A 115,343-nucleotide genomic window follows, 5' to 3' on the forward strand; every position below is an offset into this window, starting at 1 on the left:
CTGCTGCCGGGGCTCGCGTTCGGCTATCTCGTGATGGGCCTGATCTGGCCCTGGTCGATCATGGAGCCCGGCCATCCGCTGGAAGCGGTGACGTACTTCTCGCACTTCTTCGAGAAGCCGTGGAAGGAGATGTTCGACGGCGCGCTGGTGTCGGTGCCGGACATGCCCTGGTCCTATTTGCCGACCCTGTTCGCGCTGCAGCTTCCCGAGGTGCTGCTGGTGCTGCTGATCGCGGCCGTCGTCATCGCCTTGATGTCGCTGTCGCGCAAGGAGGTGCCGGCGCGGCGCAAGACCATCATGCTGATGCTGACGCTGGCGGCCATGCTGCCGCTCGTCATCGCGATGGTGAAGCGGCCGGCGCTCTACAACGGCATCCGTCATTTCATCTTCGTGATCCCGCCGATGACTGTGCTGGCCGGCGTCGCATTCGCGCGTGGAGTCGACTGGCTCGGCGAAAATCGCCGCGCCTGGCAGCCGGCCGCGCTCGCCGTGTTCGCGTTCGGCCTGCTGCTGCCGCTCAGCGAAATGATCCGCCTGCACCCGTATCAGTACACGCACTTCAACCACATCGCCGGCACGGTGCGGACCGCCGACAACTACTTCATGCTGGACTATTGGGGCCTCGCGCTAAAACAGGCTTCCGATGGGCTGCGCGAGCAGTTGGCCGAGCGGCAGGAGGTCCCGCCGCAGGACCGCAAATGGAAGGTCGCGGTCTGCGGTCCGCAGAGACCGGCCCAGGTCGCGCTCGGTCCCGACTTCACGATCGGCTGGGACAGCAACGGCGCCGACTTCGCCATGACGCTCGGCGAGTTCTACTGCAAGGGTCTGGCGGCGCCCGTGCTGGTCGAGATCAAGCGCGACGATGTGGTATTCGCCCGCGTCTATGATATCCGCGGTCGCAGCATCTCCAGCCTGCTCACGATCCCGGCTCCCTGAGCGCCGACGCCGGCACAGCATGTCCATCGCGCTTAGAGGCGGTGTCGGAGCATGATCGTTCCCGATCATGCCGCAGCCGTCACACGACGGCATGACTGTCACGCCGGAGCGCGATCTTGCTGGGGTCAGCCCGCAACGCTAGGCTTCCCTCGAACAGCAGCAGCCATCAACGGAGCAGATCGACCATGTCGCCAGCAGAAGCGCGCCTGAAGGAAGTGCCATCGGATATGAGCGCTGCGGAGTGGGAGCAACGGGTCAACCTCGCCGCCTGCTACCGCCTGGTTGCCCTCTATGGCTGGGACGATCTGGTCGACACTCACATCTCCGCGCGGGTGCCCGGACCGGACCATCACTTCCTGATCAACCCCTACGGCCTGATGTTCGACGAAATCACCGCGTCGAGCCTGGTCAAGGTCGATCTCGACGGCAACCAGCTTTCCAAGAGCGAGTACAGCATCAATCCGGCCGGCTTCACTATTCATTCCGCCATCCACGAGGTGCGCGAGGATGCCGGTTGCGTGCTCCATCTGCACACGATCGACGGCACCGCGGTGTCGTCGAGCCCCGAGGGACTGCTGCCGCTGAACCAGACAGCGCAGCTCGTCACCCATGACCTCGCCTATCACGACTACGAAGGCATTGCACTTGACCATGACGAGCGCCCGCGCCTCCAGCGCGATCTCGGCAACAAGAACCACATGCTGCTGCGCAATCACGGCACGCTGACGGTCGGCCGCTCGGTCGCCTCGGCGTTCGAGCGCATGTACCATCTGGAGCGGGCCTGCTCGATGCAGGTGGCGACCCGCGCGCTCGGGGCAAGCGCCTATCCTGTGGAACAGCAGGCGATCGACAAGAACACCGAGCTCTTGTCCAACCCCGATCGCGCCGAGCTGCGCTCGACCCAGCTTGTATGGCCGCCGCTGTTGCGCAAGCTCGACCGCGTCAATCCCGGCTACCGCAGTTGAATTTTCACAATCTTCGCATAGATTAGCGGCAACACCCTCTGCACTATCGGAATCAAACGCCGCCCAATTCCGGGCGGCGTTTTTGCATTGGGCGGGTGCTGCCCTATTTGGAATCGACGAAGGCCGCGAGAATCCGCGCCCACGAGCGGATGCCCTTGTGGAAGCTCTTGAGGTCGTACTTCTCGTTCGGCGAATGGATGTTGTCGTCGTCGAGGCCGAAGCCGACCAGCACGCTGTCGAGGCCGAGCGTGCGCTTGAAGTCGGCAACGATTGGGATCGAGGCGCCGGAGCCGATCAGCAGCGCCTCCTTGCCCCATTCGTCTGTCAGCGCGCGCCGGGCGGCCGCGAGCGGCTTCATGTTCCAGTCGAGTGCGATCGCCGGTGCAACGGAGTGGTCGGTGAACTCCGCCTTGCAGTCCGCCGGCAGGCGCGCCCTGACGTAATCGCGGAACGCCTGCAGGATCTTTCCCGGGTCTTGTCCCTCGACGAGGCGGAACGAGATTTTGGCCGACGCCTCGGCCGGGATCACGGTCTTCGAGCCTTCGCCGGTATAGCCGCCGATGATGCCATTGATGTCGCAGGTCGGACGCGAGGACACCTGCTCGATCAAGAGTCTGTCCTTCTCGCCGGCCGGCACCGAGAGGCCGATCGGCTTCAGGAAACTTTCCGGCGTCAGGTTGAGCTTCTTCCACTGCGCCAGGATATCCGGCGGCAGATCCTTCACGCCGTCATAGAAACCGGGGATGGTGATGTGACCGTTCTCGTCGTGCAGGCCACCGAGGATGCGCGTCAGCACGCGAATCGGATTCTGCGCACCGCCGCCGAACACGCCGGAATGCAGGTCGCGATTGGCGGCTTTGATCTTGACCTCGTCATACACCAGTCCGCGCAACGCGGTCGTGATCGCCGGCGTGTTCGGATCCCACATGCCGGTGTCGCAGACCAGCGCGAAGTCGGCCTTCAGCTCGGCCTTGTTCGCCTCCAGGAACGGCACGAAGTTCTTCGAGCCGACCTCCTCCTCGCCCTCGATGATGACGGTGATGTCGACCGGCAACGACCCCGTCACAGTCTTCCAGGCACGGCACGCCTCGACGAAGGTCATCAACTGTCCCTTGTCGTCCTCGGCGCCGCGCGCGACGATGATCTTGCGGCCGTCAGCGTGGTCGGTGACCACAGGCTCGAACGGCGGCCGATGCCAGAGGTTCAGGGGATCGACCGGCTGCACGTCGTAATGGCCGTAGAACAGCACATGCGGGCGCCCGTCGGTGCTGCCGGTGAACTTGCCGACCACGGCCGGATGGCCCGCGGTCGATCGCACCTCGGCCTGGAAGCCGAGCGCTGCGAGATCCGCTGCGAGATGACTGGCGGCCGCCTTGCAGTCCTTGGCGAAAGCCGGGTCGGCCGAGATTGACTTGATCCTCAGAAGCGTGAACAGCCGCTCGAGGCTGTTGTCGAAATCGGCGTCGATGTGGTCGAGGACCGGCTGCAGCTTGGCGTTGGACATCGCGGACATCCTGTTGGTGAACGTAGCACCGGGTTGTAGCCCGGCGGCCGCCGCAGGCAAAGCGCCGGCCCGCATTCGTCGCGGGACCCGGCGCGGGACGCTATCGGCGCAGCAGTCCGCCGAGCGCACCGCGCACGATCGAGCGACCGATCGACCCGCCGATGGAGCCGCCGACCGACTTGCCGAGATCGGCAACCACGCCGCCGACCACCTTGTTTGTGACCGAGCGGGTGACATTGCGCGCGATCAACTGGCCGGTCGACAGCCGGCCACGCTTGACATTGGTCCCGAAGATCGCGCCGGCGATTGCGCCGATGTGACCGAGAATGCCGCCATCCTCCGTCCCTTCCGCCGGCGCCGCCGTTCCGGCAAGACGCTTCTGGATGATCTCGTAGGCGGATTCGGCGTCGATCGCGGTGTCGTATTTGCCCTTCACCGGGCTCGCATCCATGATCGCCTTGCGCTCCTCGGGCGTGATCGGTCCGATCCGTGCCGATGGCGGCCGAACCAGGATGCGCTCGACCATCGACGGCGTGCCGCCGCCCTCGAGGAACGAGACCAGCGCCTCGCCTTTGCCGAGCTCCATGATGACGCGCGCGGTGTTGAGCTTCGGATTGGGCCGGAACGTTTCCGCGGCCGCTGCAACGGCCTTCTGGTCACGTGGCGTGAAGGCGCGCAGCGCGTGCTGTACGCGGTTGCCGAGTTGCGCCAGCACCTTGTCCGGCACGTCGATCGGATTTTGCGTAACGAAGTAGACGCCGACGCCCTTGGAGCGGATCAGCCGCACCACCTGCTCGATCTTGTCCATCAGCGCCTTTGGCGCATCGTTGAATAACAGATGCGCCTCGTCGAAGAAGAACACCAGCTTCGGCTTCGGCAGGTCGCCGGCCTCAGGCAATTCCTCGAACAACTCCGAGAGCATCCAGAGCAGGAACGTGGCGTAAAGCCGCGGGCTCTGCATCAGCTTGTCGGCAACGAGAATGTTGACCATGCCGCGGCCGTCACGATCAGTTCGCATGAAATCCTTCAGCGACAGCGCCGGCTCGCCGAAGAATTTCGTGCCGCCCTGGTTCTCGAGCACCAGGAGCTCACGTTGAATGGTGCCGACCGTCGCCTTCGACACGTTGCCGTAGCTTTGTGCGGCCTTGCGCAGCGCCGCCAGCGCATCTTCCTCGTCGTCGCCCGCCTTCTTGCTGCCGTCGGGAGCGATCGCATCGAGCAGGGCGCGCAGATCCTTCATGTCGATCAGCGCCAGGCCGTTCTCGTCGGCGACACGGAAGGCAACGTTGAGCACGCCTTCCTGCACGTCGTTGAGATCGAGCATCCGCGAGAGCAGCAGCGGCCCCATCTCGGTGACGGTGGCGCGCACCGGGTGGCCCTGCTCGCCGAACACGTCCCAGAAAACCGTCGAGAATTGATCCGGCTGGAAGGTCAGCCCCATTTCCTTGGCGCGCTTGGCAATAAAATCTTTGGCTTCACCGACTTCGGAGATGCCGGAAAGATCGCCTTTGATATCGGCCGCGAAGACCGGGACACCAGCACGCGCAAACCCTTCTGCCATGACTTGCAGCGAGACCGTCTTGCCCGTTCCCGTCGCGCCGGTCACAAGACCGTGCCGGTTGGCCAGTGCGAGCGTCAGCCACGCTGTCTCGTCACCCTTGCCGATAAAGATCTTCTCGTCGGTATCGGCCAGCTTGTTGTCGGAAGTTGCCATCGCTTCGTCTCTTCGCGCAGATTAGATCGGCTTCAGTTACCGAACCACAACAATCATATTGCATCTTGCCGGTCGAATGAAACTGCCAGCGCACGCTGACTCTATTGTCGCCCCGGAGGTTCCTCATACTTTCTTCCCTGTCGCGTGAAGAAAAGGATTGCGCATTGCGACAAGATGGCGTGAATCCGGCGCTCACTCTTGCATCGGTGCAACACTCGCAATGCGATCGAAAAAGAAAGCGGACTGAAATGCGCGGATCGCTTGTATTTCGTGGCACAGGCGCTCAAGATGAATTGTTAAGAAGTATCCGGCAAGAACCGGATGAGGCGGGGCAAGATGGACGAACTGGTTGGACGGCTGGCCGCGAAGGCCGGCATTGATGGCGTTGTCGCTGAGAAAACCATCGGCATCGTCCTTGGTTTCCTCCGTAACGAGGGACCTTCCGACAAAGTCCAGGCTCTCATCGACCAAATCCCCGGCGCCGAAGCGGCAATCGCCGCATCCAGCAACAGCGGTGGTCTATCGCGGTTGATGGGTGGCGGACTGATGGCTGTCGGCACCCGACTGATGGCGCTCGGCTTGAGCATGAGCGAAATTCAAAATGTCGCGCGTGAACTTTTCGTGTTCGGCCGCGACAAAATCGGAGCCGATCAAATGGGCGAGATCATCTCGGGGACGCCGGGCCTCAGCCAGTTTGCCTGAAGCACCTCTCACGCCTTGCCGATACGCTCCCTTCTACCTGCATACGAGTATCATGACATACCCCCTCTCCGAGATCGAAGGCCTGTCCCCCTATTGCGCAGCAAAACTGAAATCACAGGGTATCCGCACGACCGAAGCGCTGCTTGAAGCCGCCCGCACCGTCAAGGGACGCAAGGCGCTCGCGGCCAAGACCGGAATCAGCGAGCAGCAATTGCTCGAATGGGCCAACATCTCTGACTACATGCGGATTCCCGGTATGGGCAGGGCGAAGGTTGGCCTGATGCGCGCCGCCGGCGTCACCACCGTGCGCGAGCTCGCGCACCGCAATCCGTCGCGGCTGGCGCAGAGCATGAAGGACGCCAATCTCAAGCGGAAGCTCGTTCGCGTCATGCCGTCCGAGAAGTCGGTCGAGTTGCTCATCGAGCAGGCACGCAAGCTGCCTCCCAAGATCACCTACTAGCCCCGCCTGAAGGCTACGGGTCGCCACCGGGCGCCGGCCATGCCTTGACTTGCCGGCGCTGTCAGCGCAAAGCGACCGCATGATGGCGACCAAGCCCATAGCGTCAGCCGCGGCCGGCCCGACCGGACGCGCGCTGCTGCCGGCGTTGCTGTCCAAGCCCTATCCAGCCGTGATGGGCATATTGAACGTGACGCCGGATTCATTCTCGGATGGCGGCCGGTTCATTACACCCGAGCACGCGCTGGCGCAGGCCCGCAAGCTGATCGCTGACGGCGCCGACATCATCGATATCGGCGCGGAGTCGACCCGCCCGTACGGTTCTCAGCCGGTCTCGGCGGACGACGAGTTGAAGCGGCTGAAGCCGGCGCTGCCCGACGTCGTCGCGCTCGGCGTACCGGTCTCGATCGACAGCCTGAAGTCGGAGGTCGTCGCCTGGGCGCTCGACCAGGGCGCCGCGATCGCCAATGACGTCTGGGGCCTGCAGCGCGATAGCGGCATGGCCCCTCTCGTCGCTGCCCGCGGCGTGCCCGTGATCATCATGCACAACCGCGAGCGCGCCGATCCGGCCATCGACATCATGCGGGACATCGCCGCATTCTTTACCCGCTCGCTCGACATTGCGGCCAGGGCCGGCATATCGTCCGACCAGATCGTGCTCGATCCCGGCATCGGCTTCGGCAAGACCCAGGAGCAGAGCATGATGGTGCTGGCGCGACTCTCCGAGCTCGACACGTTCCACCTGCCGGTGCTGGTCGGCGCATCGCGCAAGCGCTTCATCAGCACGATTGTGCCGTCGGAGCCGCAAGAGCGGGTCGGCGGTTCGATCGCGGCGCATCTGATCGCCGCGCAGAACGGCGCCCGCATCATCCGCGCGCATGATGTCGCGGAGACCGTTCAGGCGCTGCGGGTGGCCGCGGCAATCGAGGGACAGCAATGACCGATACGATCTTCATCACCGGGATCGTCATCCATGCCCGTCATGGCGTGATGGAACATGAGACCGAGGTCGGGCAGCGTTTCGTCATCGACCTCGAACTCTATACCGACCTCTCGGAGTCCTCGCGCACCGACCGCCTGTCCGACACCGTGTCTTATTCCAACGTGGTGGCGACCGCGACGTCGGCATTCAAGACCACCAACTACAAGCTCCTGGAGCGCGCCGCCGGTGCGGTGGCCGACGACATCCTCAGCGCATTTCCGCGCATCAGGGCCGTCAAGGTGACGGTGCACAAGCCGCACGCTCCGATTGCCGCGATCTTCGACGACGTCGGCGTGGTGCTGACGCGCTCACGGCATCCGCCGGCTCATGGCTAGCGTCCTGATCGCGCTCGGCGGCAATGTCGGCGACGTCCGCGCGACGTTCCGCAAAGCCATCGCCAATATCTGCGGCATGGCGCAGGCAGCCCTGCTGGCGCGCTCGTCGGATTATTCGACGCCACCCTGGGGGGAGGAGCAGCAGCAGAGCTTCATCAACGCCTGCATCGAGATCGAGACGAGCCTCGACCCGCATGCGCTGCTGTTCACGCTGCACAAGATCGAGACCAGGTTCGGCCGCGATCGCGCCAACGAACGGCGCTGGGGGCCGCGCACCCTCGACCTCGACATGATCGCCTATGACGACATCAAGCTGGACAAGCCGGAATTGACCCTGCCGCACCCGCGCCTGTTCGAGCGCGCCTTCGTGCTGGTGCCGCTGGCCGAAATCGCTCCCGATCGCCTGATCGCCGGCCGCCGTGTCGGCGAGGCGCTGGCCCAGGTTTCCACCGACGGTATTTTCCGCCTGCCGGACCTCGAATAGGGTTCAACAGCCCCAAAACAACTGTTTGGCTTGGCCGCCCGCCCGTGGCAATTTCCGGCCAAATCAGGAGGCCCCGCGCGGGGCCGGCGAAGGACATTTTGGGCGGATGACGACCACGACTGACGATTTGCGGCTGGCAGCGGATTTTCCACCGGCGACGTATGAGGACTGGCGGAAGCTGGTCGACGGCGTGCTGAAGGGCGCGCCGTTCGAGAAGCTGGTCGGCAAGACCTATGACGGCCTGAAGATCGATCCGATCTATCGCCGCGCCACCAACACCGGCCCGATCGCTGGCCGTGCCGCCGCGGCCCCCTGGCGGATCCTGCAACGGGTCGACCATCCCGATGCCGCACAGGCCAATGCGCAGGCGCTGCACGATCTCGAGAACGGTGCGACCGGCCTCGAATTCGAATTTGCAGGTGGTCCCGGCGCGCGCGGCTTCGGCCTCGCCGACGCCAGCAAGCAGACACTGGCCAAAGTTTGCGACGGCATCCATCTGGATGCCGGCATCATGATCGCGCTGAACCCGGTGATTGGGCGCGAGAACGCCGGCGAGACGTTTGCCGACGTCGTGGAAGCCCGCAAGATCGATCCGGCCAAGCTCGACCTTCACTTCAACTATCAGGCGGTCAGCACGGTCGCGGTGCGGGGCGCCGCGGCTGCCGCCTGGGCAGATTACGAGAAGCCGTTCGGCAAGGTCGTCGGCGGGCTGATCAAGCGCGGCTTCAAGGGACCGTTCGTGCTTGCCGATGGCCGTCCGGTTCACGACGCCGGCGGCTCCGACGTGCAGGAGCTCGCCTTCACGCTGGCGGTGGCGCTCGCCTATCTGCGCATGCTGGAAGCCGCCGGCATCGACCTCGATGCGGCGCGCGCCGCGATCTCGTTCCGCCTCTGCGCCGACGCCGATCAGTTCCTGACGCTGGCGAAATTCCGCGCGCTGCGGCGGCTGTGGGCGCGGGTCGAGCAGGCGTGTGGGCTTGCACCGAAGCCGATTTTCGTCAACGCGCAGACCGCCTGGCGGATGCTGACCAAGCGCGACGCCAATGTGAACATGCTGCGCGCGACCATGGCGACGTTTGCAGCCGGCCTCGGCGGCGCAAATGCGGTCACCGTGCTGCCGCATACATTGGCGCTTGGTTTGCCCGACGAATTCGCCCGGCGCGTCGCGCGCAACACCCAGCTTGTCCTGCTCGAGGAATCCAACCTCGCGAAAGTCTCGGATCCCGCAGCCGGTTCCGGCGGCATCGAAACACTGACGTCGCAGCTTTGTGAAACGGCGTGGGCACTGTTCCAGGAGATCGAGAAAGCGGGCGGCATCTTCCCTGCCCTCCAGCAAGGCCTGATCCAGGACAGGGTCGCCGCGACCCGCGTGGCGCGCGAAGCCAACGTCGCGAAGCGCCGCGACGTGCTGACCGGCGCCAGCGAGTTCCCGAACCTGCACGAGGCCGAGATCGCAGTGCTGGACGTGAAACCTGCGGCGCCGATGGTTTCGGCCGATGCGACGATCAAGTTCGACGCGCTGGCGCCGATGCGCCTTGCCGAACCGTTCGAAGCGCTACGCGACAGGTCGGACGCGGCGCTGAAGGCTAACGGTACGCGGCCGAGGATTTTCCTGGCTAATCTCGGCACAGCCGCTGATTTCACCGCGCGCGCCAGTTTTGCCAGGAGCTTCTTCGAAACCGGCGGCATCGAGGCCATCGACAGCGAGGGCTTTGCCGACGCGGCGGCGCTGGCTAAGGCCTTCAAGGCCTCTGGCGTGGCCATGGCCTGTGTCTGCTCCTCGGACAAGGTCTACGCCGACCGCGCTGCCGACGCCGCCAGGGCCCTTCACGGCGCCGGAGCGAAGCATATCTATTTGGCTGGGCGGCCCGGCAACCAGGAAGCGGCGTTGCGGGCGGCCGGCATTGGTGAGTTCGTCTTCGCCGGCGGTGACGCGTTGGCGACATTGCGCGACGCTTATCGGCGGATGGAGCAAGCATGACGGCTGAGACACCGGCGAAAACCGTTCTGACTGGCGGCTGCCAATGCGGCGCCGTCCGCTTTGCCGTATCGGCGGCACCAACCCGGATCAGTATCTGCCACTGCCGGATGTGCCAAAAAGCCTCCGGCGCGCCGTTTGCGTCCTTCGCCGACATCGACAAGCAGGACTTCGCCTGGACCCGCGGTAAGCCTGCCGCATTCAAGTCGTCGTCAATCGCCGAGCGCGACTTCTGCGCGGCGTGCGGCACACCCTTGAGCTTCCGCCGCATCGACGGGCCGCGGATCGAGATCATGACCGGCGCCTTCGACCGGCCTGACCGGGTGGTGCCGACGCAGCAATTTGGAACCGAGTCCCGGCTCGGCTGGGTGGTCGGTATCGCCAATCTGCCGAGCCACACGACGATGGAGAATTACGGACCGGAGAAGATGGCGACCATCGTCAGCCACCAGCATCCGGACCATGATTGAGGGACGTCGCAAGATCGTCCGAGTGATATGATGGACAACATGAGCCGCATACCAAACTTCGCCGATATCGCTTTTGAGAAGGTCGGCAGCGCAGTGCCCGCAGCGAATGCCGAGCCGTGGCTGACGCCCGAGGGCATCCCGGTCAAATCGGTCTACAGCGAGGCCGATCTCGACGGCATCGACTTCCTCGAGACCTGGCCCGGGATCGCGCCCTATCTGCGCGGCCCCTACCCGACCATGTATGTCAACCAGCCCTGGACCATCCGGCAATATGCCGGCTTCTCCACGGCGGAGGATTCCAACGCCTTCTACCGCCGCAACCTCGCGGCCGGACAGAAGGGCCTGTCGGTGGCGTTCGATCTCGCCACCCACCGCGGCTACGACTCTGATCATCCGCGGGTCTCCGGCGACGTCGGCATGGCCGGTGTTGCGATCGATTCCATCTACGACATGCGCACGCTGTTCGCTGGCATCCCGCTCGACCAGATGAGCGTGTCGATGACCATGAACGGCGCCGTGCTGCCGATCCTCGCGCTGTTCGTGATCGCCGCCGAGGAACAGGGCGTGCCGCCGGAGAAGCTGTCGGGCACCATTCAGAACGACATTCTGAAAGAGTTCATGGTGCGCAACACCTATATCTATCCGCCTCTGCCTTCGATGCGGATCATCTCCGACATCTTCGCCTATACCTCGCAGCGGATGCCGAAGTTCAACTCGATCTCGATTTCCGGCTACCACATGCAGGAGGCCGGCGCGACGCAGGACCTCGAACTCGCTTACACGCTCGCCGACGGCGTCGAATATCTGCGGGCGGGTCTCGCCGCAGGCCTCGACGTCGACCGCTTCGCGCCGCGGCTGTCGTTCTTCTGGGCGATCGGCATGAACTTCTTCATGGAAGTCGCCAAGATGCGCGCCGCGCGGCTGTTGTGGGCCAAGCTGCTCAAGCCGTTCAACCCTAGGGATCCGCGCTCGCTGTCGCTGCGCACGCACTGCCAGACTTCAGGCTGGTCCCTGACCGCGCAGGACGTCTTCAACAACGTGATGCGCACCACGATCGAGGCAATGGCGGCGACCCAAGGCCACACCCAGTCGCTGCACACCAACGCGCTCGACGAAGCGCTGGCGCTGCCGACCGATTTCTCGGCGCGCATCGCCCGCAACACGCAGTTGTTCCTGCAACAGGAGAGCGGCACCAACCGCATCATCGATCCCTGGGGCGGCTCCTACTATGTCGAGCGGCTGACCCGCGATCTCGCCGCGAAGGCCTGGGGCCATATCCAGGAAGTCGAAGCGCTGGGCGGCATGGCGAAGGCGATCGAGGCCGGCGTGCCGAAGCTCCGCATCGAGGAGGCCTCTGCCAAGACCCAGGCGCGGATCGATGCCGGGCGTCAGGCGGTGATCGGCGTCAACAAGTACAAGCCGGAGAACGAGAAATCGATCGACGTGCTGAAGGTGGAGAATTCCACCGTGCGGCGGCTGCAGATCGACAAGCTCGCTCGGCTCAAGAAGGAGCGCAACCAGAAGGACGTCGACGCGGCGCTTTCGGCGCTCACCCGCGCGGCTGGCGAAGGCAACGGCAACCTGCTGGCGCTGGCGATCGATGCGGCACGGGCGAAGGCGACCGTCGGCGAGATTTCGGACGCGATGGAGAAGGTGTTCGGCCGGCACCGCGCCGAGATCAAGTCGATCACCGGCGTCTACAAGCGAGAGGCAGCGACCATGTCCAACAAGGTCGAGAAGGTTCAGACGCTGATCGACGCCTTTGAGGAAGCCGAGGGCCGCCGCCCGCGTATCCTGGTGGCGAAGATCGGGCAGGACGGCCATGACCGCGGCCAGAAGGTGATCGCATCGGCCTTCGCCGATGTCGGCTTCGACGTCGATATCGGACCGCTGTTTGCAACCGCCGACGAAGCCGCCCGCCAGGCGGTCGAGAACGACGTGCACATTCTCGGCGTCTCGTCGCTTGCGGCCGCGCACCTCACGGCGGTGCCGGAGCTGAAGGCCGCGCTGAAGAAGCACGGTCGCGACGACATCATGATCATCGTCGGCGGCGTGGTGCCGCCGCAGGATTACGATGCGCTGTACAAGGCCGGCGCCGAGGCGATCTACCCGCCCGGCACAATGATCTCGGATGCCGCCGAGGAGCTGATCCGCAAGCTCAACGCCCGGCTCGGTCACAGCGAGGCGGCAGAGTAGCTCTGCTGCCGCCCTCTCTCCCCTCCGAATGGAGTCTCCATGCGCGCCGCTCGCATCACGACGCCTGTCCGCATCCTGTGTCTTGCCGGCGTGCTTGCCTGCCTCAGCCTTGCCGTGCGCGCCGATGATCCCAAGCCGGATGCGTCGGTCAAGAATACAAGCATTGAGGCCAGCGTCTATCTCGACGACAGGATCAAGGCAGATGCGGCGCTGGCCGCCGATTGCCTGGCTGAAGGCCGGAAATGGATCGACAAAAATGCGGCGGAGGCGGCTGCCGCCCGCAAGGAGGAGCCGGAGTTCTTCAAGGACCGCGGCGGCTGGTCGTTCGAGCGGAAATATTCCGTGCGCTCCGTGGTCGATAATCGCTACATCAGCGTGGTGCGCGACGACTATATGGACACGCACGGCGCGCATCCGAACTCCGACGTCAACACCATCCTGTGGGACTCCGCCGAGAAGAAGCGCATCAGCATCCGTCCCTTCTTCACCGAGACGTCAGACAATGGCCCGACTCTGACGGCAATGCGGAAGGCCATCGTCAGCGCGTTGAACGCGGAGAAGAAGAAGCGCGGCGCGAGCGAGACAGCAACGGCCGAGTGGTACAAGGAGCTCAAGCCGACGCTGCTGAAGATCGGCGCCGTGACGCTGGCGCCGTCGACGGATGCCGGCAAGAGCTCGGGCCTCACCTTCCATTATCCACCCTATGCCGTCGGCCCCTATGCCGAAGGCCAATATGCCGTCTTCGTGCCGTGGGAGACGCTGAAGCCCTATCTCACGCCGGAAGGTACAAGGATTTTTGCGGGCGCGCGGCCGAAGGGAGATGAGGAAGAGCAATAGGCGTCCTCGGCAAGTCTCGCCGGCGCCGGCGCGCGTTCCCTCGCCTGCAATGGCCAACCGTTATAAACTAAACGAGATGACCCTACTCCGAATCGAGCGGCGGACTCCGCTTCACCTCGCCCCGCGTGCGGGGAGAGGTCGGAACGTATCGTTAGATGCGTTCCGGGTGAGGGGGAGTCTCCACAAACGCAGCTATCGCCGAGTATGCGGAGACGGCCCCTCACCCCAACCCTCTTCCCCTAAGAACTGGGAGAGGGAGCGCAGCGCCGCAGCGGCCACTATTCGACCTCATCTCTTCAGGCTCTCAGGACCATGACCGCATCGAAGCCTGCCTCTCCCGACATCCACGCCCTCGCCGGCGACCTTCGCGCCGGCCAGCGCGCGGCGCTGGCGCGAGCGATCACGCTGGTGGAGAGCCGCCGCAGCGATCACCAGGCCGCCGCGCGCGACCTGGTGCAGGCCCTGCTGCCCGACACCGGCAAGGCGGCGCGGGTTGGCATCACCGGCTCGCCCGGCGTCGGCAAGTCCACCACCATCGATGCCCTCGGCATGTTCCTGATCGAGCATGGTCACAAGGTCGCGGTGCTGGCGGTCGATCCTTCCTCGGCGCGCACCGGCGGCTCGATCCTCGGCGACAAGACCCGGATGGCCCGGCTTGCGGCCTCCGACCAGGCGTTTATCCGGCCCTCGCCTGCCTCGGGCACGCTCGGCGGCGTCGCGGCGAAAACCCGCGAGGCGATGCTGTTGTGCGAGGCCGCCGGCTTCGACGTGGTGCTGGTCGAAACCGTCGGCATCGGCCAGTCCGAGACCGCAGTCTGCGACATGACCGACTTCTTCCTGGCGCTGATGCTGCCGGGCGCTGGCGACGAATTGCAGGGCATCAAGAAGGGCCTCGTCGAGCTCGCCGACATGATCGCGATCAACAAGGCCGACGGCGATAACATCAAGCGCGCCAACCTCGCTGCGGCTGAATATCGCAGCGCGCTACACATCCTCGCGCCCCGCTCCGAGCATTGGCATCCGCCGGTTGAAACCTATTCGGCGCTGTCGGGCACCGGCCTCGACAAATTGTGGAGGAAGATCCTGGAGCATCGCACCGCGATGACGGCCTCCGGCGAGTTCGCCAGCCGGCGCCGCGAACAGCAGGTGAAGTGGATGTGGTCGATCTTCGAGACCCGGATGATGGCGCGGCTGCGCGCCGACGCCGCGATCCGCGCAAAGGTCAAGAAGACAGAGGGCGACGTCGCCGACGGCCGCATCGCTCCCGCAGTCGCGGCCGAACGGATCGCCGAGATGCTGAGGTGAAGGAGGGCTTGCGCATCCTTATCACCGGCTTCGGACCGTTTCCGGGTGCGCCGTTCAACCCGACCATGGCACTGGTGAAGCGGCTAACCGAGCTGCGCCGCCCCGCCTTCGACGACATCGCGCGGACGAGCCACATCTTCGATGTGACCTATGCGACGGTCGATCGCGAATTGCCGGAGTTGCTCGCAACCCATCGCCCGCAGGCGCTGTTGATGTTCGGGCTTGCCGGCCGCACCGGCTATCTGCGGATCGAAACCCGCGTCCGCAACGCGGTGACCACGCGCTTTCCCGATGCCGGCCGCCAACACGCGCGCAAGGGATCGATCGCCGACGGCGCCGATGCGCGCATGTTCGGGCCGCATTCCGAGAACCTGCTACGCGCCGCGCGCGCGACCGGCATCGATGCGCGCCTGTCACGCGATGCCGGCAGCTACCTCTGCAACTATCTGAGCTGGCGCGCAATCGAGGCCGTAGATCGCGACAATGGCGTCCGCCTCGCGCAATTCGTCCACGTTCCGCCGCTCGCCCATGACGGAACGGCCGCGCGCGACATCTCGACCATCACGCTCGAACAGCTCGTCGATGCCGGCGAGGCCCTGCTGATGGAGCTGGTGAAACTGACTCGGCAGGCCACCCTCACCGGCACGCATTGATCGCTGCACCGGAGGTTAACCCTACCGCCAACAATCGGCCCGCTGCGGCGGCGTGTTCACCATGCGTCTGCGCATTTCGCGTTACCTATCGGACGCGAACATCACCGCTCGCGAACTCTTGCGAGGGCCACGCAGCATGGACGTCAACCGCCGTCATCTGATCGGAGCATCTGCCTTCGGCGCCGCCGGCGCGCTTGCGATGTCGCCGGATGCCGCGCGCGCGGCGCCAGCGATTGGCTCGCTCGGCCGCGATGTCACGCAATATGGCGTTCGCCCCGGCAGTCCCGACGATCAAACCCGAAGCCTGCAGCGCGCCATCGATGAGGCCGCACGCGCCCTGGTGCCACTGGCGTTCCCTCCCGGCGTCTACCGCACCGGCCTCTTGCGACTTGCGCCCGGCAGCCAGTTGATCGGCGTGCGCGGCGCGAGCCGGCTCGCCTTCACTGGCGGCGCGTCGATGCTCTCCGGTGAAGGCGCCGACGGTGCCGGTCTCACCGGTCTGGTCCTCGACGGCGGCAACATCCCGCTGCCGACCCGGCGCGGCCTGGTGCATTGCCTGGCCGGCCGCGACATCCGCATCAGGGATTGCGAATTCAAAGGCAGCGGCGGCAATGGCATCTGGTTCGAGCAGGTATCGGGCGACGTCAGCAACAACGTCTTCACCGACATCGCGACCACCGCGCTGGTCTCGTTCGATGCGCTGGGCCTGTTCGTCGCGCGCAACACGATCAAGGGCGCCAACGACAACGGCATCGAGATCCTGCGCACCGCGATCGGCGACGACGGCACCATCGTCACCGACAATCGCATCGAGGACATCAAGGCCGGCCCCGGCGGCTCGGGCCAGTACGGCAACGCCATCAACGCCTTCCGCGCCGGCAACGTGATCGTGCGCGGCAATCGCATCAAGAATTGCGACTATTCGGCGGTGCGCGGCAATTCGGCCTCCAACATCCATATCACCGACAACAGCGTCAGCGATGTCCGCGAGGTCGCGCTCTACTCGGAATTCTCCTTCGAGGCCGCCGTCATCGCCAACAACACGGTCGACGGCGCCGCGGTCGGCGTCTCCGTGTGCAACTTCAACGAAGGCGGCCGCATCGCAGTGGTCCAGGGCAACATCATCCGGAATCTGGTCCCGAAACGTCCGATCGGCACCGCGCCCGACGATGATGCAGGCATCGGCATTTATGTCGAGGCCGATACCTCCGTCACCGGCAACGTGGTCGAGAACGCCCCCTCGTTCGGGATCATCGCCGGCTGGGGCAAGTATCTGCGCGACGTCGCGATCACCGGCAACGTCATCCGCAACGCCTTCGTCGGCGTCGGCGTCTCCGTCGTGCCCGGCGCAGGCACCGCGCTGATCAACAACAACATGATCTCGGAAACGCCGCGTGGCGCGGTGGTCGGCCTCGATCACGCCCGCGCCGTGACGACGGACCTGTCAGCCGGCGGGGCCCAGCAATATGCGCAACTGATGGTCGGCTCCAACGCCGTGCGGCGCTAGGCGCTAGAACGAATTGCGCAGCAACGGGTAGCGTGCCTGGATCGCGTTGAGATCGAGCACCGGCGGCGCCGGCATTTCGAGCGGCGGCGCGTCGGTCACGGCGGGCGCCTCCTCCATCACCTCGGCGGCCGTCTCGAGCGCAGCCGTCATGGCTGTCATCGTGGAGTCCGCGAAGGTCAAGACCTCCGGCTCGCGTTCCGCCGGCAGGGTGAGGCGCGGCGGCAATTTCGAGCGCCCGCGGCCGAGCCACGACAGATCGATCGGCGAGTTGTCGAGCGAGGCTTCGCGCGACAGGAGCTCGCGCCAGATGTCGACGGCCGCTCTGGCTTCCCTGATATTTTCGAGAAAACTCTCCTCGGTGTGGTAGCGGCGCCAGCGCCCGGTCTCGAACAGCTCGGTAAGGTGTTCCAGCCGTTGCTCGGCAAGGTTGCACCAGCGCGCAACGATCTCGTGACCTCTGGCCACGTCGGTCCGATGTGTCATTCAATTTGCCCGTAAGCAGAGAAAACGGACGCAGACGCAACCGAACCGAATCAACTGGACGTGACAGAGATATTCTGTGGAAAAGGTAAATAAAGTCTAACTAAATTCTTAATTGGAGAACGCCGACGAGGGAAGTCCGCTCCACTACGGAGTTTCTCGCCCTGCCCTTGGTCGAGTCATGAGATCGCATGATGACGATAAGCGGCGCCTCTCGGATGCGTTGGGCTTCCGAGGAGAGTGCGGCTGGCCGATCCACAGCGATCGTCGCTCGCCGCGATGTCTCATCATTGATGGCGGTAGAATCGCCATCTGCATCCGACCAGTCATCGCACGGCGCAAACCCCAGAAATGGAAGACCCGTCCGGGGGGACAACCGGACGGGTCAAAGCCATATGGGCGCTTGGGGTGGATGGGCGCTCGCGCCTGATATAGCCGGGGAGGGATAACCGCTCCCACAGAGATAAGTCGTGACAGGAACGTCGACGTTCAAACCCCGGGCGATCTTTTTTACTTTTTGGTCCCGGGGTTCCGCTGCATCAGCCGGCGCGTACAGCGCCAAAATCCTGCGAAGCAGCTTGATTTTGCACCGTTTGCAGCGGATTTGTCGGATGCCATCGATGGCGTTGCGACATTCGGCGCGCGGACTCACGGAAGTGTTATTGAAAGCCGCAAGACCGTCGGCGGCTGCGACGGAATCGCACAGACTTCCCTGCCCGTGGTTGGGGATTGACGTGCGGCCCACTACAAGACTGACAACTACGGCGCTTCGGCCGCGTAGCTGACGATCTTCTCCTTCTGCAGCCTGGTAATCAGCGCCGCGACGTCGCCCTGCGACATCGCACGGTTGCCGAACTGCAGGCGAAATAGCCCACCCTTGGCGCCGTCGACGATCGAGGCCTGATAGCTGTCAAGCAACGCGCTGATGTCTGCGACCCTGGCATCCGGCGTGAAGCGCACCAGCACACGCGACGAGGCGGCTACCGGGGCAGCGGACAGATCCCGGGTCAAGGGCGCGCTGCGCTCGGCCATCTGCGGTGGCGCTGGCGCCGGGTTGGAGAGGTCACGGGTCACCTGCGCGCCACGCTCGGTCTCGTCGAGTGACGCTGTCTGAAATGACGTCGGCTGACTCCGCATCAGCACCGTGCCGATCACACCTGCCTGCAACAGCACCAGGATCGCACCGAGGGCGGACGACCAAGCCAGCGTCCGCGGCGACAATTTCGCGAAGAACTCGGAGATGCCGGTCGACATGCGCGACACCATCGACGGCTGCCGCTTCGGCTCGGCATCGATCGCCGCAAACAGGTTCTGCATGGCGCGCATCGAAGGCGCACCGAGGCTCTCATTCAGGCGAATGGTCTCGGCATATTCCTCGCGGACCAAGGCATATTGCCTGGCCAGTTCCGGATCGCGGGCGAGCGCCTCCTCGACACGGCGCGCGTCGCGCGCGTTCAGCGTGCCGGCCGCGTGCCAGGGCAGCAGCAACTCGATATCGCCCGGCTCCTGATCCAGCACCTTTCTGTTCGCTGCCATCATGGCCAACCTCGCTCGATGCCGGCTACCTTCAGCAACTCGGCAAGTTTCTTGCGTGCGTAGAACAAACGCGTCTTCACCGTGTTCTGCGGAATGCCGACGATTTCAGCGACGTCTTCCACGGATTTCTCGTGATAATAGACAAGATCGACGATCTCCCGGTGCTCCGCTGAAAGTGCCGCCAAGCACTTGCGCAACGCTTCACCGGTATCCTTCTTCTGCACCACCGTTTCCGGATCGTCGGACGTATCCTCGATCGCGTTCGCGGCCTCATCGTCCAGTTCGGCGTCTTTCCTGCGCCGCAGCGCGGACAACGCCTTGAACCGGGTAATCGCCAGGAGCCAGGTTGAAACGGCGGATCGACCCTCGAACTTGCCGGCCTGACGCCACACGTCCAAGAACACCTCACCGATGAGGTCTTCCGCCACCTGTTCGTCCCGCACGAGCCGAAGCCCGAAACGATACACCCTCACATGGTGCCGTCCGTACAGCACCTGCATGGCGAGCCGGTCGCCTTGAGCGATCCTGGCGATCAGAAGCTCGTCTGAAGCCGCCTGTGTCGCGCTCAATGGCCGTCTCGCAAAATTGGTCTGAGGGGGGTGGCCCGCGGTTCGACGCGCAAGCCAAGATTCTTCACATTACGGCAATGCTCGAATTGCATGTGTGATCTACACCACTGACGATCTTCCAATTGCAAAAAAATCATCGGAAATGGTCGCGGTCTCAAAGACGGTATCATAATAATGGCCCCGACTTCCGGTGCCATCATACCAAGGCCATGCCAGCAGGCCAGCCTCATGCCGGCGTGCGCTGCCCGGCCAGCAAGCGGATTTCCCATGCGAAAACAAGGGCGAGACCGCATTCCAGTCCGGGCGGATTCGGTTCCAAAAGATACCAAACCTAAAGGCTTTCCAACGTAGATTCTTGCCGGATTTCATCAATGGCGAGACCATGGCCGGCGCTGCGTCGTCATTTCTCGGCCCGATCGCGGGCGCACTGGACGGCGACCGTCCCAAACTGACAGCCGAGCGTCTCGCGCTCCGGGCTAGGCAGCGACGCCAAATCCAGGCGATGATCGCCGGCTGCTATTTGCTCGATGCCGTCGTCCTGCTGATCTACGCCCATGCCGGCACCACCAGCGTCGGAGTAGCGGCCGGCTACGCGCTGACCGGTATCGCTTTGGTGGCGATTTACGTGCTGCTTTCCGAGCGTGGCTTCCACGAGCGCTTCCGGGACCACTATCTCGTCACCCCGCAATCGGCCATCAACATGGTGAACCTGCTGGTGTTCACCTACATCGCGCCGAAAGTCGGCGTGCTCTTTCTCTGCAACCTGTTCGTCGTGTTCGGCTTTGGCGCGCTGCGCATTTCGGCGCGGCAGACCGCCATCGTCTGGACCGTCATGGTTCTGGGCCTGGCGACACTGTTCCTGGGAACCGACAAGCCGATCGGCATGCCGGCCGGCACCACGCTAGAGCGCCTTGCCACCATGCTGGTGTTCGCGCTGACCATCGGACGCTGCATGTGCCTCGGCATCTTCTCGAGCTCGATGCAGCAATCGCTGTATCAGAGCGGCCTGAAGCTCAAGGAGGCCTATCGTCGGATCGAGGAGCTCGCCGAGCTCGACGAACTCACCGGCGCGTTCAATCGCCGTAGCATTATGCGCATGCTCGACGAGGAAATCGCACGCTGTGGCCGTAATGGCAGCTCCTGTGCCGTCGCGCTCATCGATCTCGACCATTTCAAGCGGATCAACGACGTCTATGGCCATCCGATCGGTGACGAGGTGCTGCGAACCTTCGCGATCGGCATGTTCGCCAATCTGCGCAGCATCGATCGCTTTGGCCGCTACGGCGGCGAGGAATTCCTGCTGGTGCTGCCCGATCTGTCCCAGGATCAGGCCATGCGCGCGCTGCAGCGGCTGCGCACGATCATCGCCGATCTCGACTGGAGCGCATTCTCGCCGGGCATGCAGGTGACGATCTCCGCAGGCGTCACCACGCTGCGGCGGCGCGAAAGTGCCGACACGCTGCTCGCACGCGCCGACGGCGCGCTTTACACAGCCAAGGCCGAGGGACGCAACCGCATCGTAGGTGCTTGATCGTTCCCGTTCTGCAAACAGCGCCGGAGAAACCGTCGCCATCGCTCCAGGATAGAGTCATGAGTTCGAAGTCCGCGACCGCCCCCGCAAGCCTGCTCGACGAGCTGCAGGCGACACTTGCCCACGGCACGGTTGCGCGCCGTGTCGAGACGTTGCGTCGCGTGACCGACCTCTTCATCAACGGCTCGGTGGACTATTCGGACGACCAGATCGGCCTGTTCGACGACGTTTTCCAGTGCCTGCTCGAGCACATTGAAAGCTCAGCCAGAGCCCTTCTCGCTAGTCGGCTGGCCCCGATCGACACCGCGCCGCCGCGGACGATCCGCACGCTCGCCTTCGACGACTTGATCGAGGTCGCGGGCCCGGTGTTGGCGCAGTCGATGCGGCTCGACGACGACACCCTGATCGAGACGGCGCGCAGCAAGAGCCAGGCGCATCTGCTGGCGATCTCGACCAGAAAAGCGCTGAGCGGCGCCGTCACCGACGTGCTGGTGCTGCGCGGCAATGACGAGGTGATCCAGAGCACGGTGAACAATCCCGGCGCGGAATTCACCGAGCGTGGCTTTACCCGCCTGGTCAGCCGGGCCGAGGGCGACGACAATTTGTCGACCTGCGTCGGCCTACGCCCGAGCATTCCGCGGCACCTTTATCTCAGGCTGGTCGCGAAGGCATCCGACACTGTGCGGCAGCGGCTGGAGGCCGCCAATCCGGAGCAGGCCCAGGAGATCCCGATTGCGGTGAAGGAGGCGACGCGGCGCGCGCGCTCGGCCCCCGGTGCCGTCACCCGCGACACCGCCATCGCACATGCCCTGGTCAAATCGCTCTACGAGGACGGCCGGCTCGACGAATTCCAGCTCGCGGCATTCGCCGAGGCCGGCAAGTTCGACGAGACCAACGCCTCGCTTGCCGCGCTCGCCAACGTCACGGTCGGCGTCGCCGAGAACATGATGATCGAAAGCCGCGCCGAGGGCGTGATGATCCTCGCCAAAGTATCGGGTCTGTCGTGGTCGACGGTGCGCGCCATCTTCAATCTGCGCGACGACATCTCGGGCGGCGAACCGACCGACCTCCAGGCATGCAAGGACACCTACGAGCGGCTGCGGCCCTCGACCGCGCAGCAGGTGCTCCGTTTCCATCGCATGCAGCAGTCCGCGCCGGCGGCCTGATTACTGATGTGCCGTAGATGGGGTAACGGGCCCCGGTCCCCCATCTACGATTTTTCAGTATCGCAGCACCCGCCGTCCCGCGAGTGCGCCAACGGTGGCGACGATCGCGGTTGCGAGCGTGTACCAGGTCGCGACGAACAGCGGCGAGTCATCGGTGCAGTGCGAGGCATAGATCGTCGCCGCCAATCCTGCCGACAGCATGCCGGCGACCGCGCCGGCCACCGCTGGCCGCGACGGCGCACCTTGCCTCAACCCATATAGCGCGCCCGCGAGCAGCGGCAGCGACATCGCGGGGATCGCGGACATACAGGCCGTCGAGTTCTTGCCGATCAGCCGCGTCATCATCGGCGCGCGTTGCGGCATCATCATCTCGCCGCTGATGGCGGCAACGAGAATGCCGGCAGGGACCAACAGCCACCAGCCGAAGCCGCGCAGCGAGGCTTCGGGCCGGGTCAGGTGCAGGCTGACCGCGATCGCGGAAGCTGCAAGCGCCAGGGTGACTGCGAACTTCAGGTCGAAGAATGGATTGTGCATCGCCGTCATCACGTCGGGGCGGACGCCAAGCTCGGCAAAGAAGATCAGGAGCGAGACTGGCGCCGCGGCGAGCAGCGCCAGCATCAGCGCAAGGCCGATCGGCCGCGGGCGGTAGGCATTGTCGGCCGCCAGGGTTCGAATGAGTTGATCGGTGTCCATGCTCATCGGTCCCGTAGTTTCGCAGTGAGGCTCGCCAGCCCGCGATGTAGCGCAACCCGCACCGCGCCCTCGCTCATCGAGAACTTTGCCGCTGTATCCTTGATCGAGACGCTGTCGACCGCGATCGATTGCAGCACATCGCGCTGCCGCGCGGGCAAGGTCTGCAACTGGGCCGCCACTTCGCTCGCCGACGCGGTCGGCTCGGGTGTCTCTCCCGGCAAGGTCTCGGCAAAGTCGTCGATGTTGACGAAGACGCGCTTGCCGCGGCGGCGCAGCGCATCGATCAGCTTGTTGCGCGCGATCGCGAACAGCCACGGCGCAAATGGGGCGTTGCTATCCCATGTCTGCCGCTTCAAATGCACCGCCAGCAAAATGTCTTGCACGATATCCTCGGACTGATCGACCGGTTGTCCCGCGCGTGCCAATCCCCGGCGCGCCGCGGCGCGGAGCACGGGCGTGATGGCCTTGAGCAGGCGATGATACGCAGCTTCATCGCCTGAAATGGCCGACCGCATCAGGCCGGTCCACTCGTCCTCACGTTCCCGCACGCCTGCTCCTGAGTTGCAATTCGGTCGATCTTTCAATTCGTTACGCGAGATCCGATTACATCACGAATTCGTGATAAGAGGCCCCGGCAAGATGGCCGCGACGACCGGTTGGCAGAATCGCTCCAGCGGTTGTCCAAAGTTCTCGGCTCATAACACCGATCGGACCGACAAGCATCGGTGCGGCTTTCGATGATCAGACCGCGATGGCGGAATTGCCCAGCTTTCGCCCATGGAGGCCCGAAGATTCCCTTTTTCTGCCCCGGTGTGGACACGCAGCGGGGTCTCATTTCTCCCCCAAGGGCAGGCGAATTGGGGAGATAATCAAATGAAAATCAAAGCCAGCGGGTGCTTGGCCTTGATGGCGGCGACAGGGTTCCTCGCGTGTGTCTCAGGCTCGATGCCGGTGCGCGCGGCCGGTACGGACACCACAGCATCCAAATCTGCGAGCGCTACCGCTGACAAGCCGGTCCATCAGACGGCGCGGCGCAGCAAGCATGATGCCCGCGGCAAGTCCGCCAAGACCACCGACACGTCCGACAGCAAGAAGGCGGCCAGCAGTGACGTCAGCAACGCCGGTAGCGTCACCTCAACAGGGATTCCCGCCTCCGTCGCCAACGCCAATGCAGAGCTGACCTCCGGCGACGGCAGTGGCAACGCCACATCCGCCAAGGCCGGTTCGACGGTCGCAGCGGCCGACAAGCCAGCCGACGCGCAGCAGCCTGCCGCCGATAGTAACGTGGTCGCATCCGATCAACTCAACGAGGTCGATCGCGGCCTCCAGCAGGCGCAGCCAGCGGAACAACAGCAGCCTGCCCAGCAACAGGCAGCCCAGCCCGAACCTCCGCCGGTGCCGCCGCAAACCGTGGCGATGGCTGCCTCGGGGGCAGCGCCGGTTCTGGCCAGCGACGACGGCTCGGCCTGGGATCAAACGTCGTTGATTGGAAAGATATTCATCGGTTTCGGCGCCCTGCTCACCGTGGCCTCCGCTGCGCGCATGTTCATGGCGTAAGCCGGGCACTGCGGGTGCGGCACGGGTAGCGCCGCACCGCCTTTCGGCCACTTGAAGCGCACCCCGCCAGCGGGCACATTGCCGGGCAAATCAGGCACGGGGTTTGCGTCCATGGCTACGTTCGAATTCATCATCGTCGAGAGCAAGGGACCGGTCGGCATCATCACGCTGAACCGGCCGAAGATGCTCAATGCTCTGTCTTTCGGCGTGTTCCGCGAGATCGCCGCAGCGGTCGACGATCTCGAAGCCGACGACAAGATCGGCTGTTTATTGATCACCGGCAGCGAAAAGGCCTTTGCGGCCGGCGCCGATATCAAGGAGATGCAGCCGAAGGGCTTCATCGATATGTTCACCAGCGACTTCGCTTCGATCGGCGGCGATCGTGTCGCCAGATGCCGCAAGCCGACGATCGCTGCGGTGGCCGGCTATGCGCTTGGCGGCGGCTGCGAACTCGCGATGATGTGCGACATCATCATCGCCGCCGACACCGCCAAGTTCGGCCAGCCGGAAATTACCCTCGGCACCATCCCCGGCATCGGCGGCACGCAGCGGCTGACGCGCGCGATCGGCAAGTCGAAGGCGATGGATCTCTGCCTCACCGGGCGGATGATGGACGCCGCCGAGGCCGAGCGCTCGGGCCTGGTGTCGCGGATCGTGCCCGCCGACAAGCTGATGGAAGAGGCGCTTGCCGCCGCCGAGAAGATCGCCTCGATGTCGCGCCCGGCGGCCGCGATGGCCAAGGAAGCCATCAACCGCGCCTTCGAGACGCCGCTGTCCGAAGGCATGAATGTTGAGCGCAACCTGTTCCACTCGACCTTCGCGCTGGAAGACCGCTCCGAGGGCATGGCCGCGTTCATCGAGAAGCGCAAGCCGGTCAACAAGAACCGCTAGCGCCCCCTGCTCCTTGCGAGCGCCGCACTGACCAGGGCGCGGTAGGTGCGTTCGACGGCAAGGCTCGGCTTGTCGAGGCCGAGTCGCGCCAGGCATTCGCGGTCGGCGGCGTCGGGTGGATGCCGCATGCCCTGCCACAACAGGCCAAGCAGTTGCAGCGGCGTGCGCCGCGCCTGCTGCAGGATCTGCAAAGCCGGGATCAGCCGCTGCTCGACCTCGATGAAATCGCTGCCGAACGGGAACGGCGGCAACAGGCCGGCATCACGCGCGGGCTTCAGGGCATCGCTAATACGCTCGGGATAGTTCTCGCTGTGGGCCGCAGGAATCTCGTAACTGCGTGGCAGCTTGCCGGCATCCTTGGCCCGCCGCATCAATTCGTCCTGGAAGCGCGAATCCGCCACCTGCAGCATCGCCGCGACGACATCGGCATCCGATTTCCCGCGCACGTCGGCGACGCCATATTCGGTAACGAAGATGTCGCGCAGGTGCCGCGGAATAGTCTCGTGTCCGTAACTCCAGCGGATGTTTGACTGCGTCTGTCGTCCGGACGGATGGGTCGCCTCCAGCGTCAGCACTGAACGTGCGCCCTCCAGCGCAAACGCCTGCGCCACGAAGTTATATTGGCCGCCGACCCCGCTCACCACCTGGCCGTTTTCCAAACCGTCCGAGATCGCGGCGCCGAGCAGCGTCGCCATCATTGCGTTGTTGACGAAACGCGCATCCACCCGGGCGCGGCGCTTGGCATTCTCGTCGCCGAAGATCTCGTTGGTGAAGGACACCGGCATCATCTGGATCCGCGCCAACTGCTCCGCGGTCATCTCGCGCAGCGCCCGATAAAAGGATTGCGGGCCCAGGAAGAAAGCGCCGTGCAGGATCACGCCGTCGACGTCGCGCTTGAGGATGCCGGCGTCGATCAGCCCGAGGAACGCCTCGAACAGCATCTCGCTGACGCCGTAGAGGCCCTTTTCGAACGGCCCGGTTTCGGCTGCGGCGAGCTGCTCGCTGCCGGGCGCAAGCCGCTTCATGATGCCGTGAAACTGCCCATTGTCGCGATGGCGGACCACCAACCCTTGGGCCAGCGCATCGCCGATCTGACCGATGCCGATCTGCAGCGTACCGCCGTCGCGCACCAGACCCGCGGCATGCAATCCGATCGCATATTTGATATCGCTGATCGGCTCGGATGGCGGCGCGAACAGCGGGAAGTCGGTCGCGGGGCTGTCGAGCACAGCCGCGAACTCGTCGGCCGGCAGATCGCCGGCGCCGGGCATGAAGGGCAGTTCGGAGTTGACCTGCGCAATCAGCTTGAACTGCGCACGCCCGGCGCTGCGAGCGCGCAGGACGTCGAGGGTCGTATCGGTGTTGCAGCTCAGGCTGTAACGCGTCTCGCCATCGACCACGCGTTTGGCAACGAGCTGGGTGACGACGTTCAGCCCACGCGACAGCAAATAGGACGCGGCGTGGGTATAATTCGCCGAGATGTAATGCTGTTGAGCGAACGGCTGATACAGCCATTGCCCGGCGAGGAAAAAGAACTCGATCACCTTGATGTTGGACGGCAGGGCACCGGCATGCAGCGCCTCTGCATAGGCGAGATCCGGATAGTCGCCGAACAGCCGATCGATCACCGGGCCGATGAAGCGCTGCTCGAGCAGGTTCTTCGGCTTCGGCTTTTCCAGCGTCAGCGCCGAGAGCAGCGTCAGATTGATGGAGCGGTCGGCGGCGGCGCGCGCGTACAGCGCATTGACGATGTGGTTGGCCTTGCCAAGCCCCAGCGGCAACCCGACCACGAGTTCGGTTCCGACGTCACGGATGATGTGTTCGGCGATCGCCTCGGGATCAAAGAAGATTTGCGGCATCACGGATGAACTCGTCGAGGCTGTGGACAACCGGCATCCTGAATCGGCCGCCGGTGACCGAAATTTATACAGCATATGACATTGAGGTCCGCCTGTGACGAACCGGCAACAGACCACAATTGAATTGATGTGCAGATGTCGCGCGGCGGTTTGCCAGTGGCGACGCCGCCCCCTAAACAGGTAGATGTGTCGGACGCGTCGGCGGGGGCGGCCTGCCGGGGTTGAGTTTGCGGGATCACATGGTTGAACGTGCCGCCAGGTTTGGCGACGTCAAGAGACGCGTGCTGTTGTCGGGCGGTTGCGTTGGCGCACTCGCATGCACGTTGCTGCTGGCGGTGCCAGCCCGAGCCGAAAGCCTGCCGCAGGCGCTCGTCAAGGCCTACCAGACCAACCCGCAGCTCAACGCCGAACGCGCGCGCCAGCGTGCGACCGACGAAAACGTGCCGCAGGCGCTGGCCGGCTATCGGCCCCAGATCGCGGCCAGCCTCTCGGCCGGCCTGCAGGCGGTGCGTGACCAGTTGCCAGGCAATGTCATCCAGACCGCGACGCTGAAGCCATGGCAGATCGGCCTGACGGTCACTCAGACCTTGTTCAACGGCTTCAAGACCGCCAACAGCGTGCGCGTCGCGGAATTGCAGGTGCAATCCGGCCGCGAGGCGCTGCGCAATGTCGGCCAGGGCGTGCTGCTCGACGCCGTGACCGCCTACACCAATGTGCTGGCCAACCAGACGCTGGTCGAGGCGCAGCGCGCCAACGTCGCCTTCCTGAAGGAGACCCAGGCGATCACGCAGCGGCGCCTCAACGCCGGCGACGTCACGCCCACCGACACCGCGCAAGCCGAAGCCCGGCTCAATCGCGGCCTCGCCGATCTCAATGCCGCGGAGGTCAACCTCGCGGTCAGCCAGGCCACCTACGCGCAGGTGATCGGCAACCCGCCGTCGCAGTTGCGTCCCGCCGAGCCCATCGATCGGCTGCTGCCGCGCAGCCGCGAGGAAGCGATCGCGTTTGCATTGCGCGAGCACCCGGCGGTGCTGGCGGCCGGCTTCGACGTCGACGTCGCCTCGACCTCGATCCGGGTCGCGGAAGGCAGCTTGCTGCCGAACGTCACGGTGCAGGGCAGCGTCAGCAAGAGCCGCGACACCGACACCACGCTCGGCACCTTCGGGACCGATCAAGCCTCGGTGATCGGCCAGGTCACCCAACCAATCTATGACGGTGGCACGGCGGCATCGCAGACCCGGCAGGCCAAGGAAGTGGCGGCGCAGAGCCGGCTCGTGCTCGACCAGGTCCGCAACCAGGCCAAGACCGCCGTGGTCAGCGCGTGGGTCGCCAGCGAGGGCGCCAAGATCGCGGTCTCGGCCTCCGAATCCGAGATGAAGGCCGCGGAGGTTGCGCTGGCCGGCGTGCAGAAGGAGGCCGCCGGCGGCCAGCGGACCACGGTCGATGTGCTCAATGCGCAGCAGGATTTGATCTCGGCACGCGCCCGGTTGATCGGCGCGCAGCGCGATCGTGTGGTCGCCTCCTACACGCTGCTCAGCGCGATCGGACGCCTCGACGTCAAGACGCTCAATCTCAAGACGCCGGACTATCTGCCTGAGGTCCACTACCATCAGGTGCGCGACGCCTGGCAGGGCCTGCGCACGCCGTCCGGGCAATAGGCCTCGACGCGGAACCGTTCGCATGGCGAACGCCGAGCCCTTTCCGCCCGCGTGATCCCCCGATAACCTCCCTCCCCGCCGGCGACAGAGAACGCCGAAGCGCGGATGACGCGCATAACAGCCGAGCACGTAGGGAGACGTCCAATGCTGACGCGACGCAGTATGATGCTTGCTTCCATTGCGGCGGGAGTGACCATGACCAGCAGCAACGCATTTTCCAAGGCCTCGCAGCCATCGACCCCGGTGAACTTCGATGTGCCGGCCGGGGCGTGCGATTGCCACACCCACATCCACGGGGACCCCGCCAAGTTCCCGTTCTTCGCCGGCCGCGTCTACACGCCGGAACAGGCCTCGCCCGAGGAGATGAGTGCCCTGCACAAGGCGCTGCATATCGAGCGCGTGGTGATCGTGACCCCGAGCGTCTACGGTCCGGACAATTCGGCGACGCTGTTCGGCATCATGGCCCGCGGCCCCACCGCGCGCGGCGTAGCCGTGATCGATGACAAGACCAGCGAGAGCGACCTCGACGCCATGCACAGGGCCGGCTTCCGCGGCATCCGCCTCAATCTCGCGACCAGCGGCGTCAACGATCCCAATGTCGGCCGGCAGCGCTTCGCGGCCGCCGTGGAGCGGATGAAGGCGCGAGGCTGGCACATCCAGCTCTTCACCAACCTCGCGGTGATCTCGGCGATCAAGGACCTCGTCGCCGCCGCCCCGGTGCCGGTGGTGTTCGACCACTTCGGCGGCGCGGAGGCCGCGCTCGGCACCGGGCAGCCGGGATTTGCCGACCTCGTCGAGCTCGTCAAATCCGGCAAGGCCTACGTCAAGATCTCCGGCGCCTACCGCGCCTCCAAGCTCGCGCCCGATTATCCGGACGTCGTGCCGCTGGCGCAGGCGCTGATCGCGGCGAATGCCGAGCGGATCGTCTGGGGCACCGACTGGCCGCATCCGGATTCGGTGACGCCACCAGGCAAGAAGGTCACCGACGTGACGCCGCTGTACCAGATCGACGACGGCCGCCTCCTCAATCAATTGCCGGTCTGGGCGCCGGATGCCGCGGTCCGCAAGACGATCCTGGTCGACAATCCGGCGCGGCTGTACGGCTTCACCTGATCGTTAGCGCTCCCTCGGTCGGCGCGAGAAATACGAGATCAGCACCGGCAGCGTGACCAGGATTACCAGCGGCGCCAGCAACATGCCGGTGACGACGACGATGGCGAGCGGCTTCTGCACCTGGGAGCCGATGCCCTCCGACACAGCCGCCGGCAGCAGCCCGACGCCGGCGACGACGCAGGTCATCAGCACCGGACGAAGCTGCAGCTCGCCGGTGCGGATCACCGCGCGCATGCGCTCGTAGCCCTCATCGATCAACTGGTTGAACTGCGACAGGATGATGATGCCGTCCATCACGGCGATGCCGAACAGCGCAATGAAGCCGATCGCCGCCGACACGCTGAACGGAATGCCCGAGATCAAAAGCCCGAGCACGCCGCCGAAGATCGCCATCGGGATCACGCTCATGGCGAGCAAGGTGTCGACCATCGAGCCGAAGTTGAAGAACAGCAGCGCTGCGATCAGCGCGAGGCTGATCGGCACCACGATCGACAGCCGCTTGATCGCGTCCTGCAGATTGCCGAACTCGCCGACCCATTCGAGATGCGAGCCGGGCGGCAACTGCACCTGTTCGTCGACCTTCTGCTGCGCCTCCAGGATCGCGCTGCCGAGGTCGCGGTCGCGCACCGAGAACTTGATCGGCAGATAACGCTCCTGCTGCTCGCGGTAGATATAGGCGGCGCCGGAAACCAGCTTGATCGAGGCGACCTCACTCAAGGGAATCTGGGTGATGCCGCCATTGCCGCTTGCCACGCCGATGCGCAGGTTCTGGATCGCCTCCGCGCTCTTGCGATATTCGGGTGCCAGCCGAACGATGATCGGGAAATGCCGGTCGCTGCCGGGCTCATAGAGGTCGCCGGCGCTGTCGCCGCCGATCGCGACCTTGATCGTCGCGTTGATGTCGCCCGGTGACAGGCCGTAGCGCGCCGCGCGCGCGCGATCGATATCGATCTGGATGGTGGGCTGGCCAAGCGAGGTGAACACCGCGAGGTCGGTGATGCCCTGCACGGTCGAGAGCACGGACTTGATCTTGTTGGCAGTGTCGGTCAGCGCCTGCAGGTCGTTGCCGTAGAGCTTGATCGAGTTCTCGCCCTTCACGCCCGACACCGCCTCGGAGACGTTGTCCTGCAGGTACTGCGAGAAGTTGAATTCGACACCGGGGAACTTGTCCTGCAATTGCGCGAGCAATTGCGCGGTCAGTTCGTCCTTGTCGTGCGTGCCGGGCCATTCGCTGGCCGGCTTCAGCGGCGCGAAAAACTCGGCATTGAAGAATCCTGCAGCGTCGGTGCCGTCATCGGGCCTGCCGTGCTGCGACACCACCGACACCACCTCGGGCCGGCTGCGGATCAGCCGCCGCATCTCGTTGACATAGGTATTACCTTCCTGCAGCGAGATCGTCGGCGGCAACGTGGCGCGGATCCATAGATTGCCCTCTTCCAGCTTGGGCAGGAACTCGAGGCCCAGGAAGCGTGCGAAGATGATGGTCATGACCACGAGGCCGGCCGCGCCGGCCATCACGATCTTGCGGTTGCCGATCGCCCAGTTCAGGATTGGCAGATAGACCTGGTTGAGCTTCTTGACGATCCAGGTCTCGGTTTCCTGAATATGCGCCGGCAGGATGATCGCGCTCAGCGCCGGCGTGATCGTGAAGGTCGCCAGCAGGCCGCCCGCCAATGCATAGGCGTAGGTCCGTGCCATCGGCCCGAAGATGTTGCCTTCGACGCCGCCCAGCGTGAACAGCGGCAGGAAGGCGGCGACGATGATGGTGGCGGCAAAGAAGATCGAGCGTGAGACGTCGGCTGCGGCCGACAGAATCGCGTGGCTCTTGATGCCCATCATCGTGTCCTCGGAGATGTGGCTCTGCTCCGCCTCCGAGAGTGCGGTGGTCTGCGACAGCCGCCGGAAGATCGCCTCGACCATGATAACGGTCGCATCGACGATCAAGCCGAAGTCGATCGCGCCGACCGACAGCAGGTTGGCGGATTCGCCGCGCAGCACCAGGATGATCACGGCGAAGAACAGCGCGAACGGGATCGTCGCGCCGACGATCAGCGCGCTGCGGAGATCACCGAGGAAGAACCACTGCAGCAGCACGATCAGGAGAATGCCGACCACCATGTTGTGCAGCACGGTGTGGGTGGTGAGCTCGATCAGGTCCTTGCGGTCGTAGATGCGCTCGATCTTCACACCGGGCGGCAGGATCGAGGAATTGTTGATCTGATTGACCAGTTGCTCGACGCGGGCAATCGTCGGCGAGCTCTGCTCGCCGCGGCGCATCAGCACGATGCCCTGCACGATATCGTCGTCATTGTCGATGCCGGCGATCCCGAGTCGTGGCTTCTCGCCGACCGTGACGGAGCCGATATCCTTGATCAGGACGGGATTGCCGCCGGACTGCGAGATCATGGTGTTGGAGAGGTCGTCGATCGAACGGATCAGGCCGACGCCGCGCACCACGGCCGATTGCGAGCCGATATTGACGGTGTTGCCGCCGACATTGATGTTGGCGTTGGAGACCGCCTGCAGCACCTGCGGCAAGGTCAGGCCGTTGGCGACCAGCTTGTTGAAATCGACCTGGATTTCATAGGTCTTGGTCTTCCCGCCCCAGCCGGTGACGTCGATCACGCCGGGCACCGCGCGGAAGCGGCGCTGCAGCACCCAATCCTGCAACGTCTTGAGGTCAAGCACGCTGTAGTTCGGCGGGCCCTTGAGCCGGTAGCGGAAGATCTCGCCGATCGGGCTTGTCGGCGAAATACCGGGCTGCACATTGCCCGGCAACGGCGCGAGCTGCGACAGGCGGTTCAACACCTGCTGCAGCGCCTCGTCATAGGTGTAATCGAACGAGAATTGCAGCTTGACGTCGGAGAGGCCGTACAGCGAGATGGTGCGAATGGTGCGCAGGTTCTTGATGCCGGCGACCTGGGTCTCGATCGGGATCGTGATGTAACGCTCGATCTCCTCCGCCGAGAGGCCCGGGCTCTGCGTCACCACGTCGACCATCGGCGGGGTCGGGTCGGGATAGGCCTCGATGTTAAGCTGCTTGAACGCGAGCAGGCCGCCGATCAGGACGGCCACGAACATTGCGACCATCAAGTAGCGGCGATTGACGGCAAGGGCGACGAGGCGATCCATTCAGATCGGAGCTTTCAGGCTGGAAGGACTGCTTTGATTGAGCATGATCTCGTCGGAAGACCGGATCACGCTACTCTAAGTGCCGGACGCGGCGCGGTCGATGAACAGGCTTCCCTTGGTCACGATCTGCTCGCCGGGTTTCAGATTGCTGGCGACCTCGACGAGGTCGCCATTAGTGAGGCCGGGCTTGATCTGGCGCAGCTCGATCGTCTTGTCGTCACGGACGACCCAGACCCGAACCTGGTCAGCCTCGTAGATCAGCGCCTGCTTCGGCACACCGACCGCCGGGTGATCGCCGGCCGAATACAGCGTCACATTGGCGAACATCTCCGGCTTCAGCCGGTTGTCCTTGTTGTCGATGGTGGCGCGAACCAGGAGCCGGCGTGAGGCCGGGTCGATCGCCGCGGCCACGTAGTTGATCCGGGCGTTCAGCACCTTGCCCGGCAGCGCCATCACGCTGAAGCTGACGTCCTGCCCCACCGCGACATTGTCGGCGTCGGATTCCCGGACATAGGCGATCAGCCAGACCGTGGAGAGATCGCCGATCACGTAAACCGGATCGCTGGCGCCGGTCGAGACATATTGCCCCGGGCCCGCCTTGCGCTGCACGATGGTGCCGCCGATCGGCGCAAACACCGTCGTCTCCGGATTGAGGCGGCCCTTCTGCTGCAGCGTCGCGATGGCGTCGTCGCCGAAGCCGAGGATATGCAACTTGTTCTGCGCGGCTTCGAGTTGCGTCTGCGCCGAGCGGTTGTCGTTCTGCGCCTGCACCAGCGCCGTCTGCGCCTGCTGATAATCCTTCAGCGGGACCGCCTTGCCCTCGAACAGGTCCTTGGCGCGCTTCTCCTGGATTTGCGCGAGGTCGAGCGCCGATTGCGCCTTGTTGAGGCCGGTCATCGCCGCGACATAGTCGTTCTGTGCCTGCACGGTGTCGGCCGCTTCGATCACGAACAGCGGCTGTCCCTTGGTCACGCTCTCGCCCGGCCGCACCAGGAGCCGCGTCACGCGGCCAGTATAGGGCGAATAGACCGGGGTGGAGCGGTCTTCATCGATTCCGATCTTGCCCTCGGTGACCAGCTCGGAGCGAAAGGTGTGCTCAGTCACCGTCTGGAAGGTCAGGCTGGCCCATTCGGCCGCGGTCGGAGTGTAGCGTGAGCCCGCCTTGCGCGACTGGCTTGAGACCTCCGATGGCGTCGGCTTCTCTGCGCCAAGATGCGTGTAGCCATAGGCCGCGGCGCCGGCGAGCGCCAGCACTGCCACTGCCGTCACCAGCGAAGGGCGGCTAAAGCTCTGCATTCGTTTGGTAAAATCTTTAAGCATGCGGTCCGGGGGTCGATCGTTTCAGCTTCCGGCGGGACGGCCCCAGCGGTGCGCTAATAGTGCCGATTTGATGTTGCAAACAACCTAAAAATCGCGGTTCGGCAGCGGCCGCGGTTAAAGATTGGATAGCCTGAACAACGCCTGAATGCTTCATCCGGGAAACTCCGGGGAATGGCTGCCGAGCGGCATGGCCGGACGTGACCAGTGGGCCGGCGTTTTCGATAGCACAGCAGCGTGCCTCACCGAGCTCAGCGTGCCAAAACCGGACGGGAGCTGCTCGATATAGGGCGTTACCGCATCGGCCTTCAGCTCCTCAGTGGCGAGACCATCAGCGACGCGGCCGAGATTCCACAGCCAGCGCCCGGTCTGCGCGAGCGACACCCGGACGTGCCAGCTCCCACCCTCGCGCGCCTGCCGGGCCTTCGCCATCATGGCGCCGAACGCCATGAAATAGCCGGTAGCGTGGTCGAGCATCTGTGCCGGCAGCTCCTTCGGCCCGTCGAGCCCGGCGGCCTGGCCTTCGGCGTGATTGAAGCCGGTCGTGGTCTGCACCAGCGAATCGAAGCCGCGGCGCTCCGCCCACGGACCGGCGTGGCCATAGGCCGAGAGTGTCACGTAAACGATGCCAGGGTTGATGCGCGCGGCCTCCTCCGGCGAGAAGCCAAGATGCGCGATCGCCTGCGGACGGTAGCCCTGCGAGAAGATGTCAGCCTGCGCGACGAGATCGCGCATCACGCGCCGGCCCTGCTCGCTCCTCAACTCGACGAAGCTCGAAAGCTTGCCGCGGCCGGTATCGATGGTGAGCCACGGGATCACCGGAAGATCAGGACCCGAGATCAGGAGCACGTCGGCACCATGTGCTGCAAGCGTCCGCCCGGCGACCGGCCCCGCAATCACACGCGAGAGATCGAGGACGCGGATGCCGGCCAGCGGCCGGTTGCCCGCGGGCCACGGCTTCGGCGCAGCGTCGCCGATCTTCTCGATCGAGATCAGCGGCAATGTCGCCAGCGCTTTCGCGTGCGGTGTCGCCGACCATTCGTGATGCGTGCGCATCAGCGCGACGACGCCACCGGCGGCGTAGGCTGCAGTCTCGAACGCCTCGCCGTCCCACTGCAACAGCGCGGCCTGGACATCGTCGCGTTCCGCTTCGCAAGCGAGCACTCGGCAGACGGCGTCGCGGTGATGCGGGAAATTGGTGTGGAGGCGGACGAAACGGTTGTCCCTGACACGATAGACGCCGGCGATCTTGTCCCAGGCCGGTGGCGGCGGCTTACCGTCGACGCGCAGGTAACGTTCGCTGCGGCATTCGACCATGGCATGGCGCATATCGACCGCGACATCCTGCGTCTCGCCGCTGCGCGCGCGCCAGATATCGGCGGCCGCCAGGCCTGCCGCGGCGATCGAGGCCTGCGCTGCCGCGCCGACGCGGAACGACGACGGCAATTGCGGCTCCGTACCTGTCAGCTTCATGTAAGGTAGCGCAGACGGCGGGCCGCCGGCTCCGGTCCAGATCTCGGCAACGATGTCGCTCACGTCCTGCATGCGCATTCCTCTTTCCGATCGATATATGCACGAGCATGATGACAGAAAGGCGGTGTCGGTTTGGCCCGTCTCGTTCGGCTTTTCAAGGGGCTCCGCCCGACCGGAACAGGAGTTGCAATGACTGCCATCGATCCCCTCACCGCCGGCGGCGTTTTTCTTGCGACCGCGGCCACTGACGCGGTCTATGTCATGTTCACCTCGGCGGTCGTTGCGCGCAAACGCGTGCCGGCGGCGAGTTGGAGCAGCATCTGGTATCTGCTCTCATCCTATGCCGTGATCAGCTACACCGAGAACTGGGTCTATGTCGCCTTCGCCGCGGCCGGCTCCTGGGTCGGTGCCTACGCATCAATCACCTTCCTGCATCGCCCACCGGGTGGCCCGCCGGTGGGCGCTGCTGTCGAGTAGCTGTTTCACGGTCAATTTGCGCCAGCGATTGCGACGCGAACCAAGTGCTCAGTGTCATCACCCGCGCATGCGGGCGATCCAGTATTCCAGAGAGGGCGGTGCTTGAGCCGAGAGGCCGCGGCGTACTGGATGGCCCGCCTGCGCGGGCCATGACGATTGAGAGGATGTGAGTGCGCGTTCTCGCGACATGATCTGTCCGAGTCCTGCCTCTCGTTCCGCCCTCTCTTGGACAGAGGGCGCAGGGAAAGCCGGGTGCCGATCGCACCCATGGGCCCCGAGCAATGGTAGAAAGCTCGGGTAGGACCACAGGTGTAACCGGAGCAATCCCGGCTTTCCCTGCGCGATGGGTTACGGCTTATACGTGCTCGCCCCGGCGAGACTGGGCTTGGTTGTCACCGCTGTTGCAAGACGCAATTGCGTCTTGCAACAGGACACCTGCCACTAGGGCGTCAGGCCTGCACGACTTCGCCGTCCGCGTCGCATATGCTCGTCAGTCACACGCGCGGCGTCCACCGCATCCCAACCCAGCACTCGTGACGATCGCGAAGCGCCCCTCAAGCGGGTGAGACGGGCTATTCATACACCAAGCTACTGTTCCGATAAACCGAAATATTTTTGCGCAAAGGGCTTGCGCCGTCGGGCAACTCAGTGATTGGCGCGTGAGGAAGGCGCCGGCAGAACGATTCCTTCACCCTGCATCGTCAGCGTGCTTCAATGAAAATCGCGCGACGGCGGCAGGATGCGGACGTTGCGCGGATGGCGGATTTTTTGCGCCGGCGTATCGGCGTGATCGCGGCGATCGTCGTTGAGCGGCTCGACCAGCGCGGGTCCCACAGGCACCGGGTGCTTGCGGCTGAGGGATTCGTTGGCGAGACCGATCAGATCGTGGGAGCGGTCGATCATGCGCTGCGCCACCAGATGGGTCACCCCTTCCGGGCTGCTCTGGATATAGCCCTCGACCAGGATCAGCCGCGCGCCCATCACCTCTTTCCGGTACTGCTCCATCACCTTCGGCCACACCACGATGTTGGCGATGCCGGTCTCGTCCTCCAGCGTCATGAACACGACGCCCTTGGCGCTGCCCGGCCGCTGCCGCACCAGCACCACGCCGGCACAGCGGACGCGGCGGCGATCGTTGCTCTGGTTGATCGTATGACAAGCGACGACGCGCTCCTTCGTGAACATCTCGCGCAGGAACTCCATCGGATGGCCCTTCAGCGACAGGCGGATGGTCTGATAATCGGCGACCACCTGCTCGGGGCGCGGCATCTCCGGCAACGGCTTTGCGTTTTCATCCGGCTGCTCGCGCGCTGTGGCCGCTTCGAACAGCGGCAGCGGTACATCGTCGGGCAACCGTCGCACCGCCCACAATGCCGCGCGGCGATCGAGCCCGAGCGAGCGAAACGCATCGGCGTCCGCCAGCAGGATCAGCGCGCGCTTCGGCAGGCCGGTGTCGCGGGCGAAGTCCTCCAGCGAGGTGAAGGGCCGGCGGTTGCGCGCGGCGACGATGCGATCGGCCCAGTCTTGTTCAACGCATTCCATTACCGCGTGGTCCAAGACCGCACGGGAGGTGGTTGGGCTCTCTCCCCCCTTGCGGGGGAGAGTTGGAGAGAGGGGTAAGCCACGACCACCGCCCGTGCGGCTCACCCCTCTCCCTATCCTCGAGAGCGAGCTTCGCTCGCCTCGGACCCCGCAAGGGGGGAGAGAGCCCATCCGTTCGTGCCTTCCTGACTCCTGCACATTTGCGCTGTGTTGGCGACGCAGCGCCTGAATCTGCTTCAGCCTCTCCTCATCCTCATCCAGCCAGTGAAAGCCGTCGATCTGGCGGAAGCCGAGCCGCACGGCGCAATGATCGCCAACCTTCTCCTCCAGCGTGTTCTGCGCAAAGCTGTAGGAGACGTCGACCTCGCGCACCATGACGCCGTTCTTGCGGGCGTCGCCGACGATCTGCGCCGGCGCGTAAAAGCCCATCGGTTGCGAGTTGAGCAGGCCGCAGCAGAAGACGTCAGGGTGGTGATGCTTCAGCCATGATGAGATGTAGACGAGCTGGGCGAAGCTCGCCGCGTGGCTTTCCGGGAAGCCGTAAGAACCGAAGCCCTTGATCTGGTCGAAGCAGCTTCGGGCGAAGTCCGGCGAGTAGCCGCGCGCGACCATGTTGCCGATCAGCTTGTCCTCGTATTTGCCGATGGTGCCGAGGTTGCGGAAGGTCGCCATCGAGCGACGCAAGCCATTAGCCTCCTCGGAGGTGAACTTTGCCGCCTCGATTGCAATCCGCATTGCCTGCTCCTGAAACAGCGGCACGCCGAGCGTCTTGTGCAGGACATTGTAAAGTTCGTCCGGCGGGCCGTGCTCGGGGGACGGTGATGGATAGCTTTCCTGCTCCTGCTTGTTTCGCCGGCGCAGATAGGGATGCACCATGTCGCCCTGGATCGGCCCGGGGCGCACGATCGCGACCTCGATCACGAGGTCATAGAACTTTCGCGGCTTCAGCCGCGGCAGCATGTTCATCTGGGCGCGGCTTTCGACCTGGAACACGCCGAGCGATTCCCCTCGGCACAGCATGTCGTAGACTTTTTCGTCGTCCTGCGGGACGGTGGCGAGCTCCCAGCGCTCGCCCTTGTGCTTCTCGATCAGGTCGAAGCATTTGCGGATGCAGGTCAGCATGCCCAGCGCCAGCACGTCGACCTTCATCATATGAAGCGCGTCGACGTCATCCTTGTCCCATTCGATGAAGGTGCGATCGTCCATCGCGGCGTTGCCGATCGGCACATAGGTGTCGAGCCGGTCCTGGGTCAGCACATAGCCGCCGACATGCTGCGAGAGATGGCGGGGAAACTCGATCAGCTCGGTGGCGAGCTCGACCGCGAGGTTGATCATCGCGTTCTTCGGATCGAGACCGGCCTGCCGCACCTGCATGTCGTTGAGACCCTTGCCCCAGCTTCCCCAGACGGTGTCGGCGAGCGCCGCGGTGACGTCCTCGGTCAACCCCAGCGCCTTGCCGACATCGCGGATCGCGCTGCGCGGGCGATAATGAATGACGGTGGCGATGATCGCGGCACGGTGGCGGCCATAGCGGCGGTAGACATATTGCATCACCTCCTCGCGCCGCGAATGCTCGAAATCGACGTCGATGTCGGGCGGCTCCAGCCGCTCCTTGGAGATGAAGCGCTCGAACAACAGATCGACCTTGGTCGGATCGACCGAGGTAATGCCGAGCACGTAGCAGACCGCCGAATTCGCCGCCGAGCCGCGCCCCTGGCACAAGATTCCCTGGCTGCGCGCATAGTGCACGATGTCGTGCACGGTGAGGAAGTAATGCGCGTATTTCAGCTCGGCGATCAGCGCGAGCTCTTTCTTGAGAGTGGCGTGAAGCTTGGTGTCGATGTTGGCCACCCCGCCGAAATATTTGTCGACACCGGCCCAGGTCAGGTCCTCCAGGTGCTGCTGCGCGGTCTTGCCGGGCGGCACCGGCTCGTCCGGGTACTGGTACTTGAGCTGATCGAGCGAGAAGGTGATGCGCTCCGCAAAGCGCATGGTTTCCGCGATCGCATCAGGCAGATCGCGGAACAGCCGCACCATCTCATGCGCGGGCTTGAGATGGCGCTCGGCATTGGCCTCGAGCCTGCGGCCGACCGCCTCGATCGTGGTCTTCTCGCGGATGCAGGTCAGCACGTCCTGCAAGGGACGACGTGCCGGATGGTGATAGAGCACCTCGTTGGTCGCGAGCAGCGGCACTTCGGCCTCAGTGGCAAGCCCATGCAGCCGTGCGAGGCGGCGCCTGTCGTCGCCGCGATAGAGCAGGCTTGCGGCGAGCCAGACCCCGTCGGCTGCGCTCTCCTTCAACCGTGCGAGCAGATCGAGCGCCTGCGCCGGATCGAAGCGATGCGGCAGCGCCAGCACCAGGAGCTGGCCTTCCGCGAAGTCGAGCAGGTCGGACAGTTTCAGATGACACTCGCCCTTCTCGATCCGCACGATTTCTTGTTTTGACGCGGTTTCTTCACGCGACCCGGTCTCCACTTCACTTGAAAACGCTCTGTCGTCGTCGCCGCGCTTGCCGCGGGTCAAGAGCTGGCACAGCCGGCCGTAGGCGGCGCGGTCGCGCGGATAGACCAGGATGTCGGGCGTGCCGTCGATGAAGACGATGCGGGCACCGATCAGGAGCTTGGGCGGATGCTTGACCTCGGCATTATCGAGCTCCTTCCAGGCGCGCACCACGCCGGCCAGCGTGTTGTGATCGGCGATGCCGATCACGGGAATTCGCAAGTCGCTCGCCTGATGCACATAGGCGCGCGGATCGGAGCCGCCACGCAGGAAGGAGAAATTGCTGGTGATGCCGATCTCGGCATAGTCGGGCACGGGCGCTTTCATGCGAACAGTCCGTGCACATACCAGTTGGCGGGAACAGGCTTGCCCTCTTCGTCCCTCAGCTCGCTCTCATAGAGGCCGTCGCGGAAGATCCAGAAGCGCTGGCCCTCGGCATCCTCGACGCGGAAGTAATCGCGGGTTAGCGACCCGCCGTCCTGCTTCCACCATTCCATCGCGATGCGCTCGGGGCCTTCGACCCGCACCACCTCGTGCCGCGCGCGGCGCCAGGTGAACTGGTGCGGCGGACCGTCGGGCACGGTTGCGAACGGCACCTTGATCGGCTCGGGCCGCTCGAACAGCCGTAAGGGGCGCAGCGGCGGCTCGCCTGCGACGCGCTCCGGCCAGGCGGCCGCGCTCGCGGCGGCGAGATGATGCTGCGCCGGCACCGCGAGCGCTGATCGTTCAGGGATGTGGCTCTCCAGCGGCAGATGCACGACCACGCGCTTGCCGCCGATGCGGGCGGCGATGCGGTCGATCAGCGCGGAGACCTCGTCATTGTCGTGGACGGTGGCGTCGAGATCGCGCTGCTGCTGCACCACGAGCTCGGTGCGGCCGGCGGCCAGACGAATGAGATCGAAGCCGAAGCCGGGATCAAGGGGATCGTTGAGCGCATCGAGCCGCTCGCGGAACAGGCGGTCGATCATCTCCGGCCGCGTCACCGGACGCCCGGTCCCGACCACGATCGCGCGCACCGCGCCGTCGGTGCGGAAGAAGCTCGCCTCCAATTGCCGCGCGCCCTTGCCCTGCTTGTCCATCGCCGCGACCAGCATTCGGGCGAGGTTTTGCAGCGTCAGCGCGATCACGGTGTCGGTTGCAACAGGCTCGGGGAAGCGCTTCTCCACGATGTAATCCGGTAGCGGCTTGCGCGGGCTGATCGGGGCATCGCCCTGCCCCAGCGCATGACTGAGCAGCGTGGTGAACGCGGCGCCGAACCGCGCCGAGATCTCGTGCGGTGCGCGCGCGGCGACATCGCCGATGGTCTTCAGGCCGGCGCGGCGCAGACCGGTGGTGATTGCGGCATCGGCGCCAAGCGCGGACACCGGCAGCGGACCGACCGCCTCGGCCTCCTCGCCATCGGCTGTGATCTGCCCCGAGGCATGCCGCGTCAGCGTGCGCGCCGCGATCGAGGTGCCGGCGATGGCAGCGCTGACGGCAAAGCCGCGGCGGCTCAGCGCGTTGGTCGCGATCTGCAGCAGTGCGCGCTCGCCGCCGAACAGATGCGCGCAGCCGGTGATGTCGAGGAACAGGCCGTAGGGCGGATCCAGCGCCACCAGCGGCGTAAAGCGGTCGCACCAGTCGGCGATGTCGTTCAGCGTCTTCAGATCAGCGGCGGGATCGGCGTCGTAGACGGTGAGCTCCGGGCAGATCGCGCGGGCATTGGCGAGCGGCAGCCCGATCGACAGCCCGGCGCGCACCGCAGCCTCGTCGATGGAGTGCAGCAGGATCGCGTTGTGATCCTTTGCGACGACGACGCTGGGGAGTTCCAGTAGAGAGCGAGATCCTTTCTTCGCCTCTCCCGCTTGCGGGGGAGGCCGGATCGCATCGTCAGATGCGATCCGGGTGGGGGCTCTCTCCCTACGAAGAGCGTCGCTCGTGGCAAGACCCCCACCCCAACCCTCCCCCGCAAGCGGGAGAGGGAGCCCGACCACCTCCCGAGCCTCAGCTTGCGAGACGCTGTGCTGTGCGAGCTTCCGCTTGATGCGGTCGATGGGCAGGCGTGGCAGCCACAGGCTGAGGATACGCCGACGGTTCACTGAATTGGCACTCATCACATTTCCATTCCATGATCCATCGCCCGACCGGGCCATGACGATTGCGCACGAGTTCGGCCTCGAAGCGCGGCGCGCCCCAGACGCTGGCGGCGGTGCCGGGCGGCGAATGCGCCGCGCGCACCATCCAGCGCGTCTCCGCGGTCGAGGGGATCGGGGTCGCCGCGATCCGCAGCACCAGCGCGGTGACGCCGGAGGCCTGCGCGGCCAAGGTCAGTTTGCGGCTGGCGACGAGATCGAGCTGGCGCACATTGCCCCAGACCTCCAGCACGACCGCGCTCAGCGCATCGCAGGCGAGCGCGTCGGCCGTGGTGCGTAACGCGGCATCGACATCGGCGGCGCGCACCATGACGAGCAGGCGCGGATCGAGGCCGAGCTCGGCAAGCCCGCTCATCGACAGCGCGCCGCTTTCAAGATCGGAGAAATCCTGCCGTACCCAGACCAGCGGCTTGCGCGGTGACATCCGTCCGGCGAGCCCCGCGATGAAGCCGGTCGCGGCTCCGCCCTGATGACCGCTCGCAAACACCTCATGCAGCGCTGCAGGCGCAAGTCCGCCGCGCAGCATCGCATCCGCGCCCGCATGGCCGAGCGCGATGCGGTTCGACATCTGCACATCGTCAGGCGCCTCGATGCGTGCGATGCTGCCGCGCAGGGACGCAAGCGTGCTCATGCGTGCGCCGTTCATGGTGCGCCGCTCCTTCCAAGCAAAATTTGAAGCCGTCACTGGTCTGAACAGAGAACCAGGTCTGGCTCATTTGTTCATGATATGTTCTAATATAAAGCTAACAGGGCCGGCGGAGTCAATCGGATTGGTGGGCTTCCCGATTCATAAGCGGAATCAAGGGGATTCAGAGGCATCGGCGCGACTGCGGCAGCCTCTCTCCGGTCACCGGACGCGCGGGCCCGAATGACAGTGAGACTGAAACGGAGCAGATCGCATGCACATCATCATGCTCGACAGCGACACCGATTTCGAAGGCTGGCGCAAGGCCGCGCGACGGCTGGCACTGAATGACGTGAAGCCATCTGATGTCACGTGGACGGTGCGCAGCGAGGCCGAACTGTTTTCGCCATCTGGCGCGAACGACCTGCCCGATGCGCCGCATGCGACGTTCAACGTCCCCGCCACATTTGTCGAGCTGGCACGGGCCGCGATCCTGCATCAAAGCGACGAACGCTTCGCCCTGCTCTATCGCCTGCTGTGGCGACTGCGCGACCACCACGATCTGGCTAATGACCCCGACATCGCCAAGGCCAATGCGATGGCCCGCGCGGTCTATCGCGAGATGGACAGGATGATCGCGCAGGTCCGCTTCCGCGAAATCGGCCGCGAGAAGGCGCATTACGTCGCCTGGTTCGAGCCCGAGCATCACATCGTCGAGCTCGCCGCGCCCTTCTTCGCCAACCGCTTCTCCGACATGCCGTGGTCGATCCTGACCCCCGACGTCTGCGCGCATTGGGATGGGCATGCGATCTCGATCACGTCGGGCATCGACAAATCCGAAGTGCCGACCGAGGACCGGCTCGAGGAGACCTGGCGGCGTCACTACAGCAGCCTCTTCAATCCGGCACGGTTGAAAGTGATGGAGGCGCCGCAAGCCTATTGGAGGAACCTGCCCGAGGATTCGATCATTAGACCATTGCTCGAAGACGCGATGCGGATGACGAGCGGTGCCTTCATCGCAAGCAAGGCGGCGAAACCGCAGGTGCCGCAGAAACCGCAGGACACGCCGATGGCCCGCAAGCACGCCCACGACACGATCGCAACGCTACGCGCCGAGGCTGCCGATTGCCGCGCCTGCCCGCTGTGGAAGGATGCAACGCAGACCGTGTTCGGCCAAGGGCCGCAAAGTGCAACCCTGATGTTGGTCGGCGAGCAGCCCGGGGACAAGGAGGATCTCGCCGGCAAGCCGTTTGTCGGTCCGGCCGGATTGATGCTCGATCGCGCACTGGAAGAGGCCGGCATCGGCCGCAGCAAAGTCTACATCACCAACGCGGTGAAACATTTCAAATTCGTGCCGCGCGGCAAGATCCGCCTGCACCAGAAGCCGAGCACGCCGGAAATCCGCGCTTGCCGTCAATGGTACGAGCGTGAACTGGCGGCCATCAAACCGGAGCTGGTGGTGGCGCTCGGCGCGACCGCCGCACAGGGCGTGCTCGGCAAGATCACGCCGATCAACAAAAACCGAGGCCGCCTGATCGACCATGATGGAACCAAGGTGCTGGTCACGGTGCATCCCTCTTATCTGCTGCGGCTGCCCGATGAAGAAGCCAAGACGAAGGAATATCAACGCTTTGTCGACGATTTGAAAATCGCGGCCGGCTTGCTGCGCCGCGCGGCTCACGCGGCCTGATGTGGCTATGGAACAACTTCGTCCCCGAAATTCACACTTTGATGTGAAAAATCAGAAACAGGCCAAGAAAAAACTACAACCTTTAATTGATCCATGATAGCCTCACAGGCTCAACAGGCATTGGGCGTCATGTTCACGCCATGACGTACCCTGAGGCCAGCGCGCCGCGCGGTTCGACTAGCCCCAACCGCGCGGCGCGCGACCTCTACTTGGCGGCCGCCTGACGAATTGGCTCGCCCTACAGGTTGCCTGATGCGTCCCGCGTGACCCCAGCGATTTGTTTGTTCCGCGACGTCCAATCCGTACGCGTGTCTGTAATCAGTGACGCTTGTTACTGAGAATTGCCGCGCGCCTGAAATCTTCAAGGCCCGCATGACCTCCCCACGCGATTGCCGGCGCGGCGGCCGGACCGGATTTCAATTGCCTGTCATATGCCTGGATCAAAATCGGCGGCATTGGGACAGGAGATTACCATGAGCGATATCGCGTTACCCGGTTCGATCGAACCCGCCTTGAAGAAAGGTCCGGATCTCGACAAGGGTTTTCATCCTCTGACCGGCGTCATTTATTTGGGCATGGTTGCGGCTGCGCTGCTGTTCGTTGGTTACAGCATCTATGTCGACGTCGATGCCACCGGCACGCGCGTCACTTCGTTCCTGCCCTACATCCTGCTGTTCGTTGCGCTCCTGATCGCGCTCGGCTTCGAGTTCGTCAACGGCTTCCACGACACCGCCAACGCGGTGGCGACCGTGATCTACACCCGCTCGCTGCCGGCGCATGTCGCCGTGGTGTGGTCGGGCCTGTTCAACCTGTTCGGCGTGCTGCTCTCCAGCGGCGCGGTCGCGTTCGGTATCGTCTCGCTGCTTCCGGTCGAGCTGATCCTGCAGGTCGGCAGCAGCGCGGGCTTTGCGATGGTGTTCGCGCTATTGATCGCCGCCATCATCTGGAATCTCGGCACCTGGTGGCTCGGCCTGCCGGCTTCGAGCTCGCACACCCTGATCGGATCGATCATGGGCGTCGGCATCACCAACGCGCTGTTGCGCGGCCGCGACGGCACCTCCGGTGTGGACTGGTCGCAGGCGGTCAACATCGCCAAGGCGCTGCTGCTGTCGCCGCTGTTCGGCTTCGTGCTTGCGGCACTGCTGCTTTACGTCCTCAAGGCCGTGCTGCTGCGCGCGACGCCGAAGCTGTTCGGCGAGCCGGTCGGCGACCAGCCGCCCCCGTGGTGGATCCGCGGCATCCTGATCCTGACCTGCACGCTGGTCAGCTTCTTCCACGGCTCCAATGACGGCCAGAAGGGCATGGGCCTCATCATGCTGATCCTGATCGGCACTGTGCCGACCGCCTATGCGCTGAACCGCGCGCTGCCCAGCAGCCAGATCGAGCAGTTCGCCGCGCATTCGGCTGCCGCGAGCAAGGTCATCGAGGGCAAGGCCGCCGGCTACAACGTGATCGGCAATCCGCGCCCGGCCGTGACCAACTATGTCTCGCAGCACCAGATCAACGAAGGCACCTTCCCCTCGCTCGCGGTGCTGGTGCGCGACATCGCCCAGCAGGTCGCCCAATACGGATCATTGGCAAAGTTTCCGGCTGACGTCGTCGGCAACACCCGTAACGACATGTATCTGGCCTCTGAGGCGATCCGCCTGCTGATGAAAGACAAGGAGGCCGAGCTCTCCGCCGCCGATATCGCCGCGCTGAACCAGTACAAGGGCTCGCTCGATGCCGCGACCAAGTTCATTCCGAGCTGGGTGAAGTTCGCCGTCGCCATCGCGCTCGGCCTCGGCACCATGGTCGGCTGGAAGCGCATCGTCGTCACCGTCGGCGAGAAGATCGGTAAGACCCATTTGACCTACGCCCAGGGCGCCTGCGCCGAGATCACGGCGGCTGCGACGATCGCCGCAGCCGACGGCTATGGCCTGCCGGTCTCGACCACGCACGTGCTTTCGTCGGGCATCGCCGGCACCATGGCGGCCAACGGCTCTGGCCTGCAATGGGCGACGATCCGTAACATCGCGATGGCCTGGGTGCTGACGCTGCCCGCCGCGATGATCCTCTCGGGCGTTTTGTACTACGTGTTCTATCATCTGTTCTGACCCCGGCGCGATGCCCCCGCGTCGGACGACAAGGCCCGCACCACCGGTGCGGGCCTTGTGCATTTGGCTCGCATCGCGCGATGGCCGCCGCTCAGGCGTAGCCCTTGGCCACCTCGGCGAGCAGGCCGCGTGACCATTTGTGCAAGCCCGATTTGGCGGTCCTGGCGCTCCAATACATGTCGATCGAGATCGGCACCCGGAATGGCAGAGCCGCGACATGCAGCCCGCCGCGCATGGTGCGCGCCAGATGATACGGGATGGTGGCGACGAGCCGGGTGCCGGCGATGATCCGCTCCAGACTGTCATGGTTGGGAAGGGTCACCGCCGGCTCCAGCGTGATGTCCCTGGACTTGAGCACATCGAGATAGAGCGGCTGCCACTCGCCGCTATGGGTGACAAAGACGTGCTGCGCCTTGGCATAGGCTGACAGCGCGACCCGGCCGCGCGCCAGCGGATTGTCCGGGTCCATCACGCAGACATAGTGATCGGTGAGGATGTGGCGCCGATAGAAGCTCTCGCCGACGATTCCGACCGGACCGAGCACGATATCACATTGGTTCTGCTTGAGGTGGACGTTGCCATGGCCGGCGGCATCGAGCAGCACCAGCCGCACGAGCGGCGCGCTCGCGCGAAACCGGGCGCAGAATTGCGGGATCAGCGTCTGGCGTTCGTGATAGTTGCAGGAGATCGTCACGGTGCCCTGCGCGATGGCCGGATCGAACTCCGCCGGTACGGCAAGCCCCTCCATCTCACCGATCATGTCCCGCGCCCATGCGACCAACGCCGCGCAACGCTCAGTCGCGCTGACGCCGTTGCCCTGGCGGACGAACAACGGATCGCGCAGCACGCCGCGCAGCCGCTCGATCGCGTAGCTGATGGTGGACTGGTTGACGTCGAGCCGCTTCGCCGCAGCCGAGAACGACTGCAGGTCGTACACCAGCACAAGCGTCCGCAAGCTTCCGATATCGATCGGATCGATCGATGAATTGGCCGCCACCCCGTCGTCTCCCGCGTTAGCCGGTAGCCGCAGCCTATCATATATCATGCAGAATTTCGATGGCCCGAATTGGCTCTATCGAATTGAGCGATTACACGCCCGCGGCTAGCCTCTGCAAAATCGCCCGTAGGGAGGACGAATGACCAGCACCGTGCCCGTCGTCACGGATATCTCGTATCAGGATCTGCTCGACGATCCCTATCCGATCTTCCGCCGCCTGCGCGAGACGGCGCCCGCCGTGTTCGTCGAGACCGCGAAGCTGACGCTGGTGACGCGCTTCGACGACATCACGACAATCGAGCGCGATCCGGCAACGTACTCGGCCGACAACCCCACCTCGCTCGTCAACAAGGTGATGGGGCCGACCTTCATGCGCAAGGACGGCGCCGAGCACATGATCGGCCGCAAGGCAATCGAACCTTCGTTCCGACCCGCGACGATCAGGGAGTACTGGGCGCCGAGGTTTAGCGCGATCTGCGAGAGGCTGATCGGCGCGCTCGCCGGCGCGGGCGAGGCCGACCTGTTCGATGCACTTGCCGCGCCAATGGCGTCCCTCAGCCTGATGGAGATGATCGGCTTCGAGCCGATGCCGTGGCAGACCCTTGCCGCATGGTCGCAAGCCCTGATCGACGGCGCTGGCAATTACGCCGGCGATGCCGAGATCGAGCGCAAAGCGATGCAGGCGGGCGCCGCCGTCGACGCCGCGATCGAGGCGGTACTCGATCATCATCGAAGCCATCCCAATCCCTCGATCCTGTCGTCGATGGTCAATATCGATCCGCCGATGTCGATCGAGGACATCAGAGCCAACATCAAGGTGATCATCGGCGGCGGGCTGAACGAGCCCCGCGATGCGATCCTCACGCTCGTGCTCGGCCTTTTGCAAAATCCGGCGCAGAAGCGAACCGTGCTGGCGAAGCCGGAGCTGTGGCCGGCGGCGCTCGAGGAAGCGGTGCGCTGGATCTCGCCGATCGGCATGTATCCGCGCCGCGTGACCCGCAGCGTCGATCTCTCCGGCGTGACGTTGCCGCAGGATCTTCAGATCGGACTCTGCGTCGGCGCGGCGAACCGGGACGGCAAGCGCTTTGCCGATCCTGACAGCTTCGACGTTTCGCGGCCGAAGCAGTCGCATCTGGCATTCGGCGCCGGGCCGCACTTCTGCGCCGGCACCTGGGTGTCGCGGCTCACCGTCGGCAAGATCGTGGCACCGATGCTGTTCGAGCGCCTGCGCAACTTGCGGCTCCGCGACGACGCCCCGCCGGTGGTTCGCGGCTGGGTGTTCCGTGGCCCGGTCTCGCTGCCGGTCAGATGGGATGCGTGACGCTCACGCCTTCTGGAGATAACGACCTTGCCGTCATTGCGAGGAGCGAAGCGACGAAGCAATCCGTTTATCCCCGAGTTTTGGGAAGGATTGCTTCGCCGAGTCTGCCATCGGGCGCGCGTTCGCGCGCCCCGTTGGCTCGCGATGACGATTTGGAGACATCACGCCGCCAGCGCGTTCTCCACGATCTTCACGAAATACGACGTGCCGTAAACGATCGCCTCGTCGTTGAAATTGTAGGCGGGGTGATGCAAGCCCGCGCTGTCGCCGTTGCCGCAGAAGATGAAGGCGCCGGGCCGCGATTCCAGCATGTAGGAGAAATCCTCGGCGCCCATCAGCGGCGGCATCTCGTGCACATTGGCGGCGCCGGCGACGTCCTTGGCGACGCGGGTCGCGAATTCCGTCTGCAAGCCGTGGTTCACCGTGACCGGATAGCCGCGCTCATAGGTGAGATCGATCTTGGCGCCGGTCATCTTCGCGACGCCGTCGACGACTTCGCGCACGCGCTTCTCGATGAGGTCGCGCACCTCCTTGGTCAGGGTCCGCACCGTGCCGCGCAATTCCGCGGTCTGCGGGATCACGTTGCGGGCATTGCCGGCGTGGAATTCGCACATCGAGATCACGGCGGAGTCGAGCGGATCGACGGTGCGCGAGACAATCTGCTGCAACGCGGTGATGAGTTGCGCGCCGACCAGCACGGAATCGATGCATTTGTGCGGCCGCGCGGCATGACCGCCGTACCCCTCGATCTTGATGTCGATCGCGTCGGTTGCGGCCATGATCGGGCCGGTGCGGATCGCGAACGAGCCGATCGGAATCCCCGGACCGTTGTGCATGCCGTAGACCTGCTCGATGCCGAAACGGTCCATCAGGCCGTCCTTGATCATGGCGGCGGCTCCGGCCCCGCCCTCCTCGGCCGGCTGGAAGATTACGACGGCATCGCCGGCGAAGTTGCGCGTCTCGGCAAGATAGCGCGCAGCGCCGAGCAGCATCGCGGTGTGACCGTCATGGCCGCAGGCGTGCATCTTGCCGGGCGTCTTGGAGGCGTACGGCAGGTTGGTTTCCTCGTGGATCGGCAGCGCATCCATGTCGGCGCGGAGCCCGATCACCTTGACGTCGCCCTTGGCAGGCCCCTTCTTGCCCTTGATGACCCCGACCACGCCGGTCTTGCCGAGGCCGGTCACGACCTCGTCGCATCCGAACTCCCTCAACCGGTCAGCTACGAATGACGCAGTGCGATGCACGTCATAGAGCAGTTCGGGGTTTTCGTGGATGTTGCGGCGCCAGGCCTGAATATCGGGTTGCAGATCGGCGACGCGGTTGACGATGGGCATGAGAATTCTGACCTCGAAGGTTGGACTGCAAGTATCCTCTCTAGCATGCAAGGACCGGTCCACCCAACAGATGTGGCATGCTCCAGACGGGTCCCGCAGCGCGGCAAAGTGCAGAGCCGACCGACCGAAAGCCATCGAAAGGGACCTGCCGTAAGGACGTAGACATGACTCGCATGAGAGTCTCCGGCTTGCCGCAGCGCGATCGGGCATTCACGATCTTAGAATGAAACGGGATCGCTCAGACTTCCTTCCGGTTGAAATAACGCTCGCCCAACTCGCCGCCTGGTCGGACATACTGCCTGCCGGTTGCAGCGTCCTGGGAGCCAGCCTGTTCGCGGACGTATTCCTGGCGGATGCGGCGGGAGCCGTTCACATGCTGGACGTATCGGCCGGCTCGATTGCCAAGATTGCCGACTCTGAGGAAGCATTCCATCAACGTTGCGTTGATGATGATGAGGGTTGGCTGCTGCGCCCGTTGGTTGATCGGTGCCGCGCGGCAGGACTGATCCTTGGCCCTTCCCAGTGCTACGCCTTCACGACACTCCCACTGTTCGGAGGCGAATACACGGTCGACAATGTGTGGGTGTGCTCCTGGCAAGGCTGGATCAGCTTTACAGCAATGATTTACTCAGAGACCAAGGATTTGCTTGATGGGGCCAGGGTCAAGATCGTTGTTACTGACTGACATATCTGGCTAGCCCGACATCAGCATCTGGCTGCGGATTTCCTGCGCGGTGCGGCGTAGCGGCAACAGGAACTTCTTGCGCGCGCCGGCTTCGCTCACAGTGCCGGAGATCGTATTGACGCTGAGTGCGGCGACCACCGCGCCCGCGGGGTCGCGCAAGGGCACCGCGATGCCGCAAATCGCCGGATCGAGCTCGCCGTCGACCCAGGCATAACCCTCGCCCTCGACGCGTGCGAGCACTTCGCCGAGCCGCGCCGGATTCGTGATCGTGCGTGGCGTGACCTGCTTGAACTCACCTACGGCGAGATAGGCCTCGCGATTCGCAGGCGGCAACGCCGCGAGCAGCACGCGGCCGAGCGACACCAGATGCGCCGGCAGGCGGCTGCCGACGCCGAGATTGGCCGAAAGGATACGGCGCGCCGGCAGGCGCAACGCATAGACGATTTCGTCCTCGTCGAGCACCGCCATGGCGCAGGACTCGCCGATCTCGTTGCGTAGGTTTTCCAGCGCGCGCTGCGCATGCGCCCAGTACGGCAGCGCGTTCAGATAGGACAGGCCGAGTCCGAGCGCGCGCGGCCGCAAGCTGAAATAGCGTCCGTCGGAGGCGCAATATTTCAGCGCGACCAGCGTCGCCAGGATGCGGCGCGCGGTGGCGCGGTTGAGGCCGGCCGTATCCGCGGTTTCCGCCAGCGTGTGCCGTCCCGGTGGCTTGCCGAGCGCCTCGATGATCGAGAAGCCGCGCGCAATCGCGCGCACGAAGCCGTCGCTCTCTTTGCTCATGACGTCATTTCGTTTGGGGGCGTCGTTTGGCTCAGGACATCGCAGCCCGCATGGCGGCCTGCACATCACGCGGCTCTCCGCGCTTGTCAGGGCCCACCGGCCGCGTTAGCGTCAGTTCATGTAGCGAATGAAATGTTCGCCTGGCGAACTCATAACAGGAGGATCAACGATGGCGCAAGCGGAAAGTTCTGCGGCCGGCACTTTCGAAACCGATTTCTGGAAGGACGCGAAGCTGCGCAAGGTCTGGGACGAGATCGTTCCCGGCGAAGCGCGGAAGACGCTGCCCTACAAGCTGACGCAAGAGGCGATCGCGCTGTATTGCCGCGCGGTCGGCGAGACCAATCCGCTGTATCTGGACGAGGCGGCCGCGAAGGCCGGCCCCTACGGCGGGCTGATCGCGCCGCCTTCGATCCACATCCTGCTGATGTTCGCCTGCACGCCGGCCAACGACTGGATGCGCTCGCCGGGCACCGTCAATGCGGGGCAGTCCTGGAGCTACAACATCCCTGCCCGCCCCGGCGACACCATCACGCTGCAGGCGCGTGCGCTCGACAAGTTCATCAAGCGCGAGCGGCTGTTCGTGGTGCACGACAACGTCTTCTTCAACCAGCATGGCGACGTGATCTGCTCGGGTCGCGGCCAGACCATCCGTCCGATGTAAGGAAGTCCAGGATGACCACAGTGAATTTCGATCGGCTCAAGACCGGCGACACCATCGACGGTCCTGCGTTCGCGGTGTCGCGGGAATCCATCCGCCTGTTCTGCGATGCATCGCTCGACTACAACCCGCTGCATCTCGACGACGACTACATGAAGGGCAATTTCGGCAAGACGAATTTCGGCGGAATCATCATGCACGGCATGAACAATTTCGGCCTGATCTCGCGCATGCTGACCGACTGGGCGATGCCCGCGGGCGCGATCCATCGCCGCCTCGAGACGCGCTGGCTGAAGCCGGTGAAGCCGGGCGACACCATCCGCCCGTCCGGCACCATCAAGGCCAAGCAGGTCACCGCCAGGTCGCGCTGGGTGCTGGTCGATGTCGCCGTGCAGAACCAGCGCGGCGAAACGGTCGCTGCCGGCGAAGCGATGGTGGAATTCCCGGCGAGCGCGAAAGCGAGCTAGCGGCGAAATTTGAAATCGAACAACAGGCTCCACTTCGCCTCGCCCCGCGCGCGGGGAGAGGTCGGAACGCATCGCACGATGCGTTCCGGGTGAGGGGGAGCCTCCGCGGGCGCAGCGATCACCATCGATGCGGACGCAGCCCCTCACCCTAACCCTCTCCCCGTAAGAACGGGGAGAGGGAGCAAAGTGCCGTCGCGTCACCATCCAGGCGGATTGCGTCCCACGCGGGCCAAACAATCAACAATCAGAAGAATCATTCGTGGAGGTTTCGATGCAGGATGCGGCCAATTCCGCTCTCTATCGGAGGATCGCCTGGCGCCTGATCCCGTTTTTGCTGGCGTGCTACACGGTCGCGATCATCGATCGCTTCAACATCGGCTTTGCCAAGCTGCAATTCCTGCAGGACCTGAAGCTGAACGATGCCGTGTTCGGGTTTGCCGCCGGAATCTTCTCGGTCGGCTATGTCGCGCTCGAGGTGCCGAGCAACCTGCTGCTGGTGAAGATTGGCGTTCGCAAGACCCTGCTGCGGATCATGGTGCTGTGGGGCATCGTCACGGTGCTGCTCGCGCTGGTGCAGAACCAGTATCATCTCTACGTCCTGCGCTTCCTGCTCGGCGCCGCCGAGGGTGGCTTCTTTCCCGGCATCCTCTACTATTTGACGCTCTGGTTCCCTGACCGCCTGCGCGGCCGCATGACCAGCCTGTTCGTGATGGCGGTGCCGCTCGGCGGAATCATCGCAGGTCCCGTGTCCGGCCTGATCATGGATCACATGCAAGGCGTCTACGGCTTGCACGGATGGCAGTGGCTGTTCATCCTTGAAGGCGTTCCCGCGGTGCTGCTCGGCATCGTCGCCTATCTCTGTCTCGCCGACGGGCCGCAGACTGCGGCCTGGCTGAACGCCGACGAGAAACGGCGAGTGGCAAGCGATCTCGCGCGCGATCGCGCGAGCGCCTCCGGCACCACGCGCAGCTTCGGCGCTGCCCTGCGCGAGCCGCGCGTCTATCTGCTGTCTTTCATCTATTTCGCGTTCTTCTGCTCGCTCAACACCATTCTGCTGTGGACGCCTACGCTGCTGAAGCGCGTCGGCGTGGCCACCGCCACCGACATCGGCTGGCTGAGCGGCGCCATTTCGGTCGCGTCGGCGATCGGCATGGTCGCGATCGGCTACAGTTCCGACCGCACGAGGGAACGGCGATGGCATGTGGTCTCGTGCGGCCTGATCGCAGCCGCCTGCTTCCTGGCGCTTCAGCTCGCGCAGGGCAGCGTAACACTTACCGTGACGCTGCTCGCGATCGCATCGATCGGCATCTTCGCGATCCTGTCGCTGTTCTGGACCATCCCGAACGCGACGCTGGAGGGCAGCGCCGCGGCCGGCGGCATCGCGCTGATCAGCGCGATCGGCTCGTTCGGCGGTGCTGTCTGCCCTGCGCTGATCGGCTGGATGAACGTCGTCACGGGAAGCATCTACACGCCGCTCGGCCTGGTCGGCGCCCTGCTCGCCGTCGGCATGCTGACGCTGATCGCCGGCATTCCGAGGCCCCGGCAAGACATCCCGCTGGCCGAACCCGGCTGTCCCTCAACAGGCTCCCGCGGCCGCCGCCAACCTGAAGCTTTGGTAACCATTCGGAACTTTCACGAATGACATAGGTTTTCATTGCAAACCGGAGGCCTCGCCATGCGCAGCATCCGCGGGCTCGCCGTTGCCCCGTACCTCGCTCTTATTGTCGGCCCGTTCTTCGTCAACCGAGTGACGCCGCTTGTCTTCGGCCTGCCGTTCCTGCTCGCCTGGATTGTAGTGTGGATTCTGCTCACCTCCCTCATCATGGCGGTGATCTACGCGGTCGATCCGGCCAACCGGGAGGGCGAGCCATGAACGGAGCGCTGCCCTTCATCGCTGCTGCCGCGCTGCTGGCGTTGGTGCTGGGCTTTCTCGCCCGGCGCGGCAAGGACATGAATCTCGAGCAGTGGACGGTGGGCGGGCGCGGCTTCGGCGCAATCTTCGTGTTCCTGCTGCTCGCCGGAGAAATCTACACGACCTTCACCTTCCTCGGCGGCAGCGGCTATGCCTACGGCAAGGGCGCGCCGGCCTACTACATCCTCGCCTACGGCACGCTTGCCTACGTGCTCTCTTACTTCATGCTGCCGCCAATCTGGCGCTACGCCAAGGAAAACCGGCTCTACTCTCAGTCAGATTTCTTCGTGCGCAAATACGATAGCCCCGCGCTCGGCGTCCTTGTCGCGCTCGTCGATATCGTGGCGCTGATCCCCTACCTCGTGCTCCAGTTCAAGGGGCTCGGCATCATCGTCGACATCGCGGGTTATGGCGCGATCTCCCCAGCGCTGGCGGTCTGGATTGGCGCAATCATCGTCGCCGTCTATGTGATGGTCTCGGGCGTGCACGGCTCGGCATGGACCTCGGTCGCCAAGGACACCTTGATCCTCGGCATCGTGGTCTTCCTCGGCATCTATCTGCCCTATCATTATTACGGCGGGCTGGGCTCGATGTTCACGGCCATCGAACAGGCCAAGCCGGGATTCACCGCGCTGCCGCCGCACGGCGAGAGCCTGTGGTGGTTCTCCTCGACCGTACTGCTCACCGCCCTCGGCTTCTACATGTGGCCGCACACCTTCGGCTCGATCTACACCGCCAGGAGCGCCACGGTGATCCGCAAGAATGCGATCGTGCTGCCGCTCTACCAGCTCATCCTGCTGTTCGTGTTTTTCGTCGGCTTCGCGGCGACCCTGCAGGTTCCCGGGCTCACGGGCTCGAACATCGACCTCGCGCTATTCAAGCTGTCGGTGAAAACGTTCGATCCCTGGTTCGTCGGGCTGATCGGCGCGACCGGCGTGCTCACCGCGCTGGTGCCGGGCTCGATGATCCTGATGACCGCCGCGACATTGATCGCCAACAACCTCTACCGCGCGGTCAAGCCGTTGGCCGACGACCAGCAGATATCGCGGCTTGCGAAGCTCCTGGTGCCGCTGGTGGCGCTGGTTGCGGTGTTCTTCACCTTGAAGGGCGGGGAGACCATCGTGGCGCTCCTGCTGATGGGCTACAGCTTCGTCACGCAGCTATTCCCCGCCCTGGTGCTCAGCCTTGCGCACCGTAACGTCGCCACCCGCGAGGGCGCAGCGGCGGGCATCATCGCCGGCGTCGCCACGGTCGCCGCCGTCAGCCTGACCGGCGTCAACTTCCACACGCTGTCGTGGCTGCCCACCCAGGTCCAGGACCTCAACGTCGGCATCGTCGCACTGGCGGTGAATTTCATCGTGCTGATTGTGGTCAGCATGACGATGCGGCTTGCCGCGGCGCCGGCGCGCGCGGCCGCGGAATAAGCCGATGCTCTGAGAGAGTTCATTCGCCCCGGCTTTGGCGATTCGAAGCCTGTCTGGTAAGTGGGTAATCTCAGGCTTGACGCCGCAGATTTCCATTCAGACCGACGAGATATCGGTCTAATAGTCTCAGCAAAGATGACCGCCGGGAAACGAGGACATGCCGCGAAGGCTCGAGGGTGATTTCGACTACATTATCGTCGGCGCTGGCACCGCCGGCTGCATCATGGCCAACCGTCTGTCGGCCGATCCGACCAAGCGCGTGCTGCTGCTCGAAGCCGGCGGCAAGGACAACTGGATCTGGTTTCACATCCCGGTCGGCTATCTGTTCGCGATCGGCAATCCGCGCTCGGACTGGATGTTCAAGACCGAAGCCGAGCCCGGCCTGAACGGCCGCGCGCTGAGCTATCCGCGCGGCAAGGTGATCGGCGGCTCGTCGGCGATCAACGCGATGATCTCGATGCGCGGACAGGCCGCCGATTACGATCACTGGCGTCAGCTCGGGCTCACCGGCTGGAGCTACAGCGACGTGCTACCGGTGTTCAAGCGGCTCGAGGATCACTTCCTGGGCGAAAGCGAGCATCACGGTGTCGGCGGCGGCTGGCGCATCGAGGCGCCGCGGCTGTCGTGGCAGGTCCTCGATGCGGTCGGCGACGCCGCGGAAGAAATGGGCATCAAGCGCATTCCGGACTTCAACACCGGCGACAACGAAGGCACCAGCTACTTCCATGTCAACCAGAAGCGCGGCCGGCGCTGGTCGTCGGCGCGCGGCTTCCTCAAGCCTGTGCTCAATCGCCCCAATCTTCGGCTGGAGACCCATGTTCTGGTCGACCGGCTGATCGTCGAGAGCGGCCGCGCCGCCGGCGTGCTGTTCCGCCAGGGCAACGATCTGGTGGAGGCGCGCGCAAAAGGCGAAGTGATCCTCTGCGCGGGTTCGATCGGCACGACGCAGGTGCTGCACCGCTCCGGCATCGGCCCGTCCGAATGGCTGTCGCCGCTCGGCATCGACATCGTGCTCGATGTGCAGGGCATCGGCCGCAATTTGCAGGACCATCTGCAGCAGCGCGCGATCTACAAGGTCTCGGGCGTGCGCACGCTGAACGAGACCTATTACAACCTGGTCCGCCGCGGCCTGATGGGGCTCGACTATGCATTCCGCCGCCGCGGTCCGCTGACCATGGCGCCGTCGCAGCTCGGTATCTTCACGCGCTCCGATCCAACGCGGTCACGCGCCAACATCCAGTTCCATGTGCAGCCGCTGTCGCTCGACAAGTTCGGCGATCCGCTGCACCGCTTCCCAGCGATCACGGTCAGCGCCTGCAATCTGCAACCGACCTCGCGGGGCACCGTGCGCATTCGTTCGTCCACGCTGGACGACAAGCCGTCGATTGCGCCAAACTACCTATCGACCGACGACGACCGCCAGGTCGCAGCCGATGCGATCCGCACGACGCGGCGGCTGATGAAGCAGAAGGCCTTGGAGAAGTACCGCCCGGAGGAATTCCTGCCCGGCCCTTCCGTCGGCGACGACGACGCCGCGCTGGCGAAAGCCGCGGGCGATATCGGCACCACGATCTTCCATCCCGTCGGCACCGCGAAGATGGGAACGGCCAACGATCCCTTGGCCGTCGTCGACGAACGCCTGCGCTTCTACGGCCTGCACGGCCTGCGCATCGCTGATGCCTCCGTGATGCCGACCATCACCTCGGGCAACACCAACACGCCGACCGCGATGATCGCCGAGAAGGCTGCGGGAATGATCCTGCAGGACGCGCGATAGTCGGCCGATGACGCAGCCGCATCGCATCGTCGTAGGCGGCGACAGCGCATCGATCGCGCTGGCGCAGTGGGGTGAGCCTGGCAAGCCGCCAGCGCTGCTGTTGCATGGCACCGGATTTGTCGCCGACGTCTGGACCGAGGTGGCGGCGGTGCTGGCGTCCGATTACACGGTCTATGCGCTCGACCGCCGCGGCCATGGTCTCAGCCACAAGCCAGCCGCCGATCGCTATCACTTCAGGGATTTTGCCGAGGATGTCTGCGTGGTGGTCGAGAGCCTCGACCTCCATAGCATCTTCGGCATCGGTCACAGTGCCGGCGCCACCGACCTCTTGCTCGCCGCGAAGCTAATGCCCGAACGCTTCGCGCGCCTGTTCGTGATGGAGCCGACGGTGATGGATCCGCACAAACCGCGCGCCGGCGGCCTGAGCGAATTGGCAAAGGGATCTGTGCAAGGCGTGCTGCGCCGTCAGGCCGAGTTCGACAGCGCGGACGTCCTCTTCCAGCGGCTGCGCAAGGCGCCGGCCTTCGCACCTTGGACCGAGCCCGCGCTCTGGGCCTATGTTCGTCACGGCTTCGCCGAGGTCGACGACGGTCGTATGCGGCTGCGCTGCACACCCGAGATCGAATCCGCGCTGCTCAAGCCGATCTTCGAGGCGATGGAGCAGACCTACACCGGCGATGCGCGCGGCAATCCCTTTTCCTGGCTGTCCGACATCACCTGCCCGGTCCGCATCGCCACCGCCGAACAGTCATGGCCGATCTACAAGGAGATGGCCGATCGCGCCGCGGCACTGATCCCGCATGCAACCCGATGGACATTCGACGGCATCGGGCATTGTGTGGCGCAGGAGGCGCCCGATCTGCTGCTCGATGCGCTCAGGAGATTCGCAGCAGAAGTCGGCGAAGGTTCGCGCAACGATCCGGCGCCATCATCGTTGTAACGATGGAACCAGCAGCCGGGTAGCCGCTCACGCGCTCGGGACATGACGACATGGTGGCAGCGGATGCCCTCTTCGACGATTTCTGCCCTGGACGACAAGACCGGCTTCACTGGCGAGGCACACCATCGCGACAAGCAAGTACCGACCGCGACCAGCATCGTGCTCGCGCTCGGCATCGTCTATGGCGACCTCGGCACCAGCCCCCTCTACACGCTGCAGACCATCGTTCATCTCATGGGTGACAGCTTCACCCCGGACGCCGCGCTCGGCTCGCTCTCGCTGATCATCTGGGCGCTGATCATCACGATCTCGCTCAAGTACTGCCTGTTCGTGATGCGCGCCGACAACCATGGTGAGGGCGGCATTCTGGCACTGATGGCGCTGACCGGCGCGCGATGGTCCGGGCGCGACCGATGGCTGATCGCGATCGGACTATTCGGCGCCGCCCTGATCTACGGCGATGGCATCATCACGCCGGCCATCTCGGTGCTGAGTGCGGTCGAAGGCCTGAATGTCGCAACCGACGTGTTCAGGCCTTACACGATGCCCATCGCGGCGGGAATCCTGATCGGATTGTTCGCAGTTCAGCGTCACGGCACCGCAACCGTCGGCAAGACGTTCGGCCCGGTGATGCTGCTGTGGTTCGTGACCATGGCGGTGCTCGGCATCAGCTCGGTCGCGCGGCATCCCGACGTCCTGCGCGCACTCAATCCGGAGCACGGCGTACTGCTTCTGACCACGCACGGTCTGCTCGGCTTTACGCTGCTCGGCGGCGTGTTCCTGGCGCTCACTGGCGGCGAAGCGCTCTACGCCGACATGGGCCATGTCGGCCGCCGGCCGATCCGCCTCGCCTGGTACGGCATCGTGCTGCCTGCGCTCGTGCTCAACTACGCAGGGCAGGTCGGCAATTTCATCGCGTCCCCTGATCCCTCCGCCAACCCGTTCTTCAAGCTCGCACCGGTGTGGGCGATCTATCCGCTGGTGACGCTCGCGACGCTGGCGACCATCATCGCAAGCCAGGCCATCATCACCGGCTCGTTCTCGATGACGCGGCAGGCCATGCAGCTCGGATGGTTTCCGGGCGTGCGGATCAACCAGACGTCGGCCGAGGAATATGGCCAGATCTACGTACCCTTCGTGAACTGGACGATGATGTGCCTGACGGTTGCGCTCGCGGTCGGCTTCGGCAGCTCTGACCGGCTTGCCGGCGCCTATGGCACCGCTGTCTCGACGACAATGGTGCTGACCACCGCACTGCTCTACCAGGCGATGCGACGCACATGGCACTGGAGCGCGGTGCGAGCGTCGGCGCTCACCGGCGTGCTGCTCACCGTCGACCTTGCGTTCTTCCTCGCCAACCTCTTCAAGATCGAGGAAGGCGGCTGGATTCCCCTGCTGTTCGGCGCGCTGGTGTTTGCCGTTATGACCACCTGGCATCGCGGCATCGACGCCCTGCATCGGCGAGGCATGGCGCGCGCACAGCACGTCGATGCGTTCGTCGCCAGCCTGCGCGAGCAGCATGTCGCGCGCGTGCCGGGGACAGCGATCTTCCTCACCCGGCTCGGCCACAGGATCCCGCCGATCATCGCCGACTATGTCAGGCAGGCGCATTCGTTGCACCGGACCGCGATTGCGCTGACCGCGAGTTTCGAAAGCGTTCCCCGGATCCGGCCGGCCGATCGCATTCGCTGCGAACAGCTCTGCGAGGGTCTCTGGCACATCACCGTGCATTTCGGCTTCGTCGAAATTCCTGACCTGCCGACCGTGCTGGCAAATGCGAAGCAGATCGGGGTGCCGGTCCAGCACGACACGACCTACTACATTGAGCGCCACGATCCCGTCAGCCGGCCGCGCCGCAATCCCTTGGCCCGGTTCCAGATTGCGCTGTTCGCCTTCATGGCGCGGAATTCCGCGCACGCGATCGATCGCTTCCGGATTCCGAGCGGTTCGCTGATCGAGATCGGCAGCCGGATGGAAATCTAGAGCGACCGCTACCGCTCGAGAGGCCAATTCCCCCTCACCGTAGGGCTATCGCATTTGGGGAGAAAGCGCCCTGCGGCCATCCTTCGAGACGCCCGCCTTTGGCGGGCTCCTCAGGATGAGGTCTTGTTTGCGGCACAATAGTGGACCCTCATGGTGAGGAGCGCCGCCTGCGGCGCGTCTCGAACCACGAGGCCGAGTATGTGCGCAGCCGTCCAAGGCGGCATATGCGATAGCCCTCCCCCTCGACGGGAGGACGCCGTCCCCTTGCGGGGGGACGGCGGACGCCACTCACGCAGTACTGAAACGGACGAGTGCTCGGCGCGGGCCTACTGTGGCGAAGGAAGTTAGGGAATCCTAACGCGAGCGCGCTGACACTATGCTGACGGCTGCGCGACAGCTTTGTTGCGACCGCCAGGAGCGCCACCGATCGTGCCGTTGGAGCCCCGCCTTGACGGCGGGACCTCACGAAATCGTCATCGCCCCGGCCCGCCCGGAATGCCGGGAATAAACCCCGACCCTCACCGATCACCTCCCTGGAAACCCAATCCCTGGGCCCACGGGAGACTTTGCCATGAGCGATCACGACCATCACGATGAGGAAAAAGGCGTCAGCCGACGCAAGGTGCTGGAATGCATGACCTGGGCCGGCACCGGCGTGCTCTGGACGATCACGGGCGGCGTGCCGCATTCGCTCGGTATCGTCGACTCGGCCGCGGCCGCCGAGGCCCCCGGCATGACGTTCATGCAGATCAGCGACAGCCATGTCGGCTTCGACAAGCCGGCCAATCCGAACGCCATCGGCACGCTGGAGGAGGCCATCAACAAGGTCAAGGCGATGCCGATGAAGCCATCCTTTATGATCCACACCGGCGACATCTCGCATCTGTCGAAGGCCTCCGAGTTCGACGACGCCGACCGGATCATCTCGCAGGCCAAGCTCGACGTGCACTACGTGCCGGGCGAGCACGATTTCATCGACGAGGAGGTCAAGCTCTACAAGGAGCGTTACGGCCGCGGCACCAAGGGTGCCGGCTGGTACTCCTTTGACGCCGGCGGTGTCCACTTCATTGGCCTCGTCAACGTCGTCGATCTCAAGGGCGGCGGGCTCGGCAATCTCGGCGGCGAGCAGCTCGAATGGCTGGAGAACGACCTCAAGGGCCGCTCCAAATCGACGCCGATCGTGCTGTTCGCCCACATTCCGCTGTGGACGGTCTATCCGCAGTGGGGCTGGGGCACCGAGGATGGCGGCCGCGCGCTTGAATATGTGAAGGGCTTCGGCTCCGTCACCGTGCTGAACGGTCACATCCACCAAGTGATGCAGAAGGTCGAGGGCAACGTCACCTTCCACACCGCGCGCTCCACCGCCTTCCCGCAGCCGGCGCCGGGCGCTGCCCCCTCGCCCGGCCCGATGAAGGTCGAGGATTCCAAGCTGCGCGGCATGCTCGGCGTCGCCAGCATCAACTTCAAGCAGGGCACCGAGCGGCTCGCCATCATCGACACGCCGCTGCAGGGCTGAGAGAAGGACGACAAGGCCATGACTTCAATCAACCGCCGCGACTTCGGCATCGCCGTGGTCGCGACCATGCTGCTGCCTGTCTCCGCGGCCCGCGCGGAGGACGTCGCCATCCACATCGACAACTTCGTGTTCGAGCCGGCCCAACTCAACGTGAAGGTCGGCACCACCGTGACCTGGACCAATCGCGACGACATCCCCCACACCGTGGTGTGTGCAGGGAAATTCCGCTCGAAGCCGATGGATACCGACGGCACCTTCGCGTTCACCTTCACGGAAGCCGGCGAGTACAAGTATTTCTGTTCGCTGCATCCGCACATGACAGGCAGCATCAAGGTTGGGTAACGTGTCCAGCCAGGTCATCACAACCACGCTTGGCCGGTGGGCTTCGGCTCCCGGCCGGGCGCAAGCTCCTTCTGGAAACGCCGGGCAGAACACGATGGCGGTCAGAGCGTCGGACGACGATCCCGATAGAGCGCGGCGCTTCCGCGAGGCCGCACTGCCCTATCTCGACGAGGCCTACACGCTGGCGCGTTACCTGCTGCGCGATGCTGCCGACGCCGAGGATGCTGTACAGGAATGCTATCTGCGCGCCTATAAGCATTTCGACAGTTATCGCGGCCCGGCGATGAAGCCATGGCTGTTCGCAATCCTGCGCAATGTTTGCCGCGCCGAATATGCGCGGCGCAAGACCGCTCCCACCACCGTCGAGCAGATGCCCGAGAGCGCCGAGCAGGCGCCGCTGTGGCACGAAACGCCGGACACACCGGAACGGCAGATGCTGCGCCGCTTCGACGGAGATACCGTGCGCAAGCTGATCGCGGCGCTCGCCGAGCCGTTCCGCGAGACCTTCGTGCTCAGGGAAATCCAGAATCTTTCATACCGCGAGATCGCCGATGTCGCTGCCGTGCCGGTCGGCACCGTGATGTCCCGCCTCGCGCGCGCCCGCGCCATGCTGCGATCAGCCTGGCTTGCGGAACAGGAGCAAGCGAAATGACCTGCGAGGAAGCTGAAGTGCTGCTTCACGCGCTGATCGACGGCGAGCTTGACGCCGGCCATGCGCGCGAGGTGGAGGCACATATCGAGGGCTGCGCGCACTGCGCAGCGTTGATGAAGGAGTATCAGGAGATTCGCCAGGCGATGGCCGAGACCGACCTGCGCTACAAGGCTCCGCTCGAGCTGCGCCGCCGGATCGAGAAGGCGCTGCCGCAGCCGCAGGCTGCACCAAGCCGCCGTTCGGTGCTGCGCGGCTTCGCGATGGGCTCGGCGGTCTCGGCGATCGCCGCGACCGGCCTGTTCGCAGTCGTGCTGCGCAATGACGACGAGCAGCGCATCGAGGCCGAGGTCGTGTCGGCGCATCTGCGTTCGCTGCAGGCAGGACACCTCACCGACGTGATCTCGACCGACCAGCACACGGTGAAGCCGTGGTTCAACGGCAAGCTCGACGTCTCGCCGCCCGTGATCGACCTCACCGCACAGGGCTTCACGCTGATCGGCGGCCGGCTCGACTACGTCAACGCCCGGGAGATCGGCGCCGTGGTCTACAAGCGGCGCCAGCACGTGATCAACCTGTTCGTGGCGCAGACCGCGAGCACCGAACGCCACCCGGCGACGATGACGACGTTGCAAGGCTTCAACATCCGCCGCTGGAGCGATCGCGGCCTGAAGTACTGGGCCGTCAGCGATATCGGCGCCGACGAGCTGACGGAGTTTGGCGAGAAGTTCGAGACCGCGATGCAGGCGAACAAGGAGGGATAGCTTTGGGCGCCCCTGCTGAAGATCCCGTCATTGCGAGCTGCCCGCGACAAGATTGGAGGGCAATTTAGTGCTGAAGCGACGAAGCAATCCGTCGCTTCGCTTGCGGCACAATGGATTGCTTCGCTTCGCTCGCAATGACATCCGGGCGAGCTTCGGGGCCTGGATTGAGCTGCGTAGCCCGGATGGAGCGCAGCGCAATCCGGGTTGCTGTCGAACTTGGGGACTGTTCCCGGATTGCGCTTCGCGTCATCCGGGCTGCAACGTCGTTGGCCTACGCCGACTTGCGCACCGCGTTGTCGACCAACGTCTTGCCGAGCGACCAGATCGCGCCCGGCACCTTGTGGCTGCCGGCGATTACCTCGTCGAACGCTTTTTCGATCCAGGTGCAGTCCTCTTCGGTGATGACGAGCGGCGGCAGTAGCTTGATGGTGTGGCTGCCGTGGCCGGCAACCTGGGTCAGGATCTTGTGGTCCTTGAACAGCGGCACCGTGATGAGCTGGCAGAACAGGCCCTTGTTGGCCGTCTCAAGCAGGTTCCACGACGCCTTCAGCCTCAGCGATTTCGGCGGACCGAACTCGACGCCGATCATCAGGCCCTTGCCGCGGACTTCCTTCATTAGTTCATAGCCGGGCACCATCCGCGTCAACGCGAGACGGAGCTCGGCGCCGCGCTTGGCGGCCTGCTCGACCAGCTTCTCAGCCTTGACGACCTCAAGCGTCGCGATGCCGGCAGCCATCGCCAGATCGTTCTTCCCGAAGGTCGAGCCATGCACGACCGCGCGGTCCATCTGGTTGAAGATCTTGTCGAAGATGCTCTTGCGCGTCAGCAGCGCGCCGATCGGCACGTGACCGCCGGAAAGTGCTTTCGCCAGCAGCACCATGTCGGGCTCGATGCCCCAATGCTCGATCGCGAGGAATTTTCCGGTGCGGCCGATGCCGGTCTGGATCTCGTCGGCGATGAACAGGGTGCCGTATTTGCGGCAGAGCGCCAGCGCGCCGGGCAGGAACTCATCGGTGGGCATGTTGACGCCCTTGCCCTGGATCGGCTCGACGATGAACGCGCCGACCTGTCGCGACGACAAGGCTTTCTCGAGGGCTTCGAGGTCGTTGAACGGGATCGCCGTGCAGCCCGGCAGCAGCGGTTCGAAGCCGCTGCGGAAATTCGTGTCATCCGTCAGCGACAATGCGCCATAGGACAGGCCATGGAACGAATGCGCGCAGTGAACGATGCCAGGGCGACCGGTCGCGCCGCGCGCGAACTTGATCGCGGCCTCGACGGTTTCGGCGCCGGAATTGGCGAAAAACACCTTGTCCAGATATGGCACATGCTCCAACAACCGCTCCGCCAGCACGCCGGCGAGCGTGGAGACGTCGAGTTGCACCAGATTCGGCAAATCGGCGTCGAGGACGCTCTTGAGTGCCTTGCGCAGCGCCGGATGATTGCGGCCGATCGCAAAAACGCCAAATCCGCTCAATAGATCGAGATAGCGGGCGCCCTGACGATCGAAGAGGTATTGACCTTGCCCCTTTTGGAAGCCGACATCGTAACCGATGGTCTTGAGAACGCGAACGAGCTGCTCATTGAGGTGCCGCGTATGCATGGCACCGCGCTGGCCCTCGCGCTCCACAAAAATCTCGGAAACGTCTAAATTGGAACTTACCATTCGTTACATACGTCGGTTGATGGCCATCTCGTCAACTTAAAACGCTCCACGGCGGCGTTTTGACCCCGCTCTGATCGTCCAGTTAAGCACAGGTTTGGACCATGTTGCACTGCCCAAGAACTTTCGCGCGCACAATAGCCTTTTCAGGTTTATTTTTGGCCACCGTATTAACACCGGCCTTGGCCGCGGATCCCACGGGTGATTGGAGAGACGCGGACGGCTTCGCAAACATTCGCGTCGCCCAGTGTAATGGCAGCATGTGGGGTGCGGTCGTCTGGGAAAAAACCCCCGGCGGCAAGGACAAGAACAACCCCGATCCAGCAAAGCAGACCCGGCCGACGCTCGGCATGCCGATCCTGATCGACATGAAGAAGAAACCGGGCGCCGATGCGTGGGAAGGCCAAGTCTACAACGCCAAGGACGGCCAGCTCTACAGCGCGACCATCAAGCCCATTGGCACCGACGAGCTGGAAATCCAGGGTTGCGTGCTCGGCTTCCTCTGCGGCGGTCAGACCTGGACCCGTGTCGGTCCACCGATTCCGGTCAGCGCCGCGGGCAATCCGCCGAAAGGTGGGGCTCCCAAGTCGGTCGCACCGCCGAAGACGACGGGTTCGGTGGCGCATGGCACCAAGCCGGGTCAGAAGCAAGCCGCCAACGCACCAAGTGACACGGTCGGCGACATCTGCCTTCTCCCCGACATTGCACGCCCGACGCAGTAGCCCGCGCTACGCGGGCCACAACGGCACCGCTGCGACATGGTCGCGAGTGAGAGCGCTTGCCTGTGCTCGCCTGGATGCCTGCACAACCGCACCCGCAAGCCCCACCAGCCTGGAGGCGCTTGCGACCGAGCCGGATCAGCAGCAGACGAGCAACAACGCGTCAGGTGACATCGTTGCCGATATCCGAGTCCGTGCCGACCTCGCGCGGCTTGCCCATCAGCGCAGGCTGGAACAACAGCACGGCTGCGAGCGTGGTGACCAGCGACAGCGCCAGCAGCTTGCCCATGCTCGCGGTGCCAGGATGACTGGATAGCCAGAGGCTGCCGAACGCGGTGGCCGTGGTCAGCGCGCTGAAAAAGATCGCACGCGTCAGGCTCGACTGCAGCAGCTTTGTCCGGCCCTGGCGCCAGGCGGTGACATAATAGATCTTGAAGGCGACGCCGACGCCAAGCAGCAGCGGCAACGCGACGATGTTGGCGAAGTTCAGCGGCAGGCCGATCAGCACGCAGATTTCCAGCGTCACGACGCCGGCGAGCAGCAGCGGCACCAGCGTCAGCAGCACGTCCGTCACGCGCCGCAGCGTCAGCCACAGCAGCAAGCTGATCACCACCAGCGCCCAGATGCCGGCGTGGATGAACGCCTTCACGACGACGTCGCCGGATTTCAGGATCGAGACCGGTCCACCGATCGCGGTCGGCTCGGCGGCGAGCACGGCGTCGGCGAAGCGGCGCAGATTGTCGTTGTCGTTCGGATCACCTTTCGGTTCCGCCTCGACGCGCATCAGACCATCCTTGGTCTTCCAGCCCTCGACCAGCGCCGGCGGCAGGTTCTGCAGCGTGACGGTCTGGGCCTGCAGCGTGTTCCTGAGTTGATCGAACACGATCTTCATCGGCGCGACGAATATCTCCTGCGCCCTGTTGCGGGTCGCCTCGTTCGAATCGGCGAGCTTCTGCAAGGCGTCGGCCAGCCGGCGCGCGGCGACGGCGCCCGGCCCCTTGTTGTCGCCCGCGGTCTTGCGCAGGCTGTCGACCGAACTCTTCAACGACTCGACGTTTTCCTGGTCGGAGGGTGCCGGGTCGACCGATTCGGGATTCAGCGCCGGACCAAGCACCTTCGCGGCCTGCGCGATCAGTTGCAGCTTGGCCGGCTGGTCATCCGGCACGAAGCTGTCGAGCGACATCACGCGCGCCACCTCCGGCAGCTTCTCGAGCTTCGCCTCGATCTTCCTGGCGTCGGCCTCCGAATTCGTCATCACGTTGATGGCGTTGGCGCCCGTGTTCGGGTCCTTCCTGAGATCGAGGAAGGTCGCGATCGATTCCACCTTGGAACTGCGCAGATTGATCGGATTGAAGTCGAACTTCATGTAGTGGAGCAGCGGCATGCCTGCGATCGCGACCAGCAACGTGCCGACGATGATCGGGATGCGGTGCTTCTCGAGGAAGTCGTCGACCGGGGCGAGAAAGGCGTAGCCGACCGGCTCCTTCTCGCCCGGCGGATTGAGCAGATCGAGCAGCGCCGGCAGCACCGTGATGCTGGTGACGAACGCCACCAGCATGCCGGCGCCGGCGATCTTTCCGAGCTCGGAAATACCCTTGTAATCGGTCGGCAGGAAGCAGAGGAATCCTGCCGCGGTCGCCATCGCCGCGAGCGACAGCGGCACCGCCGAACGGCGCGCCGCATTCTCCAGCGCCAGCGTCAGATTGTCGTTCTTGAAGCGCTCCGAGCGATAACGAACGCTGAACTGGATGCCGAAGTCGACGCCGAGACCGATAAAGAGCACGGCAAAGGCGACCGAGAGCAGGTTCAGCGACCCCACCATCATCAGACCGACCGCCGTGGTGATGGCAAGGCCAATGAACAGGTTCAGGAACACTGCGAAGATGATCTTGCCGGAATGCAGCGCCAGCCAGAGGATGACCAGCACGATCAGCACGGTGCCGATGCCGTTGACGATCGCGCCGTCCTGAACGGTGGCATATTCCTCGTTGGCGATCGGCACCGGTCCGGTCAGACGGACGCGCGCGTGATATTCGGTTGGGAAATTCAGGTCGGCTGCCGCCTGTCGGATCGCATCGGTCGCCGCCTTGCCGGGCTCCAGCGCCGAGTAATCGATGATCGGCTTGATCTCGATGAACGCACGCTTGTCGGAATCGGTCAGCGGCTTGTCGCTGGTGAGCTCGCGCCAGGAGAACGTGGCGTCACCCTTGGCGAGGATGGTCTCGACGGTCTCCGAGATCAGGTTGAACGGACGTGCGGCATTGTCGAGCTTGACCTGCCCGCGCTTGACGCCGGCAAGGCCGGTCTCGAGCGCGCCGGTCAGGCCGCGGATCGAGGGATCGCCCGCCATGATCTCGATCAGGGGGGCCGCTTGTTCGAGCTGGCCGGTCGTCTTGCCGACCTCCTCGGTCGGCAGAAACAAGAGCCCGTTCTTCTCGAAGAACTCGCCGGAGCCGAGCGGCGTCACCGCCTCGAAGTTCTTCTTGTCGGCAGTCAGCTTGTCGGCGAGCGCCTTCGCCGCCGAGCTGGTCAGCTCGGGTGTCGCGCCCTCGACGACGGCGAGGATCAGCCGCTCACGGTCGAAAGCTTCCTCGAACTGGTTGTCGCGCTTGCGCCAGTCCAGATCGGGCGAGATCAGCTTGTTGATGTCGGTGTTGATCGAGAAATTCCGGGCCGTGTAGTAGCCGCCACCGACCGACAGCAGCAGTGCGAAAATGACAACAGGAAGGGCAAAACGCGTACACGTCCTAACAACCGAGACGACAATATTTGTCAGCACTTCGTATCTTTCTAATCTCAGGGAAGCATGGCCGGAAACGCCCGCTGTCTAGCGGAGTTCCCGGGGCCGATCTAATGTTGTTTTGGTCATCGTCCTCGACGCAACGGCGAGCAGATGCCGAACAACACCCGGCTACGGATGGCCGGTATAAACCGCCCCGATGGGCGATAAAGTGACGAACAAGTGAGGGGACTGGCGATCGCAGGGACAGTAGTCGCTACTATGATACCTTTAGTGACATTCCTCACACATGGCGCTTCTTTTCGGGGCGCTTCCTTTTTGACACAAAGCCTCATACCTCCATGTGCTTGCGACGTGCATTAAGTGCAGGAACTGCGTTGGTTCGGATATTGCAACCCGCGTTGCCAATGTCCGGCCGAGTGGAGTGCGGCGTCAAAAATGCCGCACGGGCATTGAATGAGACGGGTGCAATTTGCGTGACGGACGTCCTATGGAAATTTTTCTTGCCCAACCGCGCGGCTTCTGCGCCGGCGTCGTGCGTGCCATCGACATCGTGGAACGTGCGTTGGAAAAGTACGGCCCGCCGGTCTATGTCCGCCACGAGATCGTTCACAACAAATACGTGGTCGAAAGCCTGAAGAAGAAGGGCGCGATCTTCGTCGAGGACCTCTCGGAAGTGCCTCCCGGCTCGGTGACCGTGTTCAGTGCCCATGGCGTGGCCAGGAGCGTCGAGAAAGAGGCTGAGGCCCGCGACCTGCCGGTGCTCAACGCCACCTGCCCGCTCGTCACCAAGGTCCACAATCAGGGCAAACGCTACATCTCCAAGGGCCGCACCCTGATCCTGATCGGCCACGCCGGTCACCCCGAGGTTGAGGGAACCATGGGGCAGGTTCCCGGACCGATGTTCCTGGTCCAGAGCGTCGAGGACGTGGCGGAATTGGCGCTGCCCGCCGGTACTCCGGTAGCGTACATCACGCAAACCACGCTGTCCGTGGACGACACCAAGGACATTATCACGGCTCTTCAGGCAAAATTTACAGACATTCAAGGCCCAGATATCCGGGATATCTGCTATGCGACACAGAACCGCCAATCCGCGGTAAGGGAACTGAGCAAACTCGTCGACATCATATTGGTGGTGGGGGCTGCCAATAGTTCCAATTCAAACAGGCTTCGTGAAATCGGCACCGAGGTCGGCGTCGCGAGTTACCTCATTGCCGATGGAAGCGAGCTCAACCCGGATTGGCTGAAGGATGCAAAGGCCGTCGGCATTACGGCGGGCGCCTCGGCGCCCGAAGTTTTGGTCGACGACGTGATCGAGGCCCTGAGGCGAATCGGACCGGCTACGGTCTCGGTGCTCCCGGGCCGGGAAGAGAACATCGAATTCCGGCTGCCAGCCGAACTGACTGCAGGCTGATCGAAACACACCAAGTCCAGAAAGAAAACCGTGTAATGGCTATACCGTTCTTCAAGGAAATCCGTATCGGCGGCTACCTGATGAAGCAGAAGCTGCTTGGCCGCAAGCGTTATCCGCTCGTGCTGATGCTGGAGCCGCTGTTCCGCTGCAATCTCGCCTGCGTCGGCTGTGGCAAGATCGACTATCCGGATGCGATCCTCAATCGCCGCATGACCGCACAGGAATGCTGGGACGCCGCCGACGAATGCGGCGCACCGATGGTGGCAATTCCCGGCGGCGAACCGCTGATCCACAAGGAAATCGGCGAGATCGTGCGCGGCCTGGTCGCGCGCAAGAAATTCGTCTCGCTGTGCACCAACGCTCTGCTGCTCGAGAAGAAGCTCGATCTGTTCGAGCCCTCGCCCTACCTGTTCTTCTCCGTGCATCTCGACGGCCTGAAGGACCATCACGACAAGGCGGTTTCGCAGAAGGGCGTGTTCGATCGCGCCGTCTCCGCCATCAAGGCGGCGAAGGCCCGCGGCTTCACCGTCAACGTCAACGCCACGATCTTCGACGGCCACCCGGCTGAGGAGATCGCCAAGTTCCTCGACTTCACCACCGAACTCGGCGTCGGCGTCTCGATGTCGCCCGGTTATGCCTATGAGCGTGCGCCGGACCAGGAGCACTTCCTGAACCGCACCAAGACCAAGAAGCTGTTCCGCGACGTCTTTGCGCTCGGCAAGGGCAAGAAGTGGAACTTCATGCATTCGGGCCTGTTCCTCGACTTCCTCGCCGGGAACCAGTCCTACGAGTGCACACCCTGGGGAATGCCGGCGCGCAACATCTTTGGCTGGCAGAAGCCCTGCTATCTGCTCGGCGAAGGCTACGCCAAGACCTTCAAGGAGCTGATGGAGACCACCGACTGGGATTCGTACGGCACCGGCAAGTACGAGAAGTGTGCCGACTGCATGGCGCATTGCGGCTACGAGCCGACCGCCGCGACCGCGGCGTTGAACAACCCGCTGAAGGCGATGTGGGTGGCACTGCGCGGCGTCAAGACGACCGGTCCGATGGCGCCCGAGATCAATCTCTCCAAGCAGCGTCCCGCCCAGTACATCTTCTCCGAGCAGGTTCAGAAAAAGCTCTCGGAGATCCGCCGCGACGAGGCGCTCGCCGCCCAGCAAAAGGCCGCGGCTGCCGCGCAGAAGGCGTCCACGGCCGCGTAAACGGCGCGCTGAGGCGAGAATCAAGAAAGGCCCGAGGCGATCGGGCCTTTTCTTTGCGCCAGCCTGACGTCTTCTTGATCGTTGGCTTGCCAGCCTCGCGCTATGCTCCGGCGCAGACCCGCATTTGGAGTGTGCGTCATGGACGTCATCACCTTGATTGCGTTTGTCGCCTTCATCTATCTGGCTGCCCACGTCGCTGAGCGTCGCGGACGCAGCGTGAAGGCTTGGGCCTGGATTGCCGCCTTCGTTGGACCTCTGGCGCTTCCGTTGATCTTCTTGGTCCCGAACCTGCATCGCAGAAACGGTGATCAAGCCTAGGCGCTGGCGTTGACCATGGCACCCCGCAGCGCGCCGCGAGACACGAAAAGCAAAAGGCCCGATCGCAGCGCGATCGGGCCTTTTGCTTCCGGCTTGAACCGGCGCAGTCGATCAGGCCGCCTTCGCGGTCACCAGAACGTCTTCGACCGGAGCCAGCACGTCGTTTCCGAGCAGGAAGCCGCGGCAACCGCGCAGCGAGCGCAACGCACGGTTGAAGTCGATCCCGGTCGAAACCAGCGCGCGCAGCGTCCGCGGATCGCGCACAACGCCGCGAAGCACCTTGCGCAGATCGATATCGCCGTTCGGCTTGACCGCGGACTTCGCCAGTTCGGGCAGCGCCCGGTGAGCCGGATCGCTGATCACGCGCAGGGCGGCAAACGGAATGCGAGCCTTGTCGGCGTAGGCCGCCGCGATATGGCTCTCCATGTCGACCGCAGCGGCCCCCGTGGTCGAGCGCAGCGCGGCCTTGCAGGCCCGTGCCACAACGAGCTGCTCCACGCCGGCGAGCCCGCCGCGCACGATCCTGCGGCGCTTCAGCGTGGCGCTGGCGATCATTTCCTCATTCAGCGCGGACGCCGCCAGGAAACGGGTATCGCCGGCCAGAACCTCGGTCGCGACTACGACGTCGCCCGATTTGAGCGACGGATCGAGCCCGCCGGCCACGCCGAACGAAATCACGCCGCGGAATGTTGTTGGATCCAGCGTTGCCAGCAATGCGCGCAATTGCTGCGGATCGCTGGAACTGCAAATCACGATCATGCCGGGACCCGCCGCAATGCGGGCCTCCTGCACCAATCCAGTCACGATCAATACCGGCCGAGGATCAATTCTGCTGCCCACGGTTCCGGCGGCCCCCGCCCCCAAAATCACATTCCGACCCCTACCACCCTGCTATTGGTGCTTCTCAAATTCCGATACCGCGCCATTGCCCAGAGCGGAAAGAATTTCGAGTAGCCATGATATCGCAAGTAAAATACCCGCGGAAACCCCGTAGCTGTGTATCGCTGCTCGTCCCAGAGTCCTTTTTCCGTCTGTGTTGCCTTTAGGTACTCAATCCCCCGGGCGACGGCCGGATTTTCGACCTCTCCGGCCGCCATCAATCCAAGCAAAGCCCATGCCGTTTGCGAGGATGTAGATGGCGCGACCTCGTAGCCCTTGTAATCCAGCCGATAGCTGACGGCGTCCTCGCCCCAGCCGCCGTCCTGATTCTGCACGGACACCAGCCAGTCGACCGCCCTCCGAATCATCGGATCGTTGCGGTCGATGCCTGCGACATTTAGCGCTGAGAGTACCGACCAGGTACCGTAGATGTAATTCAATCCCCAGCGGCCGTACCAGGACCCCTCCGCAAGCTGGGTCCGGCGCAGATAGGCGACGCCATCGGCCATCGCCTTGCTGGTCTCGACGGTCTCGCCAAGCTGCCCCAGCATCGAGATGCAGCGCGCGGTGACGTCCTCGGTCGGTGGATCGAGCAACGCGCCGTGATCGGAGAACGGGATGTTGTTGAGGTAGTATTCGAGGTTGTTGACGTCGAAGGCGGCCCACCCCCCGTCCCGGCTCTGCAGCCCCTCGATCCATTCACGGCCGCGCGCGATCGCGGCGTCATATTCCTTGGTGCCGGTGTGGCGCCGCGCCCGGTCCATCGCCATCACCACCACGGCGGTGTCGTCGAGATCGGGATAGTGGTCGTTGTTGTACTGGAACGCCCAGCCGCCGGGACGGACATTCGGCGCCTTCACCGCCCAATCGCCCTTCAGCTCGAGCACCTGGCGCGGCTTAAGCCAGTCGAGCCCCTGCTTCGCCTTGGCAAAGGCGTCGTCACCGCCTGCCTCTTCCAGCGCATGGCAGGTTAGCGCGGTGTCCCACACCGGCGAGACGCAAGGCTGGCAATAGGCCTCATGCTCCTTGACCACCAGCAGCTTGTCGATGCCGCGACGCGTGGTCGCGCGGGGCGGATAAGTCTCGTCCTTGCCGAGCGCGTCGTACATCATGACGATGTTGGCCATCGGTGGATAGATCGCGCCCATGCCGTCTTCACCGTTCAGCCGCTCTTCGGTGAAGGCGAGCGCGGCATCGATCGCCCGCTGGCGCAGGCTTTTCGGGAACATCGGCTCGACCACGCGCAGCACCGCGTCGAGCGACCGGAACAGATAGAACCAGCTCGCACTCTGATGCGGTGCCTTCGGCGCCATCCGGACCGATTTCGGATCTTCGAGGAACAATTCGTCGATACCGACGCCCTTCGGATTCCTCGCACGCGGCTTCAGCGCTGCGAGCACCATCAGCGGCACCATGGTGGTGCGCGCCCAATAGGAGATCTTGTTGATGTGGAAAGGCGACCACATCGGCAGCAGCATGATCTCGACCGGCAACACTGGCGTTGCGCGCCAGGTCACGACGCCGAACAGCGCGAGCAGAAAGCGCGTGAAGACGTTGCTGCCCGACGCGCCACCACGCGAACGGATCGCCTCGCGCGCCCGCACCATGTGCGGCGCGTCGACGGAATCGCCGATCATCTTCAGCGCGAAGTACGACTTCACGCTGGCGCTCATGTCGAACGGGCCGTCATACACCAGCGGCCAGCCGCCGTGCGCGCCCTGCACGCGGCGCAGATAGTTGGCGATCTTGGCTTCGAGCTCAGCGTCGACGGGTTCACCGAGATAGTGGCGGAGCAGAACGTACTCGGCCGGAATCGTGCTGTCGGCCTCCAGCTCGAACACCCAGTGTCCGTCCGACTGGCGGTGGCCGAGCAGCGCCTCCGTCGCCCTGGAAATACTGTTCTGCAGCGCGACCGGGTCGACTGTTACGCTGTGATCTCTCGAAAGCATTTCGCTCGATATCCTCTTCATCGCGGGCCGGCTCACGAAGAGCCGAAAGCCGCTACAACAGGTCAAATCTAGCGCCTGGCAAGAACCAGATCGGCGGCGCGATCACCCGACCGCACCGATCCCTCGATGGTTGCTGGCAACCCGGTAGCAGTCCAGTCGCCTGCAAGAAACAGGTTTTTTTGCGCAGTCGCAGGCCCCGGACGCAGGGCATTCTGCTCCGGAGTCGCCTCAAATGTGGCGCGGCGCTCGCGCACGATCTGCCAGGGCGGCAACTCGCCTGAAACGCCGGATGCCTTGCAGATGTCCCGCCAGATCGCCTGCGCCAGGTCCTCGCGCGGCATGTCGACCAGGCGGTCGCCATTGCTAATCGTCACCGACAGCCGCTGCGGGAACGCGAACAGCCATTCGACGAGCCCGCCGACGACACCGAGAATGGGCACAGCGTCGCGCGGCGGATCGACGCGGAAATGCGCGTTCACGATGGCGCGGAATTTCGACGGTGTCTTGAGGCCGGGCAGCAGCGCGGCCGCAGCGCGCGGCGGCACCGCCAGCACGACGGCATCGTCGGCCGCCAACGCGACCTTGTCGCCGCCGCCGAAGTCGAGCTCGCCGACGCGATCGCCGGACATGCCGAGCGTGCGCAGCTCATGGCTGAACTGCACGCTGTTGCCCCTGTCCTGCAGCAGCTTGACGGCCGGCTCGATCAGCACCGAGCTGAGACCATCACGCGCAATCAGAGGACGGCAGGCCTGTCCGCCCGCCAGCAGCGTCTCACGCACGATGGCTCCGGCAAGACCGGCCGAGCCCTCCGGGGGATCGACGTTCAGCGCGGCCAGCAGTAACGGCTGCACCAGGCGATCGTATAGCGCGCCCTTGCAGGGAATGGTCTTGCCGACGAGCGCTTCGGTGCCTGCCCAGACCAGCGGCGCCAGTGCGAGATAATCGCGCAGGCTTGTGTCAGGGACGCGGCGCGCCTCGTCGAACACCCAGAGCGGCAGCCGGGACTCGCCGAGATCGAGCTGCCAGCGCCGGCCGGTCACTAGATCGACGAACGGAAACTGCGCGCGTTTCGGCCCGACCAGTCCGGCCTCGGTGCCGATCGAGCGCGCGTAACTCAACGCATGACTGTTGCCCGACAGCAGGAGGTGGTTGCCATTGTCGATGGTGAGGTTGGTGGCAGCGTCGAAATAGGAGCGGCAGCGGCCGCCGGCCTGCTGCGTCGCTTCATGAACAGCCACCTTGTAACCGGCGTTGGCGAGCCGCACGGCTGCTGACAGGCCGGAGATACCGGCACCGATGATATGAACGGTCTTTTGCATCAGATGATCGCGTAACGAAGAAGGATGCCGATCTTGGCAGCCTTGGACACACGCACCGGCGCGCGCGGGGCGGCAAAGCCGCGCGCGATCAGCAGATCGAGAACTGCGCGATAGTATTTCGACATGATCCGCGGCGCCCGCACGGCGCGGCGCGAATTGCGCTTCATGATCTCGTCCGCCTTCTCGAAATGCATCTTGGCGCGCTCGGCGAGCGGCACGCACACTTTCGGCAGCGCCCGGTCGGCGGAGACACGGGCGGGATCATCGTTGGTGATGCCGGCGTGCCAGAGCCATTCGCGCGGCAGGTAGAGGCGGCCCAGGCCGGCATCCTCGTCGATGTCGCGCAGGATGTTGGTGAGTTGCAGCGCGCGGCCGAGATGATGCGCGAGCTCGATGCCGTCATCCTCGGGCAGGCCGAAGACGCGCACCGACAGCCGGCCCACGGCGCTGGCGACGCGGTCGCAATAGAGATCGAGCGTCGCAAGATCGGGCGCGCGGATATCCTGCGGAACGTCCATTTCCATCCCGTCGACGATCGCGACAAAATCCTCGCGCTTCAGCCCGAAGGTCTTCACCGCGGCGACGTAGTCCGCAACCCGCGCCGGCGGATTGCCGGCATAGAGCGCGTCGATGTCGTCGCGCCATTGCTGGAGCGCGGCCAAGCGCTCCGGTCGCGGCCCATCGGAATCGGCGATGTCGTCGACCTGCCGGCAGAAGCTGTAGATCTGGAACATCGCCTCGCGCTGCACGCGCGGCAGGATGCGCATCGCGGCGTAGAACGAGCTGCCGGACGCGGTGCTCCCGTAGTTTGCGTTGGCCGCCGCCTCCGCACTCATGCGCCGGCCGCCGACTTAGAGACCGTTCGCCGCCCGGTTGCGCGGCGCGCGGTCTCGCTCGCCACGCCGCCGAGGCTATGCAGCAACAGCTCGATCGGACTCAAATGAACCCGCTCGCTGAGCGGATCGCGCACCTTCAGCATGTTGACGATCTTGTCCGCAAAAGCCTGGATCACCCCGATCTCGAGTCCGAGCCTGAAATCCTTCACTTCACCGGCAAGCGACTTGCTCTGATCGAGCAGCGCCGCGGTGCGCACCGCGAGCGCCTGAAGGCACGTCAGCAACGGCGGCGGCGACTTGGCCTCGCCAAGCATCTCGACGGTCGCGCCCGATGCGGCCAGCGCATCGCGCGGCAGGTAGACGCGGTTCAAATTCCTGTAGTCCTTGGCGCAGTCCTGCAGGTGGTTGTTGATCTGGAGCCCCGCGCATAGCGCATCCGACGCTGTCCAGGTCAACGTGCTCTCGCCGTGCACGTCGAGCATGAAGCGGCCGACCGGCATGGCCGAATACCGGCAATAGTCGATCACATCGTCCCAGGTCTCATAGCGCAGCTTGGTGACATCCATGCGGAACGCCACCAGCACGTCGAGCGCATGCCGCGGCGGCATCCCGCGCTCGGCGAGAGCGCGGCGCAGATTGACCGCTTCCTTCTGGGTGTCGCCGCTCCCGAGCAGCTCGGCCTCCAGGAGGTCGAGATAGCGCAGCTTCTCTTCGGCGGGCAGCGTAGCGTGATCGGCGATATCGTCGGCCGTGCGGACGAAATTATAGAAAGCCAGGATCAGGGCGCGATGCCGCGGATGAATGATCCATGACGCGACCGGGAAATTCTCGTCGCGGTGGGTCTTTCCTGATCGCAGGTCGCTCGCGGTGGTCATTGGAATTTTGGGCTACACTGGTCATGGCGCAGGCGCGAATTGTCAGGCGCGTGCGAGGGATTGCGAGCCCCATATAGGGGAATACGCCGCCAAAACCAATGCCATCTGTGACCGCCAGCATATGCGGCCCGCGGCCGGCACCGGTGCCGACCGTGGGCTTCGCGACGATCCTTTGAGGCCTGAACGCGGCCTTATTGACCGTGGTTCTTCAGAACCTGGTCGCAGGCGGCGCTGATCTTGGTGCGGTTCTGCTGCAGGCAGGCGAGAATGGTGAAATCGCCCTGATCGATCACGGCGCGGCAGTGGCGCTGCACGTCGCGCGAACAGGCCTTCTGCTCCTCAGGCGTACCGCTGCGCTGCGGCTGCTGCTGGGCGAAGGCATTCGATGAAAGGGGGAGCGACAACACGGCAAGAGCCAGGAGAAATTTACGCATCGTATTCCTTCATTTCCGACAGCAGAAAATCTGTCCCCGAAAGCGCTTCGGCACGGCCGGGACGGATTTGTGAGGGGATTGTACACACCGCGTAACGCAGCAACGAACCGACGACAAGCACCGCTAAATGCGGCCAAATTTGCGGCGCTGTAAACCCTCATTTAAGTCTTTGATTTTCAAAGCGTATTTGAACCTTACCTCGGACGATTGCGAAGTGGACCTGCGCAAACTAGATGCGATGGCACCGTCCACGGTGTTTGATTCTGCTCGGCGGCTGACGTCGCGCGACAGGTCCTGCCGTTTTGAACCTAACATACCGCGGTGACACTAAATCTTCGGTGCGAAGCGACGTTTTCTTTCACGAGAGGCGTTGATTTGATGGGATTATTCACAATGAAAACGTCTGATTCAGGCCTGTTCGGTCAGACTCTGAAGGCTGTCGGCATCAGCGCCGCACTCTTGCTGTCGGTCTCCACAGGCCACGCTCAATCCAACGGACCATTCGCCGGCTTTGCGGGCTCGTGGGCCGGCTCGGGTACGGTTGCGCTGTCCAACGGCACCACCGAACGGATTCGCTGCAAGGCGGACTACAAGGTTGCCGCATCCGGCATGGCCTTGAAACAGAGCCTGCATTGCGCGAGCGACAGCTATAAGTTCGACCTCTCCAGCGACGTGACGAGCCAGGGCGATCGCATCTCGGGCAACTGGAGCGAGGCCAGCCGCAACATCTTCGGCAACCTGCAGGGCACCGCGGGTGGCGGACAGATCGACGTGTTCGTCGAGGCGTCCGGCTTTGCCGCGAACCTGAACCTGCGCACCAACGGCTCCAAGCAGATTGTGCAGATCGATTCGAAGGGCGATATCCGCGGCGTCACGATCACGATGACGAAGAGCTGAGCTTCAGCCCTCTCGCCTGCCAACAAACAGCCCGGATCCGAGCGAGCGGATCCGGGCTTTTTTGTCAGGCTTCCTCTATCGGCGCCGGGCGCCCGCCTTTGCCGCGAAGTTTTTGCGACAGATTGATCAGGAACATCGAGGTCGGCCGCAGGATGAACAGGTCCGCGACCAGCGCTGCAACCATCGAGAACGCGCTGAGCCAGCCGAACAGGCGCAGCGACGGCAGGTCGGAGAACACCGTGACGACGAGGCCGCAGGCCAGCACTACCGTGGTCAGGATCAGCGCCGGACCGACCAGGACAGTGGCGCGCTCGACCGCGAGCTCCGACGTCACCCCGGGCTTGGTTTCGAGCCGCAGGCGGTTGAGGAAGTGAATGGTGGCGCTCAGGCCGAGGCCGAACGACACCGTCAGGGCCACGACGCTGGCGAATTGCAGCCCCTCTCCCAGGAGCCACAGCACGGTACCCGACAGCACCACGGGGAAGATGCCGGGCAGGATGCAGGAGAACATCACCACGATCGAGCGGAATGCCAGTCCGATGAAGATCGCAACCAGCGCGAACTCCACGGTAAGGCCCCGATTGAGCTTCTCGATCATGTTGGCGCTGTTGCGCGCGGCGATCGCCGAAAGACCGGTGACCGCGATCTCGTAGCCGGGGTGTTCGGCGCGCACCTTGTCGAGCTCGTGGTCGAGCTTGTTGACCACCGGCAGGATCTGGCTGGAATCAAGATCAGGCACGCGGCCCGATACCACCACTGCGTCCTGATTCTTGTCGATGAAGCGACGCACCAGATGTTCGGGGATCAGGTCGACATATTCCTTCAACGTATTGACGTCGGTTGTGCCGGCCTTCTCGGCAAGCCAACGGCGCAGGGTCTCCAGCGACCATACGTTGCCGACGCCGGCGGTCTTCTCGACCATCGCGTGGACATCGGCGATCGTCTTCAGCGTCTCCGGCGCGTAAAGCGAGGCGCCTTGTGGGAATTGGATCAGCACGTCGATCGGGTTGGCGCCGGTCAGCTTGGCGTCAAGGCGATTCGACGCCGCCACCGCCTGCCGCTTGTCCGGCACCTGGTCTGCCAGCCGGTAGCGCGGCTGCAGGTTGGCGTAGACGACGCCGAGGCTGCCGACGACGAGCAGCGCGATCAGGCTGAACAGGCCGGGACGGCCGACCATGCGCACGGCGATCCAGTAGCAGAAATTGCGCAACGCCTGCACGCCGGCGTCGGCGCTCTGGAATTTGACCGCGAAGATCCGCTCGTTGCGCACGAACAGCACGCCGAAGACCGGCACCAGGCTGAGCACCGCGATCAGCGCAATGATGGTGGCCGCGAGGCCTGCCTCGCCGAACTTGCGGATCAGATCGGAATCCGAGAACTGCAGCGCAATGAACGAGATGCCGGCGGTGCCGTGGGTCAGCACGCAGGCTGGACCCACCACCAGCACCGCGTTCTTGAACGCCGTGAATTTGTCCTGGCCCGCGATCAACCGGTCGCGCGCCGCAAAGGTGAGCTGCATCGAGTCGGAAAAGCTGATCACCATGATGAGCGGCGTCATCACGTTGAGGAACATATTGAGATTGAAATTGGCCCAGCCGAGGCCGCCGAGCGCGAGCAGGATTGCGATCATCGGCGGGAACGCCGCGGCGACCATGAAGGAAATCTTGCGGAAGAAGATGATGGCGATGATACAGCCGGCGAGGATGCCAAGAATGTTGTAGGTCAGCCCGTCTCGTTCGACCGCGTTACGGATCTCGAGTTGCATGACCGGCACGCCGGAGAGCTCGGCATTGAGCCCGCTGCCGCCGAGATCTTCGGCCATGATCTTCCTGATGTCGCCGACCACCTTGCTGAGGTCGTTGCTGCTGACCACTTTGGGCTCGAGCGACATCACGATCAGCGCGAGCGTGCCATCCTCCGACAACAGCTTGCCGCGGATGATCTCGTTGCTTTTGACGGTCTCGATGAACTTGTCGTAGGCCTCCCCTTGCGGCAGTTCATTCGGGAACAACGCTGCCGGCAGCTTGCCGGGCGCCGGCGCCTGCCGCGCCGAGAACAGCGACACGAGGCCGCGGACCCCATCGACGAGCTGAAGGTCTGTGACCATGTCGCGCAGCTTCTCGAGATTGTCGCGCTCGAGCAGCGTCTTGCCTTCGACCACGACGAGGACGTCGAATTCGGTCGAAGGGAAGCGCTTGGTGACGGCCTCGTACTGCTTGAAGTCCTTGGAGTTGGATCGGAACAACTGCGACAATGAGTCATCGATCTTGATCCGATGGACGCCGAACACGGCGCCGATCAGCAGGAGGACGAGTACGATGCAGGACAGGATCGGCGCTCGCATCGGAATCAGGCCGAGGCGCTCGATCCCGAATGCGATGCTCGGCCCGGATCGCGGCTCTTCGATCTTCTCGACGTGGACCTGACTTTCGGAATTCTTTTCGAGCATGCCCTGTCCAGTTCTGAAAACGGCTCAATCTGTCTAGCTTGGGTGTTGGGTCCTCAGGCGCGAATGAGGCTCGCGAGCGCAACTGTTCGGCGCTAGTCCTTGAAAACACGCGAATATTGACCGGCGCCGGTTTTACAGGCCCACCTCCATGCTCGCAAGCGCGAGCGTCGAATCAAATCGGCGGGGAACCGCCGAAAACCATCATTAAGTAGCTGATTTGTCACACCCCGGTAACGCATTCTGTGACGATCCACCGCCACTTTCATCTTTCAGTGCGACTCCGGTGATCTGGCGTGCCAGGCCCTCGCGGACGAGCCAGGAAATCCTGAATGCGGCCTCCTGATAGCTCAACCCGGCACCGTGAATGTTGGAGACGCAATTGCGCTCGGCGTCGGTCAGGCCGACCCGCGGCGCATAGGTGAGATAGACGCCAAGACTGTCGGGTGCCGAAAGGCCGGGCCGTTCGCCGATCAGCATGACAAGCATGCGCGCGCCGACGACGCCGCCGATCTCATCGCCGAGTGCAACTCGCGCTCCGGACGCGACAATCACCGCACCGGCCTCGATCTGGTCTGCGGCAAGTCGCGGAACGAGAGACCGGAGCAGTTCGACTGCATGGACGTTGACCGCGGTCGGAGATAGCCCGTCTCCGATCACGATGGCGCAACCGCAAGCGGCGATACCCCTCTCCTTCAGGCTTCGCGCCGATTCGGGATCGAGCACGCGCCCGAGATCGGGACGGCGGAGGTAGTCGCGCCGGCTGTGCGCCTGGCTCGAGACCTCGATCGGCTCCAAGCCGAGGCTGGCAAGACCGGCGGTGATGCCCGCGACATCGAAGGCCGCGTGAACGGCATCGCGGGCGCGCGCATGATCCATCGTGAAGGAAAGCAGCGCATCGGTCGGCAGGCTGGCACCGGATCGACCGAGACCGACGCGCGCCGGCGTCAGCTCACGTAGATCGGCAAGGGAACGGGAGGGTGGCGCTGTAGCTTTCATATCTCATTCGGCCGGGACCGACGCCTCGCGCAACCGGATCGAATAGTTCGACGCGTTCTGCCTTCCGCTGGAGGCTGCGCGCGCGAACGTGATCAGGTGATGCGCGACCAGCGTCGCCGAGATCAGCCCCTCGATATCGCCGCGTTTCAGCCGTCCCAGTGCAAACTTCCAGAACACGCGCTTGTAGTCGCCGAGCACGCCGACTTTCCAGAAGATGTTGCGCAGCATGACCAGGCCGCGCCGGATGTTGGCCCAGCTCTTCATCTCCGGGCTGACCGGCACCTTGATGCGGTTAGCGTAGGTATATTCACATTGGTACAGGTAGCGCGCGAACAGCTTCTCGGGCTGGTAGGCGGCCTCCATGCATTTGCGCCAGGAACGGACCACGTCGTCGTAGGGCAGCAGGAACTGCACGTTGGAATCGCGGCTGTCGTCGTGGACCAGCCGCCCGGCCTTTTCCAGGCGATCCCACAGCGGCGTCTTCGGCAAGGCCTGCAGCAGGTTGATGGTCAGCAGCGGGATGCGGGACTCATCGACGAAGGAGAGCAGTGCATCGCCGGTTTCAGGCTTGTCGGTATCGAGCCCCATGATGATCCCGGACACCACCTCCATCCCGTAGGAATTGATCGTCCGCACGCCATCCAGGATCGGGACCATCATGTTCTGGTCCTTGTGCATCGCCTTCAGCGCGTCGGGATCGGGCGTCTCGATGCCGACGAAGATCGTGACGAAGTAGGCCTCGCGCATCTTTTCCAGGATCTCGGGGCGCTTGGCGATGTTGAGCGTCGCCTCGCAAGCAAGGCGCGTGATGTAGCCGGTCCGCTTCTGCCACTCGATCAGATGCGGCAGCAACTCCACCGCCGCCTTGCGGTTGCCGATGAAATTGTCATCGACGAAGTAGACGGTATCGGTCATGCCGCAGGCGCGCAGCTTGTCGAGTTCGGCGATGATCTGCTGCGGCGTCTTCAGTCGCGGATTGCGGCCATAGAGGCCGGGGATATCGCAGAACTCACACTGATAGGGACAGCCCGAGGAAAACTGGATGCTGCCGAGGAAGTACTTCTTCGTCTCGGCGAGCTCATAGGCCGGCAGCGGAAAGTCCGTCATCGGCAGGCGGTCCACGGTCTTCAACACCACCTGCGTGTCCGGGCGGCTGGTGTCCTGCGCCAGGCGACGGATCAGCTCATCGGTGGCGTCGCCGAGCTCGCCGACATGGAGGTAATCGAACGACGGATAATAGTCGGGGCAGGCGCTGACCGAGGGACCGCCGATCGCGACCGGCAGGTCGTGGTCATGAGCGCGGTGGCAGATGTCGTTCATCTGCTGGCGCTGGATGTGCATACCGCTGACGAAGACGGCGTCCGCCCACGCGAAATCCTCATCCGACGCCGGACGCAGATTCTCGTCAATGAAGCGGACCGACCAGTTCGCCGGCAGATAGGCTGCGATCAGCAACAGCCCCTGCGGCGGCATGAACGCCTTGACGCCGTCGGTGAGCGGATAGGAATACTCAAAGGTACCAAAGGCCGACGTATAGCGCGGAAAGACGCAAAGGATACGCCGCACCGTCTCAACGCCTTCAGCTCTCATCAAACTTCCTCAAGCGAAGCACCAGCAAATCTAACCACGCCGTTGAACGGTGGGCTAGAAATTCTTCAACATTGTGGCACCTGCTAACGCCACAATGTCGGGATGGTTGCTATGGAGGAGTCCGTTTCCGCGTCAAGCCAGCAGCCTGGAAGCAAATTCGGGTAGCTGCGCCGCATCGCCAACAAGGCGAAAGTCCTGCCCCGCGAGGCCCGCGCGCATCAGCCAGTCATCGAACTCGGGGGCCCGCTTCAGCCCGAAAAGGTCGCGGATGTAGAGGGCGTCGTGAAACGAGGTCGACTGGTAATTCAGCATGACATCGTCGGCGCCCGGAACGCCCATGATGAAGGTGACGCCCGCGGCCGCCAACAACGTCAGGAGGTTGTCCATGTCGTTCTGATCGGCCTCGGCGTGATTGGTGTAGCAGACGTCGACGCCGAGCGGCAGACCGAGCAGCTTCCCGCAGAAGTGATCCTCGAGCCCGGCGCGAATGATTTCCTTGCCGTCATAGAGGTATTCGGGACCGATGAAGCCGACCACGCTGTTGACCAGCAACGGATCGAACGCGCGCGCCACCGCATACGCCCGCGCCTCGCAGGTCTGCTGGTCGACCCGGTGGTGGGCATTGGCCGATAGCGCCGAGCCCTGCCCGGTCTCGAAATACATGACGTTGTCGCCGACCGTGCCGCGGTGCAGCGACAGGGCCGCCTCACGCGCTTCCCGCAGGATCGAGAGATCGACGCCGAAGCTGCGGTTGGCGGCTTCGGTGCCGGCGATCGACTGAAAGACGAGATCGACCGGCAGCCCCTGCCCGATCAATCCGAGCGTAGTCGTGACATGCGTGAGCACGCAACTTTGCGTCGGGATCTCCAGCCGTGTGATGATGTTGTCGAGCAGCCGGAGCAGGCCCGCGATGACGTTGGGATCGTCGCTCGCCGGGTTGATGCCGATGCAGGCATCGCCAGATCCGAGCAAAAGTCCGTCGAGGATCGAGGCGGTGATACCCCGCGTGTCGTCGAGCGGATGGTTGGGCTGCAACCTCACGCTCATCCGCCCGCGCAGGCCGATGGTATTGCGGAAGCGCGTGGTCACCTCGCACTTCCGTGCGACCAGGATCAGATCCTGGTTGCGCATCAGCTTCGACACCGCAGCCACCATCTCCGGCGTGACACCGCGCGAGATCTTCTTCAAGGCGTCGGCGGTCGCATCGTCCGACAGCAGCCAGTCGCGGAAGCCGCCGACGGTGAGCGATGACATCGGCACAAATCCCGCGACGTCATGGCTGTCGAGGATCAGGCGCGTGACCTCATCGTCCTCATAGGGAATGACCGGCTCGTTGAGGAACTGCCTTAGCGGAACGTCGGCCAGCGCGAGCCGAGCGGCGATCATCTCCTCGGCGCTGTCGGCCGCGATGCCGGCCAGCCGGTCGCCGGAGCGCGGCGGCGTCGCCTTGGCGAGCAATTCACGCAAGTCATTGAAGACGTAGGAGGTCGCAAAGACGGTGTGACGGTAGACCATGGCATTTCGGGTCTGGCAGAGAGGCTGCAGCGTAGCACCTCTTTGCTAACAGCTCCCTTGAAGCGTTGATGACGACTGCACATGCCCGCAAGGTTTCGGCAACGCTATCCAGGCAGGCCCAGCGGAACTCGCGGCAGTAGAGTAAACGACTGGTATTACTCGTCAAATTTCCACGGTTGCAACTGCGAAAAGCTCGCGCATTAAGGAATCATCCATGAAGATTCTGCATAATTTTTAATCGGCCGAAGGGGCTCGCCGACCATCCGGAGTGCCCTCGATGCCCATCTCGAACGGCTTCCGACCTCCTCGCTCCGGCGTCCCATGGCATCCCGATTCTCGCTCGCAGCCAAGCTGTACTCGATCTTCGCCCTGATCGCGGCGCTGACCGCGGCCATCGCTTTCCTTTCCGACTACAACACGCGGCGGAACGCGGAGCTGACCGAGGCCGTCGACCTCGCGAGCCGCGCCGCGCTCAACGTCGAGCGGGTCAACTCCCTGGTCTATGCCGTGGTGATGGAATCCCGCGGCATCTACATGTCGACCGAGCCGGCCACGGTGAAGAAATACGGCGCTGGCCTGTTGAAGTTCAACGAGCAGATCATCGCCGTCGTCAGGAACTGGGAAGCGCTGGTGCAGGCCGATGACGCCGAGCAGTTCGCGACCTTCAAGAAGCGGATCGAGCAATTCGTCGACTTCCGCAAGGAGCTGGTCCGCCGCGGCGTCGAGATTGGCGCCACCGCCGGACGCGAATGGGGCGACAACGACGCCAACCGCGAGGTGCGCTCCGCCCTCAATAAGGATCTCGAAGCGCTGTCCAGGGTCTATGCCGAACGCAGCAAGAGGCTGGCGCGGCAAGCCGCCGTCAACCGCGACATGGCCCTCATCCTGACTTGCCTCGGCGCCGTGGCCCTGATCGTGGTCGTGGTCGGCGTGCTCATCATCGCCCGCTCGGTCGCCCGTCCGCTGTCGCAGATCACCGCGACCATCAAGCGCGTGGCCGAGGGCGCTGAGCAGGCCGACGTTCCGCATATCGGGCGCAGCGACGAGATCGGCGCGCTGGCGCGCGCCATCAAGGTTTTCCAGGAGGCGATGCAACGCAACCGCAGCCTCAATGCGCAGGTTGTGCAGGACTCCGAGGCGCGCGACGCCCGCAGCCGGCACATCGAGACCTCGGTGGAGGCGTTCCGCGGCACGATCGGCTCGGTGCTTCGCGCGGTGCACGACAATGCGGCGACGATGCGCGACACCGCGCAGACCATCGCGAGCGTTGCAGCTAATGCGAGCGGCCGTGCCGTTGCCGCGGCAGGGGCGACCGAGCAGGCTTCAAGCAATGTCTCGGCGGTTGCCGGCGCCGCCGAGGAACTCTCCGCCTCGGTCCAGGAGATCGGTCGGCAAGTGAAGCAATCCTCCGGTGCGGTCGAGCAGGCGGGTGCGCGCACCGACAAATCGATCAGTGAGATCGAGGGCCTTGCCGCCACCACGCAGCGCATCGACGGCGTGCTCAACCTGATCCAGGCGATCGCCGAGCAGACCAACCTGCTCGCCCTCAACGCCACCATCGAGGCAGCTCGCGCCGGCGATGCCGGCCGCGGCTTTGCCGTCGTCGCGCACGAGGTCAAGGCACTGGCCGGGCAGACCGCGAAGGCGACCGCCGAAATCAGCGAGAATGTCAGCCTGATCCAGGCCTCGACCCGCAACTCGGTCGGCGCCGTCCGCGAGATCGGTCACGCGGTGCGCGAGATCAGCGACGTCACCTCGACAATCGCCGCCGCCGTCGGCCAGCAGGATGCGGCCACGCGCGAAATCTCGGTCAACGCGCAGATGGCAGCGCAAGGCAACGAAACGCTGGTCGCAAACATCGGCTCGTTGCGCGATGACATCGGCCAGACCAACAAGGCGGCGGAATCGGTGCTCGCGGCATCGAACGACCTGACCGCGACCGCCGAGACGCTGTCGCGCGAGGTCGAGCAGTTCTTCCGCAATCTGCGTACCGATGCGGCCGACGGGATGCGACGTACCGGGACATGAGCGCAGCGTCGGCGCGAGCCGCTTACGCTCCGCTGCGGTTAGGGCGAGAAGCCGCACAACGACGGGCATGCGGTGGAGGTAGGCGAATAGTGAATAGCGAGCAGCGAATGGACTTCCCTACTCGCCACCCCCGATCCGCAATGCCCCTCTCTCACATTGTCGCGCCGAGCACCCAGGGCGCGAATTCGGCGCCGCCGAAATCAAAGCTCTCGCTCTTGGTCGGCTGGCCCGATGCGGTCTTGAGGATGAGGTCGAAGATGCGCTGGCCGCATTCCTGCACACTCTCCTCGCCGTCGAGGATGGTGCCGCAATTGACGTCCATGTCGTCTTCCATCCGCTTGTACATCGGCGTGTTGGTGGCGAGCTTGATCGACGGCGCGGGCTTGCAGCCGAACACGCTGCCGCGGCCGGTGGTGAAGCAGACGAGATTGGCGCCGCCCGCCACCTGCCCGGTCGCCGCGACCGGGTCGTAGCCGGGCGTATCCATGAACACGAAGCCCTTCTTGGTCACCGGCTCGGCATAGTGCAGGACGTCGACGAGGTTGGTGCTGCCGGCCTTCGCCATCGCGCCAAGCGACTTCTCCAGGATAGTGGTGAGACCGCCGGCCTTGTTGCCGGGGCTCGGATTGGCGTTCATCTCGGCGCCTTCGCGGCTCGTATATTCCTCCCACCAGCGCATCAGGCCGACGAGCTTCTCACCGACCTCGCGGCTGACGGCACGGCGGGTCAACAGGTGCTCGGCACCGTAGGTCTCCGGCGTCTCAGAGAGGATCACGGTGCCGCCATGACGCACCAACAGATCGCTTGCAGCGCCGAGCGCGGGATTGGCCGACACGCCGGAATAGCCGTCGGAGCCGCCGCATTGCAGCGCCACCGTCAGTTCACTCGCTGCGACCTTCTCGCGCTTGACTTTGTTGGCGTCGGCGAGCGCTTCCTTCACGAAGGCAATGCCGGCCTCCACCGTCTTGCGGGTGCCGCCGACCTCCTGAATGTCCATCGCACGCAGCCGGCCGGCGAGCTTCTGCTCCTGCATCAGGCCGCCGATCTGGTTCACCTCGCAGCCGAGACCGAGCACAATGACGTTCGAGAAATTCACGTGCCGCGCATAGCCGCCGAGGGTGCGGCGGAGCAACGCCAGCGGCTCATCCTGGGTCATGCCGCAGCCGGTCTTGTGGGTCAGCGCGACGACGCCGTCGACGTTCGGAAAATCGGCCAGCGGATTGTCGCCGGTGAACGGATTCTTCTTGAAGACGTCGGCGACGAGGCTGGCGACATGGGCGCTGCAGTTCACCGAGGTGAGGATACCGATATAGTTGCGCGTCGCGACACGCCCATCGGGACGGCGGATGCCGTCGAACGTCGCCGGCAGATCGAAATTCGGCACCGGCTTGACGTCGACGCCATAGGCATAATCCTTGGCGAAATCGCCCATGCCGCAGTTCTGGGTGTGTACGTGCTGGCCCGGCGCGATCGCCTGCGTCGCGAAGCCGATGATCTGGCCATAGCGCTTGATCGGCTCGCCCTGTGCGATCGGCTTGATCGCGACCTTATGGCCGGCCGGTATACGGTCGACCGTGGTGACGCCATCGGTGACCACCAGTCCCGGCGGCAGGCTCGCGCGCGCGATCAGGACGCTGTCGTCGGGATGCAGGCGGATTACTTGTGCCGGGGCCATCGGGATTCTCCTTGGTGTCTTCACCACTCCCCGTCCTTTACGGGGAGAGGTCGAATTCTCGCGCAGCGAGAATTCGGGTGAGGGGCAAGGCACGCCCGCAATCACAAGCGATGTGCTCGCCGGACGCAGGCCCCTCACCCCAACCCTCTCCCCGCAAGAGCGGGGCGAGGGAGCAGAGCATAATGCTTTGCCGGCAGGGCTACGCCTTACCGCCGGACTTCTCGCGGGTCTGGTTGACCGACATCTTGGCGTAGGTCTGCATCAGACCGACCTCGTTCGACAGCGTGACCAGCTTGAAGCCCATGTTGATCGCGCGCACCGCGCCTTCGGCGCCGGAACAGTGGATGCCCGGGTTGAGGCCACGCTTGCCGCACTCCTTGACGATCTTCTCGTAGATTCTCAGGATCTCCGGCTCGTCGCGGTCGAGCTTCGGCACCAGGCCGTAGGAGAAGCCGAGATCGGACGGGCCGATATAGACGCCGTCGATACCCTCGACGTCGAGGATCGCTTCCATGTTCTCGACTGCCGTCTTGGTCTCCATCATCGGCAACAGCACGATCTCGTCATTCGCGGTCTGCTGATAGGTGCCGGCCGAGCCGTACATGCCCGCTCGGATCGGGCCGTTGGAGCGCACGCCCTTCGGCGGATATTTGGAATACGAAACGAGGTTCCGGGCTTCCTCCGGCGTGTTGACCATGGGGCAGATCACGCCGTAGGCACCGCCATCGAGCACCTTGCCGATGATGCCGGGCTCGTTCCAGGGCACGCGGACCATCGGGGTGACCGGATGGGCGTGCATTGCCTGGAAGCACTGCACCATCGACAGATAATCCTGCACGCCATGCTGCATATCGACGGTGACGCTGTCGAAGCCGCACTGTGCGATCACCTCGGCTGAAAATCCCGACGGGATCGCGAGCCACGCATTCACCACCGCCTTGCCCGATGCCCAGACCTGTTTGACCTTGTTTGCCACTTTGTTCTTCCTTCCCTGTTCCAAACTTGTCTTCATTGCGAGCGAAGCGAAGCAATCCATTTCTCTGCCTGTAGAGGCATGGATGGCTTGGTCGCTTCAGCGCAAAATTGCTTTGCAATTTTGTCGCGAGCTGCTCGCAATGACGGGTGCATTATTCCGTCGCCCGCTGGATAGAGGTTTCGCTGACGCCGACGTCGCGCGCGGTGTTCACTATCGCCGCCCAGGTGTCGTCAGGCAAGGGGATGCCGTTCCTGGTGCGCTCGGCGCGGGTTTTCCGCTCGGGATCGCCCGGAACCAGCACGGAATCCGTCCCAGCGATCGGCTTGGTGGCGCGGATGAAATCGGTATAGCGGGTGATTTCTCCGTCGAAGAAATTGCTGGTGTCGATCACCTTGGGGTCGATGTAGAACGCCATCATGCCGTTGGCGAAACGCCGGTCCGACGATGTCGCACCGGTGCCGGTCAGCGCGCCGCCGAGCAGCTCGCAGATAAACGCAAGGCCCGAGCCCTTGTGATCGCCGAAGGCGCGGATCGCGCCGGTGCCCTTGGTGTGATCGCGCGGCCCGTCCGGCGTGTACGCGCCATACAGCACGTGCGGATCCTCGCTCAGCGTGCCGTCGGCATCGACGAGCGCGCCGGCCGGCAGCTTCTTGCCGCCACGGCTTGCCACCAGGCACTTGCCCTCAGCGACGACGGAGGTGGCGAAATCGAGCACGATCGGATCCTGGCCCTGGCGCGGAATGCCGACGCAATATGGCGCGGTGGACAGGCGCTTCTCGACGCCGCCGTAAGGCGCGACCAATAGCGAGCCTGCCGCGGTCACGAAATGGATCGAGACGAGACCTTCCGCGGCCGCCATTTCGGCCCAGTCGCCGATACGGCCGAGATGGCCGGAATTGCGCAGCGCGACCGCGGCGAGCCCTGCCTTCCTGCACTTCTCGATGCCGATCCTGACCGCGACCGGTGTGACGGTCTGGCCGTAGCCGAACTTGCCGTCGACCACGGCGAGCGATGGCGTGTCGACCACGACCTCCGGGGTCTGGTTCGGTACGATCGAGCCCATCTTCTTCCACCTGACATACACGGGCACACGGATCACGCCGTGACTGTCATGGCCGGTGAGGTTCGCGGTCGTCAGGTAGGTCGCGATGCGCCGCGCCTCGTCCGGAGAGGACTCCGAATGCGAAAAGACCTCGGAAACGAAGTTGATGAGGTTTTCAACCTTGATGGTGACCATGAAAGACTAGCTCGCTTGGTTGTTGAAGCATGATCTTCCCGATCACGCAGCTTCAGGCACGGGCCTTGGCGTGACCGCCGAGATAGGCCGCAGCAATGGCTTCGTTGCCCCACAATTCGTCCGGTTTGCCGCCCAGCACGATCCGCCCGGTTTCCAGTACAAAGCCGTGATCGGCGACCGAAAGTCCCATGCGCGCATTTTGCTCGACGAGCAAGACCGTGGTGTCCTTCCTGATCTGCGAAATGATGCGGAAGACGGCCTGGACGATCACGGGCGCCAACCCAAGCGAGGGTTCGTCGAGCAGCAAAAGCCGGGGCTTGGCCATCAGGCCGCGCGCGACCGCGACCATCTGCAACTGACCGCCCGACAGCGTCCAGCCGAGTGCATTGGAGAACGTCCGTATCTCCGGGAAGAGATCGAACATCGCATCCGCTTCACGCGAGATCTGCGACGCCGATACCTTACGGTTCGATGCGCCGAGCATGATGTTCTCTTTCACGGTGAGGCCCGGAAACACGCGGCGCCCCTCCGGCACATGCGAGATGCCGAGCCGGACGATCGCCTCCGGACCGAGACCCGCGATCGATTGACCGTCGAACAGGACGTCCCCGGAAGCGGGTTTCTCGAGGCCGGAGATCGCGCGCAGCGTTGTCGACTTGCCGGCGCCGTTGGCCCCGAGCAGTGTCACCACCTGGCCCTGCTCCACCGCGATGGTGATGCCACGCAATGCTTCGATCTCGCCGTAGCGGACCACGAGGTTGCGGATTTCGAGCAGCGGCATCATTCGCTCCCGAGGTAGGCGGAGACGACGTCGGGATGGCGCAGCACCGCCATGGATTCGCCGTCCGCGATGCGGCGACCGAAGTTCAGCACCGTGATGTGCTGGGCGGCTTCCGAGACCAGCGTCATGTCGTGATCGATGATCAGGATGGTGAGGCCCTGCGCTGCGATACGCTTGAGCAGTTCGTGCAGTTCGAGCTTTTCGGTCGAGTTGAGACCGGCGGCCGGCTCGTCGAGCAGCAACAGCGTCGGATTGGACGCCAGCGCGCGTGCGATCTCGATCAGGCGCTGGTGGCCGTAGGAGAAGCTCGAGATCAGCTCGTTGGCGCGGTTGCCGAGGCCGACGAAGGTCAAGGCCTCCATCGCGCGCTCGGTCAAGGCGTCCTCGCCCTTCCCGATCATGGTGTTGCCGGGACGCTCCGCACCGATCTCGACGTTCTCCAGCGCCGTCATCGAGCGGAACAAGCGGATGTTCTGGAAGGTACGCCCCAGGCCCGCCGCCGTGCGCTGATGGGGCGCCATGTCGGTAATGTCGGTGCCGTCGAGCACGATCTTGCCTGCGGTCGCCCTGTAGAGGCCGGACAGCACGTTCAACGTGGTCGTCTTGCCCGAGCCGTTGGGGCCGATCAGCGCATGGACGCTGCCGCGCTTCACCGCGATGTCGACGCCGTCAACGGCCTTGAGACCCCCGAAGTGCTTCGACAACCCGGTCACCTCGAGCACGATATCGCCGCCCGCGGTGGCGGGCTTGAGCTGCAGCGCGGCGGCAGCCGGCGGCGCCTTGGTGTGCGCGCGCCAGCGCGTGAAGGCATCGGAGACGAAGCCCCAAATGCCGTCGGGCATGAAGCGGATGATCAGAATCACGAACAGGCCGTAGATCGCGAGATAGAGTCCCGGGACGCTCTTGAGGAAGCGCAGCCATTCCGGGATCAGAATCAGAAGCCCCGTACCGATCGCCGCGCCGATCGGCGAGGCCACACCGCCGAGCAGCGACATGGTCAGGAACCCGATCGATTCCGCGAACGAGAACTGGTCCGGACTGACATAGGCGAAGCCGCCCGCGAACAGGCCGCCGGCCAGACCGCCGAGCAGCGCGCAGATGCCGAAGGCGTAGACCTTGGTGCGGAATACGTCGATGCCGTTGACGCCGGCCGCGAGCTCATTGTCGCGTACCGCACGCATGGCGCGGCCGAGCCTGGTGTCCGGCAGGTGCCAGACGAGGTAGCCGACGATCGCGAGCACCGCGACGCAGAACGCGAGATAGCTCTGCGAGGACTGGAACAGCTCGGCCCGCTTGATGTTGGCGACACCGTCCGGCCCATGGGTCAGGCCGATGGCATTGATCATCACCAGGGTCACGATCTGCTGGAACGAGATCGTCACCATGGCCAGGTAATGCCCGCCGAGCCGCAGCGTCGACATGCCGAGGAACGCGCCGGCAATCAGCGCGACCACGCAGCCGGCAACCAGGCAGGGCCAGAAGCTCATGTGCAGATCGGTGGTGCCAAGACCGACCGCGTAGGCGCCGAAGCCGAAGAATGTCGCCTGCGCCAGGTTGATCTGGCCGCAGAGGCCAAGCACGACCGACAACCCGAACACCGCGATCGAGAAGGTCGTTGCCTGCAACAGGATATTGAGGACGTAGCCGTCGAACCCCATGCTGGCGGCGAGCGCAACCAGCACGGCGGCGCCGATGAAATACGGCGCATGACGAATGACCAGCGGCTTCGAGCGTACCGCCGGAGCCGGGATATGAATGTTCTCGCTGGCGCTCATGCTTTCTCCGCGACACGTTCGCCGAAGATGCCCTGCGGCCGGAAGATCAGGAAGGCGATCAGCACCAGGAAGGCGAAGCCATCCTTGTACGGCACCGAGATATAGGCGGCGCCGAACGTCTCGATCACGCCAAGCGCAAGGCCGCCGATGATGGCGCCGGCGACGTCGCCGAAGCCGCCGATGATGGTCGCGGCAAAGGCCTTCAGTGCGATCGTCGAGCCCATCTGGATCGACACGAACAGCACGGGCGCCACCAGGATGCCGGCCAGCCCGCCGAGCACAGCCGAATAGATGAAGGTGATCATGATCATGGTGGAGACGGAAATGCCGAGCAGCGAAGCCATTTCCTTGTCCTGCGAGGTCGCTTGCAGCTTCTTGCCGAGCAACGTCCTCTCGAAGAACCAGAAATTGAACAGCACCAGCAGGATCGTGACGCCGATGATCAACAGATACTGGCTGTCGAGATAGACCGGGCCGAGCTGGATGCCGGGCGTATCGAACCAGCCCTGCAGCACCTGCGGCTGCGGGCCGTAGATCGCAAGCACCGAATTGGAGAGCAGGATCGAGGCGCCGATGGTGGCGATGATCACCGGCAGATAGGTGCGGTGACGCAACGGATAGTAGACGCCGAGATTGAAGATCACGCCGAGCAGCGCCATGCCGGCGAGCGCGATCAGGAACGACAGCCAATAAGGCCAGCCGAGATCGACGGCGAACACCACCATCAGATAGGCCGCGACCATCGAGAACTCGCCTTGCGCGAAGTTCACCACGTTGGTGGCGCGGAAGATCAGCACGAAGCCGAGCGCGACCAGCGCGTAGACCGCGCCGATGCCGATGCCCGTGAACAGGAGTTGAAGGACCAGATCCATGACAAGCGTTCGGTTGAAGGAGAACTTGTTTCAACGGCCGGCCGGCGCGGCCTCCCCGGCTATTGCCGGAGAGGCCTTCACCCGCATCAGTCGTTGGATTCGATGTGCTTGTCGAAGACGATCTTGCCCTTGTCGTTCTTCACGATGTTGTAGCCGTGAAGTCCGTCGCCATTCTGGTCGAAATTGTATTCGCCCTCGGCACCCGGGAATTTCTTGATCGCCAGGATCGCCTCGCGCACCTTCTCGGGCTCGGTCGAGCCGGCCTTGTTGATCGCCGTGGCCAGCACGGTGACGGCGTCATAGGTCCAGGCGCTCTGGTTGTCGGGCGCGACCTTGACCGCATCACGATAGAGCTTGCCGAACGCCTTCGAGGCGTCGCTGGAATCCTCCGCGTAGTCGGCAACACCATAGGTGTTGTAGAGCGCAGGACCGGCAAGCTTGAGCGCGGTGATGTTGACGATCGAGGGTGAGCCGACCCACGGAATATTCACACCGAGCTGACGTAGCTGGCGGGCGAAGATGCCGAGATCATTCTCGAAGGTGAAATAGGAACCGAGGATATCCGCGCCCGATTGCTTGATCGCGAGCACGACCGGGGTGAAGTCCTGGCTCTGGTTGGCATAACCCTGGTCGAGCACGGGCGGCGCGCCGAGCTTCTGCAGCGCTTCAGTCAGCGCCTTGCCGCCGGCGGTGCCAAACGCGTCGGTCGAATGCAGCACGGCCCACTTTTTCTTGCCGAGCGTGTTGACGCCGTATTCGGCGATCACGCGGCCCGAATAGCTGTCGTTCGGGCGGAAGCGGAACAGCCACTTGTTGCCCATGTGGGTGAGGTTCGGATCGGTGCCTCCGATCATCACGGGCTTGCCGAGCTTCAGCACATCCGGCGCCATCGCATGGACCTGGGTCGAACGGATCGAGCCGAGGAAGCCGACGATGTCGGACTGGGCCGCGAGCTTTGAAAACGCGAGCACGATGCCAGGGTTGGTGGTCTGATCATCTTCGATGATCAATTCGCCCTGCTTGCCAAGGATGCCGCCGGCCTTGTTGACGGCCTCGAGCGCCAGCTTGGCGCCCTTGATGGCATAACCGCCGGATTCAGCCGCGGGACCGGTGACCGGCGCACACATGCCGATCTTGATGGTCGCACCTTGCGCATGCGCGCTCCGCAGTAGCGCAGGAGCAGCGAGACCTGCCGCCAAACCGGCGGAAAACTCACGTCTCGTCAGTTTCATTCAATCCTCCCTGGATAACGCCGAGCTTGCATGTCGGCTGCATTGAGACGAGCTAGACGCGTAGACTTGTTGCCTCACCCATGGCCATCACGCAGCGCGACGAACAAACGTTTGCGCCGCTGCAGCGCACCGGACGTGCAACGGCGATAATCGATCTAAGCGTATGGACACGAAGCTAATCATGATTGCACATTGCACGCAATAGTCAAAAGCTCGCGTCAGGCGGTGCGTAAATGCCTGCCGCGCGCGACCTCGATGCAATCACGTGATAATGTGGCCGGCGGACAGCCCATCCATGTCGATTCCAAGAGCGAAATCGCAGACCAGACGAAAGCAGCCGGCCTATGCGCTGATCAAGAATGCATTGGCAAAGCACATCCGGACCGGTGGCGTTCCAGCCGGAACCGTTCTTTCCGAATCGGCGATCGCAACTTTGTTCGGCTCCAGCCGCTCCCCCGTGCGACAGGCGTTCGAGCAGTTGGAGCACATCGGCCTGGTGCGCCGGTTCGACGGCCGCGGCGTCATCGCCGGCAAGCGCAAGGTCGAACCCCGGCGCGTCCCGATCACACCGGAGATGCTCGGGCTGACCAACGGACCCGTCGAGGCGGTGCGAATCGATGCCTGGGACGCGCTGTATTACAAGCTCGAACGCGAGATCATCTACCGCTCGCTGTTCGGACGCTTCCGCGTCAGTGAACTCGCGCTGGCGCGGCATTTCCGAGTGGGACGCACGGTTGCCCGCAACCTATTGCTCCGTGCGCAGGCGATCGGAATTCTGGAGAAAGGCGCCAAAGCCCATTGGTATGTGGTGCCGCTCGACGAGGATCGCGTCCGCGACATCTTCGAGGTGCGCGCAACGCTTGAGCCGCTCCTGCTGAAATCCGCTGCTGCGCGGATTCCGCCCTCAGTGCTGGACCAGATGGCGGAGCGCCTCCGCGAAGGGATCCGATTCCGCGACCGAATCGGCGTCGCCGAGCTCGACGAGATCGAAGGTGATCTGCATATCCGGTGCCTGAGTTACGGCATCAATCGCGAGATGATCGAGGCTCTCAAGCGTACTCACTGCGCTTTCGTGATCGGCAAGCACATTCAGGTCGCTCTGACTGCGCCGCAGATCGATACCTTCATGGACGAGCATCTGCTGATCATGGAAGCCTTGCGCGCGCGCGACGGCGACGCGGCGGCTACGACTTTGCGCCGCCATATCGAGTGGTCCCATTCGAAAGTTGCCGGCTGGATTGCCGAATTCCGCGCCATCAACGTGATTTCGCGCGTGCCCTACATGGCCTGACCGGCATTGCCGCACGTCATCGCATGAAGTCTTGGCTAGGCGTCGGCCTCGACCTCGCCATCATCGGCAGATGTCATTCCCGCCAGGCTCGCTTCCAGCGCGCCCAGCATGTCCTGGAGCTCCGCAAGCCTGCGCGCGCCGTAGCGCTTGGTGATCGCGGCGTAGATGGCTTCCGATGTCGGCGCCACCGCCTCGATCAGCTTCAGCCCCTTTGCCGAGATCGAGACGACCGCGCGCCGCAGGTCGTTCTCCGCGGCCTTGCGCTCGATCAACTGACGACCCTCAAGGTCGCGCAGGATTCGCGACAGGCTCGGCCCGAGCAGAAATGCCACATGCGCGAGCTCGGTGACCTCGATCTCATCGACGGAGGTGAGCGCACGCAGGATCCGCCATTGCTGCTCGGTCAGCCCGTGATTGCGCAGCGACGGGCGGAACTGCCGCATCACGGCTTCACGCGCGCGGAGCAGCGACATCGGCAGCGAGCGCGAAAACTCGCGCATCGGCGCGCGACGCGGTGACCCGGCCTCGACCGGCGCCGATCGGACGTCGTTTGACGATTTCTTGCGCGCCATCGCTCAATCCACCGCCACGATTTTTTGCATCGCAGCATGCCCCGATTCAATTTGCGGGAATTCACTTAACATGTTAATCATCTTCCCGACATCCAGATTTGTGTATCACGCATGGCCCTCTCCCAGGACGATATCCGCGCCGCCGCCGGAAGGCTCGACCAGGCGGAAAAGACCCGCAAGCAAATCCGCCAGCTTTCGCTGCAGTACCCTGGCATTACCATTGAAGATGCCTACGCGATTCAGAAGGCCTGGGTCGAGATGAAGGTAGCGCAGGGCCGCGTCGTCAAGGGCCACAAGATCGGCCTGACCTCGAAAGCGATGCAGAGTGCGCTCAACATCGACGAGCCCGATTCAGGCATTCTGCTCGACGATATGTTCTTTGCCGACGGCGGGCTGGTGCCGAGCGATCGCTTCATCGGGACCCGGGTCGAAGCCGAGCTCGCCTTCGTGATGAAGCACCGTCTGGCGGGTCCCAACTGCACATTATTCGACGTGCTCAACGCCACCGACTTCGTGGTGCCGGCGCTTGAAATCCTGGACACACGCATCGAACGCGTCGACCCCGAGACCAAGGCGACACGCAAGATCGTCGACACCATCGCCGATAATGCCGCCAATGCCGGCATTGTGCTCGGCGGCCGGCCGATCCGTCCGCTGGACGCCGATCTGCGCTGGATCGGCGCGCTATGCTTCCGCAACGGCCAGCTCGAGGAAACGGGTCTCGCCGCTGGCGTGCTGAACCATCCGGCGACCGCGGTGGCGTGGCTCGCCAACAAAATCGCGCCTAACGGGCTCGCGCTGGAAGCCGGCCAGGTGGTGCTGGCGGGCTCCTTCATCCGCCCGATCGAGACCCGCAAAGGCGACACGATCCAGGCCGACTATGGAGCTTACGGTTCCGTGAGTTGCCACTTCGCTTGACGCATTCGCTAGGAGGCCGTTCATGCCGCACTTCACGCTTGAATATTCCGCCAATCTCGACAACCTGATCGACATGGCCGAGACTGTCGAACTGGTCCGCAAGGCTGCGGTCGAGACCGGCATTTTCCCACTCGGCGGCATCCGCGTCCGCGCGATCAGATGTGAGCACTACGCGATCGCCGACGGGCGCCAGACCTATGGCTTCCTCGACATGGTGCTGCGGCTCGGCGAAGGCCGTGATCTCGCCACCCGCAAGAAGGCCGGCGAGCAAATCTTCAAGGTACTGTCGGCCCACCTCGACCCGGTCTTCGCCAAATCCAAGTTCGCTCTGTCGTTCGATATGCAGATCAACGACAAGGAGACGAGCTGGAAACGCAACAACATCCACGATGCGCTGAAAGTGGAGACGATCAATGGATAAGGCCACTCCGAAATCCGCAGACAAGTTCCAGGCCAACCGCGACCGCGCGGGTCCCCTGCTCGCCAAGCTGAAAGCCGAAGGCATCGGCCACCTGATCGACGGCAAGATCGTGGCCTCGGTGACAGGCCAAACCTTCGAGACGAGGTCGCCGATCGACGGCTCGGTGCTGGCGTCGGTCGCAAAAGGCAATGCTGAGGATATCGATCGCGCCGCGACGGCCGCCGCGCGCGCGTTCAAGACCTGGCGCGACGTGCCGGCGGCGCAGCGGCGCAAGCTGCTGCATCGCGTGGCCGACGCGATCGAGGAGCGCGCCGACGACATCGCCGTGCTCGAATGCATCGATACCGGCCAGGCGCACCGCTTCATGGCCAAGGCCGCGATCCGCGCCGCCGAGAACTTCCGCTTCTTCGCCGATAAGTGCGCAGAGGCCCGCGACGGCCTGAGCACGCCGAGCGAAGAGCACTGGAACATCTCGACCCGCGTGCCGATCGGCCCGGTCGGCGTGATCACTCCATGGAACACGCCGTTCATGCTCTCGACCTGGAAGATCGCACCTGCGCTCGCCGCCGGCTGCACGGTGGTGCACAAGCCGGCCGAGTGGTCGCCGGTCACTGCGGACCTGCTGGTCAAGCTGGCGCAACAAGCGGGTATTCCCGATGGCGTCTTCAACACCGTGCATGGCTTCGGCGAGGATGCCGGCAAGGCGCTGACGGAACATCCCGCCATCAAGGCGATCGGTTTCGTCGGCGAAAGCGCAACCGGTTCGGCGATCATGGCGCAGGGCGCGCCGACCCTGAAGCGGGTGCATTTCGAGCTCGGCGGCAAGAACCCGGTGATCGTGTTCGACGATGCCGATCTCGACCGCGCGCTCGATGCCGTTGTCTTCATGATCTACTCGCTCAACGGCGAGCGCTGCACCTCCTCCAGCCGCCTGCTGGTGCAGCAGAGTATCGCCGATAAGTTCATCGAGAAGCTCACCGCGCGGGTGAAGATGCTGAAGGTCGGCCATCCGCTCGATCCCGCAACCGAGATCGGGCCGCTGATCCATGAGCGGCATCTTGCCAAGGTCTGCAGCTATTTCGACATAGCGAGGAGCGACGGTGCCACCATCGCCGTTGGCGGCAAGCCGCATGACGGTCCCGGCGGCGGGCATTACGTGCAGCCGACGTTGGTAACCGGCGCGAACGCCAAGATGCGCGTCGCACAGGAGGAAGTGTTCGGCCCGTTCCTGACCGTGATCCCGTTCCGCGACGAGGCCGACGCCATCGAGATCGCCAACGGCGTGCAGTACGGGCTGACAGGCTATGTCTGGACTGGCGACATGGGCCGCGCGCTGCGCGTGGCGGATGCGCTCGAAGCCGGCATGATCTGGCTCAACTCGGAAAACGTCCGCCATCTGCCGACGCCGTTCGGCGGCATGAAAGCCTCGGGTATCGGCCGCGACGGCGGCGACTACTCGTTCGATTTCTACATGGAAACCAAGCACGTCTCGCTCGCGCGCGGGACGCACAAGATTCAGAAACTGGGAATTCAATAGCCCGTCGTTCCGGGGCGATGCGTAGCATCGAATCCAGAACCTCGAGATTCCGGGTTCAGTTCTGACAGACCGCCCCGGAATGACGATCCAGAGGGAAACACCATGCCCGTTCCGCAGCACGTCTTCGATCCGCCGTTCAACATCATCCGTTGCAGCCACGCCATTCTTGACGTCACTGACCTCGACGCCAGTGCCGCGTTCTACGAGAAGACCATCGGCCTGCACATCGAGGACCGCGACGACAAAGCGGTCTATCTGCGCGCCTGCGAGGAGCACCAGCATCACTCAGTGGTGCTGCGCAAGGCGCCGAAGGCGACCTGCAACCGGCTCGGATTCAAGGTCGGCAATGATCGCGACCTCGACAAGGCGGCGGCCTTCTGCTCGGAGAATGGCATCGAGTCTGCCTTCGTTGACCAGCCGTTCCAGGGCCGCACGCTGCAATTCACCGATCCATTCGGCTTCCAGATCGAGCTTTACGCCACGATGGAGAAGCGTCCGCATTTGCTCCGGCGCTACGATCTCTACAAGGGCTGCCACCCGCAGCGGCTCGACCATTTCAACGTGTTCGCAGCCGAGGTGCAGGACACCATCGACTTCTACGCCCGGCTCGGCTTCCGCCTCACCGAATATGCCGAGGAAGACGGCGCCAACGGCCGCATCGCCGCGGCCTGGATGCACCGCAAGGGCAATGTGCACGATTTCGCCATCACCAACGGCAAGGGCCCCCGCCTGCACCACATCGCCTATTGGGTGCCGACGGCGATGAACATCGTGCATCTCTGCGACGTGATGGCCTCCTCGGGTTTCCTCAAGAACATCGAGCGCGGCCCCGGCCGGCACGGCATCTCCAACGCCTTTTTCCTGTACGTCCGCGATCCCGACGGCCATCGCATCGAGCTCTATACCAGCGACTATTTCACCGGCGATCACGACCATGAGCCGCTGCGCTGGTCGCTGCGCGATCCGCGCCGGCAGACGTTGTGGGGCGCGCCGGCACCACGCTCCTGGTTCGAGGAAGGCTCGCCGTTCGCGGGACAAGCCGTGCGCGAGCCACGCTTCGTGGCCGACGTGCTGGTTGCGGACTGACGGGAATTTGCAATGCCTGCTCCCCGTCTCGCCACCTATTCCGTCAACGGCGCCATCAAATATGGCGCCATCACCGACACCGGCATTGCCGATCTCTCTTCGCGTTTCGCCAAGGACTATCCGAGCTTGCGCGAAGCGATCGCCGCCGGCGCGCTGACGAAGCTCGCGGACGCCGCCGCCGGGCGCTCGCCCGATTACGCACTCGACGCAGTGGCCTTGCAGCCGCCGATTCCGTCGCCGGAAAAGATCATCTGCATCGGCGTCAACTATCCGGACCGCAACGCCGAGTACAAGGACGGCTCGGACGCGCCGAAATATCCGAGCATGTTCCTGCGCGTGCCGCGCTCCTTCGTCGGCCACAACGCTCCCCTGGTGCGTCCGCGCGCCTCGCCGCAGCTCGACTATGAGGGCGAGCTCGTGCTGGTCATCGGCAAAGCCGGCCGGCACATTCCGGAAAGCACGGCGCTCGATCACATCGCGGCGGTTTCGCTGTGCAATGAAGGCACCATCCGCGACTGGGTGCGCCATGCCAAATTCAACGTCACCCAGGGCAAGAATTTCGATTCCACCGGCAGCTTGGGTCCGTGGATCGTGCCCTATATCAACGAAGCGCAGATCGCCGATATCCGCCTGACCACGCGGGTGAACGGCGAGACGCGGCAGGACGACCGCACCTCGCGCTTGATCTTCGGCTTCCGCTACCTCATCAACTACATCTCGACCTTTACGACCCTGGTTCCCGGCGACGTCATCGTCACAGGCACCCCCACCGGCGCCGGTGCGCGGTTCGATCCGCCGCGCTATCTGAAGCCGGGCGATGTCATCGAGGTCGAGGCCGAAGGTGTCGGAGTCTTGCGCAACGGCGTCGTCGACGAAGCCAACTAGCAAACGAACGGACAGTGCCATGACCTCAACATCCGGCGGCGAAGCGATCGTCAATGGTCTCGTCGCCCACGGCGTCGACACCGTGTTCGGCCTGCCCGGCGCGCAGATCTATGGCCTGTTCGACGCGTTCCACCAGGCGCAGCTCAAGGTGATCGGCGCGCGGCACGAGCAGGCCTGCGGCTACATGGCGTTCGGCTATTCCCGCTCCAGCGGACGGCCCGGCGTGTTCAGCGTGGTGCCCGGCCCCGGCGTGCTCAATGCCTCGGCGGCGCTGCTCACCGCGTTCGGCTGCAACGAACCGGTGCTGTGCCTCACCGGACAGGTGCCGACGCAATTTCTCGGCAGGGGTCGCGGCCATCTGCACGAGATGCCGGACCAGCTTGCGACCTTGCGCACCTTCGTGAAGTGGGCCGACCGTATCGAATACCCCGACAATGCACCGGCGATGGTGTCGCGCGCGTTCCAGGAGATGCTGTCCGGCCGGCGCGGGCCGGCCTCGCTGGAGATGCCGTGGGACGTGTTTACTCAGCGCGCTCAGGTCGCGACCGTCAAGCCGTTCGACCCGCTGCCGGCGCCGCAGCCCGATCCCGACCGCATCAAGGCGGCCGCCGATCTGATCGGCGGCAGCAAGGCGCCGATGATCTTCGTCGGCAGCGGCGCGATCGACGCGCGCGAGGAGATCCTCGAGCTCGCCGAGATGATAGACGCGCCGGTCGTCGCCTTCCGCAGCGGCCGCGGCATTGTCTCCAACGCGCACGAGCTCGGGCTCACGATGGCGGCGGCCTACAAGCTGTGGCCGAAGACAGACCTGATGATCGGGATCGGCACCCGCCTGGAATTGCCGACGATGTCGCGCTGGCCCTATCGGCCGGACGGGCTGAAATGCGTGCGCATCGATATCCATCCCGTCGAAATGCGGCGCTGGCCGCCCGATGCCGCCGTAATCGCGGACGCCAAGGCCGCGACCGCCGATCTCGCCGCTGCCGTACGCCGGGCCGGTTACAGCAAGACCAGCGGCCGGCGCGCCGCGATCCGCGAGGCCACCGCTGCCGCCGAGCATGAGATCCAGCGCATCCAGCCGCAGATGGCTTACTTGAAGATTCTGCGCGAGGTGCTCCCAGCGAATGCCATCGTCACCGACGAGCTGTCGCAGGTTGGCTTCGCCTCGTGGTACGGATTCCCGATCTACGAGCCGCGCACCTTCGTCACCTCGGGCTATCAGGGCACGCTCGGCTCGGGCTTTCCGACCGCGCTTGGCGCCAAGGTCGCCAACCCGAGCAAGCCGGTGGTCGCGATCACAGGCGACGGCGGTTTCATGTTCGGTGTGCAGGAGCTCGCCACTGCGGTGCAGTTCAAGATCGGCGTGGTGACGCTGGTGTTCAACAACAACGCCTACGGCAATGTCCGCCGCGACCAGCACGAACGTTTCGACGGCCGCATCGTCGCCTCCGATCTGGTCAATCCGGATTTCGTTAAGCTCGCCGAATCCTTCGGCGTGGGGGCGGCGCGGGTCACCTCGCCCGATCATTTCCGCCCCGCGCTGGAAAAGGCGCTGGCCGACGGCAGTCCCTACGTGATCTCGGTGGAAGTGCCGACGGGCTCGGAAGTCTCGCCCTGGGCGTTCATCCACCCTGCGAAGAACATCTAGACTAGCGACAGCCGCCGGCCTAACGGCCGGCAGCGCCCGGGCGTACCTTGCGAAAGGTCAGGTTGATGCGTTGGCGACCGAGCAGGCCGTGCTCGCCGTCGGCGAGCGGCGCGACACCGTGGAACGCAAGCCGCGATGGCCCACCCCACACCACGACATCGCCATGCTCCAGGCGATAGCGTCGCGTCGGATCGCTGCGCTTCAGACCACCGAACAGAAAGATCGCCGGCAACCCGAGCGACACTGAGACGATGGGGGCCGCGAAATCCAGCTCGTCCTTGTCCTGATGCAGCGACAGTTTGGCGCCGGAAACATAGCGGTTGATCAGGCAGGCCTCCGCTGTGAAGCCGGCGTAGCCCCCCTCGGTCGCCGCGCCGGCGGCGAGCCTGCATAGTACCGACGGCATCGGCGGCCACGGCGCGCCCGAATTCGGATCGATGCCGTCACAACGATAGCCGCTGGAGTCAGAAACCCAACCGAGGCTTCCGCAATTGGTCATCGCGACCGACATGCGGTGGCCTCCCGGCGTGATCAAATGGCGGAACGGCGCCTGCTTGACGATGTCGCCCAGAGCCGGAATCAGCGCGGCCTCGAATGGCCTGGCGAAGCCGCGCAGCACGACAGCGCCCTCCGCCATCGTCTCGCGCGGGGGACGTGCGTCGCCAACGGTCTCGAACAGGTCAGCGGTCACGCTTGTCCGTACTCACGTCGCATCGTGGAAGATCACACCAACGGTGTGGCGGTGGCCGGAGCGGATCCGGCTGACGCCGTGACGCAGATTAACGCGGTAGGAGCCGCGTGTCCCCTGCACCGGGCGATGATGCACGGCAAAGGCCACCGCATCTCCTTGCGTGAGCGGCATGACCTCGGGACGCGATTGCATCCGCGGCCGCTGTTCCGTCAGCACGAATTCGCCGCCGGTGAAGTCGCGCCCCGGCTGCGACAGCAGGATCGCGACCTGGATCGGGAACACATGCTCGCCATAGAGATCCTGGTGCAGGCAGTTGTAGTCGCCTTCGCCATATTGCAGCAGAAGCGGCGTCGGCCGCGTTTGCCCCGCATCATGGCAGCGCTTGATGAATGCCGCATGCGATGCGGGATAGCGGATGTCGATCCCCATCGTCTGGTTCCAGCGGTTGGCCGTGGCAGTGAGCTGCGCGTAAAGCGCCGGCCGCAGTTCCGCGATCAGATCCGGCAGCGGATAGGAGAAGTATTTGTACTCGCCGCGGCCGAAGCCGTGGCGGCCCATCACCACCTTGCTGCGGAACAGGCCGTCATCAGGATAGAGCGCGGCGATCCCATCGCACTCCTGCGGGGTCAGCAGGCGCGGAAGAACGGCGCAGCCCTGTCCGTCGAGCTCGGCCGAGATCCGGCCCCAATCAAGCGCGTCGACGCGGGCGGGGATATCTGATGGTGCCGCATGCGCGGCGATCTTGGCTGTTGCTTTCATGGATCGCAGTCTCGCGCAGGATTACTGCCGGCGCCACCCGATTTCCGACAGGAATGTGCCATGGACAGCAACCACAGGCACCACTGTCGTCCCTGCGAAAGCAGGGACCCATAGTCACCGTCATCTGCTGTTTGAGAGAGCTGGGGCCACAGCGTGGCAACCGCAAGGTCCTGCGGTTATGGGTCCCTGCTTTCCGCAGGGACGACCCGTGGAGGGAAGCGTCACCCCATCCTTCATTGAGCGACGCGTCCGCGCAATCAGCCCCTTACCGGCAGCGTGATCACGTCGTAGCCGTGCCGGATCGTCCGCTTCAGCACCGGATCTTCCATCTCGAACTCGAAGCGGCTCGCCGGGCGGATGCCGCCTTTGGCCGCGAAGGTGCCGCCGAACATCGCGCAGCCGTCGGGCAGGCCGCCTCCACCGAAACCCCTGGCGATCAGGTCTTGCACCGGCAGCATGTGATCCAGCGTGCCCTCCTGGTAGAGCACGCGCTGGCCGCCGATCACGGCCCAGGAACGCAGGATCAGTTGGTCCCAGTGGCCGATGACATCCTCGAGCTCCCACAGCTCGGATGCGATCGGCTTGTCGCACATCTGCTTCGAGACGGTGACGCTGTAGGTCTCGACCTTGCGGTCGGTATGGTCGGAGCCGCAACCGACGAAGGTGCGGCCCTGCCAGCCGATCAGCACGAACTCGACCTCGCCGCTCGACTCTTCACCACAGACCTCGATCGCGTCGGCGAGCGTGAGCCGTCGCGCCGAGCAGCGGTAATAGATCGGCGTCGTCGCAGGCCGCGCGATGCCGAGCGCCTCGAGCTCGGCGATATGCTTGTCGCGCGCCACGGGATCGCGGCCGGTCCAGCCGGCGATCACCGCCTGCCTGATCTCGAGCGTGAGCGGCGTCGCGACGCCCTTGTCGTCGATGTTGAAGGTGAGATCAAACACGAATCACGGTCTCCATCCCGGCCGCAAGTTCGAAGATGCGGCGATCCGAGCCACCGGCCGCGGCGAGCATCAGGCCGACCGGCGCCTCGCCCTCGCGATGCGCCGGCAGCGAGATCGCGCAGCCGTCGAGCACGTTGATCAACGAAGGATTGCGCAGCGCGCGCAGGTTCTGCGTGGCAAACGCCTTGTCGTCGGCGAGATCGGCGATCGCCGGCGGCAGGTTCGCGGTGGTCGGCAGCACCATCGCGTCATAGGGCGCGATGCGCTTCTCGGTGCGGGCGATGAACGACCGGCGCGCATTGATGAGATCGAGGTAGTCGGCAGCCAGGAAACCTTCGCCGCGCTGAATACGGACCGCTACACGGGGGTCGTAGATATCGCCCTTGCTGGCGATCAGGAAGCGATGCCAGGCGTAGCTTTCGGCCGCGGAGAAGCCGCCGTTTGCGTTCATCACACCGACGTCGAGCAATTCAGGCACCTCGATCCGCTCGATCAGTGCGCCGGCACGCGACAGCGCGGCAAGCGCACGCTCGAAGGTTTTGGCCACCGCATCGTCGAGATCATCGAGCACAACGGTGGTCGGCACCGCGAGCCGCATGCCCTTCACCGGACGCGGGGTGAGCGGTTCGACCTTCTCGTCGGCAAGCACCGCATCGAGCGTCGCGCAGCAGGCCACCGAATTGGCCAGCGGCCCGTAACTGTCGAGCGTGAACGACAACGGCACGCCGCCATCGAGCGGAATGCGGCGCTGCGTCGGCTTGTAGCCGACGATGCCGTTGAACGCCGCCGGAATCCGGCAGGAGCCGCCGGTGTCGGTGCCGAGCGCGCCAAACGCCATGCCGTCGGCGATCGAGACCGCGGCGCCGGACGACGATCCGCCGGGTACATGGCCGACGCTGCGATTCCAGGCGCTCTTCGGAGTGCCATAATGCGGGTTGATGCCGATGCCGGAATAGGCGAACTCGGTCATGTTGGTGCGGCCGATCACGATGAAACCGGCGCGCCGCAACCGCGCCACCACGGGCGCATCCGCCTCCGCCGGCGCGGAATCCTCCAGCGCCCGCGAGCCGGCCCGCGTCACCTGCCCCTTGATGTCGAACAGATCCTTGATCGAGACCGGGACGCCGGCAAAGGGGGACGGCGCGGCGTTCGCCTTGCGCAGCCGGTCCATGGCGTCGGCGGCCGCGAGGGCAGCGTCCTTGTCGACGTGGATGAAGGTGCGCTGGCCCTCGCCCGCGGGATCGGCGATTTTCGCGATGCACTGCTCGACGAGCTTGCGGGCGGTGGTGGCGCCGCTCGAGAGATCGGCGGCAAGGGCGGCGAGGGTCGGATTGTTCGGCATGGCTCTCACTTCATGGCTTGCATCTGATTGTCGCGCGAACCGGCGTCGTTTTCCAGATGGCTTGCGCCCGACCCGGCCCTGATTGCCGGCATCACTTCAACCCGAAATAGGCGCGGTGCAGTTCCTCATTGCCGCTCATCTCGGCAACCGTGCCGGAGAAGCGGATGCGTCCACCCTCCAGCACGAACACGCGGGTGGCGACGTCAAGGAAACTGATATTCTGCTCGGCAATCAAGAGCGCCAATCCCCGCCCCTGCAGGCTCGTGAGGGCGCGGATCACCTCCTTGACGAACAGCGGCGACAATCCGGCCGAGGGCTCGTCCATCACCAGCAGCTTCGGCTCGGCCGACAGCGCCTTGGCGATACCGAGCATCTTGCGCTGGCCGCCCGAAAGGCTGGAAGCCGGATCGCGGCGCTTGTCGCGCAACACCGGGAATAGCCCGTACAGCTCGTCGACCCGTGCCCCCGGATTGGCATGCCCCAGCGCCTGGGCGCCGACGCGGATGTTCTCCTCGATCGACAGATCGGGAAACACCGCGAGCTCAGACATGTAGGTCATGCCGCGCTTCATGCGGTCCGACGAACGCATCCGCGTGACGTCCTCGCCGCCCAGCCTGATATGGCCGCTGCGCGTCTCGATCAGGCCGACCAGCGATTTCAGGAAGGTGGTCTTGCCCGCGCCGTTGGCGCCGAGCAGCAGCACGGTCTCGCCAGCGCGGACGTCGAGATCGACACCCCATAGCACCTGCATGGTGCCATAGCCTGCATCGACACCCTTGGCGTCGAGAAGCGGCGCCGCGTCAGTGGGCATGCTCGCCTCCCAAGAATACTTCGATCACCTGCGGCTCGCGCACCGCAGTCGCCAGCGTGCCCTCAAAGATCTCCTTGCCTGCATTCAGCACGATGACGCGGTCGGTGATCTGCTCGATGAAGCCCATCAGGTGCTCGACCACGATGATCGCCATCCCGGTCGCGGCCAGCGCCTTGATGCGTCCGGCGATCCAGTCGAGCTCGGCCGGGTTGAGGCCGGCCGCGAGTTCGTCGAGCAGCAACAGCCGCGGGCAGGTCGCAAGCGCCCGGGTGAGATCCAGCATCTTCTGCTGTGCGCTGTTGAGATCGGCTGCGGGGCGGTCAGCGACCTCCCTCAGCCGGTATTCGTCGAGCAAGTCCGCCATCGACGGTGGCGCCACCCCGGCATGACCGCCGGCGTGGCCGTAGGCCAGCGCCACCTGGATGTTCTCGCGCACAGTGAGCGACAGAAACGGCTTCGGTACCTGGAAGGTGCGGTTGATGCCGCGGTGAACTAGTCTGTGGGAGACGACGCCGCCGGCGGCGGCGCCGTCGAACACCACCTCGCCGCCATCGGGCGCATAGAGGCCGGAGATCACGTTGATCGCTGTGGTCTTGCCGGAGCCGTTGGGGCCGACGAGGCCGAGGATTTCGCCGGGCACGACGTGAAAGCTCAGGCCATCGAGCGCGTAGAAGCCGCCGAAGCGTTTGACCAGCTTGGAGACCTTGAGAAGGGGCGTTCGCTCAGGGGACATACCACCCCCTGCGCGTTGCCAGCGACACCAGTCCTGCGGGCAGGAACAGCACCAACCCCATGATCAGGAGACCATAGATCAACTGGAAATACTGCGGCGTGGTGAAGCCGATCAGGTTGTAGATGCCATAGAGAATGATCACGCCGACGATCGGTCCGGTGATGGTGGCCACGCCTCCGAACAGCGCGAACACGATCGCGAAGATGCTGAACTCGCCAGAGAACACGTTGTCCGGATAGAACACCGAAACGTACCAGGCGTAGATACCGCCCGCGAGGCCGGCGACCAGCGCGGAGGCGAGCCAGGCAATCACCCGCATCTTGACGATGTTGACGCCGGCCATCGAGGCCGAGACTCCGTCCTCGCGCACCGCCTGCAAGGCGAGGCCGAAGGCCGAGTTCCGGAGATAGACGACGCCGCCGACCGTCAGCGCCATCACGGCGACAGCAGCGTAGTAGGCGTGCGTCGGATTGAACGTCCCGGTCAGCGACACCCCGTAGGGTCCTTTGGTGATGCCCTCCAGCGCCGGATTGGCGACGAAGTGCAACACGGCAAGCGAGGCCGCCAGATTGGCGATCGCGAAATACGCTCCCGACAGCCGCAGCAGCGGCGTCAGCAGCAAGCCGAGCGCAACCGCGAGCAGCCCGCCGACCACCACGGCAAGGACCGCCGGCGTCTGCAGATGCATCACCATGATGGCAAAGCCATAGGCGCCGGCGCCGAAGAAACCGACATACCCGAACGGCAGATAGCCGGTGAACCCATAGATGATGTTCACGCCTTGCGCGAGGATCAGGAAGATCACGAAGTTGAACAGCAACAGATGGTTCTGATAGACGCCGGGCAGCAGCGCGAACACCACCACCAACGGCGCCAGGATGAACAGCAGGTGTTTCGATGCGTTAGGCAACGCGCACCCGCCTTCCGAGCAGACCGCTCGGGCGCAACAACAGGATCACGATCAACAACACATAGGGCAGCAAGTCGGCCCAGGAACTGAGATAGGTCTGCACCAGCATGTAGCAGACACCGTAGACGACGCCGCCGAGCGCGGTGCCGAGCGGATTGCCGAGCGAGCCCAGCACCACGATCGCAAAGGACGTCACCGTCGCATCCGCGCCGAAGGCCGGCGTCACCGAGCCGAACATGAAGGGCGCGAATACGCCGGCGATGGCCGCGAGCCCCAAGCCTATGCCGAACGCCGCGGCCGACACGCGGTCGACGTCGATGCCGGTCGCCAGCGCCTCGTCGCGACGCGACATCACCGCGCGGGTCAGCGTGCCGAGCCGCGTGTGGTAGAGATAGAGATAGACGAACGCGATCACGATCAGGCTGGTCACAGCCGCGATCACCCAGGGCGCGGGAAAGCCCTGGCCGAAGATCTGGATCGGTCCGGCCCCGGCCTTGCCGCCGAACCACTTGACCTTGATGGTCGTGAACACGGTTCCCAGCAGCCGGCTCTGGATTGACCGTTCGCTGGTGCCGGCGAAGATCGTGGTGATCGCTTCGATCACCTGCGATAGGCCGAAGAACAGGATGATCGACAGCATCTCCGGGTTGGCCGAGCCCTGCAGCCGCGGCACCAGCACCCAGTACAGCAGCAGGCCCGCGAGCACGAAAACGACGAACGCCAGCGGCACCGCGAACAGCGGGTCGAGGCCGGCGATGCCGACCACGCCCACCGCGATGAATGCGCCGAGCATCAGGATGTCGCCATGCGCAAGATTGACGATGCGCATGACGCCGAACACGAGATTGAGACCGATACCGACCAGGCTGAAATACAGCCCGAACAGCACGCCGGCGACGAGCGCGTAGGTCATGCTACCGCCAGCCTCCGATGATCTCGATTGACGCCGATGACCGCATTACGGCGCCGGATAGACCGGCTTGCCGGTCGCGGTCTCGTGCGGATAGATCGAGACGAACTTGATGTGATCGTGCTCGTCGACCGTGAGCTGGCCGAGCGGCGTCAGTTCGCCGATCTGCCCGCCGGTGTCGTCGAGCGCGAAGGTGCCGTCGAGCGTCTTGAGCTTACCGTTGAGCGAGAACACCGCGCGGCGCAGCTCCATCTGGTCGAGGCTGGCGGCTTCCGACAGCGTCTTTTCGATCACCAGCGCCGTGGTGTAGCCGGCCACCGCGTTGAAGCCGAACTCCATCTTGCCGTCGCTGTACTTCTTCTCCCAGGCGGCGCGGAAGTCCTTCATGTTCATCCCGAAATTGACGGGATAATCCAGCTCGGACGGCGGCACATAGGTCCAGATGTGCTCGAGCCCCTTGGCGCCAACATTCTTTTCGAGCAGCTCGGTCTCGAGGCCGGCATAGATCGAGAACAGCATCTTGAACTTGATGCCGACGTCCTGGACGTTGCGCAGGAAGGCGATGTCGTTCGGCGCGTAGCCGAAATGGATCACCGCGTCGGGATTGGCGTTGTTGATGTTGTTGATGATGACGTTGTAGTTGGTGGTCTCGGTCGGAACGCCCTGGTCGTAGACGATCTCGATCGGCGCGCCCGATTCCTTGACGAACTTGCGGAACGCGTTGGCCTGCGTGCCCGTGAACTCGTTGGTCGCGTAGAGGATCGCGATCTTCTTGATGCCGAGGCCCGGACCGTCATGGCTGATGAAGTCCGCCACCGGCTTCGGCCAGACGGTCGACACCGGGTCGGCCATCAGCGCGATATAGGGATTGTCCTTGGAGAAGAAGCTCGCGCCGGTGCCGGTCTGATCGAACAGGAACATCTTGTGGTCGCGCGCGATCGCAACCGCCGGTGCCGTCAACACCGATCCGGAATCCGCCACCAGCAGGTCGACCTTATCCTGGGTGATGAGCTGGTTATAAAGGGTCGCGGCGGTCGCGGTGTTGCTCTGGTCGTCATAGGAGACGAGCTTGATCGGAATCTTCTTGTCGAACGCCTTCACAAAGACGCCGCCGTCGGCGTTCTTCTGTTCGACCCAGAATTTCAGCGAGCTGTAAACCGGCATCGAGATCGAGGCATAGCGTCCCGAGGACGCATAGAGCGTGCCGATCTTGATCTCCGACGGCGCATCTGCCGCCATGGCCTGCGTGGCAATTGCGAGGCTGGCAGCGAGTGCCGCGCCGGTCATCCTCAGCATGATCTCTTTCCTCCCGGATGCTTGATACGGGGGCCCTTCTACGCGCGGGACTGGAGGGACACAAGCAGGCCGACCTCATCAATTGTGCGAGGGGCGGAATATGCGGCATGCGCGTGGCACAGGCCGCTGCGCGCGGCGCGTATAGACCGTTGACGGGGCTCGGTTCGATGTCGCATCAAGATTGGAACGATTTCGGGAGGATTTTCAGACATGGCCGAGCCCGCGCGCGCGAAACCAAAACCGACTCCGGAGACCCAGCATTTCTGGGACGGCACCAGAGCGGGCGAGTTGCGCCTACAGCGCTGCGATGCCTGCGCCAATGTCTACTTTCCGCCGCGACCGTTCTGTCCCTCCTGCGCCTCGCGCAAGGTCTCGGTCTTCAAGGCCAGCGGCAAGGGCAAGCTCTACAGCTACGTCATCAATCATCGTCCCGCCGCGCCGGGCTTCACGCCGCCCTACGCGATCGCGGTGGTCGAGCTCGACGAAGGCCCGCGCATGATGAGCAACATCATCGATTGCCCGCAGACGCCGGAGGCGCTCGAGCTCGACATGCCGCTCGAGGTTGCCTTCCAGCAGCTCGACGACAAGATCACCCTTCCCGTATTCCGTCCGGCAAAGGGATAACGACAATGCGCAGGAATCAGGTTGCCGTCGTCGGCGCGGCCGAAACCACCGAGCTTGGCGTCATCCCCAACATGTCGCAGATCCAGCTCCACGCGGATGCGGCCTTGAACGCGATCGCGGATGCCGGGCTGAAACTGTCCGACATCGACGGCTTCGCCACCGCGGTCGAGACGCCACAGCAGGTCGCGCACTATCTCGGCATCACCCCGACCTGGGTCGACGGTACGTCGGTCGGCGGCTGTTCCTTTATGCTGCACGTCCGCCATGCCGCCGCCGCGATCGAAGCCGGCCTGTGCAAGACCGTGCTGATCACCCACGCCGAGAGCGGCAAGTCGATGATCGGCAAGCAGCCGCGCTTCACACCACCAGACAGCCTCAACGGCCAGTTCGAGGCGCCGTTCGGCGTCTATGGCCCGCCGAGCATGTTCCCGATTCCCGTGCTGCGCTTCATGAAGACCCACGGCATCACCCACGAACAGCTCGCCATGGTCGCGGTCGTGCAGCGCGAATGGGCGGCGAAGAACCCGCGCGCAACCATGAAGGATCCGATCACGGTCGCCGACGTGCTCAATTCGCGGATGATCGCCTATCCGTTCCGCCTGCTGCAGTGCTGCCTCGTCACTGATGGCGGCGGTGCGCTGATTCTGACCTCGGCCGACCGCGCCAAGGATTTCCCCAAGAAGCCGGTCTACATCCTCGGCACCGGCGAAAGCGTGGAAACGCCGATGGTCAGCCAGATGAAGACCTTTGACAGCTCGCGCGCCTTCAAAGTTGCGGGCCCCCTCGCCTTCAGGGAAGCCGGCATTAGCCACAAGGACGTCGATCACCTGATGATCTACGACGCCTTCGCGCATCTGCCGCTCTACGGCCTCGGCGATCTCGGCTTCATGCCCTATGAGGAAACCGGCAAGTTCATCGCCGACGGCAACACCCGTCCCGGCGGCAAGCTGCCGCTCAACACCAACGGCGGCGGCTTAAGCT

The 115,343-nt window shown here is 64.3% G+C and carries 98 protein-coding genes (2 of these 98 only partly in view); 52 read left to right on the forward strand and 46 right to left on the reverse strand.

All coding sequences use genetic code 11. The features are described 5' to 3' along the window. Both P6U25_RS24765 and P6U25_RS24770 read left to right on the forward strand, forming a co-directional pair. Positions 1-936: the 3' portion of a glycosyltransferase family 39 protein gene (locus P6U25_RS24765; RefSeq protein ID WP_407147380.1), read on the forward strand. The gene continues 714 nt to the left of window position 1, outside the view; the window shows 936 of its 1,650 coding nt (coding positions 715-1,650); the start codon falls outside the window, past its left edge; its stop codon occupies positions 934-936. Positions 937-1,121: 185 nt separating this feature from the next. Next, positions 1,122-1,901 (forward strand): class II aldolase/adducin family protein, encoded by a 780-nt coding sequence (locus P6U25_RS24770; protein ID WP_407147381.1) that lies wholly within the window; start codon positions 1,122-1,124, stop codon positions 1,899-1,901. A gap of 103 nt (positions 1,902-2,004) precedes the next feature. Here the strand turns inward: P6U25_RS24770 and P6U25_RS24775 are convergent, their stop codons facing one another. Further along, complete coding sequence (locus P6U25_RS24775; RefSeq protein ID WP_407147382.1) at positions 2,005-3,405, reverse strand: M20/M25/M40 family metallo-hydrolase; 1,401 nt, start codon at positions 3,403-3,405, stop codon at positions 2,005-2,007. Between the two features lie 100 nt (positions 3,406-3,505). Further along, complete coding sequence (locus tag P6U25_RS24780; RefSeq protein WP_407147383.1) at positions 3,506-5,119, reverse strand: helicase HerA-like domain-containing protein; 1,614 nt, start codon at positions 5,117-5,119, stop codon at positions 3,506-3,508. A gap of 336 nt (positions 5,120-5,455) precedes the next feature. Here P6U25_RS24780 and P6U25_RS24785 point away from each other — a divergent pair, with 336 nt between their 5' ends. The 12 genes from P6U25_RS24785 (at position 5,456) to P6U25_RS24840 (ending at position 17,025) form a co-directional block, all read left to right on the forward strand. Beyond that, complete coding sequence (locus tag P6U25_RS24785; protein WP_407147384.1) at positions 5,456-5,821, forward strand: DUF2267 domain-containing protein; 366 nt, start codon at positions 5,456-5,458, stop codon at positions 5,819-5,821. 52 nt (positions 5,822-5,873) lie between these two features. Next, positions 5,874-6,281 carry a DUF4332 domain-containing protein gene (locus P6U25_RS24790; protein WP_407147385.1) on the forward strand — a complete coding sequence of 136 codons (408 nt, stop codon included), beginning with the start codon at positions 5,874-5,876 and terminating at the stop codon, positions 6,279-6,281. A gap of 79 nt (positions 6,282-6,360) precedes the next feature. After that, the gene (gene folP / locus P6U25_RS24795) at positions 6,361-7,218 is read left to right on the forward strand and encodes a dihydropteroate synthase (protein WP_407147386.1); all 858 of its coding nucleotides are present in this window, start codon (positions 6,361-6,363) and stop codon (positions 7,216-7,218) included. Further along, positions 7,215-7,595, forward strand: coding sequence for a dihydroneopterin aldolase (folB, locus tag P6U25_RS24800; protein ID WP_407147387.1), 381 nt, complete (start codon positions 7,215-7,217; stop codon positions 7,593-7,595). Before folP ends, folB begins: the two co-directional genes overlap by 4 nt. Then, entirely contained in the window at positions 7,588-8,079 is a 492-nt protein-coding gene (folK, locus tag P6U25_RS24805) for a 2-amino-4-hydroxy-6-hydroxymethyldihydropteridine diphosphokinase (protein WP_407147388.1), read from the forward strand. The genes folB and folK overlap by 8 nt, the downstream gene beginning before the upstream one ends. Positions 8,080-8,185: 106 nt before the next feature. Next, positions 8,186-10,060 carry a methylmalonyl-CoA mutase family protein gene (locus P6U25_RS24810; protein WP_407147389.1) on the forward strand — a complete coding sequence of 625 codons (1,875 nt, stop codon included), beginning with the start codon at positions 8,186-8,188 and terminating at the stop codon, positions 10,058-10,060. After that, on the forward strand, positions 10,057-10,527 hold the full coding sequence (locus P6U25_RS24815) for a GFA family protein (RefSeq protein ID WP_407147390.1): 471 nt from the start codon (positions 10,057-10,059) through the stop codon (positions 10,525-10,527). The genes P6U25_RS24810 and P6U25_RS24815 overlap by 4 nt, the downstream gene beginning before the upstream one ends. 39 nt (positions 10,528-10,566) lie before the next feature. Further along, positions 10,567-12,723, forward strand: coding sequence for a methylmalonyl-CoA mutase (gene scpA / locus P6U25_RS24820; protein WP_407147391.1), 2,157 nt, complete (start codon positions 10,567-10,569; stop codon positions 12,721-12,723). A 39-nt stretch (positions 12,724-12,762) separates the two neighbouring features. Next, positions 12,763-13,560, forward strand: coding sequence for an RsiV family protein (locus P6U25_RS24825; RefSeq protein ID WP_407147392.1), 798 nt, complete (start codon positions 12,763-12,765; stop codon positions 13,558-13,560). A 312-nt stretch (positions 13,561-13,872) separates the two neighbouring features. Continuing rightward, entirely contained in the window at positions 13,873-14,865 is a 993-nt protein-coding gene (gene meaB, locus P6U25_RS24830; RefSeq protein WP_407147393.1) for a methylmalonyl Co-A mutase-associated GTPase MeaB, read from the forward strand. Beyond that, entirely contained in the window at positions 14,862-15,518 is a 657-nt protein-coding gene (locus P6U25_RS24835; protein ID WP_407147394.1) for a pyroglutamyl-peptidase I, read from the forward strand. Before meaB ends, P6U25_RS24835 begins: the two co-directional genes overlap by 4 nt. Positions 15,519-15,654: 136 nt before the next feature. Continuing rightward, positions 15,655-17,025, forward strand: coding sequence for a TIGR03808 family TAT-translocated repetitive protein (locus P6U25_RS24840; protein ID WP_407147395.1), 1,371 nt, complete (start codon positions 15,655-15,657; stop codon positions 17,023-17,025). A gap of 3 nt (positions 17,026-17,028) precedes the next feature. Here P6U25_RS24840 and P6U25_RS24845 read toward each other — a convergent pair whose 3' ends face one another. From P6U25_RS24845 to P6U25_RS24855, 3 genes are all read right to left on the reverse strand, one after another. Continuing rightward, positions 17,029-17,508, reverse strand: a complete 480-nt coding sequence (locus P6U25_RS24845; RefSeq protein WP_407147396.1) for a TIGR03809 family protein — start codon at positions 17,506-17,508, stop codon at positions 17,029-17,031. A 756-nt stretch (positions 17,509-18,264) separates the two neighbouring features. Beyond that, positions 18,265-19,044, reverse strand: a complete 780-nt coding sequence (locus P6U25_RS24850) for a hypothetical protein (RefSeq protein ID WP_407147397.1) — start codon at positions 19,042-19,044, stop codon at positions 18,265-18,267. After that, positions 19,041-19,610 (reverse strand): sigma-70 family RNA polymerase sigma factor, encoded by a 570-nt coding sequence (locus P6U25_RS24855; RefSeq protein WP_407147398.1) that lies wholly within the window; start codon positions 19,608-19,610, stop codon positions 19,041-19,043. The genes P6U25_RS24850 and P6U25_RS24855 overlap by 4 nt, the downstream gene beginning before the upstream one ends. Before the next feature lie 382 nt (positions 19,611-19,992). On the opposite strand from P6U25_RS24855, the gene P6U25_RS24860 reads away from it, so the two are divergent. Then, positions 19,993-21,141: a GGDEF domain-containing protein gene (locus P6U25_RS24860; RefSeq protein ID WP_407152604.1), complete on the forward strand. Its 1,149-nt coding sequence runs from the start codon at positions 19,993-19,995 to the stop codon at positions 21,139-21,141. Between the two features lie 59 nt (positions 21,142-21,200). Beyond that, positions 21,201-22,307 carry a DUF2336 domain-containing protein gene (locus P6U25_RS24865; protein ID WP_407147399.1) on the forward strand — a complete coding sequence of 369 codons (1,107 nt, stop codon included), beginning with the start codon at positions 21,201-21,203 and terminating at the stop codon, positions 22,305-22,307. A 54-nt stretch (positions 22,308-22,361) separates the two neighbouring features. Here the strand turns inward: P6U25_RS24865 and P6U25_RS24870 are convergent, their stop codons facing one another. Continuing rightward, the gene (locus tag P6U25_RS24870) at positions 22,362-23,000 is read right to left on the reverse strand and encodes an NrsF family protein (RefSeq protein WP_407147400.1); all 639 of its coding nucleotides are present in this window, start codon (positions 22,998-23,000) and stop codon (positions 22,362-22,364) included. 2 nt (positions 23,001-23,002) lie between these two features. Then, positions 23,003-23,548: a sigma-70 family RNA polymerase sigma factor gene (locus P6U25_RS24875; RefSeq protein WP_407147401.1), complete on the reverse strand. Its 546-nt coding sequence runs from the start codon at positions 23,546-23,548 to the stop codon at positions 23,003-23,005. Between the two features lie 325 nt (positions 23,549-23,873). On the opposite strand from P6U25_RS24875, the gene P6U25_RS24880 reads away from it, so the two are divergent. Both P6U25_RS24880 and P6U25_RS24885 read left to right on the forward strand, forming a co-directional pair. Then, the gene (locus P6U25_RS24880) at positions 23,874-24,557 is read left to right on the forward strand and encodes a hypothetical protein (protein ID WP_407147402.1); all 684 of its coding nucleotides are present in this window, start codon (positions 23,874-23,876) and stop codon (positions 24,555-24,557) included. 111 nt (positions 24,558-24,668) lie between these two features. Beyond that, entirely contained in the window at positions 24,669-25,448 is a 780-nt protein-coding gene (locus tag P6U25_RS24885) for an enoyl-CoA hydratase (protein ID WP_407147403.1), read from the forward strand. Here P6U25_RS24885 and P6U25_RS24890 read toward each other — a convergent pair. Continuing rightward, entirely contained in the window at positions 25,445-27,307 is a 1,863-nt protein-coding gene (locus tag P6U25_RS24890) for an acetyl-CoA hydrolase/transferase C-terminal domain-containing protein (RefSeq protein WP_407152605.1), read from the reverse strand. The two genes, P6U25_RS24885 and P6U25_RS24890, sit on opposite strands and share 4 nt — an antisense overlap. Before the next feature lie 239 nt (positions 27,308-27,546). On the opposite strand from P6U25_RS24890, the gene P6U25_RS24895 reads away from it, so the two are divergent. Together P6U25_RS24895 and P6U25_RS24900 are read left to right on the forward strand one after the other, a co-directional pair. After that, the gene (locus P6U25_RS24895) at positions 27,547-28,965 is read left to right on the forward strand and encodes a TolC family outer membrane protein (RefSeq protein ID WP_407147404.1); all 1,419 of its coding nucleotides are present in this window, start codon (positions 27,547-27,549) and stop codon (positions 28,963-28,965) included. A gap of 144 nt (positions 28,966-29,109) precedes the next feature. Next, on the forward strand, positions 29,110-30,078 hold the full coding sequence (locus P6U25_RS24900) for an amidohydrolase family protein (RefSeq protein ID WP_407147405.1): 969 nt from the start codon (positions 29,110-29,112) through the stop codon (positions 30,076-30,078). Between the two features lie 3 nt (positions 30,079-30,081). Here the strand turns inward: P6U25_RS24900 and P6U25_RS24905 are convergent, their stop codons facing one another. The 3 genes from P6U25_RS24905 to P6U25_RS24915 form a co-directional block, all read right to left on the reverse strand. Continuing rightward, positions 30,082-33,210: an efflux RND transporter permease subunit gene (locus P6U25_RS24905; protein WP_407147406.1), complete on the reverse strand. Its 3,129-nt coding sequence runs from the start codon at positions 33,208-33,210 to the stop codon at positions 30,082-30,084. A gap of 75 nt (positions 33,211-33,285) precedes the next feature. After that, positions 33,286-34,530: an efflux RND transporter periplasmic adaptor subunit gene (locus P6U25_RS24910; protein WP_407147407.1), complete on the reverse strand. Its 1,245-nt coding sequence runs from the start codon at positions 34,528-34,530 to the stop codon at positions 33,286-33,288. 150 nt (positions 34,531-34,680) lie between these two features. Beyond that, positions 34,681-36,072 (reverse strand): CoA transferase, encoded by a 1,392-nt coding sequence (locus P6U25_RS24915; RefSeq protein ID WP_407152606.1) that lies wholly within the window; start codon positions 36,070-36,072, stop codon positions 34,681-34,683. 117 nt (positions 36,073-36,189) lie between these two features. On the opposite strand from P6U25_RS24915, the gene P6U25_RS24920 reads away from it, so the two are divergent. Beyond that, on the forward strand, positions 36,190-36,477 hold the full coding sequence (locus P6U25_RS24920) for a hypothetical protein (protein ID WP_407147408.1): 288 nt from the start codon (positions 36,190-36,192) through the stop codon (positions 36,475-36,477). A 711-nt stretch (positions 36,478-37,188) separates the two neighbouring features. Here the strand turns inward: P6U25_RS24920 and P6U25_RS24925 are convergent. From P6U25_RS24925 to P6U25_RS24935, 3 genes are read right to left on the reverse strand one after another with little or no spacing between them, the layout of a single operon-like run. After that, positions 37,189-40,845, reverse strand: coding sequence for an error-prone DNA polymerase (locus P6U25_RS24925; protein ID WP_407147409.1), 3,657 nt, complete (start codon positions 40,843-40,845; stop codon positions 37,189-37,191). Continuing rightward, positions 40,842-42,611, reverse strand: coding sequence for a Y-family DNA polymerase (locus P6U25_RS24930; protein ID WP_407147410.1), 1,770 nt, complete (start codon positions 42,609-42,611; stop codon positions 40,842-40,844). The genes P6U25_RS24925 and P6U25_RS24930 overlap by 4 nt, the downstream gene beginning before the upstream one ends. Next, the gene (locus P6U25_RS24935) at positions 42,502-43,296 is read right to left on the reverse strand and encodes an ImuA family protein (protein ID WP_407147411.1); all 795 of its coding nucleotides are present in this window, start codon (positions 43,294-43,296) and stop codon (positions 42,502-42,504) included. The genes P6U25_RS24930 and P6U25_RS24935 overlap by 110 nt, the downstream gene beginning before the upstream one ends. Before the next feature lie 253 nt (positions 43,297-43,549). Between P6U25_RS24935 and P6U25_RS24940 the strand changes: the two genes are divergently transcribed. Then, positions 43,550-44,965, forward strand: coding sequence for a UdgX family uracil-DNA binding protein (locus P6U25_RS24940; protein WP_407147412.1), 1,416 nt, complete (start codon positions 43,550-43,552; stop codon positions 44,963-44,965). 473 nt (positions 44,966-45,438) lie between these two features. Beyond that, a complete protein-coding gene (locus tag P6U25_RS24945) occupies positions 45,439-47,061 on the forward strand; it encodes an inorganic phosphate transporter (RefSeq protein WP_407147413.1) in 1,623 nt (540 codons plus the stop codon). 91 nt (positions 47,062-47,152) lie between these two features. Here the strand turns inward: P6U25_RS24945 and P6U25_RS24950 are convergent, their stop codons facing one another. After that, positions 47,153-48,058: a LysR family transcriptional regulator gene (locus P6U25_RS24950; RefSeq protein ID WP_407147414.1), complete on the reverse strand. Its 906-nt coding sequence runs from the start codon at positions 48,056-48,058 to the stop codon at positions 47,153-47,155. A 139-nt stretch (positions 48,059-48,197) separates the two neighbouring features. On the opposite strand from P6U25_RS24950, the gene P6U25_RS24955 reads away from it, so the two are divergent. Beyond that, positions 48,198-49,379 carry a cytochrome P450 gene (locus P6U25_RS24955; protein ID WP_407147415.1) on the forward strand — a complete coding sequence of 394 codons (1,182 nt, stop codon included), beginning with the start codon at positions 48,198-48,200 and terminating at the stop codon, positions 49,377-49,379. A 161-nt stretch (positions 49,380-49,540) separates the two neighbouring features. Here the strand turns inward: P6U25_RS24955 and P6U25_RS24960 are convergent, their stop codons facing one another. Next, positions 49,541-50,713: a M20 aminoacylase family protein gene (locus P6U25_RS24960; RefSeq protein ID WP_407147416.1), complete on the reverse strand. Its 1,173-nt coding sequence runs from the start codon at positions 50,711-50,713 to the stop codon at positions 49,541-49,543. Positions 50,714-50,936: 223 nt separating this feature from the next. Between P6U25_RS24960 and P6U25_RS24965 the strand changes: the two genes are divergently transcribed. Further along, positions 50,937-51,398: a T6SS immunity protein Tdi1 domain-containing protein gene (locus tag P6U25_RS24965; RefSeq protein ID WP_407147417.1), complete on the forward strand. Its 462-nt coding sequence runs from the start codon at positions 50,937-50,939 to the stop codon at positions 51,396-51,398. A 9-nt stretch (positions 51,399-51,407) separates the two neighbouring features. Here the strand turns inward: P6U25_RS24965 and P6U25_RS24970 are convergent, their stop codons facing one another. Next, positions 51,408-52,178 carry an IclR family transcriptional regulator C-terminal domain-containing protein gene (locus P6U25_RS24970; protein ID WP_407147418.1) on the reverse strand — a complete coding sequence of 257 codons (771 nt, stop codon included), beginning with the start codon at positions 52,176-52,178 and terminating at the stop codon, positions 51,408-51,410. Between the two features lie 169 nt (positions 52,179-52,347). Here P6U25_RS24970 and P6U25_RS24975 point away from each other — a divergent pair, with 169 nt between their 5' ends. The 12 genes from P6U25_RS24975 (at position 52,348) to P6U25_RS25030 (ending at position 64,610) form a co-directional block, all read left to right on the forward strand. Next, a complete protein-coding gene (locus P6U25_RS24975) occupies positions 52,348-52,839 on the forward strand; it encodes a MaoC family dehydratase (protein ID WP_407147419.1) in 492 nt (163 codons plus the stop codon). An 11-nt stretch (positions 52,840-52,850) separates the two neighbouring features. Then, complete coding sequence (locus tag P6U25_RS24980; protein ID WP_407147420.1) at positions 52,851-53,303, forward strand: MaoC family dehydratase; 453 nt, start codon at positions 52,851-52,853, stop codon at positions 53,301-53,303. Between the two features lie 271 nt (positions 53,304-53,574). After that, the gene (locus P6U25_RS24985) at positions 53,575-54,945 is read left to right on the forward strand and encodes an MFS transporter (protein WP_407147421.1); all 1,371 of its coding nucleotides are present in this window, start codon (positions 53,575-53,577) and stop codon (positions 54,943-54,945) included. 33 nt (positions 54,946-54,978) lie between these two features. Further along, positions 54,979-55,176 (forward strand): DUF3311 domain-containing protein, encoded by a 198-nt coding sequence (locus tag P6U25_RS24990; protein ID WP_407147422.1) that lies wholly within the window; start codon positions 54,979-54,981, stop codon positions 55,174-55,176. Then, complete coding sequence (locus tag P6U25_RS24995; RefSeq protein WP_407147423.1) at positions 55,173-56,639, forward strand: sodium:solute symporter; 1,467 nt, start codon at positions 55,173-55,175, stop codon at positions 56,637-56,639. The genes P6U25_RS24990 and P6U25_RS24995 overlap by 4 nt, the downstream gene beginning before the upstream one ends. A 157-nt stretch (positions 56,640-56,796) precedes the next feature. Beyond that, positions 56,797-58,416: a GMC family oxidoreductase gene (locus P6U25_RS25000; protein WP_407147424.1), complete on the forward strand. Its 1,620-nt coding sequence runs from the start codon at positions 56,797-56,799 to the stop codon at positions 58,414-58,416. Positions 58,417-58,423: 7 nt separating this feature from the next. Continuing rightward, on the forward strand, positions 58,424-59,356 hold the full coding sequence (locus tag P6U25_RS25005; RefSeq protein WP_407147425.1) for an alpha/beta fold hydrolase: 933 nt from the start codon (positions 58,424-58,426) through the stop codon (positions 59,354-59,356). A 63-nt stretch (positions 59,357-59,419) separates the two neighbouring features. Further along, entirely contained in the window at positions 59,420-61,339 is a 1,920-nt protein-coding gene (locus P6U25_RS25010) for a potassium transporter Kup (RefSeq protein WP_407147426.1), read from the forward strand. Between the two features lie 571 nt (positions 61,340-61,910). Further along, on the forward strand, positions 61,911-62,855 hold the full coding sequence (locus P6U25_RS25015; protein WP_407147427.1) for a metallophosphoesterase family protein: 945 nt from the start codon (positions 61,911-61,913) through the stop codon (positions 62,853-62,855). A gap of 18 nt (positions 62,856-62,873) precedes the next feature. After that, positions 62,874-63,197, forward strand: a complete 324-nt coding sequence (locus tag P6U25_RS25020; RefSeq protein WP_407147428.1) for a cupredoxin family copper-binding protein — start codon at positions 62,874-62,876, stop codon at positions 63,195-63,197. Between the two features lie 94 nt (positions 63,198-63,291). Further along, a complete protein-coding gene (locus P6U25_RS25025; RefSeq protein WP_407147429.1) occupies positions 63,292-63,849 on the forward strand; it encodes a sigma-70 family RNA polymerase sigma factor in 558 nt (185 codons plus the stop codon). Beyond that, a complete protein-coding gene (locus tag P6U25_RS25030) occupies positions 63,846-64,610 on the forward strand; it encodes an anti-sigma factor family protein (protein WP_407147430.1) in 765 nt (254 codons plus the stop codon). Before P6U25_RS25025 ends, P6U25_RS25030 begins: the two co-directional genes overlap by 4 nt. A 271-nt stretch (positions 64,611-64,881) precedes the next feature. Here the strand turns inward: P6U25_RS25030 and hpnO are convergent, their stop codons facing one another. Continuing rightward, complete coding sequence (gene hpnO, locus P6U25_RS25035) at positions 64,882-66,273, reverse strand: aminobacteriohopanetriol synthase HpnO (RefSeq protein WP_407147431.1); 1,392 nt, start codon at positions 66,271-66,273, stop codon at positions 64,882-64,884. Positions 66,274-66,374: 101 nt separating this feature from the next. On the opposite strand from hpnO, the gene P6U25_RS25040 reads away from it, so the two are divergent. After that, positions 66,375-66,992, forward strand: a complete 618-nt coding sequence (locus P6U25_RS25040; protein WP_407147432.1) for a DUF2147 domain-containing protein — start codon at positions 66,375-66,377, stop codon at positions 66,990-66,992. Positions 66,993-67,152: 160 nt separating this feature from the next. Here the strand turns inward: P6U25_RS25040 and P6U25_RS25045 are convergent, their stop codons facing one another. Next, positions 67,153-69,768: an MMPL family transporter gene (locus P6U25_RS25045; RefSeq protein WP_407147433.1), complete on the reverse strand. Its 2,616-nt coding sequence runs from the start codon at positions 69,766-69,768 to the stop codon at positions 67,153-67,155. Positions 69,769-70,219: 451 nt separating this feature from the next. Here P6U25_RS25045 and ispH point away from each other — a divergent pair, with 451 nt between their 5' ends. From ispH to P6U25_RS25060, 3 genes are all read left to right on the forward strand, one after another. Continuing rightward, a complete protein-coding gene (gene ispH / locus P6U25_RS25050) occupies positions 70,220-71,146 on the forward strand; it encodes a 4-hydroxy-3-methylbut-2-enyl diphosphate reductase (protein WP_407147434.1) in 927 nt (308 codons plus the stop codon). 35 nt (positions 71,147-71,181) lie between these two features. Beyond that, positions 71,182-72,351: an adenosyl-hopene transferase HpnH gene (hpnH, locus tag P6U25_RS25055; protein WP_407147435.1), complete on the forward strand. Its 1,170-nt coding sequence runs from the start codon at positions 71,182-71,184 to the stop codon at positions 72,349-72,351. 138 nt (positions 72,352-72,489) lie between these two features. Beyond that, positions 72,490-72,669 carry a hypothetical protein gene (locus P6U25_RS25060; protein ID WP_407147436.1) on the forward strand — a complete coding sequence of 60 codons (180 nt, stop codon included), beginning with the start codon at positions 72,490-72,492 and terminating at the stop codon, positions 72,667-72,669. Positions 72,670-72,780: 111 nt separating this feature from the next. Here P6U25_RS25060 and P6U25_RS25065 read toward each other — a convergent pair whose 3' ends face one another. The 6 genes from P6U25_RS25065 to P6U25_RS25090 all read right to left on the reverse strand — a co-directional run bounded on the left by P6U25_RS25065 (position 72,781) and on the right by P6U25_RS25090 (position 78,961). After that, positions 72,781-73,539: a phosphorylase gene (locus P6U25_RS25065; RefSeq protein WP_407147437.1), complete on the reverse strand. Its 759-nt coding sequence runs from the start codon at positions 73,537-73,539 to the stop codon at positions 72,781-72,783. Then, positions 73,536-75,497 carry a squalene--hopene cyclase gene (gene shc / locus P6U25_RS25070; protein ID WP_407147438.1) on the reverse strand — a complete coding sequence of 654 codons (1,962 nt, stop codon included), beginning with the start codon at positions 75,495-75,497 and terminating at the stop codon, positions 73,536-73,538. Before shc ends, P6U25_RS25065 begins: the two co-directional genes overlap by 4 nt. Positions 75,498-75,565: 68 nt before the next feature. Next, a complete protein-coding gene (hpnE, locus tag P6U25_RS25075) occupies positions 75,566-76,816 on the reverse strand; it encodes a hydroxysqualene dehydroxylase HpnE (RefSeq protein WP_407147439.1) in 1,251 nt (416 codons plus the stop codon). Beyond that, entirely contained in the window at positions 76,816-77,652 is an 837-nt protein-coding gene (gene hpnD, locus P6U25_RS25080; protein WP_407147440.1) for a presqualene diphosphate synthase HpnD, read from the reverse strand. The genes hpnE and hpnD overlap by 1 nt, the downstream gene beginning before the upstream one ends. Further along, on the reverse strand, positions 77,649-78,527 hold the full coding sequence (gene hpnC, locus P6U25_RS25085) for a squalene synthase HpnC (RefSeq protein ID WP_407147441.1): 879 nt from the start codon (positions 78,525-78,527) through the stop codon (positions 77,649-77,651). The genes hpnD and hpnC overlap by 4 nt, the downstream gene beginning before the upstream one ends. 191 nt (positions 78,528-78,718) lie before the next feature. Beyond that, entirely contained in the window at positions 78,719-78,961 is a 243-nt protein-coding gene (locus P6U25_RS25090; RefSeq protein ID WP_407147442.1) for a hypothetical protein, read from the reverse strand. Between the two features lie 393 nt (positions 78,962-79,354). Here P6U25_RS25090 and P6U25_RS25095 point away from each other — a divergent pair, with 393 nt between their 5' ends. After that, on the forward strand, positions 79,355-79,858 hold the full coding sequence (locus tag P6U25_RS25095; protein ID WP_407147443.1) for a hypothetical protein: 504 nt from the start codon (positions 79,355-79,357) through the stop codon (positions 79,856-79,858). Between the two features lie 64 nt (positions 79,859-79,922). Here P6U25_RS25095 and P6U25_RS25100 read toward each other — a convergent pair whose 3' ends face one another. From P6U25_RS25100 to P6U25_RS25115, 4 genes are all read right to left on the reverse strand, one after another. After that, positions 79,923-82,307: an efflux RND transporter permease subunit gene (locus tag P6U25_RS25100; RefSeq protein ID WP_407147444.1), complete on the reverse strand. Its 2,385-nt coding sequence runs from the start codon at positions 82,305-82,307 to the stop codon at positions 79,923-79,925. Positions 82,308-82,511: 204 nt separating this feature from the next. Next, positions 82,512-83,303: an ethanolamine ammonia-lyase subunit EutC gene (eutC, locus tag P6U25_RS25105; protein WP_407147445.1), complete on the reverse strand. Its 792-nt coding sequence runs from the start codon at positions 83,301-83,303 to the stop codon at positions 82,512-82,514. A 3-nt stretch (positions 83,304-83,306) separates the two neighbouring features. Further along, positions 83,307-84,893: a B12-binding domain-containing radical SAM protein gene (locus tag P6U25_RS25110; protein WP_407147446.1), complete on the reverse strand. Its 1,587-nt coding sequence runs from the start codon at positions 84,891-84,893 to the stop codon at positions 83,307-83,309. 132 nt (positions 84,894-85,025) lie between these two features. Then, entirely contained in the window at positions 85,026-86,408 is a 1,383-nt protein-coding gene (locus tag P6U25_RS25115) for an ethanolamine ammonia-lyase subunit EutB (protein WP_407147447.1), read from the reverse strand. Positions 86,409-86,729: 321 nt separating this feature from the next. Between P6U25_RS25115 and P6U25_RS25120 the strand changes: the two genes are divergently transcribed. Further along, positions 86,730-88,436: a methyl-accepting chemotaxis protein gene (locus P6U25_RS25120; RefSeq protein WP_407147448.1), complete on the forward strand. Its 1,707-nt coding sequence runs from the start codon at positions 86,730-86,732 to the stop codon at positions 88,434-88,436. Positions 88,437-88,587: 151 nt separating this feature from the next. Here P6U25_RS25120 and P6U25_RS25125 read toward each other — a convergent pair whose 3' ends face one another. From P6U25_RS25125 to P6U25_RS25155, 7 genes are all read right to left on the reverse strand, one after another. Further along, on the reverse strand, positions 88,588-90,111 hold the full coding sequence (locus tag P6U25_RS25125) for a UxaA family hydrolase (protein WP_407147449.1): 1,524 nt from the start codon (positions 90,109-90,111) through the stop codon (positions 88,588-88,590). A 199-nt stretch (positions 90,112-90,310) separates the two neighbouring features. Next, positions 90,311-91,087, reverse strand: coding sequence for an HpcH/HpaI aldolase family protein (locus P6U25_RS25130; RefSeq protein WP_407147450.1), 777 nt, complete (start codon positions 91,085-91,087; stop codon positions 90,311-90,313). Between the two features lie 151 nt (positions 91,088-91,238). Continuing rightward, a complete protein-coding gene (locus tag P6U25_RS25135; RefSeq protein WP_407147451.1) occupies positions 91,239-92,324 on the reverse strand; it encodes a malate/lactate/ureidoglycolate dehydrogenase in 1,086 nt (361 codons plus the stop codon). Positions 92,325-92,376: 52 nt separating this feature from the next. Continuing rightward, complete coding sequence (locus P6U25_RS25140; RefSeq protein WP_407147452.1) at positions 92,377-93,105, reverse strand: ABC transporter ATP-binding protein; 729 nt, start codon at positions 93,103-93,105, stop codon at positions 92,377-92,379. Further along, positions 93,105-94,880 carry an ABC transporter permease subunit gene (locus P6U25_RS25145; RefSeq protein ID WP_407147453.1) on the reverse strand — a complete coding sequence of 592 codons (1,776 nt, stop codon included), beginning with the start codon at positions 94,878-94,880 and terminating at the stop codon, positions 93,105-93,107. Before P6U25_RS25145 ends, P6U25_RS25140 begins: the two co-directional genes overlap by 1 nt. Then, complete coding sequence (locus P6U25_RS25150; RefSeq protein ID WP_407147454.1) at positions 94,877-95,752, reverse strand: branched-chain amino acid ABC transporter permease; 876 nt, start codon at positions 95,750-95,752, stop codon at positions 94,877-94,879. The genes P6U25_RS25145 and P6U25_RS25150 overlap by 4 nt, the downstream gene beginning before the upstream one ends. Before the next feature lie 86 nt (positions 95,753-95,838). Next, entirely contained in the window at positions 95,839-96,984 is a 1,146-nt protein-coding gene (locus P6U25_RS25155) for an ABC transporter substrate-binding protein (RefSeq protein ID WP_407147455.1), read from the reverse strand. Positions 96,985-97,279: 295 nt separating this feature from the next. On the opposite strand from P6U25_RS25155, the gene P6U25_RS25160 reads away from it, so the two are divergent. Next, positions 97,280-98,275 (forward strand): GntR family transcriptional regulator, encoded by a 996-nt coding sequence (locus tag P6U25_RS25160; protein ID WP_407147456.1) that lies wholly within the window; start codon positions 97,280-97,282, stop codon positions 98,273-98,275. 35 nt (positions 98,276-98,310) lie between these two features. Here P6U25_RS25160 and hpaR read toward each other — a convergent pair whose 3' ends face one another. Further along, positions 98,311-98,847: a homoprotocatechuate degradation operon regulator HpaR gene (gene hpaR / locus P6U25_RS25165; RefSeq protein WP_407147457.1), complete on the reverse strand. Its 537-nt coding sequence runs from the start codon at positions 98,845-98,847 to the stop codon at positions 98,311-98,313. 111 nt (positions 98,848-98,958) lie between these two features. Between hpaR and hpaH the strand changes: the two genes are divergently transcribed. The 6 genes from hpaH (at position 98,959) to P6U25_RS25195 (ending at position 105,342) form a co-directional block, all read left to right on the forward strand. Next, positions 98,959-99,765, forward strand: coding sequence for a 2-oxo-hept-4-ene-1,7-dioate hydratase (hpaH, locus tag P6U25_RS25170; RefSeq protein WP_407147458.1), 807 nt, complete (start codon positions 98,959-98,961; stop codon positions 99,763-99,765). A 22-nt stretch (positions 99,766-99,787) separates the two neighbouring features. Then, positions 99,788-100,186, forward strand: a complete 399-nt coding sequence (locus P6U25_RS25175) for a 5-carboxymethyl-2-hydroxymuconate Delta-isomerase (protein WP_407147459.1) — start codon at positions 99,788-99,790, stop codon at positions 100,184-100,186. Beyond that, positions 100,179-101,723: a 5-carboxymethyl-2-hydroxymuconate semialdehyde dehydrogenase gene (gene hpaE / locus P6U25_RS25180; protein WP_407147460.1), complete on the forward strand. Its 1,545-nt coding sequence runs from the start codon at positions 100,179-100,181 to the stop codon at positions 101,721-101,723. Before P6U25_RS25175 ends, hpaE begins: the two co-directional genes overlap by 8 nt. Before the next feature lie 102 nt (positions 101,724-101,825). Then, entirely contained in the window at positions 101,826-102,809 is a 984-nt protein-coding gene (gene hpaD, locus P6U25_RS25185; RefSeq protein WP_407147461.1) for a 3,4-dihydroxyphenylacetate 2,3-dioxygenase, read from the forward strand. A gap of 12 nt (positions 102,810-102,821) precedes the next feature. Further along, complete coding sequence (locus P6U25_RS25190) at positions 102,822-103,694, forward strand: fumarylacetoacetate hydrolase family protein (RefSeq protein WP_407147462.1); 873 nt, start codon at positions 102,822-102,824, stop codon at positions 103,692-103,694. A gap of 19 nt (positions 103,695-103,713) precedes the next feature. Continuing rightward, a complete protein-coding gene (locus tag P6U25_RS25195) occupies positions 103,714-105,342 on the forward strand; it encodes a thiamine pyrophosphate-dependent enzyme (protein WP_407147463.1) in 1,629 nt (542 codons plus the stop codon). A 19-nt stretch (positions 105,343-105,361) separates the two neighbouring features. Here the strand turns inward: P6U25_RS25195 and alkB are convergent, their stop codons facing one another. The 9 genes from alkB to P6U25_RS25240 all read right to left on the reverse strand — a co-directional run bounded on the left by alkB (position 105,362) and on the right by P6U25_RS25240 (position 113,738). Next, a complete protein-coding gene (gene alkB / locus P6U25_RS25200; protein WP_407147464.1) occupies positions 105,362-106,033 on the reverse strand; it encodes a DNA oxidative demethylase AlkB in 672 nt (223 codons plus the stop codon). 12 nt (positions 106,034-106,045) lie between these two features. Continuing rightward, entirely contained in the window at positions 106,046-106,792 is a 747-nt protein-coding gene (locus P6U25_RS25205) for a 2OG-Fe(II) oxygenase (RefSeq protein ID WP_407147465.1), read from the reverse strand. 257 nt (positions 106,793-107,049) lie between these two features. Next, entirely contained in the window at positions 107,050-107,736 is a 687-nt protein-coding gene (locus P6U25_RS25210) for a DUF2848 domain-containing protein (RefSeq protein WP_407147466.1), read from the reverse strand. Further along, positions 107,729-109,078 carry an amidase gene (locus tag P6U25_RS25215; protein ID WP_407147467.1) on the reverse strand — a complete coding sequence of 450 codons (1,350 nt, stop codon included), beginning with the start codon at positions 109,076-109,078 and terminating at the stop codon, positions 107,729-107,731. Before P6U25_RS25215 ends, P6U25_RS25210 begins: the two co-directional genes overlap by 8 nt. A 91-nt stretch (positions 109,079-109,169) precedes the next feature. After that, positions 109,170-109,889 (reverse strand): ABC transporter ATP-binding protein, encoded by a 720-nt coding sequence (locus P6U25_RS25220; protein ID WP_407147468.1) that lies wholly within the window; start codon positions 109,887-109,889, stop codon positions 109,170-109,172. Next, positions 109,879-110,622, reverse strand: a complete 744-nt coding sequence (locus P6U25_RS25225) for an ABC transporter ATP-binding protein (protein WP_407147469.1) — start codon at positions 110,620-110,622, stop codon at positions 109,879-109,881. The genes P6U25_RS25220 and P6U25_RS25225 overlap by 11 nt, the downstream gene beginning before the upstream one ends. Then, positions 110,612-111,532, reverse strand: a complete 921-nt coding sequence (locus tag P6U25_RS25230; protein WP_407147470.1) for a branched-chain amino acid ABC transporter permease — start codon at positions 111,530-111,532, stop codon at positions 110,612-110,614. The genes P6U25_RS25225 and P6U25_RS25230 overlap by 11 nt, the downstream gene beginning before the upstream one ends. Further along, entirely contained in the window at positions 111,525-112,445 is a 921-nt protein-coding gene (locus tag P6U25_RS25235) for a branched-chain amino acid ABC transporter permease (protein WP_407147471.1), read from the reverse strand. Before P6U25_RS25235 ends, P6U25_RS25230 begins: the two co-directional genes overlap by 8 nt. A gap of 45 nt (positions 112,446-112,490) precedes the next feature. After that, positions 112,491-113,738 carry an ABC transporter substrate-binding protein gene (locus P6U25_RS25240; RefSeq protein ID WP_407147472.1) on the reverse strand — a complete coding sequence of 416 codons (1,248 nt, stop codon included), beginning with the start codon at positions 113,736-113,738 and terminating at the stop codon, positions 112,491-112,493. Between the two features lie 210 nt (positions 113,739-113,948). On the opposite strand from P6U25_RS25240, the gene P6U25_RS25245 reads away from it, so the two are divergent. Together P6U25_RS25245 and P6U25_RS25250 are read left to right on the forward strand one after the other, a co-directional pair. Next, on the forward strand, positions 113,949-114,362 hold the full coding sequence (locus P6U25_RS25245) for a Zn-ribbon domain-containing OB-fold protein (protein ID WP_407147473.1): 414 nt from the start codon (positions 113,949-113,951) through the stop codon (positions 114,360-114,362). A gap of 5 nt (positions 114,363-114,367) precedes the next feature. Further along, a protein-coding gene (locus tag P6U25_RS25250; RefSeq protein WP_407147474.1) for a thiolase C-terminal domain-containing protein crosses the window boundary here: on the forward strand, positions 114,368-115,343 show its 5' portion. It continues 164 nt past the right edge of the window; only the first 976 of its 1,140 coding nucleotides appear in the window; its start codon is at positions 114,368-114,370; the stop codon falls past the right edge of the window.

It is taken from the genome of Bradyrhizobium sp. ORS 86 (genome assembly GCF_045571475.1).
Taxonomy (GTDB): Bacteria; Pseudomonadota; Alphaproteobacteria; order Rhizobiales; family Xanthobacteraceae; genus Bradyrhizobium.

Excerpts from the sequence above, each read along its gene's own strand:
- P6U25_RS24770 (WP_407147381.1), top strand. The coding sequence starts at position 1,122 with ATGTCGCCAGCAGAAGCGCGCCTGAAGGAAGTGCCATCGGATATGAGC.
- P6U25_RS24775 (WP_407147382.1), bottom strand. The coding sequence starts at position 3,405 with ATGTCCAACGCCAAGCTGCAGCCGGTCCTCGACCACATCGACGCCGAT.
- P6U25_RS24780 (WP_407147383.1), bottom strand. The coding sequence starts at position 5,119 with ATGGCAACTTCCGACAACAAGCTGGCCGATACCGACGAGAAGATCTTT.
- P6U25_RS24785 (WP_407147384.1), top strand. The coding sequence starts at position 5,456 with ATGGACGAACTGGTTGGACGGCTGGCCGCGAAGGCCGGCATTGATGGC.
- P6U25_RS24790 (WP_407147385.1), top strand. The coding sequence starts at position 5,874 with ATGACATACCCCCTCTCCGAGATCGAAGGCCTGTCCCCCTATTGCGCA.
- folP (WP_407147386.1), top strand. The coding sequence starts at position 6,361 with ATGATGGCGACCAAGCCCATAGCGTCAGCCGCGGCCGGCCCGACCGGA.
- folB (WP_407147387.1), top strand. The coding sequence starts at position 7,215 with ATGACCGATACGATCTTCATCACCGGGATCGTCATCCATGCCCGTCAT.
- folK (WP_407147388.1), top strand. The coding sequence starts at position 7,588 with ATGGCTAGCGTCCTGATCGCGCTCGGCGGCAATGTCGGCGACGTCCGC.
- P6U25_RS24810 (WP_407147389.1), top strand. The coding sequence starts at position 8,186 with ATGACGACCACGACTGACGATTTGCGGCTGGCAGCGGATTTTCCACCG.
- P6U25_RS24815 (WP_407147390.1), top strand. The coding sequence starts at position 10,057 with ATGACGGCTGAGACACCGGCGAAAACCGTTCTGACTGGCGGCTGCCAA.
- scpA (WP_407147391.1), top strand. The coding sequence starts at position 10,567 with ATGAGCCGCATACCAAACTTCGCCGATATCGCTTTTGAGAAGGTCGGC.
- P6U25_RS24825 (WP_407147392.1), top strand. The coding sequence starts at position 12,763 with ATGCGCGCCGCTCGCATCACGACGCCTGTCCGCATCCTGTGTCTTGCC.
- meaB (WP_407147393.1), top strand. The coding sequence starts at position 13,873 with ATGACCGCATCGAAGCCTGCCTCTCCCGACATCCACGCCCTCGCCGGC.
- P6U25_RS24840 (WP_407147395.1), top strand. The coding sequence starts at position 15,655 with ATGGACGTCAACCGCCGTCATCTGATCGGAGCATCTGCCTTCGGCGCC.
- P6U25_RS24845 (WP_407147396.1), bottom strand. The coding sequence starts at position 17,508 with ATGACACATCGGACCGACGTGGCCAGAGGTCACGAGATCGTTGCGCGC.
- P6U25_RS24850 (WP_407147397.1), bottom strand. The coding sequence starts at position 19,044 with ATGATGGCAGCGAACAGAAAGGTGCTGGATCAGGAGCCGGGCGATATC.
- P6U25_RS24860 (WP_407152604.1), top strand. The coding sequence starts at position 19,993 with ATGGCCGGCGCTGCGTCGTCATTTCTCGGCCCGATCGCGGGCGCACTG.
- P6U25_RS24865 (WP_407147399.1), top strand. The coding sequence starts at position 21,201 with ATGAGTTCGAAGTCCGCGACCGCCCCCGCAAGCCTGCTCGACGAGCTG.
- P6U25_RS24870 (WP_407147400.1), bottom strand. The coding sequence starts at position 23,000 with ATGGACACCGATCAACTCATTCGAACCCTGGCGGCCGACAATGCCTAC.
- P6U25_RS24880 (WP_407147402.1), top strand. The coding sequence starts at position 23,874 with ATGAAAATCAAAGCCAGCGGGTGCTTGGCCTTGATGGCGGCGACAGGG.
- P6U25_RS24885 (WP_407147403.1), top strand. The coding sequence starts at position 24,669 with ATGGCTACGTTCGAATTCATCATCGTCGAGAGCAAGGGACCGGTCGGC.
- P6U25_RS24890 (WP_407152605.1), bottom strand. The coding sequence starts at position 27,307 with ATGCCGCAAATCTTCTTTGATCCCGAGGCGATCGCCGAACACATCATC.
- P6U25_RS24895 (WP_407147404.1), top strand. The coding sequence starts at position 27,547 with ATGGTTGAACGTGCCGCCAGGTTTGGCGACGTCAAGAGACGCGTGCTG.
- P6U25_RS24900 (WP_407147405.1), top strand. The coding sequence starts at position 29,110 with ATGCTGACGCGACGCAGTATGATGCTTGCTTCCATTGCGGCGGGAGTG.
- P6U25_RS24905 (WP_407147406.1), bottom strand. The coding sequence starts at position 33,210 with ATGGATCGCCTCGTCGCCCTTGCCGTCAATCGCCGCTACTTGATGGTC.
- P6U25_RS24910 (WP_407147407.1), bottom strand. The coding sequence starts at position 34,530 with ATGCTTAAAGATTTTACCAAACGAATGCAGAGCTTTAGCCGCCCTTCG.
- P6U25_RS24915 (WP_407152606.1), bottom strand. The coding sequence starts at position 36,072 with ATGCAGGACGTGAGCGACATCGTTGCCGAGATCTGGACCGGAGCCGGC.
- P6U25_RS24920 (WP_407147408.1), top strand. The coding sequence starts at position 36,190 with ATGACTGCCATCGATCCCCTCACCGCCGGCGGCGTTTTTCTTGCGACC.
- P6U25_RS24925 (WP_407147409.1), bottom strand. The coding sequence starts at position 40,845 with ATGAAAGCGCCCGTGCCCGACTATGCCGAGATCGGCATCACCAGCAAT.
- P6U25_RS24930 (WP_407147410.1), bottom strand. The coding sequence starts at position 42,611 with ATGAGTGCCAATTCAGTGAACCGTCGGCGTATCCTCAGCCTGTGGCTG.
- P6U25_RS24935 (WP_407147411.1), bottom strand. The coding sequence starts at position 43,296 with ATGAACGGCGCACGCATGAGCACGCTTGCGTCCCTGCGCGGCAGCATC.
- P6U25_RS24940 (WP_407147412.1), top strand. The coding sequence starts at position 43,550 with ATGCACATCATCATGCTCGACAGCGACACCGATTTCGAAGGCTGGCGC.
- P6U25_RS24945 (WP_407147413.1), top strand. The coding sequence starts at position 45,439 with ATGAGCGATATCGCGTTACCCGGTTCGATCGAACCCGCCTTGAAGAAA.
- P6U25_RS24955 (WP_407147415.1), top strand. The coding sequence starts at position 48,198 with ATGACCAGCACCGTGCCCGTCGTCACGGATATCTCGTATCAGGATCTG.
- P6U25_RS24960 (WP_407147416.1), bottom strand. The coding sequence starts at position 50,713 with ATGCCCATCGTCAACCGCGTCGCCGATCTGCAACCCGATATTCAGGCC.
- P6U25_RS24965 (WP_407147417.1), top strand. The coding sequence starts at position 50,937 with ATGAAACGGGATCGCTCAGACTTCCTTCCGGTTGAAATAACGCTCGCC.
- P6U25_RS24970 (WP_407147418.1), bottom strand. The coding sequence starts at position 52,178 with ATGAGCAAAGAGAGCGACGGCTTCGTGCGCGCGATTGCGCGCGGCTTC.
- P6U25_RS24975 (WP_407147419.1), top strand. The coding sequence starts at position 52,348 with ATGGCGCAAGCGGAAAGTTCTGCGGCCGGCACTTTCGAAACCGATTTC.
- P6U25_RS24980 (WP_407147420.1), top strand. The coding sequence starts at position 52,851 with ATGACCACAGTGAATTTCGATCGGCTCAAGACCGGCGACACCATCGAC.
- P6U25_RS24985 (WP_407147421.1), top strand. The coding sequence starts at position 53,575 with ATGCAGGATGCGGCCAATTCCGCTCTCTATCGGAGGATCGCCTGGCGC.
- P6U25_RS24990 (WP_407147422.1), top strand. The coding sequence starts at position 54,979 with ATGCGCAGCATCCGCGGGCTCGCCGTTGCCCCGTACCTCGCTCTTATT.
- P6U25_RS24995 (WP_407147423.1), top strand. The coding sequence starts at position 55,173 with ATGAACGGAGCGCTGCCCTTCATCGCTGCTGCCGCGCTGCTGGCGTTG.
- P6U25_RS25000 (WP_407147424.1), top strand. The coding sequence starts at position 56,797 with ATGCCGCGAAGGCTCGAGGGTGATTTCGACTACATTATCGTCGGCGCT.
- P6U25_RS25005 (WP_407147425.1), top strand. The coding sequence starts at position 58,424 with ATGACGCAGCCGCATCGCATCGTCGTAGGCGGCGACAGCGCATCGATC.
- P6U25_RS25010 (WP_407147426.1), top strand. The coding sequence starts at position 59,420 with ATGCCCTCTTCGACGATTTCTGCCCTGGACGACAAGACCGGCTTCACT.
- P6U25_RS25015 (WP_407147427.1), top strand. The coding sequence starts at position 61,911 with ATGAGCGATCACGACCATCACGATGAGGAAAAAGGCGTCAGCCGACGC.
- P6U25_RS25020 (WP_407147428.1), top strand. The coding sequence starts at position 62,874 with ATGACTTCAATCAACCGCCGCGACTTCGGCATCGCCGTGGTCGCGACC.
- P6U25_RS25025 (WP_407147429.1), top strand. The coding sequence starts at position 63,292 with ATGGCGGTCAGAGCGTCGGACGACGATCCCGATAGAGCGCGGCGCTTC.
- P6U25_RS25030 (WP_407147430.1), top strand. The coding sequence starts at position 63,846 with ATGACCTGCGAGGAAGCTGAAGTGCTGCTTCACGCGCTGATCGACGGC.
- hpnO (WP_407147431.1), bottom strand. The coding sequence starts at position 66,273 with ATGGTAAGTTCCAATTTAGACGTTTCCGAGATTTTTGTGGAGCGCGAG.
- P6U25_RS25040 (WP_407147432.1), top strand. The coding sequence starts at position 66,375 with ATGTTGCACTGCCCAAGAACTTTCGCGCGCACAATAGCCTTTTCAGGT.
- ispH (WP_407147434.1), top strand. The coding sequence starts at position 70,220 with ATGGAAATTTTTCTTGCCCAACCGCGCGGCTTCTGCGCCGGCGTCGTG.
- hpnH (WP_407147435.1), top strand. The coding sequence starts at position 71,182 with ATGGCTATACCGTTCTTCAAGGAAATCCGTATCGGCGGCTACCTGATG.
- P6U25_RS25060 (WP_407147436.1), top strand. The coding sequence starts at position 72,490 with ATGGACGTCATCACCTTGATTGCGTTTGTCGCCTTCATCTATCTGGCT.
- shc (WP_407147438.1), bottom strand. The coding sequence starts at position 75,497 with ATGCTTTCGAGAGATCACAGCGTAACAGTCGACCCGGTCGCGCTGCAG.
- hpnE (WP_407147439.1), bottom strand. The coding sequence starts at position 76,816 with ATGCAAAAGACCGTTCATATCATCGGTGCCGGTATCTCCGGCCTGTCA.
- hpnD (WP_407147440.1), bottom strand. The coding sequence starts at position 77,652 with ATGAGTGCGGAGGCGGCGGCCAACGCAAACTACGGGAGCACCGCGTCC.
- hpnC (WP_407147441.1), bottom strand. The coding sequence starts at position 78,527 with ATGACCACCGCGAGCGACCTGCGATCAGGAAAGACCCACCGCGACGAG.
- P6U25_RS25090 (WP_407147442.1), bottom strand. The coding sequence starts at position 78,961 with ATGCGTAAATTTCTCCTGGCTCTTGCCGTGTTGTCGCTCCCCCTTTCA.
- P6U25_RS25095 (WP_407147443.1), top strand. The coding sequence starts at position 79,355 with ATGAAAACGTCTGATTCAGGCCTGTTCGGTCAGACTCTGAAGGCTGTC.
- P6U25_RS25100 (WP_407147444.1), bottom strand. The coding sequence starts at position 82,307 with ATGCTCGAAAAGAATTCCGAAAGTCAGGTCCACGTCGAGAAGATCGAA.
- eutC (WP_407147445.1), bottom strand. The coding sequence starts at position 83,303 with ATGAAAGCTACAGCGCCACCCTCCCGTTCCCTTGCCGATCTACGTGAG.
- P6U25_RS25110 (WP_407147446.1), bottom strand. The coding sequence starts at position 84,893 with ATGAGAGCTGAAGGCGTTGAGACGGTGCGGCGTATCCTTTGCGTCTTT.
- P6U25_RS25115 (WP_407147447.1), bottom strand. The coding sequence starts at position 86,408 with ATGGTCTACCGTCACACCGTCTTTGCGACCTCCTACGTCTTCAATGAC.
- P6U25_RS25120 (WP_407147448.1), top strand. The coding sequence starts at position 86,730 with ATGGCATCCCGATTCTCGCTCGCAGCCAAGCTGTACTCGATCTTCGCC.
- P6U25_RS25125 (WP_407147449.1), bottom strand. The coding sequence starts at position 90,111 with ATGGCCCCGGCACAAGTAATCCGCCTGCATCCCGACGACAGCGTCCTG.
- P6U25_RS25135 (WP_407147451.1), bottom strand. The coding sequence starts at position 92,324 with ATGGTCACCATCAAGGTTGAAAACCTCATCAACTTCGTTTCCGAGGTC.
- P6U25_RS25140 (WP_407147452.1), bottom strand. The coding sequence starts at position 93,105 with ATGCCGCTGCTCGAAATCCGCAACCTCGTGGTCCGCTACGGCGAGATC.
- P6U25_RS25145 (WP_407147453.1), bottom strand. The coding sequence starts at position 94,880 with ATGAGCGCCAGCGAGAACATTCATATCCCGGCTCCGGCGGTACGCTCG.
- P6U25_RS25150 (WP_407147454.1), bottom strand. The coding sequence starts at position 95,752 with ATGGATCTGGTCCTTCAACTCCTGTTCACGGGCATCGGCATCGGCGCG.
- P6U25_RS25155 (WP_407147455.1), bottom strand. The coding sequence starts at position 96,984 with ATGAAACTGACGAGACGTGAGTTTTCCGCCGGTTTGGCGGCAGGTCTC.
- P6U25_RS25160 (WP_407147456.1), top strand. The coding sequence starts at position 97,280 with ATGTCGATTCCAAGAGCGAAATCGCAGACCAGACGAAAGCAGCCGGCC.
- hpaR (WP_407147457.1), bottom strand. The coding sequence starts at position 98,847 with ATGGCGCGCAAGAAATCGTCAAACGACGTCCGATCGGCGCCGGTCGAG.
- hpaH (WP_407147458.1), top strand. The coding sequence starts at position 98,959 with ATGGCCCTCTCCCAGGACGATATCCGCGCCGCCGCCGGAAGGCTCGAC.
- P6U25_RS25175 (WP_407147459.1), top strand. The coding sequence starts at position 99,788 with ATGCCGCACTTCACGCTTGAATATTCCGCCAATCTCGACAACCTGATC.
- hpaE (WP_407147460.1), top strand. The coding sequence starts at position 100,179 with ATGGATAAGGCCACTCCGAAATCCGCAGACAAGTTCCAGGCCAACCGC.
- hpaD (WP_407147461.1), top strand. The coding sequence starts at position 101,826 with ATGCCCGTTCCGCAGCACGTCTTCGATCCGCCGTTCAACATCATCCGT.
- P6U25_RS25190 (WP_407147462.1), top strand. The coding sequence starts at position 102,822 with ATGCCTGCTCCCCGTCTCGCCACCTATTCCGTCAACGGCGCCATCAAA.
- P6U25_RS25195 (WP_407147463.1), top strand. The coding sequence starts at position 103,714 with ATGACCTCAACATCCGGCGGCGAAGCGATCGTCAATGGTCTCGTCGCC.
- P6U25_RS25205 (WP_407147465.1), bottom strand. The coding sequence starts at position 106,792 with ATGAAAGCAACAGCCAAGATCGCCGCGCATGCGGCACCATCAGATATC.
- P6U25_RS25215 (WP_407147467.1), bottom strand. The coding sequence starts at position 109,078 with ATGCCGAACAATCCGACCCTCGCCGCCCTTGCCGCCGATCTCTCGAGC.
- P6U25_RS25220 (WP_407147468.1), bottom strand. The coding sequence starts at position 109,889 with ATGCCCACTGACGCGGCGCCGCTTCTCGACGCCAAGGGTGTCGATGCA.
- P6U25_RS25225 (WP_407147469.1), bottom strand. The coding sequence starts at position 110,622 with ATGTCCCCTGAGCGAACGCCCCTTCTCAAGGTCTCCAAGCTGGTCAAA.
- P6U25_RS25235 (WP_407147471.1), bottom strand. The coding sequence starts at position 112,445 with ATGACCTACGCGCTCGTCGCCGGCGTGCTGTTCGGGCTGTATTTCAGC.
- P6U25_RS25240 (WP_407147472.1), bottom strand. The coding sequence starts at position 113,738 with ATGCTGAGGATGACCGGCGCGGCACTCGCTGCCAGCCTCGCAATTGCC.
- P6U25_RS25245 (WP_407147473.1), top strand. The coding sequence starts at position 113,949 with ATGGCCGAGCCCGCGCGCGCGAAACCAAAACCGACTCCGGAGACCCAG.